85 protein-coding genes, 1 tRNA gene, 1 rRNA gene, 1 other RNA gene and 1 pseudogene (1 of these 89 running past the window's edge) are annotated in these 115,343 nt (G+C 73.0%); 35 read left to right on the top strand and 54 right to left on the bottom strand.

The window, feature by feature from the left end:
• A protein-coding gene (locus ACGFSH_RS00445) for a hypothetical protein (RefSeq protein ID WP_393343481.1) crosses the window boundary here: on the top strand, window positions 1-322 show its 3' portion. It extends 47 nt beyond the left edge of the window; only the last 322 of its 369 coding nucleotides appear in the window; its start codon lies off the left edge, out of view; it ends in the stop codon at window positions 320-322.
• Between the two features lie 98 nt (window positions 323-420).
• On the opposite strand, the gene ACGFSH_RS00440 is transcribed toward ACGFSH_RS00445, so the two are convergent.
• Complete coding sequence (locus ACGFSH_RS00440; RefSeq protein ID WP_393343479.1) at window positions 421-1,257, bottom strand: RDD family protein; 837 nt, start codon at window positions 1,255-1,257, stop codon at window positions 421-423.
• Window positions 1,258-1,328: 71 nt separating this feature from the next.
• On the bottom strand, window positions 1,329-2,882 hold the full coding sequence (locus tag ACGFSH_RS00435) for an RDD family protein (RefSeq protein WP_393343477.1): 1,554 nt from the start codon (window positions 2,880-2,882) through the stop codon (window positions 1,329-1,331).
• Between the two features lie 306 nt (window positions 2,883-3,188).
• Between ACGFSH_RS00435 and ACGFSH_RS00430 the strand changes: the two genes are divergently transcribed.
• Window positions 3,189-3,707 carry an SsgA family sporulation/cell division regulator gene (locus tag ACGFSH_RS00430; protein WP_393343475.1) on the top strand — a complete coding sequence of 173 codons (519 nt, stop codon included), beginning with the start codon at window positions 3,189-3,191 and terminating at the stop codon, window positions 3,705-3,707.
• Between the two features lie 83 nt (window positions 3,708-3,790).
• Here ACGFSH_RS00430 and ACGFSH_RS00425 read toward each other — a convergent pair whose 3' ends face one another.
• Complete coding sequence (locus ACGFSH_RS00425; RefSeq protein WP_393343473.1) at window positions 3,791-5,197, bottom strand: FAD-binding oxidoreductase; 1,407 nt, start codon at window positions 5,195-5,197, stop codon at window positions 3,791-3,793.
• Between the two features lie 92 nt (window positions 5,198-5,289).
• On the opposite strand from ACGFSH_RS00425, the gene ACGFSH_RS00420 reads away from it, so the two are divergent.
• Entirely contained in the window at window positions 5,290-6,681 is a 1,392-nt protein-coding gene (locus tag ACGFSH_RS00420) for a tetratricopeptide repeat protein (protein ID WP_393343471.1), read from the top strand.
• 87 nt (window positions 6,682-6,768) lie between these two features.
• On the opposite strand, the gene hppD is transcribed toward ACGFSH_RS00420, so the two are convergent.
• Entirely contained in the window at window positions 6,769-7,914 is a 1,146-nt protein-coding gene (gene hppD, locus ACGFSH_RS00415; RefSeq protein WP_393343469.1) for a 4-hydroxyphenylpyruvate dioxygenase, read from the bottom strand.
• Between the two features lie 125 nt (window positions 7,915-8,039).
• Between hppD and ACGFSH_RS00410 the strand changes: the two genes are divergently transcribed.
• Genes ACGFSH_RS00410 through ACGFSH_RS00390 form a run of 5 tightly spaced genes read left to right on the top strand, consistent with a single transcriptional unit; the run spans window position 8,040 to window position 12,253 of the window.
• Window positions 8,040-8,534: an Lrp/AsnC family transcriptional regulator gene (locus tag ACGFSH_RS00410; protein WP_329410439.1), complete on the top strand. Its 495-nt coding sequence runs from the start codon at window positions 8,040-8,042 to the stop codon at window positions 8,532-8,534.
• 6 nt (window positions 8,535-8,540) lie between these two features.
• Window positions 8,541-9,188 (top strand): ABC transporter permease, encoded by a 648-nt coding sequence (locus ACGFSH_RS00405; RefSeq protein WP_393343466.1) that lies wholly within the window; start codon window positions 8,541-8,543, stop codon window positions 9,186-9,188.
• Window positions 9,181-10,449: an ABC transporter ATP-binding protein gene (locus ACGFSH_RS00400; protein ID WP_393343464.1), complete on the top strand. Its 1,269-nt coding sequence runs from the start codon at window positions 9,181-9,183 to the stop codon at window positions 10,447-10,449. Before ACGFSH_RS00405 ends, ACGFSH_RS00400 begins: the two co-directional genes overlap by 8 nt.
• The gene (locus tag ACGFSH_RS00395; protein ID WP_393343462.1) at window positions 10,446-11,303 is read left to right on the top strand and encodes an ABC transporter permease; all 858 of its coding nucleotides are present in this window, start codon (window positions 10,446-10,448) and stop codon (window positions 11,301-11,303) included. Before ACGFSH_RS00400 ends, ACGFSH_RS00395 begins: the two co-directional genes overlap by 4 nt.
• Complete coding sequence (locus tag ACGFSH_RS00390) at window positions 11,300-12,253, top strand: glycine betaine ABC transporter substrate-binding protein (RefSeq protein ID WP_393343460.1); 954 nt, start codon at window positions 11,300-11,302, stop codon at window positions 12,251-12,253. Before ACGFSH_RS00395 ends, ACGFSH_RS00390 begins: the two co-directional genes overlap by 4 nt.
• A 15-nt stretch (window positions 12,254-12,268) precedes the next feature.
• On the opposite strand, the gene ACGFSH_RS00385 is transcribed toward ACGFSH_RS00390, so the two are convergent.
• From ACGFSH_RS00385 to ACGFSH_RS00370, 4 genes are all read right to left on the bottom strand, one after another.
• The gene (locus ACGFSH_RS00385) at window positions 12,269-13,060 is read right to left on the bottom strand and encodes a S16 family serine protease (protein ID WP_393343458.1); all 792 of its coding nucleotides are present in this window, start codon (window positions 13,058-13,060) and stop codon (window positions 12,269-12,271) included.
• Window positions 13,061-13,108: 48 nt separating this feature from the next.
• On the bottom strand, window positions 13,109-13,759 hold the full coding sequence (locus ACGFSH_RS00380) for an IclR family transcriptional regulator (protein ID WP_393343456.1): 651 nt from the start codon (window positions 13,757-13,759) through the stop codon (window positions 13,109-13,111).
• A 413-nt stretch (window positions 13,760-14,172) separates the two neighbouring features.
• Window positions 14,173-15,972: a DEAD/DEAH box helicase gene (locus ACGFSH_RS00375; RefSeq protein ID WP_393343454.1), complete on the bottom strand. Its 1,800-nt coding sequence runs from the start codon at window positions 15,970-15,972 to the stop codon at window positions 14,173-14,175.
• 511 nt (window positions 15,973-16,483) lie between these two features.
• On the bottom strand, window positions 16,484-17,956 hold the full coding sequence (locus ACGFSH_RS00370; protein ID WP_393343452.1) for an MFS transporter: 1,473 nt from the start codon (window positions 17,954-17,956) through the stop codon (window positions 16,484-16,486).
• 221 nt (window positions 17,957-18,177) lie between these two features.
• Between ACGFSH_RS00370 and ACGFSH_RS00365 the strand changes: the two genes are divergently transcribed.
• A tRNA-Cys gene (locus tag ACGFSH_RS00365) sits at window positions 18,178-18,249 on the top strand.
• Window positions 18,250-18,316: 67 nt separating this feature from the next.
• On the opposite strand, the gene ACGFSH_RS00360 is transcribed toward ACGFSH_RS00365, so the two are convergent.
• The 9 genes from ACGFSH_RS00360 to ACGFSH_RS00320 form a co-directional block, all read right to left on the bottom strand.
• Window positions 18,317-19,012, bottom strand: a complete 696-nt coding sequence (locus tag ACGFSH_RS00360) for an SMI1/KNR4 family protein (protein WP_393343450.1) — start codon at window positions 19,010-19,012, stop codon at window positions 18,317-18,319.
• A 71-nt stretch (window positions 19,013-19,083) separates the two neighbouring features.
• Window positions 19,084-20,169 carry an SUKH-4 family immunity protein gene (locus tag ACGFSH_RS00355; RefSeq protein ID WP_393343448.1) on the bottom strand — a complete coding sequence of 362 codons (1,086 nt, stop codon included), beginning with the start codon at window positions 20,167-20,169 and terminating at the stop codon, window positions 19,084-19,086.
• Window positions 20,170-20,394: 225 nt separating this feature from the next.
• Window positions 20,395-20,526 (bottom strand): hypothetical protein, encoded by a 132-nt coding sequence (locus tag ACGFSH_RS00350; protein WP_393343446.1) that lies wholly within the window; start codon window positions 20,524-20,526, stop codon window positions 20,395-20,397.
• A complete protein-coding gene (locus ACGFSH_RS00345) occupies window positions 20,523-22,832 on the bottom strand; it encodes a xanthine dehydrogenase family protein molybdopterin-binding subunit (protein ID WP_393343444.1) in 2,310 nt (769 codons plus the stop codon). Before ACGFSH_RS00345 ends, ACGFSH_RS00350 begins: the two co-directional genes overlap by 4 nt.
• Window positions 22,829-24,592 (bottom strand): 2Fe-2S iron-sulfur cluster-binding protein, encoded by a 1,764-nt coding sequence (locus tag ACGFSH_RS00340; RefSeq protein WP_393343442.1) that lies wholly within the window; start codon window positions 24,590-24,592, stop codon window positions 22,829-22,831. The genes ACGFSH_RS00345 and ACGFSH_RS00340 overlap by 4 nt, the downstream gene beginning before the upstream one ends.
• Window positions 24,589-25,482: an FAD binding domain-containing protein gene (locus tag ACGFSH_RS00335; protein ID WP_329410460.1), complete on the bottom strand. Its 894-nt coding sequence runs from the start codon at window positions 25,480-25,482 to the stop codon at window positions 24,589-24,591. The genes ACGFSH_RS00340 and ACGFSH_RS00335 overlap by 4 nt, the downstream gene beginning before the upstream one ends.
• Window positions 25,483-25,729: 247 nt before the next feature.
• Window positions 25,730-27,406, bottom strand: coding sequence for a beta-N-acetylhexosaminidase (locus ACGFSH_RS00330; protein WP_393343439.1), 1,677 nt, complete (start codon window positions 27,404-27,406; stop codon window positions 25,730-25,732).
• A 476-nt stretch (window positions 27,407-27,882) separates the two neighbouring features.
• On the bottom strand, window positions 27,883-28,182 hold the full coding sequence (locus ACGFSH_RS00325) for a DUF3039 domain-containing protein (RefSeq protein ID WP_069773379.1): 300 nt from the start codon (window positions 28,180-28,182) through the stop codon (window positions 27,883-27,885).
• Window positions 28,183-28,268: 86 nt separating this feature from the next.
• Complete coding sequence (locus tag ACGFSH_RS00320; RefSeq protein ID WP_256908918.1) at window positions 28,269-28,841, bottom strand: YqgE/AlgH family protein; 573 nt, start codon at window positions 28,839-28,841, stop codon at window positions 28,269-28,271.
• Between the two features lie 289 nt (window positions 28,842-29,130).
• Between ACGFSH_RS00320 and murA the strand changes: the two genes are divergently transcribed.
• Complete coding sequence (gene murA, locus ACGFSH_RS00315) at window positions 29,131-30,477, top strand: UDP-N-acetylglucosamine 1-carboxyvinyltransferase (protein WP_256908909.1); 1,347 nt, start codon at window positions 29,131-29,133, stop codon at window positions 30,475-30,477.
• Window positions 30,478-30,568: 91 nt separating this feature from the next.
• Here murA and ACGFSH_RS00310 read toward each other — a convergent pair whose 3' ends face one another.
• From ACGFSH_RS00310 to ftsE, 17 genes are all read right to left on the bottom strand, one after another.
• Window positions 30,569-30,850: an HU family DNA-binding protein gene (locus ACGFSH_RS00310; RefSeq protein ID WP_086770499.1), complete on the bottom strand. Its 282-nt coding sequence runs from the start codon at window positions 30,848-30,850 to the stop codon at window positions 30,569-30,571.
• 298 nt (window positions 30,851-31,148) lie between these two features.
• Window positions 31,149-32,567, bottom strand: a complete 1,419-nt coding sequence (locus ACGFSH_RS00305; RefSeq protein ID WP_393343436.1) for an NAD-dependent malic enzyme — start codon at window positions 32,565-32,567, stop codon at window positions 31,149-31,151.
• 340 nt (window positions 32,568-32,907) lie between these two features.
• Window positions 32,908-35,316 carry a HelD family protein gene (locus tag ACGFSH_RS00300; RefSeq protein WP_393343434.1) on the bottom strand — a complete coding sequence of 803 codons (2,409 nt, stop codon included), beginning with the start codon at window positions 35,314-35,316 and terminating at the stop codon, window positions 32,908-32,910.
• Window positions 35,317-35,385: 69 nt separating this feature from the next.
• Entirely contained in the window at window positions 35,386-36,168 is a 783-nt protein-coding gene (locus tag ACGFSH_RS00295; RefSeq protein WP_393343432.1) for an anti-sigma factor family protein, read from the bottom strand.
• Between the two features lie 50 nt (window positions 36,169-36,218).
• Complete coding sequence (locus ACGFSH_RS00290; RefSeq protein ID WP_010039908.1) at window positions 36,219-36,740, bottom strand: sigma-70 family RNA polymerase sigma factor; 522 nt, start codon at window positions 36,738-36,740, stop codon at window positions 36,219-36,221.
• Window positions 36,741-37,090: 350 nt separating this feature from the next.
• Window positions 37,091-37,684, bottom strand: coding sequence for a CGNR zinc finger domain-containing protein (locus tag ACGFSH_RS00285; protein ID WP_393343430.1), 594 nt, complete (start codon window positions 37,682-37,684; stop codon window positions 37,091-37,093).
• A gap of 100 nt (window positions 37,685-37,784) precedes the next feature.
• Window positions 37,785-38,960 (bottom strand): uroporphyrinogen-III synthase, encoded by a 1,176-nt coding sequence (locus ACGFSH_RS00280; RefSeq protein ID WP_329410476.1) that lies wholly within the window; start codon window positions 38,958-38,960, stop codon window positions 37,785-37,787.
• A gap of 99 nt (window positions 38,961-39,059) precedes the next feature.
• A complete protein-coding gene (locus tag ACGFSH_RS00275) occupies window positions 39,060-40,466 on the bottom strand; it encodes a nitrate/nitrite transporter (protein WP_393343428.1) in 1,407 nt (468 codons plus the stop codon).
• A 160-nt stretch (window positions 40,467-40,626) separates the two neighbouring features.
• Window positions 40,627-41,550 (bottom strand): hypothetical protein, encoded by a 924-nt coding sequence (locus ACGFSH_RS00270; protein WP_393343426.1) that lies wholly within the window; start codon window positions 41,548-41,550, stop codon window positions 40,627-40,629.
• Window positions 41,551-41,747: 197 nt separating this feature from the next.
• Window positions 41,748-43,013 carry an acyltransferase family protein gene (locus ACGFSH_RS00265; RefSeq protein ID WP_393343424.1) on the bottom strand — a complete coding sequence of 422 codons (1,266 nt, stop codon included), beginning with the start codon at window positions 43,011-43,013 and terminating at the stop codon, window positions 41,748-41,750.
• Window positions 43,010-45,091 (bottom strand): bifunctional polysaccharide deacetylase/glycosyltransferase family 2 protein, encoded by a 2,082-nt coding sequence (locus ACGFSH_RS00260; protein WP_393345430.1) that lies wholly within the window; start codon window positions 45,089-45,091, stop codon window positions 43,010-43,012. The genes ACGFSH_RS00265 and ACGFSH_RS00260 overlap by 4 nt, the downstream gene beginning before the upstream one ends.
• Window positions 45,092-46,165: 1,074 nt before the next feature.
• Window positions 46,166-46,987, bottom strand: a complete 822-nt coding sequence (locus ACGFSH_RS00255) for a hypothetical protein (RefSeq protein WP_393343422.1) — start codon at window positions 46,985-46,987, stop codon at window positions 46,166-46,168.
• An 854-nt stretch (window positions 46,988-47,841) separates the two neighbouring features.
• Window positions 47,842-48,230: a transfer-messenger RNA gene (gene ssrA / locus ACGFSH_RS00250) on the bottom strand.
• A 124-nt stretch (window positions 48,231-48,354) separates the two neighbouring features.
• Window positions 48,355-48,903 carry an SsrA-binding protein SmpB gene (gene smpB / locus ACGFSH_RS00245; protein WP_393343420.1) on the bottom strand — a complete coding sequence of 183 codons (549 nt, stop codon included), beginning with the start codon at window positions 48,901-48,903 and terminating at the stop codon, window positions 48,355-48,357.
• Between the two features lie 68 nt (window positions 48,904-48,971).
• Window positions 48,972-50,147, bottom strand: coding sequence for a S41 family peptidase (locus ACGFSH_RS00240; protein ID WP_393343418.1), 1,176 nt, complete (start codon window positions 50,145-50,147; stop codon window positions 48,972-48,974).
• An 89-nt stretch (window positions 50,148-50,236) separates the two neighbouring features.
• Entirely contained in the window at window positions 50,237-51,154 is a 918-nt protein-coding gene (ftsX, locus tag ACGFSH_RS00235; protein ID WP_393343416.1) for a permease-like cell division protein FtsX, read from the bottom strand.
• Window positions 51,155-51,214: 60 nt separating this feature from the next.
• Window positions 51,215-51,904 (bottom strand): cell division ATP-binding protein FtsE, encoded by a 690-nt coding sequence (gene ftsE / locus ACGFSH_RS00230; protein WP_286062735.1) that lies wholly within the window; start codon window positions 51,902-51,904, stop codon window positions 51,215-51,217.
• Between the two features lie 237 nt (window positions 51,905-52,141).
• Here ftsE and ACGFSH_RS00225 point away from each other — a divergent pair, with 237 nt between their 5' ends.
• Window positions 52,142-52,336 carry a hypothetical protein gene (locus ACGFSH_RS00225; protein ID WP_329410491.1) on the top strand — a complete coding sequence of 65 codons (195 nt, stop codon included), beginning with the start codon at window positions 52,142-52,144 and terminating at the stop codon, window positions 52,334-52,336.
• Window positions 52,337-52,450: 114 nt separating this feature from the next.
• On the opposite strand, the gene ACGFSH_RS00220 is transcribed toward ACGFSH_RS00225, so the two are convergent.
• The 4 genes from ACGFSH_RS00220 to ACGFSH_RS00205 form a co-directional block, all read right to left on the bottom strand.
• Window positions 52,451-53,341, bottom strand: coding sequence for a hypothetical protein (locus ACGFSH_RS00220; RefSeq protein WP_393343413.1), 891 nt, complete (start codon window positions 53,339-53,341; stop codon window positions 52,451-52,453).
• 272 nt (window positions 53,342-53,613) lie between these two features.
• Window positions 53,614-54,717 carry a peptide chain release factor 2 gene (prfB, locus tag ACGFSH_RS00215; RefSeq protein WP_393343411.1) on the bottom strand — a complete coding sequence of 368 codons (1,104 nt, stop codon included), beginning with the start codon at window positions 54,715-54,717 and terminating at the stop codon, window positions 53,614-53,616.
• An 84-nt stretch (window positions 54,718-54,801) separates the two neighbouring features.
• Window positions 54,802-56,049 carry a serine/threonine-protein kinase gene (locus ACGFSH_RS00210; RefSeq protein ID WP_393343409.1) on the bottom strand — a complete coding sequence of 416 codons (1,248 nt, stop codon included), beginning with the start codon at window positions 56,047-56,049 and terminating at the stop codon, window positions 54,802-54,804.
• 145 nt (window positions 56,050-56,194) lie between these two features.
• Complete coding sequence (locus ACGFSH_RS00205; protein WP_393343407.1) at window positions 56,195-57,871, bottom strand: protein kinase; 1,677 nt, start codon at window positions 57,869-57,871, stop codon at window positions 56,195-56,197.
• Between the two features lie 375 nt (window positions 57,872-58,246).
• On the opposite strand from ACGFSH_RS00205, the gene ACGFSH_RS00200 reads away from it, so the two are divergent.
• The 7 genes from ACGFSH_RS00200 (at window position 58,247) to ACGFSH_RS00170 (ending at window position 72,786) form a co-directional block, all read left to right on the top strand.
• Window positions 58,247-61,855, top strand: a complete 3,609-nt coding sequence (locus tag ACGFSH_RS00200; RefSeq protein ID WP_393345428.1) for an FHA domain-containing protein — start codon at window positions 58,247-58,249, stop codon at window positions 61,853-61,855.
• A gap of 146 nt (window positions 61,856-62,001) precedes the next feature.
• Complete coding sequence (locus ACGFSH_RS00195) at window positions 62,002-63,384, top strand: ABC transporter substrate-binding protein (protein WP_393343405.1); 1,383 nt, start codon at window positions 62,002-62,004, stop codon at window positions 63,382-63,384.
• A gap of 70 nt (window positions 63,385-63,454) precedes the next feature.
• On the top strand, window positions 63,455-64,735 hold the full coding sequence (locus ACGFSH_RS00190) for a carbohydrate ABC transporter permease (RefSeq protein WP_393343403.1): 1,281 nt from the start codon (window positions 63,455-63,457) through the stop codon (window positions 64,733-64,735).
• Between the two features lie 20 nt (window positions 64,736-64,755).
• Window positions 64,756-65,583, top strand: coding sequence for a carbohydrate ABC transporter permease (locus ACGFSH_RS00185; RefSeq protein ID WP_329417051.1), 828 nt, complete (start codon window positions 64,756-64,758; stop codon window positions 65,581-65,583).
• Window positions 65,584-65,744: 161 nt separating this feature from the next.
• Window positions 65,745-68,111 carry a CDP-glycerol glycerophosphotransferase family protein gene (locus ACGFSH_RS00180; protein WP_393343401.1) on the top strand — a complete coding sequence of 789 codons (2,367 nt, stop codon included), beginning with the start codon at window positions 65,745-65,747 and terminating at the stop codon, window positions 68,109-68,111.
• Window positions 68,112-68,281: 170 nt separating this feature from the next.
• A complete protein-coding gene (locus tag ACGFSH_RS00175; RefSeq protein WP_393343399.1) occupies window positions 68,282-70,525 on the top strand; it encodes a CDP-glycerol glycerophosphotransferase family protein in 2,244 nt (747 codons plus the stop codon).
• A 5-nt stretch (window positions 70,526-70,530) separates the two neighbouring features.
• A complete protein-coding gene (locus ACGFSH_RS00170; RefSeq protein WP_393343397.1) occupies window positions 70,531-72,786 on the top strand; it encodes a CDP-glycerol glycerophosphotransferase family protein in 2,256 nt (751 codons plus the stop codon).
• Window positions 72,787-72,793: 7 nt separating this feature from the next.
• Here ACGFSH_RS00170 and ACGFSH_RS00165 read toward each other — a convergent pair whose 3' ends face one another.
• Window positions 72,794-74,062: a hypothetical protein gene (locus tag ACGFSH_RS00165; RefSeq protein ID WP_393343395.1), complete on the bottom strand. Its 1,269-nt coding sequence runs from the start codon at window positions 74,060-74,062 to the stop codon at window positions 72,794-72,796.
• Between the two features lie 323 nt (window positions 74,063-74,385).
• Between ACGFSH_RS00165 and ACGFSH_RS00160 the strand changes: the two genes are divergently transcribed.
• On the top strand, window positions 74,386-75,141 hold the full coding sequence (locus ACGFSH_RS00160) for a hypothetical protein (RefSeq protein WP_393343393.1): 756 nt from the start codon (window positions 74,386-74,388) through the stop codon (window positions 75,139-75,141).
• Between the two features lie 218 nt (window positions 75,142-75,359).
• Here ACGFSH_RS00160 and ACGFSH_RS00155 read toward each other — a convergent pair whose 3' ends face one another.
• The gene (locus ACGFSH_RS00155) at window positions 75,360-75,773 is read right to left on the bottom strand and encodes an organic hydroperoxide resistance protein (RefSeq protein ID WP_329410514.1); all 414 of its coding nucleotides are present in this window, start codon (window positions 75,771-75,773) and stop codon (window positions 75,360-75,362) included.
• Window positions 75,774-75,891: 118 nt separating this feature from the next.
• Between ACGFSH_RS00155 and ACGFSH_RS00150 the strand changes: the two genes are divergently transcribed.
• Window positions 75,892-76,422: a MarR family winged helix-turn-helix transcriptional regulator gene (locus ACGFSH_RS00150; RefSeq protein ID WP_393343391.1), complete on the top strand. Its 531-nt coding sequence runs from the start codon at window positions 75,892-75,894 to the stop codon at window positions 76,420-76,422.
• Here the strand turns inward: ACGFSH_RS00150 and ACGFSH_RS00145 are convergent.
• Window positions 76,370-77,980, bottom strand: a complete 1,611-nt coding sequence (locus tag ACGFSH_RS00145; protein WP_393343389.1) for a hypothetical protein — start codon at window positions 77,978-77,980, stop codon at window positions 76,370-76,372. The two genes, ACGFSH_RS00150 and ACGFSH_RS00145, sit on opposite strands and share 53 nt — an antisense overlap.
• Window positions 77,981-78,083: 103 nt before the next feature.
• On the opposite strand from ACGFSH_RS00145, the gene ACGFSH_RS00140 reads away from it, so the two are divergent.
• Together ACGFSH_RS00140 and ACGFSH_RS00135 are read left to right on the top strand one after the other, a co-directional pair.
• A complete protein-coding gene (locus ACGFSH_RS00140) occupies window positions 78,084-79,349 on the top strand; it encodes a glycosyltransferase 87 family protein (RefSeq protein ID WP_393343387.1) in 1,266 nt (421 codons plus the stop codon).
• 19 nt (window positions 79,350-79,368) lie between these two features.
• A complete protein-coding gene (locus ACGFSH_RS00135; protein ID WP_393343385.1) occupies window positions 79,369-79,539 on the top strand; it encodes a hypothetical protein in 171 nt (56 codons plus the stop codon).
• Here ACGFSH_RS00135 and ACGFSH_RS00130 read toward each other — a convergent pair.
• Window positions 79,526-80,173 carry a TetR/AcrR family transcriptional regulator gene (locus ACGFSH_RS00130; RefSeq protein WP_393343383.1) on the bottom strand — a complete coding sequence of 216 codons (648 nt, stop codon included), beginning with the start codon at window positions 80,171-80,173 and terminating at the stop codon, window positions 79,526-79,528. The two genes, ACGFSH_RS00135 and ACGFSH_RS00130, sit on opposite strands and share 14 nt — an antisense overlap.
• Window positions 80,174-80,342: 169 nt before the next feature.
• Between ACGFSH_RS00130 and ACGFSH_RS00125 the strand changes: the two genes are divergently transcribed.
• Both ACGFSH_RS00125 and ACGFSH_RS00120 read left to right on the top strand, forming a co-directional pair.
• Complete coding sequence (locus ACGFSH_RS00125; RefSeq protein ID WP_393343381.1) at window positions 80,343-81,260, top strand: ABC transporter permease; 918 nt, start codon at window positions 80,343-80,345, stop codon at window positions 81,258-81,260.
• 1 nt (window position 81,261) lies between these two features.
• On the top strand, window positions 81,262-82,104 hold the full coding sequence (locus tag ACGFSH_RS00120) for an ABC transporter ATP-binding protein (protein ID WP_393345426.1): 843 nt from the start codon (window positions 81,262-81,264) through the stop codon (window positions 82,102-82,104).
• 81 nt (window positions 82,105-82,185) lie between these two features.
• Here ACGFSH_RS00120 and ACGFSH_RS00115 read toward each other — a convergent pair whose 3' ends face one another.
• Window positions 82,186-87,132 (bottom strand): NAD-glutamate dehydrogenase, encoded by a 4,947-nt coding sequence (locus tag ACGFSH_RS00115; protein WP_393343379.1) that lies wholly within the window; start codon window positions 87,130-87,132, stop codon window positions 82,186-82,188.
• A 625-nt stretch (window positions 87,133-87,757) separates the two neighbouring features.
• Between ACGFSH_RS00115 and ACGFSH_RS00110 the strand changes: the two genes are divergently transcribed.
• Window positions 87,758-88,324: a DJ-1/PfpI family protein gene (locus ACGFSH_RS00110; protein ID WP_393343377.1), complete on the top strand. Its 567-nt coding sequence runs from the start codon at window positions 87,758-87,760 to the stop codon at window positions 88,322-88,324.
• An 84-nt stretch (window positions 88,325-88,408) separates the two neighbouring features.
• Here the strand turns inward: ACGFSH_RS00110 and ACGFSH_RS00105 are convergent, their stop codons facing one another.
• Both ACGFSH_RS00105 and ACGFSH_RS00100 read right to left on the bottom strand, forming a co-directional pair.
• A complete protein-coding gene (locus ACGFSH_RS00105; protein ID WP_329410529.1) occupies window positions 88,409-89,080 on the bottom strand; it encodes an HAD family hydrolase in 672 nt (223 codons plus the stop codon).
• 59 nt (window positions 89,081-89,139) lie between these two features.
• The gene (locus ACGFSH_RS00100; protein WP_393343375.1) at window positions 89,140-89,655 is read right to left on the bottom strand and encodes a DUF6912 family protein; all 516 of its coding nucleotides are present in this window, start codon (window positions 89,653-89,655) and stop codon (window positions 89,140-89,142) included.
• Window positions 89,656-89,982: 327 nt separating this feature from the next.
• On the opposite strand from ACGFSH_RS00100, the gene ACGFSH_RS00095 reads away from it, so the two are divergent.
• On the top strand, window positions 89,983-90,582 hold the full coding sequence (locus ACGFSH_RS00095) for an Rv3235 family protein (RefSeq protein WP_393343373.1): 600 nt from the start codon (window positions 89,983-89,985) through the stop codon (window positions 90,580-90,582).
• A 136-nt stretch (window positions 90,583-90,718) separates the two neighbouring features.
• Here the strand turns inward: ACGFSH_RS00095 and secA are convergent, their stop codons facing one another.
• Window positions 90,719-93,562, bottom strand: a complete 2,844-nt coding sequence (gene secA, locus ACGFSH_RS00090; protein ID WP_393343371.1) for a preprotein translocase subunit SecA — start codon at window positions 93,560-93,562, stop codon at window positions 90,719-90,721.
• Between the two features lie 280 nt (window positions 93,563-93,842).
• On the opposite strand from secA, the gene ACGFSH_RS00085 reads away from it, so the two are divergent.
• Window positions 93,843-94,469, top strand: coding sequence for a GNAT family N-acetyltransferase (locus ACGFSH_RS00085; protein ID WP_393343369.1), 627 nt, complete (start codon window positions 93,843-93,845; stop codon window positions 94,467-94,469).
• A 35-nt stretch (window positions 94,470-94,504) separates the two neighbouring features.
• A complete protein-coding gene (locus ACGFSH_RS00080) occupies window positions 94,505-95,677 on the top strand; it encodes a winged helix-turn-helix domain-containing protein (RefSeq protein WP_393343367.1) in 1,173 nt (390 codons plus the stop codon).
• Between the two features lie 181 nt (window positions 95,678-95,858).
• Here the strand turns inward: ACGFSH_RS00080 and ACGFSH_RS00075 are convergent, their stop codons facing one another.
• From ACGFSH_RS00075 to mtrA, 6 genes and pseudogenes are all read right to left on the bottom strand, one after another.
• Window positions 95,859-96,605 carry a response regulator transcription factor gene (locus ACGFSH_RS00075; RefSeq protein ID WP_069773236.1) on the bottom strand — a complete coding sequence of 249 codons (747 nt, stop codon included), beginning with the start codon at window positions 96,603-96,605 and terminating at the stop codon, window positions 95,859-95,861.
• 203 nt (window positions 96,606-96,808) lie between these two features.
• The gene (gene hpf, locus ACGFSH_RS00070) at window positions 96,809-97,501 is read right to left on the bottom strand and encodes a ribosome hibernation-promoting factor, HPF/YfiA family (protein WP_393343365.1); all 693 of its coding nucleotides are present in this window, start codon (window positions 97,499-97,501) and stop codon (window positions 96,809-96,811) included.
• Between the two features lie 815 nt (window positions 97,502-98,316).
• A pseudogene (locus tag ACGFSH_RS00065) lies at window positions 98,317-99,000 on the bottom strand (ComF family protein); the annotation flags it as partial.
• 272 nt (window positions 99,001-99,272) lie between these two features.
• Window positions 99,273-101,132, bottom strand: a complete 1,860-nt coding sequence (locus ACGFSH_RS00060) for an LpqB family beta-propeller domain-containing protein (protein ID WP_393343363.1) — start codon at window positions 101,130-101,132, stop codon at window positions 99,273-99,275.
• Window positions 101,122-103,308, bottom strand: a complete 2,187-nt coding sequence (gene mtrB / locus ACGFSH_RS00055) for an MtrAB system histidine kinase MtrB (protein WP_393343361.1) — start codon at window positions 103,306-103,308, stop codon at window positions 101,122-101,124. The genes ACGFSH_RS00060 and mtrB overlap by 11 nt, the downstream gene beginning before the upstream one ends.
• Before the next feature lies 1 nt (window position 103,309).
• Window positions 103,310-103,999 (bottom strand): two-component system response regulator MtrA, encoded by a 690-nt coding sequence (mtrA, locus tag ACGFSH_RS00050; RefSeq protein WP_187283109.1) that lies wholly within the window; start codon window positions 103,997-103,999, stop codon window positions 103,310-103,312.
• A 368-nt stretch (window positions 104,000-104,367) separates the two neighbouring features.
• Between mtrA and ACGFSH_RS00045 the strand changes: the two genes are divergently transcribed.
• Both ACGFSH_RS00045 and ACGFSH_RS00040 read left to right on the top strand, forming a co-directional pair.
• Complete coding sequence (locus ACGFSH_RS00045) at window positions 104,368-106,281, top strand: glycoside hydrolase family 15 protein (protein ID WP_393343358.1); 1,914 nt, start codon at window positions 104,368-104,370, stop codon at window positions 106,279-106,281.
• Window positions 106,274-107,647: an MFS transporter gene (locus tag ACGFSH_RS00040; protein ID WP_393343356.1), complete on the top strand. Its 1,374-nt coding sequence runs from the start codon at window positions 106,274-106,276 to the stop codon at window positions 107,645-107,647. Before ACGFSH_RS00045 ends, ACGFSH_RS00040 begins: the two co-directional genes overlap by 8 nt.
• Window positions 107,648-107,946: 299 nt before the next feature.
• On the opposite strand, the gene mtnA is transcribed toward ACGFSH_RS00040, so the two are convergent.
• The gene (mtnA, locus tag ACGFSH_RS00035) at window positions 107,947-109,080 is read right to left on the bottom strand and encodes an S-methyl-5-thioribose-1-phosphate isomerase (RefSeq protein ID WP_393343354.1); all 1,134 of its coding nucleotides are present in this window, start codon (window positions 109,078-109,080) and stop codon (window positions 107,947-107,949) included.
• A gap of 140 nt (window positions 109,081-109,220) precedes the next feature.
• Here mtnA and ACGFSH_RS00030 point away from each other — a divergent pair, with 140 nt between their 5' ends.
• The 5 genes from ACGFSH_RS00030 to ACGFSH_RS00010 are packed head-to-tail and all read left to right on the top strand — an operon-like array spanning window position 109,221 to window position 114,963.
• On the top strand, window positions 109,221-110,627 hold the full coding sequence (locus ACGFSH_RS00030; protein ID WP_393343352.1) for a glycerophosphoryl diester phosphodiesterase membrane domain-containing protein: 1,407 nt from the start codon (window positions 109,221-109,223) through the stop codon (window positions 110,625-110,627).
• Between the two features lie 4 nt (window positions 110,628-110,631).
• A complete protein-coding gene (locus ACGFSH_RS00025) occupies window positions 110,632-111,471 on the top strand; it encodes a DUF4129 domain-containing protein (RefSeq protein WP_393343350.1) in 840 nt (279 codons plus the stop codon).
• Complete coding sequence (locus ACGFSH_RS00020; RefSeq protein ID WP_393343348.1) at window positions 111,468-112,664, top strand: DUF4350 domain-containing protein; 1,197 nt, start codon at window positions 111,468-111,470, stop codon at window positions 112,662-112,664. Before ACGFSH_RS00025 ends, ACGFSH_RS00020 begins: the two co-directional genes overlap by 4 nt.
• On the top strand, window positions 112,664-113,653 hold the full coding sequence (locus tag ACGFSH_RS00015) for an AAA family ATPase (RefSeq protein ID WP_393343346.1): 990 nt from the start codon (window positions 112,664-112,666) through the stop codon (window positions 113,651-113,653). The genes ACGFSH_RS00020 and ACGFSH_RS00015 overlap by 1 nt, the downstream gene beginning before the upstream one ends.
• Window positions 113,653-114,963, top strand: a complete 1,311-nt coding sequence (locus tag ACGFSH_RS00010) for a DUF58 domain-containing protein (RefSeq protein ID WP_393343345.1) — start codon at window positions 113,653-113,655, stop codon at window positions 114,961-114,963. The genes ACGFSH_RS00015 and ACGFSH_RS00010 overlap by 1 nt, the downstream gene beginning before the upstream one ends.
• A 104-nt stretch (window positions 114,964-115,067) precedes the next feature.
• Here the strand turns inward: ACGFSH_RS00010 and rrf are convergent.
• Window positions 115,068-115,184: ribosomal RNA gene (rrf, locus tag ACGFSH_RS00005) — 5S ribosomal RNA — on the bottom strand.
• Window positions 115,185-115,343: the final 159 nt, after the last annotated feature.

The following is a 115,343-nucleotide window of genomic DNA, read 5'->3' as shown; positions in this document are numbered from 1 at the left end:
CATCTTCTCGACGCTCGCCATGCTGCTGCTGTCACAGACGAGTTCGGGTCCCGGGATCGCCGTCGTCGTCGTCGCCGCGGTCGCGCTCGGCGTCCTCGTCGCCATGACGGTGCCGACGCCGAAGCCGTCGAGGACCGTCGCCCGTTCCGTGAAGAGCGCGAGCACGCCCGCGGGCGCGTCCGGCGCCGCGAGTGCGGCGGCGAGCCGGCCCCAGGCCGTCAGCCTCCCCCTCGCCGTTCCCGCGCACCCGCCCGTGCAGGCGCCCGTGCCGTTCTCGGTCGCCTCGGCGTCCGAGGCCGTCCGCGAGCGCACGGCCTCCTGAACCCCCGCGCCCGGACGCCCGCGTGCGGACGGCCCGCACACCCCGTCGGGGGTGGCGGACCGTCGGCGTGCGCGGGCCGGGCCGCGGCGGGCGGGCCGTCAGCCGGTGCTGACCACCACCGTCTTGGCCGCCTTGTCGTGCAGACCCTGCTTGTACGGCTTGTCGAAGTAGCTCCAGCCGCCGCAGACCGCCGTCCACAGACAGGCGCAGCAGAACGCGAACGGCACCCACAGCACCAGCGCGCGGATGAGCGACGTCTGCACGGAGGGCGTCGAGCCGTCGTCGAGATCGGCCACCCGCAGGCCCAGCCACTTCTTGCCCAGCGTCCGGCCCGACCTCGTGGTCAGGACCGTGTCGTACGCGACGTACAGGATGACCGCGAGGAGTTCACGGCCGAAGGTCTTGCCGAACTCGATCTTGTCCGCGTTCATCGTGTACTGCGCGACCCCGAAGGCCCACGCGAGCAGCGTCACCACGATGAAGACCAGGACCATGTCGATGATCCGGGCGAGCGTGCGCCGGCCGCTCTCGGCGAGCGGGGGCATCCCGGCGAGCGGGTCGGCCGGACGGCCGCCGTAAGGGTCACCGCCGTAGGGATCGCCGCCGTACGGTCCGCCGCCGTAGGGGCCGCCCCCGTACGGGCCTCCGCCGTGGGGGTCACCCCCGGAGGGGCCGCCCCCGTACGGGCCTCCGCCGTGGGGGTCACCCCCGGAGGGGCCGCCCCCGTACGGGCCGCCCGGGGGCGGGGGCTGCCCCGCGCCCGGGCCGTACGGACCCTGCGGGCCCTGCGGCTCCTGCGGCCCCTGAGGGCCGCCTCGGGGTCCCTGGGGCGGGTCGTACGGCGAGCCCTGCGGGGGCTGAGGGGGCCGTTTCCTGAACGGGTCGTCCTCCGGCGGCTCGCCGCCGCCGGAGCCGGGGGGCGGTTCGGTCGTCATGCCCACGAGTCGACCCCGAACCCCCGCCGTCCGCATCCGGCGAGCGGCCGTACGGGGTACCGGAGGTGTCGTCAGCCCGCGACGAACGTGTGCGCCGCCTTGTCGTGCCAGCACTGGCGCCACGGCTTGTCGAACAGGCCCCAGACGACGCCCACCACGCCGACGGCGAGCAGACCGGGGACGCTGTAGACGAGCCAGCGGCGCACGGCCGCCCCGTACGTCGGGGGCTCACCGCCCTCGATGTCGCGCACGTCCAGACCGAGCAGCCTCTTGCCCAGCGTGCGGCCCCATTTCGCGGTCGGCAGCGCCTCGTACACGAGCCCGAAGACCAGCAGGACGGCGAGGACGATCCCCAGGTAGACGGACGTCGTGCCGTCGATCAGCCAGACGGTCACGGTCTCCCCGCTCAGTCTGGCCGCGTCGATCTTCTCGTCGACGTGGTCGAGGGCCCGCACGCCGAGCGGCACGGCGGCCGCGCCGGTGACGGCCGCGAGCACGACGGTGTCGACGAGGCGGGCGGCCAGCCGCTTGCCGATCCCCGCGGGACGGGCCGACGCCTGACGCCGGGCCGCCGCCTGGAAGATGTCGTCGACCGGCGGCTTCCAGGGCGCGACGGGCCCCTCCTCGGCCCCCGCGAGCCGGTGCACCTGCTGCGCCCACGAGGGCTGCCCGCCACCGGGGCCGGCGGGCGCGACCGGCGTGACCGGCTGCCGCGGGACGCCCGCGGCGGGCTGCTGCGGGACCGCCGGAGCGGCCGGAGCGGCCGGACCCTGGGCGGGTGCGGGAGCGGAGGCCGGGGCGGGGCCGGTCTGCGCGGGCCCGGCCTGCGGGGACGCGGGCGCGGCCGCCACCCGGTCCGCGGCCGCCTTGCCGGCGCCGAACCCCGGCTGCGCGGGCGCGGCGCCGCCGGCCGCGGACGGGACCCGGCCGGGCGTCTGCGCGGCCGCCTGCTCCGGGAAGGAGGAGGCGGCCGCCGGGGACGCCGGTGCGGACGCCGGGCCCTGCGCGCCCGGGGCGGGCGCGGCGTCCTGCCCGCCGGTGCGCGGGGCGGGCGCGCGGAAGGTGACGGTGCCCTCGTCGGGGACGAACCCGGGGGCGCCGGAGGGGGCCGCGCCGGGGCCCGGTGTCGGGCGGCGGAAGACGAACGTGCCGCCGGAGACCACGTCCCCGGCGCCGGCGGCGTCGTCCGGCTCGGCGGGCGGGATCGTCGCCATGCCGTCGGTGCTGGTCGAGCGGCCCTCGGGCGGCGCGGGGGAGGCGGGCGAGGGGGTGCGCGGGTCGGCGCCCTGCGGAGCGCCCCAGGAGACGCGGCGGTCCTGTTCCCCGCCGAAGCCGGACTGGTGGGCGCGGTCGGCGCCCCAGGCGGAGGCCGGTTCGGAGCGGCCGGTGCGCGGGGCGGCCGGGGCGGGGTCCTCGTCGAAGAAGTGCGGGCCGGTCTCCTCGACGGCGGGCACCGGGCCGCCGGAGGGGGGCGTGAGCGGCCGGCCGTCCGACGGTGCGGGCCGGCTGGTGCCCGGTACCCAGGAGGCACCGTTCCAGTACCGGACGTATCCAGGGATGGAAGGGTCCGGGTAGTACCCCTCGCGGGGCCTGTCGTCGCCGGGGGCCGGGGTTGGGGCGCTCATGTCCGTCGTCCCGTATCTGCTCGGGGGTGGGATGGGGGGACCACATTTATCAGACGCGCGCGTGAGCCAGGGCGGCTCTGGCCATACGGCCACCTTTCCGGGCAACCCCGTGCACGCTCTTCACACGTGCGGAACCACCCGGCGGGGCCCGGCGCGCACGGTCGCCCGGAAAAGTTCTCCGAACCCGCGTAATGGTCGCGGGGTCACGCCCTCTCCACTCGTACGGGCCCGTCCGAAGCCCGTCCGAGGCCCGCCGCGCGGGGGGCCCGGGGCCCGTCACGGGTTCCGCACCGAGAGGAGACCGTCATGCATCACACCGTCGTGGAGCGCGAGCTGGAGCTGAGGCTCATCCTGTCGCCCGAGCGCGGCATCCCGGTCCCGGCCAGGCTCGGCTACCGCAGCGACGACCCGTTCGCCGTCCATGTCACCTTCCACATCGACTCGCAGACGCCGGTGGCCTGGACGTTCGCGCGCGAGCTGCTCGTGGAGGGGGTGTTCCGGCCGTGCGGGCACGGGGACGTGCGGGTGTGGCCGACGAAGGCGGAGGGCCGCGCCGTCGTGCTGATGGCGCTCAGCTCGCCCGACGGCGACGCCCTGCTGGAGGCGCCCGCGGCCCAGGTCTCGGCCTGGCTGGAGCGGACCCTGCGGGTGGTGCCGCCCGGTTCCGAGGGCGGGCAGCTCGGCATCGACGACGCCCTGGCCGAACTGCTCGCCCCCACCCCCAGGCTGTCGGCGTCGCTGGAGCAGGGGGGAGCGGCCCCGGCGGACGACGCGTGGCTGCGCGACCCGTGGCCGGGCGACGAACCGGGCGACGCGGGTGAGTGACCGGCGGCCGCGCCCGCGACGGCGGTGCGGCCGGGGGCCGCGGTGGGGCCGGGGGCCGCGGTGGGACCGGGGCGCTGGACGAGTCAGAAGAGCTTGCCGGGGTTGAGGATGCCCAGGGGGTCGAAGGCGGCCTTGACCGCGCGCTGCATCTCCAGGCCGACGGGGCCGATCTCGCGCGCCAGCCACTCCTTCTTCAGCACGCCCACGCCGTGCTCGCCGGTGATGGTGCCGCCGAGTTCCAGGCCGAGGCCCATGATCTCGTCGAACGACTCGCGGGCGCGGCGGCGTTCGTCGGGGTCCGTCGCGTCGAAGCAGACCGTGGGGTGGGTGTTGCCGTCGCCGGCGTGGGCGACGACCCCGATGGTCAACCCGTGCTTCTCCGCGATGCGTTCGACGCCTTCGAGCATCTCGCCGAGCCTGGAGCGGGGCACGCACACGTCGTCGATCATCGTGGTGCCCCTGACGGCGTCCAGCGCGACGAGCGCCGAACGCCTGGCCTGGAGCAGGAGTTCGGACTCGGCGGCGTCCTCGGCGGGGACGACCTGCGTGGCGCCGGCCGCCTCGCACAGCGCGCCGACCGCGGCGAGGTCGGCGGCCGGGTCGGGGGTGTCGAAGGCCGCGAGGAGCAGCGCCTCGGTCGTGTCGGGCAGGCCCATGCGGGTCAGTTCGTTGACGGCCCGGACGGTGGTGCTGTCCATCAGTTCGAGGAGGGACGGCACGTGTCCGCCCGCCATGATCCGACACACCGCGTCGCACGCGGCGGCGCCGGACGCGAACTCGGCGGCGAGCGCCAGCTGCCGCGGCGGCCGCGGCCTCAGCGCCAGGATCGCCCGCACGACGACGCCCAGCGAGCCCTCGGAGCCGACGAACAGGCGGGTGAGGTCGTACCCGGCGACGCCCTTCGCGGTGCGGCGCCCGGTGGACATCAGCCGGCCGTCGGCGAGCACCACGTCGAGTCCGAGGACGTACTCGGCCGTCACCCCGTACTTGACGCAGCACAGGCCGCCGGACGCGGTGCCGATGTTGCCGCCGATCGTGCACGTCTCCCAGCTGGAGGGGTCGGGCGGGTAGTACAGGCCGTGTTCGCCCACGGCGCGGGACAGGGCCGCGTTGACGACGCCCGGTTCGACGACGGCGACGCGGTCGACCGGGTTGATCTCGATGACGCGGTCCATCCTCGTCAGGGACAGGACGATGCAGCCCTCGGTGGCGTTGGCGGCGCCGGACAGACCCGTGCGGGCGCCCTGCGGCACCACCGGGACGCGCAGCGCGGTCGCCGTGCGCATGACGTGCTGGACCTCTTCGGCCGTGCGCGGCAGGACGACGACGGCCGGGGCGCCCGCCGGGCAGAAGCCCGCCATGTCGTGGGCGTAGGAGGCCGTGACGTCCGGGTCGGTGAGGACGACGTCGGCGGGCAGGCCGGCCCGCAGACGGTCGAGGAGGCGGTCCGTCGTCTCGTCACGCGGCGCTTGGGAACGGCTCATGATCACAGGTTCGCACCCGGGGCCATCGGTGTGAACCCCGCCCGCCGGAGCCTTCGGCTGACGTCATACGGTCGTCGTACTGACGCACAGTGAGCGCCATGGAGAAGGTCTCTCGGTTTCGCCGTCGGCTGCTCGTGGGCTCGCTCGTGGGATGTCTCGCGCTGGGCGGCGGGGTACTGCTGTGTCTGCCGGGCGAGGGCCCGGCCGGGCGGACGCCCGTGCCCGCTCCCGGGGCGCAGGCGGGCGCGGCGGTCCGTTCCGGGGCGCCGGCCGCGCTCGCGGACCTGGCGGAGCTGGTCGGCGAGCGGGAGAGCCGGGTGCGGGAGCACCCGAAGGACGCGCGGTCGTGGGCGGTGCTCGGCGCCGCCTATCTGGAGCAGGGCCGGCGCACCGCCGACGCGGCCGCGCTGTACCCGAAGGCCGAGCGGGCGCTGCGGACCTCGCTGAAGGTCCGTCCGAGGAACAACGCGGACGCCCTCGACGGGCTGGCCGCGCTCGCCAACGCGCGCCGTGACTTCCCCGCGGCGCTGGCCTGGGGCGAGGCCGCGCGCAAGGCGGCGCCGCGCCGCTGGACGACGTACGCGCAGCTCATCGACGCGTACACCGGGCTGGGCGACTACAAGAAGGCCGGCAAGGCCCTCGACCGGCTGACGGCCCTGCACTCGGGGCCCGTCGTGCGGGCGCGGGCGGCGGGCGTGTACTGGGACCGGGGCCGGCGCGAGGACGCGCAGGCGGCGCTGGCGGACGCGGCGGCGGGCGCCTCCTCCCCTGCGGAGCGGGCGGCCTGGCTGGAGCGGGGCGGGGAGCTGGCGTGGGAGCGCGGCGAGCGGGAGAACGCGCTGCGGCACTTCCAGGAGGCGGTGCGGACCGATCCGGACATGCGGGCCGCGCGGGCGGGGCAGGGCCGGGCGCTGGCGGCGCTGGGGCGGACGTCGGAGGCGCTGAGCGCGTACCGGACGGCGCTGGAGAAGCAGCCGTCACCGCAGTACGCGCTGGAGCTGGGCGAGCTGTACGAGTCGCTGGGGCTCGCGCAGGCGGCGCGGGTGCAGTACGACCTGCTGCGGGCGCGGGTGCGGGCGGAGGCTGCGGGCGGGGTGGACGGGGAGCTGGTCCTCGGCCGGTTCGAGGCGGACCACGGGGATCCGGCCGCGGCGGTGCGGCGGCTGCGGGCCGAGTGGCGCCGGCAGCCGGGGGTCGCGGTGGCGGACGCGCTGGGCTGGGCGCTGCACCGGGCCGGGCAGGACCGGGAGGCCCTGGCGTTCGCCAGGACGGCCACCGACCGGGTGCACGGGGGCGCGGTGCGCAGCGCGCCGTACCTCTACCACCTGGCGGTGATCGAGCGGGATCTGGGCGCGGAGGGGCCGGCGCGGCGGCATCTGCGGGAGGCGCTTGAGATCAACCCGTACTTCTCGCCGCTGCTCGGGCCGGTGGCCCGGGCGGCGGCCGAACAGCTGGGCGACGAGCCGGCCCCGGCGGACCTGCCGTCCTGAGGGGGCGGGCGGGCCCCGTCCGGGACCGTCCGACGCCCGCCCGCCCGCGCCGTTCGCCGCGCAGCCCTCGGCTCCGGCGCCCTTCGCCTACAGGTTGCCGCGCTTGGCCTGTTCGCGCTCGATCGCCTCGAAGAGGGCCTTGAAGTTGCCCTTGCCGAAGCCCATCGAGCCGTGGCGCTCGATGATCTCGAAGAAGACGGTCGGCTTGTCCTGGACCGGCTTGGTGAAGATCTGCAGCAGGTAGCCGTCCTCGTCGCGGTCGACGAGGATCTTCAGCTCGCGCAGGGTCTCCACGGGAACACGGGTCTCGCCGGCCCACTCGCCGAGGGTGTCGTAGTAGGAGTCGGGCGTGTCGAGGAACTGGACGCCGGCCGCGCGCATCGTGCGGACCGTCTGCACGATGTCGTTGCTGTTGAGCGCGATGTGCTGGACGCCCGCGCCGCCGTAGAACTCCAGGTACTCGTCGATCTGGGACTTCTTCTTGGCGACGGCCGGCTCGTTGATCGGGAACTTGACCTTCAGGGTCCCGTCGGCGACGACCTTCGACATCAGGGCGGAGTACTCGGTGGCGATGTCGTCTCCCACGAACTCCTTCATGTTGGTGAAGCCCATGACCTTGTTGTAGAAGCCGACCCACTCGTTCATCCGGCCGAGTTCGACGTTGCCGACGCAGTGGTCCACGGCCTGGAAGGTGCGGCGGGCCGGCGGCTCGACGATCGGGGCGGCGGCGGCGAAGCCCGGGAGGTAGGGGCCGTCGTAGCCGGACCGCTCGACGAGGGTGTGGCGGGTGTCGCCGTAGGTGGCGATCGCGGCGAGGACGACGGTGCCGTGCTCGTCCTTCACCTCGTAGGGCTCGGCGATCGAGCGCGCGCCGTGCTCGACGGCGTAGGCGTGGGCGGCGCGGGCGTCCGGGACCTCGATGGCGAGGTCGACGACGCCGTCGCCGTGCTCGGCCACGTGCCGCTCCAGGAAGTGGCCCCAGGGGGTCGCGGCCTTGACGACGGAGGTGAGGACGAAGCGGGCCGAGCCGTTGGTGAGCACGTACGAGGCGGTCTCGCGGCTGCCTGTCTCCGGTCCGGAGTAGGCGACCAGCGTCATGCCGAAGGCGGTGGAGTAGTAGTGCGCCGCCTGCTTGGCGTTGCCCACGGCGAAGACGACCGCGTCCATTCCCTTGACCGGGAAGGGGTCGGCCTGCCGGGCGGTGTCGGGAGTGTGGTGTGTGGTCTGCGTCATAGCCGAAGGGTCGCCCCGGTCGGCAAGGTGCGCAATAGTTCGCTCCATCGCTGCGCAAGGTGTTCAGCGGTACGGCGGTTTCGGCGGACTTTCTGTACAGGATGACCATCAGGGAGGCGGGCGGTATGGCGATCGATCGTCTGGACGGCCGGATCATCGTGCTGCTGGCCCGGGAGCCGCGGCTGGGGGTGCTGGAGATGTCCCGGCGGCTGGGGGTGGCCCGCGGGACGGCGCAGGCGCGGCTCGACCGGCTTCAGTCGAACGGAGTCATCCGGGGCTTCGGGCCGCAGGTCGATCCGGCGGCGCTCGGCTACCCGGTCACCGCGTTCGCCACGCTGGAGATCCGGCAGGGCCAAGGGGCCGACGTGCGGGCGCACTTGGACTCCGTGCCGGAGGTGCTGGAGCTGCACACCACGACCGGCAGCGGGGACATGCTGTGCCGGCTGGTGGCGCGCTCCAACGCCGATCTCCAGCGGGTCATCGACCGGGTCGTCGGCTTTGATGGCATCGTCCGGGCCTCCACCGCGATCGTGATGGAGAACCCCGTTCCGCTGCGGATCATCCCGCTGGTGGAGCAGGCCGCGGACGACCGGGAAGGGCCTGGCAGACCTGTGGGGTGAGCAGCGTTGAGTTTCTGGGAGTACCTGGACGACCGGCACCGGCAACTGCTCACCGACGCCTGGCAGCACGCGAGCGTCGTCTTCCAGTGCACGCTGGCCGCGACGCTGATCGGGGTGGTGATCGGGGTCGTCACCTACCGCAGTGCCTGGGCGGGCGACCTGGCCACGGCCTCCGCGGCGACCGTCCTGACCGTCCCCTCGCTCGCGATGATCGGCCTGCTGATCCCGGTGGTCGGGCTCGGCGTGCCGCCGACGGTGATCGCGCTGACCCTGTACGGGCTGCTGCCGATCGTGCGGAACTGCGTCGTCGGGCTGCGCGGCGTCGATCCCTCGCTGGTGGACGCGGCGAACGGCATCGGCATGTCCCGGCTGACCCGGCTGGCGCGCGTCGAGCTGCCACTGGCCTGGCCGCCCATCCTGACCGGGATCCGTGTCTGCACACAGATGCTGATGGGCATCGCCGCGATCGCCGCGTACGCCTCCGGGCCCGGTCTCGGCAACGAGATCTTCCGCGGGATCGCCTCGCTGGGCAGCAGGAACGCCCTCAACCAGGTGCTCTCCGGCACGCTCGGGATCATCGTGCTGGCCCTGCTGTTCGACGCCGCGTACGCGGTCGTCGCACGCCTGACGATTCCCAGGGGGATCCGTGTCTGAGCCGCGCGGCGCGTCGATCGAGCTGGAGCACCTCACCAAGCGGTTCCCGGGCAGCGCCGAGCCGGCCGTCGACGACGTCACCCTCAGGATCGGGGCGGGCGAGACCGTCGTCCTCGTCGGGCCCTCGGGGTGCGGCAAGTCGACCACGCTGAAGATGATCAACCGGCTGATCGAGCCGAGCGGCGGGCGGATCCGCATCGGCGGCGAGGACGTCACCGGCATCGACCCGGTGAGGCTGCGCCGCGAGGTCGGCTACGCCATCCAGTCGTCCGGTCTCTTCCCGCACATGACGGTCGCGCAGAACGTCGCGCTCGTGCCCCGGATGACCGGCTGGCCGAAGGCGCGGATCCGCGCCCGGGTGGAGGAGATGCTCGACCTGGTCGGGCTCGACCCCGCCGAGTTCCGCGACCGCCACCCGCGCCAGCTGTCCGGGGGGCAGCAGCAACGGGTGGGCGTGGCACGGGCGTTGGCGGCGGATCCGCCGGTGCTGCTGATGGACGAGCCGTTCGGGGCCGTCGACCCGGTCACCCGCGGTCATCTCCAGGACGAACTGATCCGGCTCCAGCGCGAACTGCGCAGGACGATCGTGTTCGTCACCCACGACTTCGACGAGGCGATCAAGCTCGGCGACCGGATCGCGGTGCTGCGCGAGCGCTCCCGCATCGCCCAGTTCGACACCCCGGAGGCGATCCTCACCCACCCGGCGGACGGCTTCGTGTCCGGGTTCGTGGGGGCCGGTGCGGCGCTGAAGCGGCTCGGCCTCAGCCGGGTGCGGGACGTGGCGATCACCGGCTGTCCGACGGTGACCGTGGACGACCCGCTCCAGACGATCGTCGGCCGGCTGCGCTCCTGGGGGTCGCGCCCCGGCCGTCCGGGCCCGGCGGGAGGCGCGAACGAGGTCCTGCTGCTGGACCGGCGCGGCCGGCCCCTCAGGTGGCTGCGCCGCGGGGACCTGACACGGGGCTCCCTGGGGCGGGCGGGGACCCCGGTCGCCGGCACGGTGACCCGTGACGCCACCCTGCGCGACGCGCTGGAGGCGGTGCTCACGGACGACACCGGGCGGGTCGTGGTCACCGGGCGGCGCGGCGAGTACACGGGCGTCGTCGACATGGAGACCCTGCTGAACTCCGTGCGCGCGCTGCTGGAGGCCGACCGGAGCGAGGCACTGGCGGCGCGCGGCGAACCGGAGGAGGCCGAGGAGGCACCGGCCGCGCGGACGCGTGCGGAACGGGAGGGCGCGGTCGGGACGGCTCCGGCATGAGCGCCCCGCGGCTCGACGGCCGTCCGGCGGGAGATCCGGGCGGCCGGCGCGCCTACGACGGGGCGGACGCGCCGGAGGCGGCGGATCCCGCACTCCGGACGTCCGCTCCCCCGCGGCGGCGCCTCACCTGGCGGAAGCTGACCGTGCTGCCCGCCTTCCTGGTCGCCCTGCTGCTGGCGACCTGGCTGTGGTTCGAGCAGGCGGACCTGGACACGGTCACCGAGAACGCGCTCTCCGGCGGCCAGGTGACCGAGGCGCTGTGGCAGCACGTCCAGCTGACGGTGATCTCCACGTTCTTCGTGCTGGTGATCGCGCTCCCGCTGGGCGTCCTGCTCACCCGGCGCCGCTTCCGCGGGGCGGCCCCCTTCGCGCTGGCCCTGGCGAACATCGGCCAGGCGACCCCGGCGATCGGCCTGCTGGCGCTGCTGGTGATCTGGCTGGGCATCGGCCGCCGGGCCGCCCTGGCCGGCATGGTCGCCTACGCCGTCCTGCCCGTGCTCTCCAACACCGTCGCCGGGCTCAAGGCGAACGATCCGACGCTGCTGGAGGCGGCCCGCGGGATCGGCATGTCCCCGGCCGGCGTGCTGTCGCGGGTGGAACTGCCGCTGGCGGTCCCGCTCGTCCTGGCCGGCGTCCGCACCGCACTCGTGCTGAACGTCGGCACGGCGACCCTGGCGGCCTTCGGCGGGGGCGGTGGCCTGGGCGTGCTGATCACGGCCGGCATCACCAACCAGCGCATGCCCGTGCTGGTGCTGGGCTCGGTCCTCACCGTCGCCCTGGCGCTGCTGGTCGACTGGCTGGCCTCGCTCGCCGAGGTCCTGCTGCGGCCGCGCGGACTGGAGGCCGGCGCATGAGACAGGCCGCGCTCCTCGCCGGGACGCTGCTGCTGACGGCCGGCTGCGGCCTGAGCAGCGGCTCCCCCATGGTCGACGACGTCTCGCCCGGTTCGATCGGACAGGGGAAGCCGCTGCGGGGGGCCCGGCTGACGGTGACGTCCAAGTCGTTCACCGAGAACCTGATCCTGGGCGCGATGATCGGCATCGCCTTCCGGGCGGCCGGCGCGGACGTGCTGGACCGCACCGGCATCCAGGGGTCCGTCGGCAGCCGTGAGGCGGTCCGCAGGGGGGACGCCGACGCCATGTACGAGTACACGGGCACCGCCTGGATCACCTATCTGGGCAACAGCCGGCCCATCGCCGACCCGCGGCGGCAGTGGCGGGCGGTGCGCGACGCCGACGCCGGCAACGGGGTGGCCTGGCTGCCGCCGTCCCGGCTGGACAACACCTACGCGCTCGCCGAGAACCGGGCGAACCACCGCAGGCACCCCACGAGGACGCTGACGCAGGTGGCCGCGCTGTCCCGGTCGCACCCGGACGCCGTGACGCTGTGTGTGGAGGGCGAGTTCGCCAACCGGGCCGACGGACTGCGCGGCTTGGAGCGGGCGTACGGGATGGACGTGCCGGCGTCCCGGGTCACCCAGATGGACACCGGGATCATCTACACCCAGGCGGCGAAAGGGAGTTGCGCCTACGGCGAGGTGTACACCACGGACGGCCGCATCACGTCGATGGACCTGGTGGTCATGGACGACGACAAGGGCTTCTTCCCCCACTACAACGCCGCCCCCGTGGTCAACTCCGCGACACTGCGCCGGTGGCCGGCGATCGCGGGACTCCTCGGCCCGATCACGGAGAGACTCGACAACGCGGTGGCGCGGAGGCTGAACGCCGAGGTGGACGTCGACGGCCGGGACCCGCACCAGGTGGCGCTGGCGTGGATGAAGGACCAGGGCTTCGTGACGTGACCGCCCGGCACCGCCTCAGCAGCCGGGGACGGTGCCCTTGCCGTGCTCCAGCGCGACCAGCGCCCTGACCGCGCCCTGGAGGCTGGTGACCGGGACCAGCCGCAGCCCGCGGGGCAGATCGGCCTTGGCGTCGGCGCACTCGTCCTTCGGCACGAGGAACACGGTCGCGCCGTCCCGCCGCGCGGCCTGCGTCTTCAGTCCGACGCCGCCGACCGCGCCGACCTTCCCCGATCCGTCGATCGTCCCCGTGCCGGCGATGGTGCGGCCGCCCGTGAGGTCGCCGCCGCTGCCGTCGCCGTCGAGCTTGTCGACGATGCCGAGCGAGAACAGCAGACCGGCGCTGGGCCCGCCCACGTCGGCCAGCTTCAGCGTGACCTTGACGCCGTCGTCGGAGAGGTCCAGGTACTTCAGCGCGGCCTCGGTCGCCGCGTCCTGGGACTGCCGCATCTGCTCGGTGTTGTGCCGCTCGATCTCCTCGGTGCTCTGCCCGCTGGGGTAGACCGAGTCGTGCGGCATGATCGCCTGGTCGGTGCGGAACCAGCCGTCGATCACGTCGGGGAGCCTGACGTCGGTGTCGGGGTTGGTCGCCTCGATCGTCGTCATCCGCAGCTGTCCCGTGGTTTGCCGGGTGGGCGCGCCGGAGATCGTGATCACCTCGGCGCCCTTGTTCTCGCCGAGGACGTTCGCCGTCATGCCCGGCTGCGCCACCGAGAACGGCAGCGGCGCGAACGCGGCCGCGGCGAGCAGCGCCACGACGGGCAGCGCGCAGACGGCGAGGGCCTTGGGGCGTGAGAGGCGTGAGAGCACGGAGTCAATCTAACGCGGGGACGCGCCGCGCCCGTGGCCGCCCGCCGGTCAGCGCAGCGCCTCGGCGACCTCGCGGGCCGCGTCCACGACCCGCGGGCCCACCCGCTCGGGCACCGCGTCCGCCAGCATCACCACGCCCACACTGCCCTCGACGCCGGTCACGCCGAGCAGCGGGGCGGCCGCGCCGCTCGCGCCGGCCTCCAGCTCACCGTGCGTCAGCGTGTAGCCGGGCTCGTCCGGGCGACGCGCCGACTTCTGCCGTGCGGAGAGGATCGCCCGGCCGGCCGCCCCCCGGTCCAGCGGATGCCGGAACCCGGCCCGGTAGGCCACGTGGTAGTCCGTCCAGGACGGCTCGACGACGGCGACGGCGAGCGCCTCGGTGCCGTCCACCAGCGTCAGATGCGCGGTCGCGCCGATGTCCTCGGCCAGCGAGCGCAGCGCGGGCAGCGCGGCCTCGCGCACCAGCGGATGCACCTGCCGGCCGAGCCGCAGGACGCCGAGACCGACCCGGGCCCGGCCGCCCAGGTCGCGCCGGACCAGCGCGTGCTGCTCCAGGGTGGCCAGCAGACGGTAGACGACGGTCCGGTTGACGCCGAGCTTGTTGGACAGCTCGGTGACGGTCAGGCCGTGGTCGGTGTCGGCCAGCAGCTTGAGTACCTTCAGCCCTCGATCGAGCGTCTGGGAGGTTTCCGCGGTCACGACGCCCACTCCTTAAGTGGTGAGGTCGGCGGCCCTCCGTCGCGGCGGATGCGTCACCGAGTCCCGTCAGTGACGCGCCACAGAGGCCGCCGATCGACAGACGGGTCCGGCGTGTCCGGACCCGGTCGCTTCACGGCTGCGCTCCGCGGCGGCGCTGCCACGGGGCGTGTGCGTAGCGGGACAGTAGCGAAGCAGGTTCGCTGAGCGGAAGGCTCCGTCCAGAATCCGGTCAGTGGCCGGGACGGACTTCCTGCCTTTGTCCCGATACGTACGGAGCACGCCCCCGGCCGCGCGCCCCTGGCAGGGCGCGACCGGGAGAGGGGGCAAGAGAGGCGCGCGGAGGAGGGGGCAAGGAAGGCGCGGAGGAGGGGCAAGAGAGGCGCGCGGACGAGGAGGGCGGGCGGGAGAGGGGGTCAGCGCATGCGGGTGGCCCACTCCTGCACCTTGGCGATCCGCTGCCGCAGCTGGCCCGCCGTCGCCTCCGCGCTGGGCGGTCCGCCGCACACGCGCCGCAGTTCGGTGTGGATCACACCGTGGGGCTTGCCGCTCTGGTGGACGTACGCGCCGACCATCGTGTTGAGCTGCTTGCGCAGCTCCATCATCTCCTTGTGGGAGACCACCGGCCGCCGCTCGGCGGGCAGTTCCAGCAGGTCGGCCTCGCTGTCGGGCTTCTTCCTGCTGTGCGCGATCTGCTTGGCCTGGCGCTTCTGCAGCAGCAGTTGCACCTGGTCGGGTTCGAGCAGGCCCGGGATGCCGAGGTAGTCCTGCTCCTCCTCGCTGCCCGGGTGGGCCTGCATGCCGAACTCGGCCCCGTTGTACATCACCCGGTCGAAGACGGCCTCGGACTCCAGCGCCTCGAAGGCGAACTGCTCCTGCTCGCCGGTGTCCTCGTCCTGCTCCTTGTTCGCCTCGTCCATCTCCTTCTCGGACTCGGCGTACGGGTCCTCCTCGCCCTCCTTCTTGGGCTTGTCGAGGGCGTGGTCGCGCTCGACCTCCATCTCGTTGGCGAAGGTGAGCAGGTCGGGCACGGTGGGGAGGAAGACGGAGGCGGTCTCGCCGCGCCGCCGGGACCGCACGAAACGGCCGACGGCCTGGGCGAAGAAGAGGGGCGTGGAGATCGTCGTGGCGTAGACCCCGACCGCGAGGCGCGGCACGTCGACGCCCTCGGACACCATCCGCACCGCGACCATCCACCGGTCGTCGCCGGCGCTGAAGTCGTCGATGCGGCGGGACGCGCCGGTGTCGTCGGACAGGACGAGGGTGGCCTTCGAGCCGGTGATCTCCCGGATGAGCTTGGCGTAGGCGCGGGCGGAGTCCTGGTCGGAGGCGATGACGAGCGCGCCGGCGTCCGGGATCGCCTTCCTGACCTCGGTGAGCCGCTGGTCGGCGGCGCGCAGCACGCTGGGCATCCACTCGCCGCGCGGATCGAGGGCGGTGCGCCAGGCCTGGCTGATCGCGTCCTTGGTCATCGGCTCGCCGAGCCGCGCGGCGATCTCGTCGCCAGCCTTCGTCCGCCAGCGCATGTTGCCGCTGTAGGAGAGGAAGATGACCGGCCGCACCACGTTGTCGGCGAGCGCCGACCCGTACCCGTAGGTGTAGTCGGCGGCGGACCGCCGGATCCCGTCGTTGCCCTCCTCGTACGTCACGAAGGGGATGGGGTTGGTGTCCGAGCGGAACGGCGTGCCGGTGAGCGCGAGCCGGCGGGTGGCGGGCTCGAACGCCTCCAGGCACGCCTCGCCCCAGGACTTGGAGTCGCCGGCGTGGTGGATCTCGTCGAGGATGACGAGCGTCTTGCGCTGCTCGCTGCGGTTGCGGTGCAGCATCGGCCGCACGCCGACGCCCGCGTACGTGACGGCGACGCCGTGGTAGTCCTTGCTGAGCGGCCCGGCGCTGTACTCGGGGTCCAGCCGGATCCCTATCCGCGCGGCCGCCTCCGCCCACTGCTTCTTCAGGTGCTCGGTCGGCGCGACCACGGTCACCTGCTGCACGACGTGGTGGTGCAGCAGCCAGGAGGCGAGGGTCAGCGCGAAGGTCGTCTTGCCGGCGCCAGGGGTGGCGACGGCGAGGAAGTCGCGCGGCTGCTCCTGGAGGTACTTCTCCATCGCCCCCTGCTGCCAGGCGCGCAGTTTGCTGGCGGTGCCCCAGGGGGCGCGGCCGGGAAAGGCGGGCGACAGGTGGTGGGAGGTGGAGCTGGTGGCGGCGGTGATGGTCACGGTCTCCGGGTTCGGGGTCGAATCAAGAGGGTCCGCGCGAAGCGCGTCGGAAGGGCGGATGCGCGTGTCGGGTGGCGGACGGGCGGGCTGACTCCGTCCTTGCGGACGGGGGACTCGGGCGGGCGGGACGACCGGGCCACCCTACCGGCGGCCCGGCGGTGCCGACGCGCGAACGACGCGCGGTCGCCCGCGGTTGGGACCCAGGTCACAAAGCCCACGGCCGCTCCGCGATCACCGGGACCTGAACCACTCGGGCCCTCACACCCCACCCCACGCCGATGACCAGGCCGTACACCGCTTCGTCGCTCGACTCACGGCGTCACCCACGCCACACGGGCACTACGGTCCGACCCCGAGCCACCCGTACCACCCCGGCCCACGAGCGCTGCTCACGCCCTGCGGGCGCTACGGGTCCCACCCCGAGCCACCCGTACCACCCCGACTCACGAGCGCTACCTGCGCCGCGCGGGTACTACGGGTCCCGCCCGGGTCACGCGGGCCGCCGCACGGGTCACGCGCGGGGTTCGGGGTTCCGGTGGAGGCGGGTGGTCACCCAGGCTCCCAGGAGCGCCACCGCGGCCATCGGGAGGAAGACGGCGGCGAAGGCGGCCGGATGCGAGGCGCCGTCGGCGGCCGCGGACGTCGTCGCGTGGGCCACGTTCCCGCCGCCCAGCGCGGCGAAGGCGGCGCCGCCGGCGGCCAGCAGCAGGACGTTGGACAGGCCGTCCGAGATCTGAAGGGCGGCCGAGTTGGAGCCCGCCTCCTGCGGGGCGGACAGCTTCAGCAGCAGCACGCTGGTGGAGGAGATCACGAGCCCCATGCCGAAGCAGCCGAAGCCCCAGGCGACGGCCACCGTCCAGGCGGGCACCGCGGGCAGCAGCACACTGGGCGCGGCGGCGATGGCGGCGGCCGCCAGCACCATCCCGAGCGCCATCAGCCGCTCGCGGTACGGCTCCGCCCAGGGCCGCGACTGGAGCCACGACCCCAGGGCCCAGGTGCCGCCGCCCGCGGCGAGCGAGAACCCGGCCAGGGTCGGGCTCAGCCCCCGCTGGGTCACCAGCATCAGCGGCACGAAGGACTCGGCGGCGATGAAGGAGCCGGCGGCCACACCGCGCAGGAGCACGACGGAGGGCAGGCCCCGGGCGGCCCGCCAGGTGCCGCGCGGCAGCAGCCCGCGCACGGCGGGCACGAGCAGCGCGAGCCCCGCCGCGGCGGGCGCCGCCGACAGCGGCCGCAGATCTTGTGCGGCGTACTGAAGGAGCCCCGCGCCGAGGGAGATGGCGAGCGCGAGCCGGATCCGCCGCCGGTCGAAGGGCGGGGCCTCCGTCCCCTCCACGGGCCCGCTCGCCCGCCGGCGTATCTGGGGCAGCGCCAGCGCGAGCGGGGCGACGACGAGGACGGGAATGCCCAGGAAGACCCACCGCCACCCCAGGTGCTCGGTCACCGCGCCGGCGGCCAGCGGCCCGACCACCGACGGCACCACCCAGCAGGCGGCGAACGCGGCCATGATCGCGGGCCGCAGCCGCTCCGGGTAGGCCCGTCCGACGACGACGTACAACGCGACGATCACCAGCCCGCCGCCGAGCCCCTGCACGGCGCGGCCGAGGATGAACACCCACATGACCTGGGCGCTCCCCGAGAGCAGCAGCCCCGCCGCGAAGGCTCCTATCCCGCCGCCCAGCGCGCCGAGCGGTCCCCGCCGGTCCGACAGCTGTCCGGCGAAGACCATCCCGAACAGACTCGTCGTGAAGTACCCGGAGAACGCGAAGGCGTACACGGACACCCCGTCCAGGTCGCGTGCCGCGACCGGCATCGCGGTGCCCACGGCGGTCGCCTCGAAGGCGATGAGCAGCACCACGGAGACGATCCCGACGGTGAGGGCCCGGTGTGCCCGCCCGAGGACGGTCCCGTCCTCGTCGGGCGGGGCGGGGCGGGACCGGGCTTCGTCTGCGACACCGGTGTCGCGGGGTTCGAGGGCTGCCATGGTCGTCAGCGTAAGGGGCGCCACCGACATCTGCCCCTGTCCGTGGACGGGTCCGGGCCTGGGACCTTGGTCCTACGACCACGGCCCGTCCGCCCGTTTCATGAACGGCGTGTGGCAGTCCCGTTGCGGGCCGGGCGTATCCCTTGAGCCCCGTCCCGCCCGGCCCGTACGGTCGACGTACCAAGTCCGGACGGGGCGCACCAGGAACCCCCGACCGACCCGGCCGTGTGCCCGAGTGGTTTAGGGACTCGCCTGCAAAGCGAGTTACGCGGGTTCGATTCCCGCCATGGCCTCTATGGCATTGAGCAGGCACAAAAGGGCGGCACTCCTTCTGGAGTGCCGCCCTTTTGGTCGTCCGTCTCATTCTCCGTATCGGTTGACCGGTCGAGCGCAGGCGCGGCTTGGGATCACCGCTCCGCTCTGCCCCCACCTCACGAAGGCATCGTCATCGGTCCCGGAGAGACTTGGCGTCACCGGATCGGCATGGCCCGGCAGGCGCATCTCCGTCCCCTCGGTCAGGGCGGCGAGGAGGTCTCGGAACATGTGCGACAGGCTGTCCCACACCTTCACCGGAGCCTCCGTGTCCCCGGCGTGCAGACCGTGGAGCACGTTCCCGAACCGGTCTCCGTCACGGTGGTCGACGATGAGCTTGCCTCCGGTGATGTCCGTGGCGATCGGAACCCACCGGACGTGGAACAAGTACCCGTACACCTGATAGATGTCCCGCAGGTCCGGGTCCTCCGACTCGTTCCCGTCGACCCATTCGGCGATCTCTTCCTCCAGCGATCGTTGACCGGCACGCATTCCCTCGGCACCGTGCAGGATGAACCCCTCGGGGAGGATGACGCCGGGACCGCCATGGCCCTTCGTGGCGGTGACCCCGTCGTGACGTCCCAGCCACGCCACCAGATCCGGGTGCAGAGGGAACCGACGGTCGGCGATGGCGTCGATGTCGTCCTGCGCGGCGGGAGGGTTCAAGGCAGTGTGGTCCGCGGGCGCGTTGGTCTCCAGCCACGCATCGAGACGGGCGAGAACAGCATTGAGGTCGTCGGTCATACGGCGACTCTACGAATCACGGTGGTGACAGGACTCCTCGGATCGAACCGTGCCGACCCGCTGCGACCGGCCTATTCGTCCCGCGGGCACCGTGCCACGGAACCTTGCCGGACCTCGTCGAGCAACGGGTCGCACAGGGTCGGGTGAGGCGCGGACAGGGTGCGGCACATCGTGTCGGCGAGGCGGCCGTAGGTCGCGGTCAGGGCGTGCACCGCGGTCAGGGCGTGCTCGTGCCGGGTCAGCCGGAGGGTGAGGGCGAGGGTCGAGATGTCGGCGTTGAGGGGGCGCAGGCCGAGGTCCGGTTCGCTCCGAAGGAGCACCGCGCCCGTGGCGCCGTCCAGGACGAGAGTCGTGTCCGCCGTCAGAGTGCCCAGCCGGATCAGCCGGTCGGCGCCGGCCGGGAGCCGCTGTCCCGCCGGGGCGTCGCCGTGGGTGTCGGCGGCGTGCTCGGCGAGGGTCCGCAGGGGCGCGTCCGTCTCCACCGAGAAGCGGGCGGCCCTCTCCGGCAGGCCCCGTTCGCGCAGGAAGCGGCGGGTGGGGGCGTGGGTGAGCGCCCGGGGGCAGTCGACGTCGTCGAAGCGGACGATCGCGCCGGAGCCGGACTCGTCGCCCAGGAAACGCGCCGGCAGGTCCAGCGCCAGGCCTGACGCGGTGCACGGGCCGGTCGCGGGGGCCAGCGGGCGGATCACCGCGGCCAGTTGCCGAAGGAGACCCGGCATGACCGGCGTGGCGTGCCGCGTGTGCTGCGGGCCGGTCGCGTCCGGCTCGAAGACCGCCAGCAGTCCGCGCCTTGCCTCCGCCACGGCGCTCGGGCCGAGCCGGCTCGCGTAGGAGGTGAACTGGCCGCGCAGGGCCGCCAGTTCGTCCACCGCCGTGGCCAGGCGCACCAGCTCGGCGAGGCCGGGCGCGAGCGGGAGGGAGGCCGGCAGGCCGGGGTGGTCGTGCGGGAGGGAGGTGGCCGGGATCTCACCGCTCGGGTACGTCGACAGGGCGCCGTGCGGCGGGCGTTGGGGCAGGGCGGGGCCCGTCGTGGCCGGCCGGCGGTGCTTCGGTGCGTGTGTGGCGTACGGGTTCAGCTCGTCCTCGGTGAAGATGATCGTCGGTGTGAGAGTCGGTGTGGTCGTCGTCGTGGCGGTGGTGGTCCTGGTCGTGCCCATCGGTCCCCCGTGCGGAAAGTTGCGTGCGCCGTCCCACTGCTCCGCAGCCTATGCGGACCCACTGACAACGGCTGTGACCAGCGGCAGCGCCCGGCACGCCCGACACAGGTCCCGTCTGACAGACGTCGGGGCGGCCCCGCGAGTTCCCCGCCGACCGGACGATCTCGGGTGAATCCGGCGACAGGGCCGGTGATCTGAGAGGGGCTCAGGTGATCCGCGAGGGGGTCAGGTGAAGTAGACGCCGCCCAGCACCACGACCACCGCGGCGGTCAGGAACAGCAGGATCCAGGCCAGCAGCCTGCTCAGCCCCGGCGGGGGCTCGTACCGCTCGCCGGGGACCGGATCCGGCTCGCTCACCGGTCCGTCACCACGGCCGCCTGCGGCCTTATCGGCAGCCGGTTGACCGGGCGGCCGGTCGCGGCGCGCACGGCGGAGGCGATCGCCGCGGGCGAGGTCACCACCGGGACCGCGCTGGCCGCCTTCGCCCCGAACGGCGCGACCACGTCCCGCTCCTCGACCAGCTTGACGATCCGGATGTCCGGGGCGTCTAGGGCCGTGGGCAGCGCGTAACCGGTGAGGTCGGGGTGGCGGATCAGGCCGCGCGGGGTGCGCAGGTTCTCCGTGAGCGCGATGCCCACGCCCTGGGTCACGCCCGCCTCGATGCGCGCGGCGAGCTGCGCCGGGTTCAGGATCCGGCCGACGTCCTGGGCGACCGCCAGTTCGACGACCCGCACCGAGCCCAGTTCGATGTCGACGTCGACGACCGCGCGGACCGCGCAGAAGGCGAGGCCGACGAAGGCGTCCCCCTGGCCGGCCGCGTCCAGCGGCTCGGTGGGGTGCGGGCGGCACTGCGCCGTCGCCCACAGTTCCTTGCCCCGCATCTCCTCCGTGACGGTCGTCGACAGGACGCCGTCGTAGGAGGTGATCTTGCCGTCGGTGATCTGCAGTAGTTCCGTGGACATGCCGAACTTGTGCGCCAGCGGCTGCAGAAGCTGGGTGCGGACCATCTTGGCCGCGCGTTCCACCGCGCCGCCGGAGACCCACGTGTGGCGGCCGCGGCAGCCGGGGCCCGCGGGCGGCTGGTCGGTGTCCACGGGGGCCACGTGGACCTCGTCGACGCCGAGGGTCTCCTGGACGATCTGACGGGCCAGCGTCGTGAAACCCTGGCCTGTCTCGACCGCCGCGCACAGCACCGTCGCGACGCCGTCCTGGACCTTCACGGTCGCCGTGGAGACCTCGTCCGCGCCCTCGGCGCCCAGCATGTGCACCATGCCGAGGCCGTAGCCGACGCCCCGGCGGACAGCGCCCGGCTCGCCCGCGCCCTCGGGGCCGCCGGGCAGCAGCCAGTCCTCCTCCGGCGTGTCCTTGGGGAGCGCCGGGAGGGGGTACTCCTGGACGGCCTGGAGCAGTTCGGCGACGGGCGCGGGGCAGGTCACCGTCTGGCCGGTCGGCAGGACGTCGCCGGTCGCCATCACGTTGCGCAGCCGCAGCTCGGCCGGATCCACGCCGAGTTTCTTCGCCAGTTTGTCCATCTGCGCCTCGTAGGCGGCGCAGACCTGCATCGCTCCCTCGCCGCGTACATGGCCCGACGGCGGGTTGTTCGTGCGCACCGCCCAGCCCTCGATGAAGGCGTTCGGGACCACGTAGGGGCCGCAGGCGAAGGAGACGGCGGCGGCCAGGGCCTCGGCGGAGGTGTCCGCGTACGCGCCCGCGTCCAGCAGGATCTGCGCCTCGACCTTCACCAGCCGGCCCTCGGCGTCGGCGTGGTGGCGGTAGCGCAGCAGGGTGGGGTGCCGGTGGGCGTGGCCGAGGAAGGACTCCTCGCGGGTGGCCGTGAGCTTGACCGGGCAGCCCGTCTTCAGGGCGAGCAGTCCGAGCGGGAGCTGGAAGCCCTGGTCCTCGCGGTCGGCGGTGGCGCCGGGCACGCCGGTGACGACGATCTTCACCCGTTCGGGTTCGAGGCCGTAGCAGGCGGCGGCCGTGTCCCGGTCGGTGTGCGGGTCGGTGGAGGCGAGGTACAGCTCCACGCCGCCGTCGGGGCGGGGCACGGCGAGACCGGCCTCGGCGCCGATCGGGGCGGGGTCGGCGCGGCCGATGCGGTACTGGCCCTCGACGACGATCTCGCCGGCGGCGGCGGGGTCGCCGTGGTGCAGGGGGATGTGGCGGATCAGGTTGCCGTCGGGGTGCAGTGCCTCGGCCTCGAAGGCGAGTTCGGGGTCGACCACCGGGTCGAGCAGCTCGTACTCGACGATGACGGCGGCGGCGGCCATGCGCGCGGTGTCCGGGTGGTCGGCGGCGACGGCCGCGATGGGCTCGCCGTGGTGGCGCACGACGTCGGAGGCGAACACCGGCCGGTCCGCCGTGCCGCGGCCGTGCAGGGCGCGGCCGGGGACGTCCTCATGGGTGACGACGGCCCGTACGCCGGGCATCTCCCGCGCGTGGGACGTGTCGACGGACAGGATGCGCGCGTGCGGGTGCGGTGAGCGCAGGACGGCCGCCCACAGCAGGCCCTCGGCCCACAGGTCGGCAGCGTAGGGGAAGGTGCCCTCGGTCTTGGCACGCGCGTCGGCGGGCTGGAGGGAGGCGCCGATGCCGTGCGGGACCGGCTCCGGGGGCGCGGAGGCCTCCACGGGGCTCGCCGCGACGACTGCTTCGTTGCTCACGCCTGGCCTCCGTCCTGGCCCTGTCCGTACGCGGGGTCGTGCGGGTGGGGCTGCGCGGGGTTCTCGAAGGCGGACACGTGGACGCCGCCGCCGCCCGGGCCCGCCTGGTGGGGAATGCGGGCCTCGTCGCCGTCCGCCTCGGCGTCCGCGGCGGCGTTCGCCTCGCGTTCGGCCACGACGTCCTGGACGGCCCGCAGGACGCCCCGGTACCCCGAGCACCGGCACAGGTTGCCGCACAGGGCCTGGCGGGCCTCCAGCTCGGTGGGGGCGGGGTTGCCCTCCAGCAGGTCGTGGACCGTCATCGCCATGCCGGGCACGCAGAAGCCGCACTGCACGGCCCCGCACCGGGCGAGCGCCCGCTGCACGTCGGAGGGCTGTCCGTCCTCGGCGAGGCCCTCGACGGTGCGGATCTCGCTGCCGGCGGTGGTGACGGCCGGGACCAGGCAGGAGGCGACGAGCCGCCCGTCCACCTGGACGTTGCAGGCCCCGCACTCGCCCTGCGAGCAGCCGTCCTTGGCGCCGGCGAGGCCGAGGCGCTCGCGCAGGACGTAGAGCAGCGACTCGCCGATCCAGGCGTCGGCGACGGGCCGGTCGGAGCCGTTGACGCGCAGCACGTAGGCGGCGAGGGGGTGTTCCTCGTGGAACGGCGGCGGTGCGTCGTCGTCGGGGTCCTCGGCGGTGCCGGAGGCCTCCTGGGTGTGCGGGTCCGCGTCGGCGGTCGCGTCGGGCCGCGGGGCGGTCCCGGCGCCGTCCGGGGTGTCGTCGGCGGCGGGGGCGTCCGCCGGGGGCCCGGCGTCGGCGTGCTCGGCGGCCTCGGCGGTCCGCTCTGCGGGGGCGTCGGCGGGGGCCTGGGGGGCCCGCTGGACGTGGCCGGCGTCCTCGGCGGGCTCGGGGGCCGCCTCGGCCTCCACGGGGCCGTCCGGGGCCACCGTGTACGCCTCGGCGGAGATCTCCGGGGCGTACGGCCCGGAGGCGTGCGGCGCGGTGTGGTCCGGCGCGGTCTGGTCCGGCGCGGTGTGACGGTGGTCGGACGCCGCCGGGGCGGGGTCGTGCGGGGGCGTGTGCGGGGTGACGCCGTGCGGGGGCGTGTGCTCCGGCGCGTGGCCGAACGCGGTCTGCTCCTGCGCCTGCCGTGCGGCCTCGTCGGCGTGCGGCCCCCAGGGCCCCTCCGCCGGTTCGGGCGCGCCCGTCGCCCAGGGTGCGGGCGCGCCGCCGGGGAGGGTGGCGGGGGGCGTGCCGCCCCACTGCTCGACCAGGGACGACGTGGTGAACTCGCCGGACTCGTCGGGCAGGTCGCCGCCTGCCACGGGGATCGACCACTGGCCGGTCACGTCGTGGCCGGAGGCGTGCGGGGGCTGCTGCCCGCCTCCGGGCGCCGAGGCGTCGTCGAAGGTCCACTGGCCGGTCGCGCCGGGGTGGTAGGTGAACCGGTCGTCGCCGACGGTCTGCGGGGTGCCCTGCGGGGCGGGCCAGTCGCCCGCGCCGGCGGGGGCGGCCCAGGTCGCGGCAGGGTCCTCGGGGGGCGCGACCGCTATCTGCGGCGGCACGTAGCCGTGGCCCGGCGCGGCGAGCGGGCTGTCGCCGCGGGCGGCCAGGAAGGCGTCGATGCCGCCCTCGGGAAGCTTGACGAAGGCGGTCGCGCCGTCGTCGTAGTCCCCCTGGGGCAGCGGGTCCCAGCGGCTGCCGCCGCGCGGCGCGCCCTGGTCCCGCGCGTCGCCCTGTTCGGGTCCGTGTCCGGGCCCGTGCTGGTCGTCGCTCACGACAGCGCCCTCCCCAGTGCTCGTCGGGCCAGCGCGGCGACGGTGCGCCGCAGGTGCAGTACGGCGGGCGGAAGTTCGGGTACGGAGCCGTCGACGCCCGGCGCGGGGTCGGGGATGCAGGCGGCTGCCACGTACTCCCCGAAGGCGGTCAGGGCCTCGGGGACGATGGTGCGGCTGTTGTCCCAGTCGATCAGCCGGGCGACCCACTGCTCGGCGTCCAGGGGGCGCAGCGGCATCGGCGCTATGGCACCGACGGCGCACCGCACGCCGCGCCGGGCCGGGTCCAGGACCAGCGCGACGGAGGCGACCGCGCGGCCGGGGCCGGTGCGTCCGGTGGCCTTGAGGAAGACCTGCGGGGCGTGCAGCAGCGGCACGCGCACGTACCCGATGAGTTCGCCTCCGCGCAGCATGTCCACGCCGGCCAGCAGGTGCGAGACGGGGATCTCCCGGCGGGCTCCGCCCGGTCCCGCGATGATCAGGGTCGCCTCCAGCGCGGCCAGCACCGGCAGCGCGTCGCCCGTGGGGGCGGCCGAGGCGATGTTGCCGCCCAGGGTGCCCGCGTTGCGGATCTGGGGCGGTCCCGCGGCGCGCGCGGCGGCGGCGAGGGCCGGGATGAGGGCGGCGAAGTCGGGGCGGCCCATGCGGGCGTGCGTCAGTCCCGCGCCGAGCAGGGCGTGGCCGTCCTGGTACTGCCAGCCGCGGATCTCGCTGATCCGGCCGAGACCGACCAGTCCGGTGGGCCTCAGCTGTCCCGAGTTGACGGCCGCCATGAGGTCGGTGCCGCCGGCCACGGGCACGGCGGCGGGCATGGCGGCCAGTGCCGCCACGGCCTCGTCCAGTGTCGTGGGCAGCGTGACGGCCTGCGCCGCCTGCGGTGCGTGCGTGCTCAAAACCGGCTGCCCCTTCCCGCTGCCCCACCTGGTCCCACCTGTGTTGCCGTACGGTACGTGCTGACAGGGCGGACGTGGCAACTCTGGCACATGTTCGTCACACCGGGACGCGGGGGTCCGCCAGGAGGCGTTCGCCCACGTCATCCGGGAGACGGTCCGTTTTCTCACGGCATCGCCGCTGTGCGCGAATTGCCACTCTTCGGTGACCCTGCCGGGGTTTCTCCCGCACGCGCGTGGGCGGACGGCGTCACCGGTTCGGGGGCGGCCCGTCGATCGGACGCCCGAGGACGCCGGGACGCCGCTGCCACGGCCGGGGCCCGGACGGCGGACGGTAGCCGACCCCCAGGGCGTCGAGCCGCCCGTAGTGGCCCGCCATGCGCCGCTCGAAGCCGGCGAAGTCGCGCTCGGCCGGTGCGGGCAGACCGCTCCAGACGACCTCGGCGAAGGCGGCGAGCCGGGGGAACGCCTGGTAGTCCACGCGCGCGTGGTCCTCCGTCGCCTCGGTCCACAGGTTGGCCTGCGCGCCCAGGACGTGCCGCGCCTGCGCGGGCGTCAGCTCGGACGGAACGGGTTCGAAGCGGTAGACGTCCTCCAGGGTGCGCACGTAGCCGATCGGCACGGGCTCGTCCGGGCCGTCGTGCTGGCGGTGGTCGAGGTACACGTGCTGCTCGGGGCACATCACGACGTCGTGCCCGGCCCGCGCGGCGGCGATCCCGCCGGAGCGCCCCCGCCAGGACGACACGGCCGCCCCCGGCGCGAGGCCGCCCTCCAGGATCTCGTCCCAGCCGATGAGGCGGCGCCCGCGCGCGGAGAGCCACCGGTCGAAGTGGCCGATGAACCAGGACTGCAACTCGTCCTCGTCGGCGAGCCCGAGTTCCCTCATGCGCGCCTGCGCGGCCGGCGAGGCCCGCCACTCGTCCTTGAGGCATTCGTCGCCGCCCACGTGGACGAACTCCGACGGGAACAGCTCCAGCACCTCCTCGAACACCCCCTCGTAGAAGCGCAGGGTGTCCTCGGTGGGGGCGAGGACGTGCGGGCTGATGCCCCAGGTGTCCCACACGGCGAGTCCGCCGCCCTCCTCCGCTCGCGCCGAGGGGACGTCGGTGTTGCCGAGTTCCGGATACGCGGCGATCGCTGCCTGCGAGTGACCGGGCACGTCGATTTCCGGGACGACGGTGATATGCCGTTCGGCGGCGTACGCGACGATCTCCCGGATGTCGTCCTGGGTGTAGAAACCGCCGTGCGGCCTCTCGTCCCACAGGGGCGAGGCACGATGGCCGAATTTCGTGCGCGGGCGCCAGGACCCGATCGCGGTCAGCCGGGGATGCCTGCGGATCTCCACGCGCCAGCCCTGGTCGTCCGTCAGATGGAAGTGGAAGACGTTGAGTTTGTGCGCGGCCATCAGGTCCAGATAGCGCAGGACGCCTTCCTTGGGCATGAAGTGCCGGGCCACGTCGAGCAGGAGACCGCGCCAGTGGAAGCGCGGCTCGTCCTCGACGGTGATCTCCGGCAGGTCCCAGTGGCGGCCGGGGCGCACCGGAGCCCGGCGGAAGGCGTCGGGGCCGAGCAGCTGCCGCAGCGTCTGCGCCCCCCAGAAGACGCCGGCCGCGCTGCCGCCGGCGATCAGCCGGTCGGGGCCGCCCAGGGACAGCCGGTAGCCCTCGGGGGGCAGCGCCGGGTCCACGGCCAGCCTGATGCGCGACCCGCCGTGGCCGTGCCCGGGGAGGGGAAGGCCCGTCGCCGCGCCGACCGTCGCCCGCAGCCACCGCGCGACGCCCTCGGTGCCGGGGCCCGCCTCCAGCCTGGTGTCCGCGTCCAGGCGGCCGCGGACACCCGGGTCCGGGGAGTCCTGGGTGTTCCGGGCGTTCCCGGTGTCACTGGTGTCCCGGGTGACGCGCCGGGGCGCCGGAATGAGATCCATCATCAGTCCCTGACCGCTCCGTCCGGTCCGCCTGCCGGCCGTCGCTGTGCGAGTACGAAGAAACCACGAACGCAATTGCCGTGACGGTGCGGACCGCCTGCGGGGAAAGCGCGTACGCCTTGTCGGGCGCCCGCTCCCCGGCCCCGCAGAAGCGGATCGGGAGAAGTCGTGGAAACGCTTTCCCGGGCCGTTCGCGGAGCGCACGTCGAGCACAGGCGAAAACGCGTCGGCAAGGCGTCGCGAGATCCCCGGAACATGATCGGCGAGGCGGTCCGGAAGGGGAAGCGGAAGGACACGACGCGACGGTGTCCGCGACCGGGGACCGGAATGCGGCGCGGCTCCCGACCTGGGGATAACGGGCGTGTGGCCCGCCCGGCCGGGGGGTCAGAGGCGCCGAGGCGTCCGGCGCGGGCGCGGGCACGCCGAAGGCCCCCGGGCGCGTTGGAGCGCGCCCCGAGGGCCTCGGGGAAGTGAACGGGCTACTTCTTGTCGCCGCCCTTGCCCTTGTCGTCGCCGCCGCCCGCCATGGACTCGAAGATCTCCTTGCACATCGGGCACACGGGGTACTTCTTCGGGTCGCGGCCGGGCACCCAGACCTTGCCGCACAGCGCCACGACGGGCGTCCCGTCGAGGGCGCTCGCCATGATCTTGTCCTTCTGGACGTAGTGGGCGAAGCGCTCGTGGTCCCCGTCGCCGTGCGACACCTGCGGCGTCGGCTCCACGAGGGTCCCCGTCCCCGTGCCTCGCTGGGGCTGGGTCTCAGGCTCAAGAGTGCTCATGGCGCCAAGCGTACTGAAGGCGGGCCGTGATCCCCACGCGCCTCGGGCGGACGGGCCCCCGGGCGGGCGGCCCCGGGCGGGCGGCCTCAGTTGAGGGAGGCGTCGTCCGGATAGGTGGCCACCATCGCCAGTTCGCTGCGCTGGCGGCGCAGCACCTCGCGCCACAGCCGCTCGGGCGCCGGCGAGGAGACGTCGCCGGGTTCGGACTCCACGACGTACCAGGCGCCCTCCACCAGCTCGTCCTCCAGCTGGCCTGGGCCCCAGCCGGCGTATCCGGCGAAGATCCGCAGGGAGCCGAGGGCGGAGGCGAGGAGTTCCGGCGGGGCCTCCAGGTCGACCAGGCCGATCGCGCCGTGCACCCGGCGCCAGCCGAGCGGCGCCCCGTCCACGGCCGCGCCGCCGGGGATGACGGCGACCCCGAGGGCCGAGTCGAGGGACACCGGGCCGCCCTGGAAGACGACGCCCGGCTCGCCGGCCAGGTCCGCCCAGTCCTCCAGGATGTCGCTCACCCCCACCGGCGTGGGCCGGTTGAGGACGACGCCGAGGGAGCCCTCCTCGTCGTGGTCGAGGAGGAGCACCACCGCACGGTCGAAGTTCGGGTCCGCCAGGGCGGGCGTTGCCACGAGCAGCCGTCCTGTGAGCGAGGACACCTCGGTCATGCCAGACATGATCCCGCATCTTCCCGTGATGTGGGGAGCCGATGCGGGGACGAGCGTGCGGGCAGGTCGGGCGCGTGGGTGCGGTGCGGGCGCACGGGGTGGCACGGGCGGCCGGCGGTGACCCCTCGTGGCCGCCGGGAAACGGTTCGTGTTGTGACACAGCCATGACGTCCCGGGACCGCCCTCGGGCTTACGGCACAGGGGTGGACGGCGATTACTCTGTCTCCTCTGGCCCTGCCCCCACCCAACGGCCCCTGCCCCAGTCCACCATCCATGGAACGCGAGACACATGACCGTCAACGGCTCTGACGACGTACTGCTTGTCCACGGCGGAACCCCGCTCGAGGGCGAGATCCGGGTCCGCGGTGCGAAGAACCTCGTACCCAAGGCCATGGTCGCCGCCCTGCTGGGCAGTGAGCCGAGCCGGCTGCGCAACGTGCCGGACATCCGTGACGTGCGCGTCGTACGCGGCCTGCTGCAACTGCACGGGGTGACGGTCCGTCCGGGCGAGGAGCCGGGCGAGCTGGTGCTCGACCCGACCTACGTCGAGAGCGCCAACGTCGCCGACATCGATGCCCACGCGGGCTCCAGCCGCATCCCGATCCTGTTCTGCGGCCCGCTGCTGCACCGCCTCGGCCACGCCTTCATCCCGGGCCTCGGCGGCTGCGACATCGGCGGCCGGCCGATCGACTTCCACTTCGACGTGCTGCGCCAGTTCGGCGCGAAGATCGAGAAGCGGGCGGACGGCCAGTACCTGGAGGCCCCGCAGCGGCTGCGCGGCACGAAGATCGTGCTGCCGTACCCGTCGGTGGGCGCGACCGAGCAGGTGCTGCTGACGGCGGTCCTGGCGGAGGGCGTCACCGAGCTGGCGAACGCGGCGGTCGAGCCGGAGATCGAGGACCTCATCTGCGTGCTGCAGAAGATGGGCGCCATCATCGCGATGGACACCGACCGCACGATCCGCATCACCGGCGTCGACAAGCTCGGCGGCTACAACCACGCGGCGCTGTCGGACCGGCTGGAGGCCGCCTCCTGGGCGTCCGCGGCGCTGGCGACCGAGGGCGACATCTACGTCCGCGGCGCCCAGCAGCGGTCGATGATGACGTTCCTGAACACCTACCGCAAGGTGGGCGGCGCGTTCGAGATCGACGACGAGGGCATCCGCTTCTGGCACCCCGGCGGCCACCTGAAGTCCATCGCGCTGGAGACGGACGTGCACCCCGGCTTCCAGACCGACTGGCAGCAGCCGCTGGTGGTGGCCCTCACCCAGGCCACGGGCCTGTCGATCGTCCACGAGACGGTGTACGAGTCCCGGCTGGGCTTCACCTCCGCGCTCAACCAGATGGGCGCGCACATCCAGCTCTACCGGGAGTGCCTGGGCGGCTCGAACTGCCGCTTCGGCCAGCGCAACTTCCTGCACTCCGCGGTCGTGTCGGGCCCCACGAAGCTCCAGGGCGCCGATCTCGTCATCCCCGACCTGCGCGGCGGCTTCTCGTACCTGATCGCCGCCCTCGCGGCCCAGGGCACCTCGCGCGTGCACGGCATCGACCTGATCAACCGCGGCTACGAGAACTTCATGGACAAGCTCGTCGAGCTGGGTGCGAAGGTCGAGCTGCCGGGCAAGGCGCTCGGCTAGGGCTGGTCCGCCCCCGCGGCGGCACGAGAACCACGATGGGGCGGTACCCGGAGTCCGGGTACCGCCCCATCAGCGTTCTCAGCGGAGGCGCTTACTTGCCCTTGGCGGCTTCCTTGAGCTTGCTGCCCGCGGAGACCTTCACGCTGAAGCCGGCCGGGATCTGGATCGGGTCGCCGGTCTGCGGGTTGCGCGCGGTGCGAGCGGCACGGTGGGTGCGCTCGAAGGTCAGGAAGCCGGGGATGGTGACCTTCTCGTCGCCCTTGGAGACGATGTCGCCGACGACCTCGGCGAACGCGGCCAGCACTGCGTCGGCGTCCTTGCGGGTCACCTCGGCGCGGTCGGCCAGCGCGGCCACCAGCTCACTGCGGTTCATGTTGTTACTCCCGTGTTCTTCTTGCCGTTGAGGCGTGCCACGCGGCGGAGCCGCATGTGGGGCACAGCGAAGTCGATGTGCTCGCGCCCAGGGACGCATCCTGCCCCTACCTGCGGCGGGAAAGCCAATCCGGCACCCGCACTCAGGCGTGAGACAACCCATGTGTGTCACACGAAGGCGCGCCAGGCCGCAACCCTAGAGGGCCGCTCACGGCGCGAGGTTCCGCGACGCGCCGTCGCGGGGGCCGCCGTGGCGATCCTCACAGCCGCCGCGGCCCCCACAGGCCATGCCACAGAGCCTACGAGGCCGAGGCGCCCGCCGCCTTCGCGGCCTCCCGTACGGCGCCGGCCACGGCGCCCGCGACCTTGTCGTTGAAGACGCTCGGGATGATGTAGTTCGCGTTCAGCTCGTCCTCGCTCACGACGTCCGCGAGGGCCTTGGCCGCCGCGAGCATCATCTCCGTGTTGACGGTGCGGGACTGCGCGTCCAGCAGGCCGCGGAAGACGCCCGGGAAGACCAGCACGTTGTTGATCTGGTTGGGGAAGTCGGAGCGGCCGGTGGCCACGACCGCGGCCGTCCGGCGGGCGACCGCCGGGTCGACCTCCGGGTCCGGATTCGCGAGCGCGAACACGATGGCGCCCTCGGCCATGGCGGCCACGTCGTCGCCGTCGAGGACGTTCGGGGCGGAGACGCCGATGAAGACGTCCGCGCCGCGCACCGCCTGCTTCAGGGTGCCGGTGAGGCCCTCGGGGTTGGTGTTGTCCGCGATCCAGCGCAGCGCGGAGTCGGGGGCCGCGTCGAGAAGGTCCTCGCGGTCGGCGTGCACCACGCCGTGGATGTCGGCGACGACCGCGTTCTTGACGCCGGCCGCCAGCAGCAGCTTGAGGATGGCCGTGCCGGCCGCGCCCGCGCCCGACATGACGACCCGCACGTCCCCGACGCCCTTGCCCACGACACGCAGGGCGTTCGTGAGGGAGGCGAGGACGACGATCGCGGTGCCGTGCTGGTCGTCGTGGAAGACGGGGATGTCGAGGGCCTCGCGCAGCCGGGCCTCGATCTCGAAGCAGCGGGGTGCGGAGATGTCCTCCAGGTTGATGCCCGCGAAGCCGGGGGCGATGGCCTTGACGATCTCGACGATCGCGTCGGTGTCCTGGGTGTCCAGGCACAGCGGCCAGGCGTCGATGCCGGCGAACCGCTTGAAGAGGGCCGCCTTGCCCTCCATGACCGGCAGCGCGGCCTTCGGGCCGATGTTGCCCAGGCCCAGCACGGCCGAGCCGTCCGTCACTACCGCAACGGAGTTGCGCTTGATGGTGAGGCGGCGCGCGTCCTCGGGGTTCTCGGCGATCGCCATGCAGACGCGGGCCACACCCGGCGTGTAGACCATGGAGAGGTCGTCACGGTTGCGGATGGGGTGCTTGGACTGCATCTCGATCTTGCCGCCGAGGTGCATCAGGAAGGTGCGGTCGGAGACCTTGCCGAGGGTGACGCCCTCGATGTGGCGCAGCTGTTCGACGATCTCGTCGGCGTGCGCGGTCGAGGTGGCCGCGATGGTGACGTCGATGCGCAGCTTCTCGTGGCCGGAGGCGGTGACGTCGAGGCCGGTCACCGAGCCTCCGTTGGACTCGACGGCCGTGGTGAGCTGGGAGACCGCGGTTCCGCTCGCGGGCACCTCCAGCCGGACCGTCATCGAGTAGGAGACGCTGGGCGCCGTTGCCATGGCCGACTTCCTCTGCACTGCTGGATCGCGGGTTTGCCGTCCGATCGTCGCACCTACCGGCGAGTACGTGAAAGCCGCCCCTGATTGCGATCGTTTTGTTCTCGGACGGGTCCGGCCCGCACAGGGAAGAGGCCCGCGCCACCAGGTGGCGCGGGCCTCTCCGTCGTTCACGACACCGGCCCGCCATGCTCGCCTCGCGGCAAGTGGTCGCTCGTAGCGACGAAGGTTGGGCCCGGGGGCTTGGATCGAGCCGGTGTCACGTCCAGGCTAACAAACGGATGCCCGAACGCCATTCCCGTCCGCGCACTTCGTCGCGACGAATCCGGCCGGGAGCGCTCGCTCAGTCCCGCAGGAGGTCGGGCACGCCGTTCGCGTCCGGTTCGTCCCGGTCGCCCGACACCACGGTCAGCTGCTGGGTGGCCCGGGTCAGGGCGACGTACAGCACCCGCAGGCCGGCCGGGGACTCGTCCGCGATCTCCGCGGGCGAGACGACGACCGTGGCGTCGTACTCCAGGCCCTTGGCCTCCAGGCTGCCGAGGGCCACGACGCGGTCGCCGAGCCCGGCCAGCCAGCGCCTGGCCTCCTCCCGGCGGTTCATCGCGACGACGACGCCGACGGTCCCGTCGACCCGTTCGAGGAGGCGTTCGGCCTCCGCGCGCACGGTCGACGCCAGGGAGCCGCGGACGGCCGTGAACCGGGGCACGACACCCGTCGACCTGACCGCCGACGGGGACTCGGCACCCGGCATGGCCAGCGCCAGCACCCTGGCGGCCAGCTCGGCGATCTCGGCCGGGTTGCGGTAGTTCACCGTCAGCCGGAAGCGGCGCCGGGGGCGCGAGCCGAGGGCCTCGTCGCGGGCCTCGGCCGCCTCGTCGGGGTCGGACCAGGAGGACTGGGCCGGGTCCCCGACGACCGTCCAGGTGGCGTGCCGGCCGCGGCGGCCGACCATGCGCCACTGCATGGGGGTGAGGTCCTGCGCCTCGTCGACGATGACGTGCGCGTACTCGGTGCGCTCCTGGGCGAGCCGCTCGGCGCGCTCACGCTGGGTCTCCTCGCGCACCGGCATCAGCTCCTCCAGGCCGGTGAGCTGGTCCAGCGGGTCCAGCTCGCGTCTCCTGCGCGGGCGGGCCGGGGTGCCGAGGATCGCCTGGAGCTCGTCGAGCATGGCGATGTCGTGCACGGAGAGCCCGTCGCGCTTGAGGGAGCGGGCGACCTTGCGGACCTCGCCGGGGTTGAGGATGCGGCGGGCCCAGCGGCCGAGCCTGCGCTCGTCGGCCATGGCCGCCAGGACGGACCGCGGGGTCAGCTCGGGCCACCAGGCGTCGAGGAACGCGATGAACGCGTCCTCGGTGCTGACGTCCTCGTCGAAGGAGGAGCGCAGTTCGGCGGCCAGCTCGGGGTCGCTGTGCCGGCCGGCCGCGCCGGAGCGCTCCCACAGGGCGTCCAGGAGGAGCTTGCGGGCGCGCGGGCGCAGCAGGTTCACCGGGGCGGTGCCGCTGAGGGCGCTCTGCCGGACGCGGTCGAGGTCGGCGGCCTCCAGCTCCAGGCGGCGGCCGAAGGCGACGACGCGCAGGCGGGTGGGGGTGCCGGCGGGCGCGGCCGTCCCGTCGGGCGCGCCGGGCTCGTCGGACATGTCGAGGGTCGGCTGGACCGGCTGGGCCGGGCGGGTGACGCCCCGGCCGGCGTCGCCGCTCTCCAGGGCTCCGCGCGCGGCCTTGCGCAGCACCTTCAGCATCCGGTACGAGCCCTTGGCGCGGGCGACCGCCGGGGAGTCGTACAGGGTGGCCTCGGCGCCGTCGACGAGGGAGCCGAGGGCGCGGACGGCGACCTGGCCCTCCTCGCCCAGCGAGGGCAGGACGCCCTCGGTGTAGGCCACGAGCAGCGGGGTGGGCGAGACGATCAGGATGCCGCCCGCGTACCGGCGCCGGTCCTGGTAGAGCAGGTAGGCGGCCCGGTGCAGGGCGACGGCGGTCTTGCCGGTGCCCGGCCCGCCCTCGACGTAGGTCACGGAGGCGGCGGGGGCGCGGATGACCAGGTCCTGCTCGGCCTGGATGGAGGCGACGATGTCGCGCATGGTGTGGCCACGGGCCTGGCCGAGGGCGGCCATGAGGGCGCCGTCGCCGATGACGGGCAATTGCTCGCCGTCGAGGAAGGCCTTCAGCTCGGGCCGCATCAGGTCGTCCTCGACGCCGAGGACGCGCCGTCCCTTGGAGCGGATCACGCGGCGTCGCACCACGCGCCCCGGGTCGACCGGGGTGGACCGGTAGAAGGGGGCGGCCGCGGGGGCCCTCCAGTCGATGACCAGCGGCGCGTACTCGGAGTCGAGGACGCCGATCCGGCCGATGTGGAGGGTCTCGGCGATGTCGGCCGTGTCGTCGGGCCGGACCGCCCCCTCCGCGGGCTCGACGGCGGTGTAGGCGCCGTCCGCGCCCTTCTTGCCGTCCTTGCCGAGGAGCAGGTCGATCCGTCCGAAGAGGAAGTCCTCGAACTCGTTGTTCAGCCGGTTGAGGTGGACGCCGGCGCGGAACACCTGCGCGTCCCGCTCGGCGAGGGCGCCGGGCGTGCCGACCTGCCCGCGCCGTGCGGCGTCGTTCATGAGGAACTCCGCCTCGTGGATCTTCTCCTCGAGGCGTCGGTACACCCGGTCGAGGTGTTCCTGTTCGACGTTGATCTCTCGGTCCCGCACCGAATCCGGCGCGTTTTCCCGGACCGATCCGACCGCGGTCTCCTGCTGTGCCTGAACGGCCACCGGGCCCCCTTCTGACGTGCTGGGCAGCCGTCAACCGTACGCGAAGGGGGCCCGCGAAGCCATGCGCGGCTACGCGTCGATCTGGACGAGCTTCTTGCCCTCGAAGGTCATGACCTCGAAGTGGTCGATCTCGTTGGCCTTGAAGGCGGCGCCGCCCATGACGTAGAGCGGGTTCTTGGCCTGCTCGGTCTTGGCGTTCGGCAGCCCGTATCCCCACGCGGGGACCGACCAGGAGGAGACCGTCTCGCGCTCGCCGTTCTTGCCGACGGCGATGAGCGAGCACTTCTCCGGACCCGACACGTTCTTCAGCTCGACGCCGATCTCGGTGCCCCAGGTCTTCTCGCCCATGGCGACGGTCGCCGAGACCTTCGAGCCCGGGTCGGTCGCCGAGACACGGCCGGCGAGCGTGTCGAACGTCGACTTGGCGGTGTTCGCGGACTTCGTGGCGCTCGCCTCGACGCCCTTGCCCCCGTCGTCGCCGCCGGTCGCCGCGAGCACGGTGAGCGGACCGCCGATGATCAGCGCGGCCGCGGCCGCCACCAGGAAGAACGAACGGCGGCGCTTTTGCGCGCGGCGCTCGGACACCTCGTCGACCAGGCGTTCCGCGAGGCGCGGGCTGGGCCGGGCGGACAGGGAGTCGCCGATCGCGGGTGTGCCGGTGCCCGGCAGGTCCGCGAGGGCGGCCAGCATCGGTTCCATCCCGGCGAGCTCGTCGAGCTGCTGGGCGCACCACTCGCACCCGGCGAGGTGCATCTCGAAAGCGGTTGCCTCGGCGTCGTCGAGGATGCCGAGGGCGTAGGCGCCGACGGTCTCGTGTTCGCTCGGGCTCGGAGATCCCACTGACCCCTGCATGGGACCAGACATACCCGAACCACCTGCTCCGAATCCCCCGTAACTGCTCATCACGCCGTCACCCCCCGCTCCTCCAGAGCCAGCTTCATCGACCGCAGGGCGTAGAACACCCGGGAGCGCACGGTGCCACTGGGTATGCCCAGCGTCTCGGCCGCCTCGTTGACGGTACGCCCCTTGAAGTACGTCTCGACGAGCACCTCCCGGTGGGCCGGGGTCAGGTCGTCGAGCGCGTCGGACAGCGTCATCAGCCACAGCGCCTTGTCGATCTCGTCCTCCGCAGGAATGACCTCCAGCGGCGACGGGTCGACCTCCTGCGGCCGGGCCTGCCGGCTTCGGTGGCCGTCGATGACGATGCGGCGTGCGACCGTCACCAGCCAGGGGCGTACAGAACCGGTCGCTCGATTGAGCTGGCCGGCGTTCTTCCAGGCACGGATCAGCGTCTCCTGCACGACGTCCTCGGCGCGCTGGCGGTCTCCGGCAACCAGGCGCAGGACATACGCAAGCAGGGGTCCGGCATGCTCCCGATACAGAGCACGCATCAGCTCCTCGTCAGGTTCCGAGGGCTGGGACATGCGATGTCGGGCCCTCGATCCACGTTCATTGGCCACGGCCGCATCCTTGCGCACGCCCACCTCCGGTGTCCGGGGGTTCCCCCAGTCGGTCGCTCGACGACGGGTACGCAGACGGGGTGTGGAGTGTTCAAAACAAGGGGACACTTTTCTTCCGGGTGTCATGACGAGGGGGACATGGGGGCACATTCCCACCGTCTTTTCTTTACATTTCCGCCACAGCGACAAGATCGGGCGGACTGCCCGTCGACCGGCCCGGGTAAACGGTGTGTAATCGAAATCACGTCCCGGATTCCGCTCTTGCGCCGCACGAAAGCCGCATACCCGGCAGGGGGTTGTGCGCCGGCGCTCCGTCAACTGCGGGCGAGCGCCGCCCGTCTGCGGTGCCTCGCGACCCGCTCCCGGTTCCCGCAGACCTCGCTGGAGCACCAGCGCCGGCGCCGCCCCCGGGACATGTCGACGTAGACGAGGGGACAGTTGTCCCCCGCGCACTGTCTGAGTCCCGAGCGGGCCATCGGATCGGTGAGCAGCTCCACCGCGTCCCGGGCCACCGCGGCCAGCAGCGCGGCGCATCCGGGCGCTCCGTCCAACGCCCGCACGAGCGAGCCGTCTTCGCCGCGCACCGCGCGCGGGGTGGGGGGCGCGGCGCGGGCCGCCTCGTTCACCCGGGCCAGGGCGCCGTCGTGATGGGCCGGGACGCCGCCGAGGGGCGAGGAGCCGTTCTGGGCGAGCCGGCCGTGCACCAACTGGCCGACCGAGCGGCGCAGTTCCCGGAAGGCGGGCGGCCAGGCGGCGTCGGCGCGGGTGAGCGGGGTGTCCGGCGGGACGAGCCCGCAGCCGTGGATCCACGCGCACAACGCCCCGACGGAGTCCAGGCGTTCGCAGGGGTGCGCGGTCGCGAGCAGGTCGAGGCAGATCCGTCCGGCGTCGAACCGCAGCTCGTCCATGCGCGCGTCACCGCCAGCCGAGGAGCACCCTGAGTAATCCGTCCCCCTCCACAGTGCCCGGCCCCGGCCCCGACCGGAACCCCTCGATCCCGCCGACCCGTCAGGCGTCCGCGTACTTCGCGTCCGCGGCCGGGTCCAGGGCCAGGCGGTAGCCCCGCTTGACCACCGTCTGGATCAGCTTCGGCGCGCCCAGGGCCGTGCGCAGGCGGGCCATCGCCGTCTCCACGGCGTGCTCGTCGCTGCCCGAACCCGGCAGCGCCCGCAGCAGCTCCGACCGCGGCACCACCCAGCCCGGCCGCCGGGCCAGCGCCCGCAGCAACGACATCCCGGCCGGCGGCACCGGCCGCAGACACCCGTCCACCAGCACCGCCTGCCCCCGGATCTCCACCCGGCGCCCGGCGACCGGCAGCACCCGGGCCCGCCCCGGCAGCTCCTGGCACAGCAGCTGCACGAGCGGCCCGAGCCGGAACCGCTCCGGCTGGACGGTGTCCACGCCCCGCGCCTGCAACGGCAGTGCGGTCACCGGCCCGACACAGGCCGGCAGCACGTCGTGCTGCAGGGCGCGGAGCAGTTCGGGCAGCAGCCCGCGCTCCTGCGCGCGCGAGAACAGGGAGGCGGCCGCGGGGGCGCTGGTGAAGGTGATCGCGTCCAGCCCGCGCGAGACGGCCGCGTCCAGGAGCCGGTCGAGCGGCGCGATGTCCTCCGGCGGCATCCACCGGTAGACGGGCACCCCCACGACCTCCGCGCCCGCGGCCCGCAGCGACTCCACGAACCCGGGCAGCGGCTCGCCGTGCAGCTGGACGGCGACCCGGCGGCCCTCGACGCCCTCCTCCAGCAGCCGGTCGAGGACCTCCGCCATGGACTCGCTGGACGGCGACCACTGCTCCGTCAGCCCCGCGGCCCGCACCGCGCCCTTGACCTTGGGCCCGCGGGCCAGCAGCTCGACGCCGCCGAGCCGGGCGAGCAGCTGTTCGCCGAGCCCCCAGCCGTCGGCGGCCTCGACCCAGCCGCGGAAGCCGATGGCCGTGGTGGCGACCACGACGTCGGGCGCCTGGTCGATGAGGTCCTTGGTGGCGGCGAGCAGCTCGCCGTCGTCGGCGAGCGGCACGATCCGCAGGGCGGGCGCGTGCATGACGGCCGCCCCGCGTCGCTGGAGCAGCGCACCGAGCTCCTCGGCCCGGCGCGCGGCCGTCACGCCCACGGTGAAGCCCGCGAGCGGCCCGTGTTCGCCGGCGCCCCGGGGGGCGGTGGCCGGTTGCTGCTGTTCCTCGTCCATAGTTCTCGTCCCGCTAGGTTCGCGTTCCCGCCTGCGTGCCGACGAGCCTGTCAACGACGCGTGACAGGCTCGGTTCGGCTTCATGTCGCCAGTGTTACGTCACACCTCGGCATAGCTGAGCTGGGGCTTCGCCTCGGACGCCGAGCTGGACGCGGTCACCCTGCCCGCCGGGCGGCGAAGGTATACGGCCCAGGTGACGGCGAAGCAGGCCGCGTAGAAGGCGAGGAAGGCGACGAACGCGCCGGTGCCGGAGCCGTAGGAGAGGAACGACTGGCGGAACGCCAGGTTGATGGCGACGCCGCCGAGCGCGCCCACCGCGCCGATCAGCCCCATGGAGGCGCCGGACAGCCGGCGCCCGTACGCGGCGGCCTCCTCGCCCTCCAGGCCCCGGGCGACTGCCTTCGCCTGGAAGATGCCCGGGATCATCTTGTACGTCGAGCCGTTGCCGAGTCCGCTGAGCACGAACAGCACCACGAAGACGGCCACGAAGAGGGGCAGCGACTTCCGCATGCTGGCGAAGACGAGGACGGCGGTGGCCGCGCCCATGCCGACGTAGTTGTAGAGGGTGATGCGCGCGCCGCCGTACCGGTCGGCCAGCCTGCCGCCCACCGGGCGGATCAGCGAGCCCAGCAGCGGGCCGATGAAGGTGAGGTAGGCGGCCTGGAGGGGCGTCCGTCCGAACTGGTTGGTCAGGACCTGCCCGAAGGCGAAGCTGTAGCCGATGAACGAGCCGAACGTGCCCACGTAGAGGAAGGACATGATCCAGGTGTGCGCGTCCTTCGCGGCCTCGATCGCCGCGCCGGTGTCGTTCTTCAGGGTCGCCAGGTTGTCCATGTACAGCGCGGCGAGCGTGGCGGCGACGACGATCAGCGGGATGTAGATGCCGAGCAGCACCCGCGGCCCGCCGCTCGCGCCGATGACGGCGAGGGCGATCAGCTGGATGACCGGCACGCCGATGTTGCCGCCGCCCGCGTTGAGCCCCAGCGCCCACCCCTTCTTGCGGAGGGGGAAGAAGGCGTTGATGTTGGTCATGGAGGAGGCGAAGTTGCCGCCGCCGATGCCCGCGATCAGGCCGACCAGCAGGAACGTGGTGAAGGAGGTTCCCGGCTCCATCACCGCGAACGCGGCGACGCTGGGGATCAGCAGCAGCCCGGCGGAGATGATCGTCCAGTTGCGTCCGCCGAAGAGCGCGACGGCGAAGGTGTACGGCACCCGCACGACCGCGCCGACCAGGGTCACCATGGACGTCAGCAGGAACTTGTCGGCCGGGGTGAGGCCGTACTCCGGGCCCATGAAGAGCACCAGCACCGACCACATGGTCCAGATCGAGAACCCGATGTGCTCGGAGAGGACCGAGAAGAGGAGGTTGCGGCGGGCGACCTTCTCGCCCTTGTCGTTCCAGAACGCCTCGTTCTCCGGGTCCCACTCCTCGATCCAGCGGCCCCCCTTCCTCGCGGGGGACGGGGGTTCGGGGGCTGTACTCGGGGCTGTACTCGGGGCTGTCATGACGCCTCCACGTGCTCCGGGCTCTGGTGGTCCGGGGGGATGAGCGGTGATGAGTCCCGAAGGTAGGGAAAGCGCGTTTCCGCGCTGTGGCTGTGGGTGACCGGAAAGGAACGTTGCTCTCACCGTGCGGACGGGCCCGGTGAGAGGTCGCGGCCCGCGCTCAGCCCTGCGGCGGCTGCCCGTAGGGGTGGGGAGGCTGATGCGGGTACGGGGCGGCCGGGGGCTGCTGCGGGTGCGTCCGGCCCTGGGGCCGGACCTGCGGGTACGGCTGCTGGGCGGGGGGCTGCGCGTACTGCTGGGGGTACGGCTGCTGCCCGTACGGGCCGGGCCGGGGCTGGGCGTAGGGGCCCGGCTGGGGCGGCTGGGCGTAGGGGCCGGGCTGCGGGTACGACGCGGGCTGGGCGTACGGGCCGGGCGGGCCGCCGGGGACGTGGGGGGCGGGGGTCTGGGACGGCAGGCCGGTGCCGTAGGGGTTCTGGCCCTGGCTCGCGGCCATGGCCGGAGTCAGGTACCGCGCCTGCCCGTCCGCGTCGGTCACCGCGACGAACCCCGCGGCCCGCAGCCGGGCGGCCGCCTTGGCGTGGCGGCGGCGGTTGACGACGAAGCCGATGCCGCAGACGGCCAACAGGACGACCCAGACGACGAAGGAGACGACGAAGTCGTCGCCCGTGCCGCCGAGCCGCATCCCCAGGATCGCGCAGCCCGCGGTGCCGCCCAGCACGCCGTACCCCATCCGCCGCTCCGCGCTCCGGCCGGTCAGGTCGAAGGTGATGCGCGTCTTGAGGAGGGCGAAGGCGTCCGGGGCCGGCGGCGGCACGGAGACGCCGTCATGGGCGTTCGGGTACCGCGCCCAGTTCTGGGCGGCCCGCGCCCGGGCCTGCGGGCCGGGATCGGGGACGATCAGCATCTTCAGCGCGCTGTTGCCCGACCCTCCGTGCCGCACGTCCACGTACTCGTAGCCGAACTCCTGGGCCACGCACGCGAGCCGGGCCAGTTTTCTCACCGAGGCCATCGCGCTGGTCAGCTCGACGGGCCCGCCCCCCGCCACCGCCCGCAGCATGCTCCGCACCTGCCGCTTGCTCACCGGCACTCAACTCCCCCACCGGCCGGACCGTCGGACCGCCGGACCACTGTGCACTTGCGCGACGCCGGGCAGTCTCCCACACGTCCGCGACACCCGCGGGAGCCGGCCGACCCGGTTCGGCCTGGCCCCTGGCTCCGGCACGGCCGGCGGGGGCGCCACCCGTTCGGCCACGCCCCCGCTCGGTTCGGCGCCCCTGGTCAGGCGCGGTGCGTGCCCGCCCGGCCGTCCGGCCACAGGCGGGGCCTGCGGCGGGCCGCCAGGTCCTCGACCCAGCCGAAACAGACGACGCAGACCGCGGTCAGCAGCCAGACCGCCGGCAGTTGCGGCCACGGGCTCCGCAGGATCCAGGGTGCGTCCGTCTCCAGCCACGCGACGTCCCAGAGGCGGTCCCACAGGCCCTCCACGACCGTGATGCACACGTTGTGCCACAGATAGATCGTGACGGCACGGGAGTTGAGCAGGGTGATCAGCCGGTCCCAGCGGCGCAGCCGCGGCGGCCACTCGCTCCAGGACGGGCTGATGTGCAGAAGGAGCAGGACGGCCGCGAACGACCACAGCGACTGGCCGAACGGCATGTCGTCCAGGTCGTGCCCCTCGCGCAGGTCGTGGCTCAGCGCGTACCAGAGGCCGGCGGCGGCGACCGCAGGGGCCAGGGACGGGACGACGTAGCGGGGCAGCCTGCGCAGCACGCCCTCGTGCCGCGCCATGCCCAGCAGCCAGCACGCGCCGAACGTGCCGAAGTCGCTGAGAGCGGACCCCAGACGCCAGCCGGGCACCGTCAGCGCGCCGAACTCCAGCGCCGCGCACAGCGCCACCGGCGCGAGGACCGTCGGCCAGGGCAGCCGGCGCAGGGCGCGCAGCAGCAGCGGGGAGAGCAGGACGAACCAGAGGTAGGCGCGGAGGTACCAGAGCGGAACGCCCAGGTCGGAGCCCCAGTCGTCGCCGATCAGCCCTTGGACGCCGGGCAGACCCGCGGCGTACGGGGGGTCGCTCACCGGCAGGATCCAGTAGGCGAGGTGCAACCACCACCAGCCAGGACGACCCTCGGCGTCCGGGCCCCAGCCGCTCACCAGCATGCCCGTCACGCCGACCGCGCCCAGCAGCCACAGCGGCGGCAGCAGCCGGCGCAGCCGTCCGCGCGCGACCTCCAGTGCGGGCCGTCTGCTCAGCGAGCGGGCCATGAGATCGCCGGCGAGGGCGAACATCACGCCCATGGAAGGGAAGACGACGGGCAGCCAGGCCCAGCCCATCAGGTGGTAGAGGACGACGCGGAAGAGGGCGACGGCGCGCAGGAGGTCGAAGTAGCGGTCGCGACCGCCGCCGCCCGTCCTCTTCCCGCCGGTCTCCCCCGCCCCGTCCCGGCGCGGCGCGGGCACGGTGTCGCGCGCCGGGGATCCCGACGGCTCGGGCAGTGCGGGCAGTTCGGCCGTGGTCTCGGCGGAGTGGGGCGGACGGCTGCTCACAGCGCGGCACCTCCGTCCGTGCTCATGGCCGGCGCGCCGGGCGGGGCGGCCACCTGTCCCTTGCGCCGCAGCTTCTGCCAGCGCAGCCGGCCGCCGGTGAGGGCGGTGATCCAGGACTGGAGCAGCACGATGTACATCAGCTGGCGGTACAGCATCTGCTGGAGCGGGAGGGAGATCAGCGGGGTGAGCCGCTCCTTGTCGAGCACGAAGGCGTAGGCCGCGCACCCGGCCTGGACGGCGAGGACGCCGAACCAGGCGGCGACGGTCCTGCCCGTCGGGCCGAAGAGCAGCCCGTAGACGAGGAAGAGGTCGATGAGCGGGGCGAGCAGCGGGGCGACCACCATGAACAGGGAGACGAGAGGGAGGCCGACGCGGCCGAAGCGGCCCGACGCTCCCCCCTCGACGACGGCCCGGCGGTGCTTCCAGATGGCCTGCATGGTGCCGTAGCACCAGCGGTAGCGCTGCGACCACAGCTGCTGGACGGACTCGGGGGCCTCGGTCCAGGCGCGCGCCTTCTCCGCGTACACGACGTGCCAGCCGTCCCGGTGGATGGCCATGGTGATGTCGGTGTCCTCGGCGAGGGTGTCGTCGCTCATGCCGCCGACGCGGTCGAGCGCGCTGCGCCGGAACGCCCCGACGGCGCCAGGGATGGTGGGCATGCAGCGCAGGACGTCGTACATGCGGCGGTCGAGGTTGAAGCCCATCACGTACTCGATGTGCTGCCAGGCGCCGATGAGGGTGTCCTTGTTGCCGACCTTGGCGTTGCCGGCGACCGCGCCGACCTTGGGGTCGGCGAACGGCTGCACGAGCTCGCGGACCGTGGACGGCTCGAACACGGTGTCGCCGTCCATCATGACGATGAGGTCGTGCCGGGCGTTGGCGATGCCCCGGTTGAGGGCGGCGGGCTTGCCGGCGTTGAGCTGCCGGACCACGCGGACGCCGGGCAGGCCGAGGTCCTCGACGATGCGGGCGGTGCCGTCGCTGGAGCCGTCGTCGATGACGAGGATCTCGATCGGGTGCTCGCTCCTCATCAGCGAACGCACCGTGTTCTCGATGCACTTGGCCTCGTTGTAGGCCGGGACGAGCACGGACGCCGGTTCGGTGACGGGCGCGTCGGGCCCCCAGACGAACCCCTTGCGCCGGGTCCGGCGGGTGTGGATCGCGGACAGCAGCAGCATGAGGCCGAAGCGGGCGAAGACGAGGACGCCGATGACGGCGAGGCCGACGACCAGGACGCCGGTGATGTCGTCGGAGGCGGCGACCAGGAAGACCCAGGCCTTGCCCTTCCACAGGTCGAGCCCGGTGACGGGGGTGTGCGCGCTGGGCGCGTGCAGGGCCTCGGTGAGGTTCTCGAACCGGTACCCGTCGGCCTGGAGTTCGGGCAGGTAGACGTCGAGGGCCTGGACCGTCTGGTGGCGGTCGCCGCCGGAGTCGTGCATGAGGACGATGGCGCCCTCGCCGTCCTTCGGGGTGGCGTTGCGGATGATCTGCCGTACGCCCGGCCGCTGCCAGTCCTCGCTGTCGGCCGTGGTGAAGACGGTGAGGTAACCGCGGCTTCCCACATACTCGGTCACCGGCCAGGACGCGTCGTCGAGGGCGTCCGCGGTGGAGGAGTAGGGCGGCCGGAAGAGGGACGTGCGGATTCCCGCCGCGCCGGCCAGGGCCAGCTGGTTCTGGGTGAGTTCCCAGTCGATGCGCTTCTTCGACTGGTAGGAGAGGTCGGGGTGGTTGAAGGTGTGCAGCCCGATCTCGTGGCCCTCGTCCACCATCCGCCGGACCAGGTCGGGATAGCGGGAGGCCATGGTGCCGGTGATGAAGAAGACGGCGTGGACGTGGTGCTTCTTCAGGACGTCGAGGACCTCGGGGGTCCACCTCGGGTCGGGGCCGTCGTCGAAGGTGAGCACGATCCGGTGGTCCGGCACCTCCAGGCCGGTCTGCCGGCCGCCGCGGGTGTCGACCACCGGGCCGCCGTCGAGGATCTTCTCCGGCACCTTGTCGGAGGCGGCCTCGGGGCGGATGCGGTAGTCGGCGAGGATCTCGCTGTGCACGTAGCCGCGCAGCATCAGCATCGCCATCATCGCGAACAGCACGAGCAGCGGCAGCAGATGGCGCAGACGCAGCGGCACCAGCCGCCGGCGCGGGGCGGACGGCTCGGAACCCTTGGGGCCGCCGCCGGCCGCGTGCCCGGGGCCCCGCCCGCGGGCCTGCCGCGTCCCGGACCGCCGGGCGGCCCGCCGTCCGCCGGGCGGCTCGCCCCCCGACAGGCTCCCCGGCGGGGAGGAGGCGGGCGCGGCCGGCCCGCCGGTCGCGTGCGCGGGCTGTCCGACGGGGGAACGCCGGGCCGAACGACGGCTGGTACGTGGTGCCATGAGAGGTGGTTCTCCGGGGACGAGAGGACGGGCGGGCGGACGGAAGGGTGGTGAGGCGGACGGACGGAAGATCGGGGGAACGGGGGGCGGGTGCGGGGGCGGGCTGGGGCGGGAGGACGGCGGTCGGGCCGCCGGTTGCGAACTCGGGCTCCCGAGCAGTGAGTTGGACCCCGGCCCGGGACTTGGGCCGGACCCGGAACTCAGACCCCGCCCCCCGGAGATCCGGGCCCCGGTCCCGGACTCAAGCCCCGCCCCCTCCCCCGGATCCGGGTCTCTCGGCCGCCCGTGCCCCGGGGCCTTCGGCAGTTCCCGGCGTGGGCCGGGTCGCCGCCGGAGGTCCAGGCGGGGGTCCAGGCGGCCGCCCTGCGAGCGGGACGCCGCCGGACTCCGGGGCCGGAGTCGGCCGTCGGATCCGCGAGTCGAAGGCGGGACCTCGGAGCCGGGAGTCCGATGCGGGAGGGCCGGGCGGCGCGGACCGGGTCGCGGTCGCACGGCCGGGTTCCGGCCGCGAGGGGCCGGAGGTGAGGGGCGAGCGGGAGGCGGCCATGGTTCGGCCCGCCGGGCGGGGTGCCGAAACCGCCCGGTGGGACGGGTGACCGGCGGCCGCCGGGGTCCGGGCCGCCGGTTCGCACGCGGACGCGGGCGCGCACAGGACGCCGGTTCGGTGTCCGGGGCCGGCCCGTCGTCCCACGGTCGGAGCCACTGGCCGGGACGGGCCGCGAGCCTGTGTCGGCTCGGTGCGACGACGCCCCGGACACCGAACCGGTGTCCCGGCGGGCCCCTCTAGGCTGCCGGGCTCGACGCCGCCGGGGCCGGTTCCTGCGGACCGCCGGCGACGGTGGTGGAGGCCCCGCCGGCCGGGGACGGCGAGGACTCGGCCGGCGGCGAGGCGGCCGGTGAGGACGCGGGCGGCGGTGCGGAGGGCGTCGGCGCGATCACCGGGCTGCTGGGGCCGGGCGCCGCGGAGGCCGATGCCGTCGGCCCGGCGCTCGGACGTGCGGGCCCGCTCGCCGCCGGACGGGCCGCCGCGGACGCCCCGGCCGTGGGAGCCGCGCTGACCGAGGCCGCCGGCCCCGCGCTCGCGCCCGGCTTGCCCGGCGCCGCCCCCGTCGCGGAGGCGGTGGCCCCGGTGCCGCCCGGCACACCGGGACCGGGCACTCCGGGCCGCGCGGTGCCTGAGCCGTCCGGTGCGGGCGTGCTGTCGACCTTGCCGGCCGCGGGCTTGTCGTCACCCTGGCCCGGCACGGGCAACGGCAGCCAGGGCGCACCGGCGTTGCCCGACAGCAGCGCGGCCACGATGACCACGGCGTAGGCCCCGCACGCGGTGCCCACGAGGATGCCGATGCGGCGGAACGTGCGGCTGCGCCGGCCCGATTCGTCGACGAACACCGGGACGTCGGACGCGGCGTCCGAGCCGTCGGCCCGTCCCTGCTGGAGCGGATCGAGCTGGACCGTGACCTCGTCCGCGGCGCCGTCACCGGCGTCGGTGCCGGCGGGCGGCTCGCCCCAGGGATCCCGCAGTTCGCTCGACCGTTCGTTTTCGGAAAGGCCGTTCGAAACTCTCGCGATCGCGAGCGGGGCGCTTTCGGGCGGTACGTCCAACAAGGACCGGTACCTTCCGCCCTCTCCGGGTGCGGACATCAGAGGTTGCCCCCCGAGCCCGGAAAGGCTCTGGGATGCTGCCCCCACGACCGGCACGTCCCGGGTCGACGGTGCCGCCTCGGGCCACGTCGGTTGGGCGTCTTCTGGCCAATTCTTCACTTGCGCACTTCCCCCCACGGAACAGTTCTGGGTGCGCCACGACCCTGAGCCCAGCCGATGAAACCAGGCCCCCACCCGGCTCTCGCGCCCCATTTACCCCATTGCGCTCAGGTCGACGAATCTAGCGCAGCCATGGACCCCGTGTTCGCGATGTGTCATTTATGGTCAGAAGTCATGTTCATGTCTATGGCTGAAAACCGCCCCCGAATGGGCCGCCCACCCTCCGTTTCGACACCCTCACGCCTGCCCGCGCGACGGACGAGGGCAGGGCGAGCCGAGGGACCAGCCCCTTTCGCCGCACGGGTGACACGGGGGACAAAAGGGCCGGATCGGGGAGGCCCGGAGGCGGCGGCCCAGGCATGGCCGGAAAGACACCTGACACAGAGGGCGAAATGCACCTTTACGCAGGAATCAGGTGAGTGTCCCGACGCGTACGCCCCGCCGCCAGGCCGGCGTCAGCGCCGCCGGGAGCCGGTACCCCTCAGGAGGAGACGGCTTGCGGGCGCTCCCTTGACGTCCGGACGCTCCCTCGACGTCCGGGCGCTCCCTCGACGTCCGGGTGCGGTCTTCGCCGCGCGCTGTCTCGCGCCGCCGCGGAAGCCGTCGTGTGCGGGCTGCGCCGGCGCCCCGGCGGCCGGTGCCGCCGAACACAAAAAGACCCCGCCCCTGGGGGGCGAGGTCTTCATGTCACATGGGATGAGTGGAGATGGCGGGAATCGAACCCGCGTCCAACGGTGCAGAATCAGGGCTTCTCCGTGTGCAGTTCGCTGTGATTTTCTCGGCCCCGGCGATCACGCGAACAAGTCGCCGACGGGCCCAGTCACTGTTTGATTTCCCATCGAACCCCGTGACCGGGCTCGATGGTTTAGTCCCCTAGATTATGCCAGGATCCGGATCGGGAACACTTCCGGGCTGACACCCATTAAGGGTCCTACACTCACTGCTTATTAGGCAGCGAGGGCGTAGGACTGGGAATCGCTCTTGATATTGGCGATTATTTTTTGCGACATATGGTTTACGAGATCATTGCCGCTTCCTCGACACGCTTCCCCTGCTTCGACAGCCGCTGTCGAAACCGATCATCCCCATGTTGTTTTTTCAATCCCTCCGAGGAGGGCCCGTGCCCACCGCGGGGCACACATGCCATCGTACGTGACCGACCGCCGTCGATGCCACCGTATTCACGGCGGCCCCGAGACCGGACCGGTCGGCTAGGCGTGCCGCTGCCTGCGCTTGGCCGCCGCGATCACCCGGTCCGTCTCCCGGCGGTCCTGCTTCTCCCGCAGGGTCTGCCGCTTGTCGTACTCCTTCTTGCCCCGGGCCAGCGCGATCTCGGCCTTCGCCCGGCCGTCCTTGAAATAGATGGCGAGGGGCACGATCGTGTGTCCCGTCTCCTCCGACTTCACGGCGAGCTTGTCGATCTCCTCGCGGTGCAGCAGCAGCTTGCGCTTGCGGCGCGCCGAGTGGTTGGTCCAACTGCCCTGGCTGTACTCGGGGATGTGGGCGGCGTGCAGCCACGCCTCGTCCCCCTCGATCTGCACGAAGCCGTCGGTCAGCGAGGCGCGGCCCTGGCGCAGCGACTTCACCTCGGTGCCGGTGAGGACGAGGCCCGCCTCGTAGACGTCGATGATCGCGTAGTCGTGCCGGGCCTTCTTGTTCTGCGCGACGATCTTGCGTTTGCCGTCCTTGGCCTTGCCGGACGGGGCGGCCCCGCCCTGCTTCGGCTGGGACTCCTTGGGTACGTACATTCCCTTGCTCATAGTCCCGCCATTTTCGCACCCGGAGGCGGTCCGAGGGAAAGCCGATTACGCGGTCGCCCGCGGCACGCTCAGGACGCGTCGCCCAGGCCGCTCAGCACGGTCTCCGCCCGCTTCAGCGCCCCGTCGTCCGCCTCCAGGTCGGGGGTGATGCCCCGGCCGTCGACGGCACGGCCCGACGGGGTGCGGTAGTGCCCCACGGTCAGCTCGGCGACCGAGCCGTCGGGCAGCCTGCGCGGCATCTGGACCGAGCCCTTGCCGAAGGTCCGCGAGCCCACCACGACCGCGCGGCCCCGGTCCTGCAACGCGCCGGTCAGCAGCTCGGCCGCGCTCATGGTGCCGCCGTCGACGAGCGCGACCAGCGGGCGGACGGTGTCGCCGCCGGCCTCGGCGTGCAGCACGCGCTGGTCGCCGTCGACGTCGTAGGTGGCGACGAGACCGCCGTCCAGGAAGGCGGAGGCGGCCGTGACGGCCTCGGTGACCAGGCCGCCGGAGTTGCCCCGCAGGTCCAGCACGATGCCGGCGCCGGGCGGGGCGTGCTCGACGGCGCCGCGGACGCTGTCGCCGACGCCCTTGGTGAACGCGGCGACGGTGATGACGGTGATGCCGCCGGAGAGCCGGTGGACGGCGACGGAGTCGGTGGACAGCAGCACCCGGCGCACGGTCTCGGTCCACGCGCGCGTGCCGCGCTCCAGGCCGAGACGGACGGCGGTGCCCGCGCGCGCGTCCTTGGCGTCACCGCGCAGTAAGGAGACGACGTCGGTGACCGGGAGGCCGTCCACGGACCGTCCGTCGACGCTGCGCAGCCGGTCGCCCGCACGGACCCCGGCGTCGGCGGCGGGGGACCCGGCCTGCACGCTGGTCACCTCGATCCGGCCGTCGCGCTCGCGCCGCGCCTCCAGGCCGACACCGGTGTACCGGCCGTCGAGGGAGTCCTCGAACTCCTCGTACTCGCCCTCGGAGTAGACCGCCGCCCAGCGGTCGCCGCTGCGGCTGACGGCGCGCTCGGCGGCCTCCATCGGGGACTTGCCGTCCGCGGCGGCCTCCTCGGCGGCCCGTGTCACCGCCTCGGCGCGCCCGGCGGGGGCGGGGGCGGCGGCGCCCGGGGAACGCGGGTGTCCCTCGCCCCACTGCTGCGGCAGCGAACCGGTCGCCGCCCCGGCGACGAGGACGCCGGCGAACACCAATGTCAGGGCGGCCCCGCGGCCGACACGGCGGGGCTGACAGAACAGGTCACGGCCTGACATGGCGGTGAGTCTAGGGGAACGCGAAGGGCCGTACGGTCGGTTGACCGTACGGCCCGACGGGGTGTGCGTCACACTACGGGGCGTGTGCGTCACACCTTGAGGTACTTGCGCAGCGCGAAGAACGCGGCCAGGGCGGGCATCAGCAGGCTGGTGGCGAGGATGAGCGGAAGCTTCGTCAGCACGGCGTCCCAGCCGATGAAGTTGATCAAATTCAGCTTCTCGGACAGCGCCAGGCCATGGTCGATGATGAAGTACCGCGCGATCACCAGGAATCCGCAGGCCACCCCGCCGCCGATCAGACCGGCGACCGCGGCCTCGGCGATGAACGGCGCCTGGATGTAGAACCCGGAGGCGCCGACGAGCCGCATGATGCCGGTCTCGCGCCGCCGGCTGAACGCCGAGACGCGCACGGTGTTGACGATCAGCATCAGGGCCACCACGAGCATCAGCGCCATGACCGCCCGCGCCGCCCAGTTCATGCCGTTGAGGAGCCCGAAGAGGTTGTCCAGGGTGCCCTTCTGGTCCTGCACCGACTGCACGCCCTCGCGCCCGTCGAAGGCCGTCGCGATGACCTTGTACTTCTGCGGGTCCTTCAGCTTGATGCGGTACGACTCCTGCATCTGGTCCGGCGTGAGGGAGCCGGCCAGCGGAGAGTCGGAGAACTGCTCCTTGTAGTGCTTGTACGCCTCGTCCTGCGACTCGTACGTCACCTTCTCGACGACGCCCATCTTGTCGAGATCGGCCTTGATCTGCTTCTTCTGGTCCGCGGTCACCGCGCCCTTGGCGCAGTGGGGGTCCGACTCGGCGTCGCTCTTGTTGCAGAGGAAGATCGAGACGTTGACCTTGTCGTACCAGTAGCCCTTCATGGTGTTGACCTGATCGCTCATCAGGAGCGACCCGCCGAAGAGCGCCAGGGACAGGGCGACGGAGACGATGACGGCGAAGGTCATCGTCAGGTTGCGACGGAGACCTACGCCGATCTCCGACAGTACGAACTGGGCGCGCATGGCGTGTTGTTCAGGCCTTTCCGGGGACGTCCGCGGGGGCGGGCGCGATGGCGGGAGCGGTCAGTGCTGGTAGCCGTAGACGCCGCGCGCCTGGTCACGGACGAGGCGGCCCTTCTCCAGCTCGATGACGCGCTTGCGCATCTGGTCCACGATGTTCTGGTCGTGCGTGGCCATCAGCACGGTGGTGCCCGTCCGGTTGATCCGGTCGAGCAGCTTCATGATGCCGACCGAGGTCTGCGGGTCGAGGTTGCCGGTGGGCTCGTCCGCGATCAGCAGCTTGGGCCGGTTCACGAAGGCGCGCGCGATGGCGACGCGCTGCTGCTCGCCGCCGGACAGCTCGCCCGGCATGCGGTCCTCCTTGCCGCCGAGCCCGACGAGGTCGAGCACCTGCGGCACGGACTTGCGGATCTCGCCCTTGGACTTGCCGATGACCTCCTGCGCGAAGGCGACGTTCTCCGCGACCGTCTTGTTCGGCAGCAGGCGGAAGTCCTGGAAGACGGTGCCCAGCTGGCGGCGCATCTGCGGCACCTTCCAGTTGGAGAGGCGCGCGAGGTCCTTGCCCAGGACGTGCACCTGGCCGTGACTGGTGCGCTCCTCGCGGAGGACCAGGCGCAGGAAGGTGGACTTTCCGGAGCCGGAGGACCCGACGAGGAAGACGAACTCGCCCTTCTCCACCTCGAGGGAGACATCCCTGAGTGCGGGGCGGGTCTGCTTGGGGTAGACCTTGGAGACGTTGTCGAATCGGATCACGGATGCACCACGGGTCGCCGGGGGTAGATGAGCGTGACCATACGCGAACCGGGGAGGGCGGCGCAGGCGTCGGGAGGGGTTGGTCGGGGCTTGTGCGTTTTTGTACGGGGCTTTATGCCTCCCCCGCCCTTCGAGTGAGCCGCGCGGGCCCCGCAGGAACCTGGCACAGTGGAGGGGGAACGTTCCCGTTCCCCGAGGCGTTGTGTCCATGGAACCGGTGCAAGGAGGGCGAGGCGCATGACGTACGACCGGCTGGTGTGCGCTAACTGCGCTGCGCCCGTGAGCGAGGGCCGGTGCCCCGTGTGCCGCGCGAACCGCGAGCGGCTGCAGCAACAGGAGAACTTCCTCGCGAACCTGAACCCGATGGCGCTGATCGCACTGCTGGCGGTGCTGGTCGCGGCCCTGGCACTGCTGGCCCACCAGACCGTCTAGCCCCGAGCAACGCTGTACGGCACACGGCACACGCGTGACGGGCCCGGAGCCATGGCTCCGGGCCCGTCACGTTTGCGTCGTACATGCGTCACATACGGTGACGGACGGCTGCCGTCAGGCAGCGGCCCCGCCGCGGCCGGCCGCGAGACGCGGCAGCACGCGGAAGCCGATGCCGCCGGCGATCATGGTCGCGGCACCGATGATCAGGAACGTGGTCTGGCCGGCGCCGGTCTCCGCCAGCTCCTTGCCGCCGCCCTGCGCGCTGTTGTCGGCGGCCACGTCCGAGGTGTCCGTCAGCGCGGAGCTGCCGACCTCCTGGGTCGAGGTGCCGTCGGTGCCGGTGCCGGGACCGCCGGTCGTGGAACCACCGGTCACCGAGCCGCCGCCGGTCGCAGAGCCGCCGGTGGAGTCGTCGCCCCCGGTCGTCGAGCCGCCGCCCGTCGTGGAGCCGCCGCCGGTGGTGCCGGTGCCGCCGGTCGTGGTGGACGAACCGCCCGTGGTGGAACCGCCGGTGGCGGAACCGCCGGTGGTCGTCGACGAGCCGCCCGTGGTCGAACCGCCGGTCGTCGTGGTGGAGCCGCCGGTGGTGGTGGAGCCGCCGACCGAGGCCGTGCCGCCCACGGAAGCCGTGCCCCCGACGGAGGCGGTGCCCCCGACGGAGGCGGTGCCGCCGACGGAAGCCGTGCCGCCCGCCGCGGTCGACTCACCCGTGGTGCCGGTGCCGCCCGTGGACGTGGTCGTCGAGCCGGTGGTGCCCTCGGTGGTGCCTTCCGTCGTGCCCTCGGTGGTGCCCTCCGTTGTGCCGCCGTCGGTGCAGATCCCGATCGGGCAGGGCTCCTGGCCCGTCTGCGGGGTGACGTCCCCGTCGGACGTCGACACCAGGCCGCTCAGGCCGCCCTCGTCACCGGCGGCCGAGGCGACCCCGGCGACCGTGAGCGAGGCGCCCGCGGCGATCACGGCACCGGCGGCTATGCGCGCGACCCGGATCCGCGTCTTCTTCGTCATATGGTTGCTACCCCCAGTAGCTGAATCGTCGATGAGGCCGCGCTCGGGGGCTGTGATCGACGGGGTAGCTGAGATGCAGCTGAAGTCCCCCGGTTCACATGCGCCCCGAAGATACGCATGCCACACCGCACCCTCCCCATTTTTCAAAGCAGCGTCAAGGCCGTTGCGGGCGCAATGTCCAAGTCGGGGCGCTTTGCGCGATGTTGGTGCTGTGAATGTGACGTAAAAAGCAAACCGCCCCTGAAACAGGGGCGGTTACCGTGTCGACAAACCTACTTCTCCTGCTGCTTGCGCCAGCGAATTCCGGCTTCCAGGAACCCGTCGATCTCACCGTTGAACACGGCCTCGGGGTTGCCGACCTCGAACTCGGTGCGCAGGTCCTTGACCATCTGGTACGGGTGCAGGACGTACGAACGCATCTGGTTGCCCCAGGAGCTGCCGCCGTCCTTGAGGGCGTCCATCTTGGCGCGCTCCTCCTGGCGCTGACGCTCCAGCAGCTTCGCCTGGAGGACGTTCATCGCGGTCGCCTTGTTCTGGATCTGCGACCGCTCGTTCTGACAGGAGACGACGATGCCGGTGGGCAGGTGGGTCAGGCGCACCGCCGAGTCGGTGGTGTTGACGCCCTGGCCGCCGGGGCCGGAGGAGCGGTACACGTCCACGCGCAGCTCGGACTCGTCGATCTCGATGTGGTCGGTCTGCTCGACCACGGGGAGGACCTCGACGCCCGCGAAGGAGGTCTGACGGCGGCCCTGGTTGTCGAAGGGCGAGATCCGCACGAGGCGGTGGGTGCCCTGCTCGACGGAGAGCGTGCCGTAGGCGTACGGGATCTGCACGGCGAAGGTGGTCGACTTGATGCCGGCCTCTTCGGCGTACGACGTCTCGTAGACCTCGGTCTTGTAGCCGTGCTGCTCCGCCCAGCGCAGGTACATCCGCTGGAGCTTCTCGGCGAAGTCGGCCGCGTCGACGCCGCCGGCCTCGGCGCGGATGTTGACGAGCGCCTCACGGGCGTCGTACTCCCCGCTGAGGAGCGTGCGCACTTCCATCTCATCGAGCGCCTTCTTGACGGAGGTCAGCTCGGACTCGGCCTCCGCGAGGGTGTCCGGGTCGTCCTCCTCCTGGGCCATCTCGAACAGCACGGCGAGATCGTCGATCCGGCTGCGCAGGGAGTCGGCCTTCCTGACCTCGGCCTGGAGGTGGGACAGCTTGCTGGTGATCTTCTGCGCCTCGTCCGGGTTGTCCCACAGGGACGGCGCGGCCGCCTGCTCCTCGAGCACGGCGATGTCTGCCCTCAGTTTGTCGAGGTCCAGAACGGCCTCGATCGACTCCATGGTCGAGGAGAGGGACTTGAGCTCTTCGGATACATCGACGACTGCCACGCCTCCCAGCGTAACGGCTCCGCCAACCGGGGAGCGCCGGGCACCGCCCCGGAGCCCGCGCGGCCCGCGGTCCGGGGCCGGGCCTCATGGCGTCGTCGGCGCCGAGTTCTGCGTGTCCTGGGGGTTCGCGCCCGCGTCGTCGCCGGAGGTGGCCGCCCAGGTGCCGACCCCGACGGCCGCCGCCAGCGCGGCCGCGGCCACGCCGAGCGTGATCCGGCGGCGCCGGGTGGCGGAACGGTTGCGTGCCGACCCCGGACGCGGGGCGCCCGCGGCCCTGGGCACCCGTGCGGTGCCGTGCGCGCCGCCGGCCAGCTCGTCGGGCGCGGGCACCCGCATCGACGTGTGGGTGTCGCGGTTGGAGTCGGGCTTGGCGTTCGGCACCAGCGGGACCGAGCCGCGCCGCACCCGCCCGGTGCCCGCCTCGGCGGCCGGTGCGGAGGCGGCGGCCTCGGCGGGCTCGCCCTCCTCCGGCTCGGTGTCGGGTTCGTCGACGTCCAGCGGGGGCATCCCGGCCAGCATCGGCAGCTGCTCGCGCAGCCGCGCCGCCAGCTCGGAGGCGCGCAGCCGCGAGGCCGGCGCCTTGGCCAGGCACTGCACGATCAGCTGCCACAGCTCGTCCGGGATGCCGGGCAGGGGGGCGACGGACTCCGTGACATGGCGGCGCAGCACCGCGCCCGGGTGGCCGCCGCCGAACGGGGTGAAGCCCGCGAGCAGCTCGTACAGGACGGTGGCGAGGGCGTAGATGTCGACGGAGGCGCGCGGCGGCAGGCCCTCCACGATCTCGGGCGCCAGGTAGTCCGGCGTGCCGATGATCTTGGTGGCGCGGGTCCGTTTGGGGGTGTCGATCAGTTTGGCGACGCCGAAGTCCGTCAGCAGGGCGCGGTGCGAGCCGCCCGGGCCGAGCGGACCCTGCATGTCGAGCAGGATGTTCTCGGGCTTCACGTCGCGGTGCACGATCCCGGCCGCGTGCGCGGCGGCCAGGCCCTCGGCGACGTCCGCGACGATGGCGACGGCGGCCTCGGGGGCGAGGCGCCGGTCCCGGTCGAGGCGGGTGCGCAGGTCCGTGCCCCGGACCAGGTCCATGACCAGCGCCAGGTCGTTGCCGTCGACGACCAGGTCGCGCACGGAGACCACATGGGGGTGCTCCAGGCCGAGCAGCGCCGTGCGCTCCTGCACGAAGCGGCCCACGAGCTCCTCGTCGGAGGCGAGGTCCTCGCGCAGCAGCTTGACGGCGACGGGCCCCTCCGGTCCCTCGCCCAGCCACACCGTGCCGGCGCTGCCCCGTCCCAGGATCTGGTGGGCGGTGTACCGGCTGCCGATCTTCCGTGCCAAGGCTGCTCCTACAGACGCGTGTTGCCCATCAAAGTACGCGTCCCGGGAGCCAACCTTCACCGCGGAGACGGAAATCACCCGCCAGATGTCGACAAGTAAACAAACTCGTGGTCAGGGGCGGTCCGGCGCGGTCCGGCGTCGGCGGTCAGTTCGTGGAGCCGCCGCCCGTCGAGTCGGCCAGATCGCCGATCCAGCCGGTGACGTCGCCGATCCAGCCGGTGATCAGGTGCCAGTAGCTCTTGCTCGTGCCGATCCACTCCTGGAGCGGGCTCAGCTCCCAGACCAGCCAGCCGGCCACGAACAGGATGACGATCGTGAACAGGCAGCCCTTGAGACAGCCCAGGCCCGGGATGCGCATCGGGTTGGCGCTGCGCTGCCGGGGCTCGCGCGGCTGCCGGGGCTCCGGCGCGGGCCGCTGCCGCGGCTGCTGCTGGGGCGGCGGCGCGTACCGCTGCGGCTGGGGCTGCTGGGGCTGCGGGGTCGCGTACCGCTGCTGCTGCGGATGCTGCTGGTGCTGCCCGGGGTAGCCGTAGCCGGGCTGCTGCTGCGGCTGCTGCCGGGGCTGCTGCGGCGGCTGCTGGGGGCGGGAGACCTGCCGCTGGGGGCGGCGGCGCAGCGGGTCGTCGTCGGGGTCGAGGTACTGCTGGACCTGGGTCTGCTCGTTGCGGTCGCGGGCGCCCTGCATCTGGGACTGCCAGGGGTGCGGCTGCTCCGGCGGCTGCGCCGGTCCGCCGTACTGGCCCGGCGGCACCGGCGGCAGGACGGCCGTCGGGTCGGCGGCCCCCTGCGGACCGCCCGTGCGGGGCAGGACGGCGGTGGGGTCGGCGGCGCCCGCGGGGCCCGCCGTGTGCGGCAGGACGCTGGTCGCGGCGTTCGGGTCGTAGGCGCCGCCGCCCGGCACGGTGGCGGGCGCCGGGTCGGGCGCGAGCAGATGGCCGACGCCGTCGGCGGCCGCGATCTGCATGGAGTTGGCGTGCACGCCGATGCCCTCGGCGACGATCCGCAGTCCGCGCGCGAGGTTCTCGGCGCTCGGCCGGTGGTCGGGGTTCTTGCTCAGACAGCGCTCGATGACCGTCCAGAGCGGGTCCGGGACCGTGGAGGGGCGGCGCGGCTCGGCGCTCAGGTGCTGGTGCAGGACCTCCAGGGCGGAACCCCCGGAGAACGGCGGACGGCCGGTGACCAGCTCGTACATCAGGATGCCGGCGCCGTAGACGTCGACGGCGGAGGTCTGCGGGCGGCCCTCGGCCGACTCCGGGGCGACGTACGCGGGCGTGCCGACGAACTCGCTGGTCCGGGTCAGGCCCGGGGAGTCGGCGAGGCGCGCGATGCCGAAGTCGGTGAGCAGCGGGTGCATCCGGCCGCCCTCCTGCTTGAGCAGGACGTTGGCCGGCTTCAGATCGCGGTGCACGACGCCGTCGGCGTGGCTGGCGGCGAGCGCGTCAGCGATCTGGGCGGTGAGCAGGGCCGCGGCGACGGGGGTGAAGGGGCCGTTCTCGCGCAGGTAGCGGTGCAGGTCGGGGCCCTCGACGAGGTCCATGACCAGGGCCAGCAGATCGCCCTCGACGACCAGGTCGCGGACCCGGACGATGTTGGGGTGGGTCAGGCGCAGCAGGACGGAGCGCTCGCGCAGGAACCGCATCACGACGTCGGGGTCGTTCGCGAGCTCCTCCTTGAGGACCTTGATCGCGACGGTCTCCCCGGGCTGGCCCGCGACGGCCGCCTCGGCGCCCGCGGTCTCCCGCTGGCGGGCTCGCCAGACGGTGCCCGTGGCGCCGCGCCCGAGGGGCTCCTCGAGCAGGTACTTGCTGCCTACCGGCCGCACGTCATGCGCTCCCTGCTGCTTGCTCGTCGGACTCGCCGGCCCTTCGGCCCCGCTCGTCCGTCCCGCCAGTGTTCCGACCACTGTAGTGCCGGGATGCGGACACCGGGCGGTCGTCGAGGTCGTCCCTCGCTCCGCGGGAAGACGCTCGGCCCGGTCTTCCCGGTTGCCCCGGCCGGACGTGACCGATCTCAACTGATCGTCGGTGACGCACCCGGCAGGCACTTTTGCGGGCAGAGCCGACCAATCAAGATCACTTGTCCTCGGGAGAGGGGCGCGTTGTCAGTGACAGGTGCGAGGATGCCTGGAGTACTGGCCGCTGTGCTCGTGTGGGGTGGGGGGAAGCCCGCGCCCGTGCAGAAGGGACCGCTGACGGCGATGCAGATCCGGCTGACCGTCGTAGACCCGACGGGCGCGCCCGCCGATTCCCGGCCCCGCGCCGCGAGCTGCGACGTGCTGGTCACGGCGCCCGCCGGCACGGCCCTGGCGGCGGTGTCGTCCGCGCTGGCCGCGGCGGTCTGCGGGGAGGGCGCCGCACCGTCCCCGTCCGCGGCGGCGGTCGTCCTCTACGCGGGCGTGGAGCGGCTGGACGCCCAGCGCTGCACCCTGGGCGAACCCCCGCTGACCGACGGCGCGGTGCTGTCCCTGGGCGCCCCGGCCGATCCCGAGTCGCATCCCGAGGTCGACGACGCCCCGGCCCGGCTGCACGTGGTGGCCGGTCCCGACGCGGGCGGGGTCCATCTGCTGCACGGCGGGCAGGTCCGCGTGGGCCGCTCGGCCGACGCCGACGTGCCGCTCGACGACCCGGACGTGTCGCGTCTGCACTGCGCGGTGACGCTGTCTCCGGAGGGCCGGGTCACGGTGGCCGACCTGGGCTCCACCAACGGCACCACGCTGGACGGCGCGCCGGTGCGCCAGCGTCCCGTCCGCCTGGCTCCCGGGGCCCTGCTGCGGGTGGGCGAGTCGGCGCTGCGTCTGGCGCCGCCCGGCGGGCCGGGCCCCCGGGTCGCGACGACGCCGGACGGCGAGGGCCATGTCCGCGTGCCCTGCGGGGGAACGGCGGAGCAGAGCGCGCAGGGTGCGCCGGAGCGTGTGAACGGCGCGGGCGCGCCGGACGGCGGCGGCGCGGGCCGCCCGCAGGGCTCCTCCGGGCCGGCCTCCGGCGCCACCGGCCCGGCCGGGCCCACCTCGCACGTCCACGGCACGGTCGACTGGAGCGGCGCTCCCGCGCCCCGGGGCGCGGTCCCCGAACCGCGCCGGCAAGGCTCCGGGGTCGGGCCCCTCGCGTCCGGCGTGGTGCCGGGCCAGGGCGCGGCCCCGCACATCGAGAGCCGCGCCGGCGGCGAGGCGCACCCCTGCGGCCCGGCCGTCCCGTCCGTGCGGGGCGCGGCCTCCGCCGGCGGAGGGTCCGCGGCGGGCGAGGCCGCGCCGGCGACCCACGGGGGCCGGGCCGGACTCGGCTCCTTCGCCACCGGCGACGACGCCGTCCGCGGTCCGCACGGCGCACCCGACGACACGGCCGCCCACGCACGCCCCTCCTCCCTGGGCGACGACCATGACGGCGGCGCCGCCGAGCACGGCCTCGACGACGGTCCGGGCGGTTCCGGCCGCCGCAAGGGCACCCCGCTGCGCGGCACCGACGTGCCCCCGGGGCTGCGCAGGCGCGGGGGCGGCCTGTCCGCGTGGGCGCGGCGGCTGGCCGGCGGCCGCGGCCCGGCGACGGACCCCGCGGACGCCGGAGCCGACGAGGAGCCGCAGACCGGAGCCGAGCCGCGGCCGGCCGCCGCGCCCACGCCCGCGGCCGCTCCCGAGACCTGGCCGGACCCGGCGGCGCTGCTGCTGACGGCGCTGGGGCCGGGCCCCCGGCTGTGGGAGCGCGGGCCCGGGCACCCGGAGGCGCTCGCGGTGCGGCTGGGCACGGCCGACCGGCCCGCGCCGGACGGCTCGGGCCTGCTGCCCGCCGTCCCGGTGACCGCGGGCCTGCGCGAGGTCGGGGCGCTCGGACTGGCCGGGCCGCGGCCGCGACTGGCCGGGCTGGCGCGCGCGGTGATCGCCCAGCTCGCCGCGCTGCACTCCCCCGAGACCCTGGAGATCGTCCTGATCAGCACGGACCGCGCGCGGTCCGAGGCGGAACGCACCGCCGAGTGGTCCTGGCTGGGCTGGCTGCCCCAGCTGCGTCCCGGCCACGGCCAGGACTGCCGTCTGCTCCTCGCCTACGACCGCGACCAGGCCACGGCGCGCGCGGACGAACTGCTGCGCCGCCTTGAGGACTGCCTGTCCGACAGCACGGCCGGCGACGTTGCGGCGCCCCCGCTGAGCGGCGCCGCCCGCCGCCCCTCCTGGGCCGTGGCGGACGACTCGGCCGACGGCGCCTTCCCCGGCCCGTACACGGTGGTCGTCGTGGACGGCGACCCGGGCGGCGCTGATCTGCGCGAGGCGGTGGCACGGCTCGCGGTGGCCGGTCCGCGCGCCGGCGTCCACGTCCTCTGCCTGGCGGAGACCCCCGCCGCCTCCCCCTCCTCCCCGGTCTCGCAGACGTACGAGGCGGCCTGCGCGGCGGCGCCCACGTTCCGCGCGTGCGGGGCGGTCGCCCTGCTGAGCGGTGACGTGGCGACGGCGCTGCGGCTGCTGCGGGTCGCGCCGGCCGGGGCGCGGACGGAGCGGCCCGGCCCGGTGGGCGCCGGCACGGTCGGCGCGGTGGACGCCGTCTCCCTCGCCTGGGCCGAACGCTTCGCGCGGGCCCTCGCGCCGCTGCGCCCGGACGGCGCGGGCGGCGACGGCGAGCGGCACCCCCGGGTGTCGGCGCCGCTGCCCCCTTCCGCCCGCCTGCTCGACGAACTGGGTCTCGCCCGGGCCACCCCCGCCTCCCTGATGGCCCGTTGGGCGGACGCGGCCGACGACGCCGACGCGCTCGGCGGCAGGGCGTGGGCCGTGCTGGGCGCCGGGCCGCGCGGCCCGGTGGGCGTGGACCTGGCGGCCGAGGGCCCTCACCTGCTGGTCGAGGGACCGACCGGCAGCGGGCGCACGGAACTGCTGCGGGCCGTCGTGGCCTCGCTGGCCGCCGCCGAGCGGCCGGAACGGCTGAGCGTCATCCTGCTGGACGGCCGCGACACCGTCGGCAAGGGCGGCGGCGGGCCCGGCGACGGACTGCGGGTCTGTACGGACCTGCCGCACGTCACCGCCCACCTCACCGCCAACGACCCGGTCCGCATGCGGGAGTTCGCGCAGTCGCTGAGCGCCGAGCTGAAGCGGCGGGCGGAGTTGCTGGGCCGTTCCGACTTCGCGGAGTGGCACACGCACCGCGCGGTCTCCGGCCGCATCGTGCCGCAGCGCACGGCCAAGCCCCAGCGCGCCGCGGGCGTGCCGCACGCCCCGGCCGCGAGTGCGGGCGGCGGCGCCGCCGACCTCGACGCCCCGCCGAGCTCCACCCTGCGGCTGCGTCCGGGGGCGGCGGCCCGTCAGCAGCAGGCCGAGGCCACGCCCCCGCTGCCCCGTCTGGTCGTGGTGGTGGACGATCTGGACGCGCTGGTCTCCCCCGCCCTCGGCTCGCCGGGCAGGCCCGCGGCCGGTTCGGTGATGCGCGCGCTGGAGGCGGTGGCCCGCGAGGGCGAGCGGCTCGGCGTGCACCTGGTCGCGGCGAGCGGTCCCGGCGGCCGTGCCGCGGAGTCGGAGCCGGCCCGCCGCTCCACGGTCCGGATCACGCTGGAGGCTCCCGCGTGCGGCCCGGACGCGCCCGCGCCGGGCCGTGGCCGCCTCAAGGGCGCGGACGGCCGGCTCACCCCGTTCCAGGGCGGTCGCGTCACCGGCCGTATCCCCCGCACGGCGACCCTGCGTCCCACGGTGGTCCCCCTGGAGTGGGCCCGGATGGGCGACCCGCCGGCCCGCAGACCGGTACGGGAACTGGGCAACGGGCCCACGGACCTGGCGCTGCTGGCCAGTGCCCTGGAGCGGGCGGCACGCCACCCCAGCCCGTCCGGCGTCCACTGAGCAGGACGCCCCCGGCGCCGATCACGACGCGGTCACGATCCCCCGCTTGACAGGGCGGGCGCTCTTGCCGACCCCGGTCACCCGGCGTAGACCAGTGCCACGGGACAGCGCTCAACGTTCGACGAGGAACGAAGAACGGGGCAGTGATGCGCAGCACGAGCAGCACCATCCGCACACGCAGGACCGTGAAAGCGGCCGCCACGGTCCTGGCGGGAGCCCTCGCGCTCTCGCTCACGGCGTGCGGCGGCGACGACGACAAGAGCAACGGCACCGACGGCGGCACGGGGACCAAGGACTCCGGCAGCACCCTCTCCCTGCCCAAACTGGACGGCACCACGCTGGAGGTGGCCGCGGTCTGGACGGGCACGGAGCAGGCGAACTTCAAGAAGGTGCTCGCCGAGTTCGAGAAGCGCACCGGCGCGAAGATCACCTTCGTGCCCGCGCAGGACCCGATCATCAACTTCCTGGGCTCGAAGATCGCGGGCGGTTCGCCGCCGGACGTGGCCATGCTGCCGCAGCCCGGCGCCATCAAGCAGGCCGCCGACAAGGGCTGGGCCAAACCGCTGGGGGCCGAGGCCCAGGCACAGCTCGCCAAGAACTACTCGCAGGGCTGGCAGGACATCGGCAAGGTCGGCGGCAAGCAGTACGGCGTCTACTACAAGGCGGCCAACAAGTCGCTGATCTGGTACAACGCCAAGGTCTTCGAGAACGCGGGCGCGTCCGAGCCCAAGACGTGGAAGGACCTGCTGACCACCGCGCAGACGGTGTACGACTCCGGCGTCACCCCGTTCTCGGTCGGCGGCGCCGACGGCTGGACGCTCACCGACTGGTTCGAGAACGTCTATCTCTCCCAGGCGGGCCCGGAGAAGTACGACCAGCTGGCCCAGCACAAGATCAAGTGGACGGATCCTTCCGTCAAGGAGGCGCTGACCACGCTCGCCCAGGTCTGGGGGAAGAAGGACTGGATCGCGGGCGGTGCGAACGGCGCGTTGCAGACCGAGTTCCCCGCCTCGGTGACCCAGACGTTCACCGGGGGCGACCAGCCGAAGGCGGCCATGGTCTACGAGGGCGACTTCGTGCAGGTCAACATCGCCGACACCAAGTCGAAGGTGGGCACGGACGCCAAGGTGTTCCCGTTCCCGACGGTCGGCGCCACCGCGCCGGTGGTCTCGGGCGGTGACGCGGCCGTCGTCCTGAAGGACTCCAAGGGAGCGCAGGCGCTGGCCACGTTCCTGGCCTCGCCGGACGCGGCGCAGATCCAGGCAAAGCTTGGCGGCTACCTCTCGCCGAACAAGAACGTCGACGTCTCCGTGTACCCCAACGACGTCCAGCGCACGATCGCCAAGGCGCTCGTCGCGGCCGGCGACGACTTCCGCTTCGACATGTCCGACCAGGCGCCGCAGGCGTTCGGCGGCACGCCCGGCAAGGGCGAGTGGAAGGACTTGCAGGACTTCCTGAAGAACCCGTCGGACGTGGCCGGCATCCAGGCGAAACTGGAGTCGGACGCGGCGGCGGCGTACGGGAACTGACGCGGCGATGACGACGCCCAAGGCGGCGGGGGCTCCCGGGGCCCCCGCCCCCCCTCGCACGCGCAAGAGCGTGACCGGCACGCGCAAGACCGTGGCAGCGCTGTTCCTGCTTCCGGCCCTGGTGCTGCTCGGCGCGCTCGTGGTCTACCCCATCGGGTACTCGGTCGTCCGCAGCTTCTACGACCAGTCCGGCGACGGTTTCGCCGGCGTCGACAACTACAAGGCGCTCTTCACCGACGACGGCATCCGCACCGCCCTGAAGAACAACGTGATCTGGGTGGTGTTCGCGCCGACGGTCGCGACCGCGCTCGGCCTGATCTTCGCGGTGCTCACCGAACGGGTGCGCTGGGGCACCGCGTTCAAGCTGGTCGTCTTCATGCCGATGGCGATCTCCATGCTCGCCGCCGGCATCATCTTCCGGCTGGTCTACGACCAGGACCCGGACAAGGGCGTCGCCAACGCGGTCTGGGTGGGCGTGCACGACACGTTCGCCGAGGCGTCGGCGTTCCCCAAGGCCCACCCCGGCCGCGACTCGCCCCTCACGGCCGACGACGGCGGCTTCATCACCAAGGAGCCCGTCAGGGCCGGCGTCCCGGTCCTGCTGCCCCTGGTCGGCGTGCCCCCCGACCAGATGCCCGGCGACGCGGACAAGGCCGTGAAGGCGCGGCCCGAGCAGGGCGCGGTCACCGGCACCGCCTGGCAGGACTTCACCCGCGGCAAGGGCGTCGGCGCCCTCGGCGTGCCCGACCCGTCCGAACTGGGCTACGCCGGCATGCGGATCGAGGCGGTGAAGGACGGCAAGGTCGTGGCGTCGGCGAAGGCCGGCGACGACGGCACCTTCTCGCTGCCCGCCGAGGCGGACGGGGCGCGGCTGAGGCTGCCCGCCGCCAACTTCACGGAGGCGTACAACGGCCTGGACTGGCTGGGCCCGTCGCTGGTCACCCCGGCGATCATCGGCTCCTACATCTGGATGTGGGCCGGGTTCGCGATGGTGCTGATCGCGGCCGGCCTGGCGGGCGTGCCCCGCGAGCTGCTGGAGGCCGCGCGCGTCGACGGCGCCACCGAGTGGCAGGTGTTCCGCAGGGTCACCATCCCGCTGCTCGCGCCCGTCCTCGCGGTCGTCGCCGTCACGCTGATGATCAACGTGCTGAAGGTGTTCGACCTGGTGTTCATCATCGCCCCGGGCTCCTCGCAGGACGACGCCAACGTGCTCGCCCTGGAGCTGTACCGCAAGGGCTTCTCCGAGGACCAGCCGGGTATCGCCAGCGCCATCGCGGTGCTCCTGCTGCTCCTGGTGATCCCGGTGATGTGGTTCAACGTGCGCAGGCTGCGGCGGGAGGTGCGGCGGTGACCGGGCGACTCGAATGGGTCATGAACAAGCTCAACGGGGGGCTGGTCCGCGCCTTCCTGATCGTCGTCGGCCTGTTCTGGCTGGTGCCGACCGTCGGGCTGCTGATCTCCTCGCTGCGCGCTCCCGAGGACATGAGCGCGAGCGGCTGGTGGGAGGTGTTCTCCAAGCCCTCCCAGCTCACGTTCGACAGCTACCAAAAGCTGCTGGAGAACGGCGACATCACCGGTTCGCTGGTCAACACCGTGCTCATCACGGTGCCGGCGACGGTGCTGGTCGTGGTCATCGGCTCGCTCGCGGGCTACGCCTTCGCGTGGATGGAGTTCCCGGGGCGGGACTGGTGGTTCCTGGCCGTCGTCGGGCTGCTGGTCGTGCCCGTGCAGGTGGCGCTCATCCCGATCGCCGAACTGTTCGGCAAGATCGGCCTGTTCGGGAACATCCTGGGCGTCATCCTGTTCCACGTCGGGTTCGGGCTGCCGTTCGCGGTGTTCCTGCTGCGCAACTTCTTCGCGGAGATCCCGCGAGAGCTGCTGGAGGCGGCGCGGCTGGACGGGGCGGGCGAACTGCGGCTGTTCGCCCGGGTCGTGATGCCGCTGGGCGGTCCGGCGATCGCGTCGCTGGGCATCTTCCAGTTCCTGTGGGTGTGGAACGACATGCTGGTCGCGCTGGTGTTCACCAACGCCGACAGCCAGCCGATCACGGTCGCCCTGCAGACGCAGGTGAGGCAGTTCGGCAACAACATCGACGTGCTGGCGCCCGGCGCGTTCATCTCGATGGTGGTCCCGCTGGCCGTGTTCTTCGCGTTCCAGCGGCAGTTCGTGTCCGGCGTGATGGCGGGCGCCGTCAAGTAGCCGACAGGGCAGGGGAGAACGGGGACGGGCCGGGTCGCCGGCCCGTCCCCGTCCGTTCACCCGGCGTCCCCCGTATGCCACGCGAACCGTAACCAAGTCACTCCATCGGCCGTTTCCGGGCAAGGCCCTGTCTTCCGCCCGCACCGACCCATGGATGTGCCTTGCCCAGGTTCAGTGTCATCGTCCCCGCGTACAAGGTTCAGGCGTATCTGCACGAGTGCCTCGAATCGGTGCTGTCCCAGTCGTACACCGATCTCGAACTGATCGCCGTCGACGACAGCTCGCCGGACGCCTGCGGCGAGATCATCGACGAGTTCGCGGCCCGGGACACGCGGGTGCGGGCGGTGCACCTGCCGGAGAACGTCGGCCTGGGGCGGGCCCGCAACGCCGGCCTGGAGCAGGCCACCGGCGACTACCTGCTGTTCCTCGACTCCGACGACACCCTCACCCCGGACGCACTGCGCGCGATCGCCGCCCGGCTGGAGCAGACGGGCGAGCCGGACGTCCTGGTCTACGACTACGCGAGCACGTACTGGACGGGCGAGGCCGTCCGCAACAAGTTCGCCGGGCAGCTCACCGAGGACGGGCCGGCGCCGTTCCGGCTCCAGGACCGTCCCGGACTGCTCAGGGTGCTGATGGTCGCCTGGAACAAGGCCTACCGGCGGGAGTTCGTGCAGCGCACGGGGCTGCGGTTCCCGCCCGGCTACTACGAGGACGCGCCGTGGACGTACCCGGCGCTGATGGCGGCGCGCACGCTGGCCACCCTGGACCGCGTCTGCGTCCACTACCGCCAGCGCCGCCGGGGCAACATCCTGTCCACCACGAGCCGGGGACACTTCGACGTCTTCGAGCAGTACGACCGGGTCTTCGCGTTCATCGAACAGCGACCCGAACTGGCCTGCTGGCGGCCCGTGTTGTTCCGCCGCATGGTCGACCACCTGTCCACGGTGTTCACCAAGCGGGACCGGCTGCCGCGCGGCTCGCGCGCCGAGTTCCTGCGCAAGGCCCGCGCGCACTACCGCCGTTACCGCACCCCCGGCGCGCCGGTCTCGCTGCGCGTCCGGCTGCGCCACACCCTGGTCCACTTCGGCGTGCACCGCACCTACCGGGCGCTGGAGGCGTCCATGACCCTGCGCAGGCGCACCCACAAGGCGGTCGCGAAACTCGTCCGCGCCCTGCGGGCGGCCCTGCTCCAGGCCCACTACCGCATCCAGCTGCGGCTGCCGCTGCGCGCGGACCGCGCCGTGTTCGCCGCGTACTGGGGCCGCGGCCACGGCTGCAACCCGGGCGCGCTGGAGGCCGCGTTCCGCGCCCTGGCGCCGCAGGTGCGCACGGCGTGGATCGCCCGCCCCGAGCACCAGGACGCCGTCCCGCCCGGCCCGCGCCGGGTGCGACCGGGCACGGCCGCCTACTGGACGGCGCTGGCCCGCTCCAAGTACCTGGTGAACAACGTCAACTTCGACCGGCGGCTGGTCAAGCGGCCCGGCCAGGTCTTCGTCCAGACCCAGCACGGCACGCCCCTCAAGCACATGGGCCTCGACCTCCAGGACCGTCCGGCGGCCGCCCGCGGCATGGACTTCGACGAGCTGCTGCGGGGCGTCGACAAGTGGGACTACGTCCTGTCCGCGAACCGCCACACCACGCTCACCTGGGAGCGGGTCTACCCGGGCGGCTACGAGACCCTCGAGTACGGCTATCCCCGCAACGACGTCTTCCAGCAGGCGACGCAGCGGGACGTGGCCCGGCTGCGCGAGTCCCTCGGCATCCCCCGTGACGCGGTCGCCGTCCTGTACGCGCCCACCCACCGCGACTACCGCCGCACCCAGCGCTGCCCGCTCGACCTGGAGCGCGTCATGCGCCGGCTGGGCCCGCGCTTCGTGATCCTGGCCCGCGCCCACTACTGGCAGGACCCGCTCGTCGACCGCCCCGCGCCCGGCATCGTCGACGTCAGCGGACACCCGAGCGTGGAGGACCTCTGCCTCGCCTCGGACGCCCTGGTCACCGACTACTCGTCGCTGATGTTCGACTACGCCAACCTGGACCGCCCGATCGTGGTGCACGCCGACGACTGGGAGGCCTACGAGGCGGCCCGCGGCACCTACTTCGACCTGCGGTCCTTCCCGCCGGGCGCGGTCGCGCGCAGCGAGGACGAACTGGTCGACATCTTCACCACCGGTCACTGGCGCGGCTCGCGCTCGGCGCAGCTGCGCGCCGCGTTCCGCGAGCGGTTCTGTCCGCACGACGACGGCCGCGCCGCCGAGCGCGTGGTGCGGCGGGTAGTGCTGGGCGAGCGCGAGCCGCTCCCGGTGACGCCGCTCGCCGAGCGCCGGCCCGCACCGTCGGCCGCTGCGGCGGGGGCGGGGGCTGCGGGGGTGGTGCCGGCGCCCGCCGCGGGCGGATCGCCCGCCGGGCCGGCCGCCGGGTCCGCCGCCGAGCCGCAGGGGGCGCAGGGAACGCCGTCGGGGCGTGCGGCGCGGGCCGTCGTGCCGCGGCCCGCCGGCCCGCGTTCCGTCGCCGACCGCCGCTGACCCGCCGTCCGCCCCACGGGAGTCCGCATGCCCACCGGTTCGTCACGGCCCACCCCGACCCGGCCGTCCACCTGGCGCCCGACCGGGCGCCCCGGCCGCGGTCGTACGGCCTGAGCACCAGGCACCAGGCACCGCACCGACACGACACGACACGACACAGAAAGAACAGCATGCCCCGCTTCAGCATCATCGTCCCGTCCTACGGGGACGGGGGTCCCCCCGGCCGTGTGGACACGAGAGTGGGGGAGGGCCGGCTGTCCCTGGCGCTGGACTCCGTCCTCGCCCAGTCCTACGACGACGTCGAGGTCATCGCGGTCGCCGACGCGCCCGACTCGGTCGCCGCCGCCGTCGCCGCCCGCCACGCGCGGCGCGACCCCCGGGTGACGCCCGTGCGGTCACGGCCGGCGCAGGGCCTCGCCGGCGCGCGCAACGCCGGGATGCGGGCGGCGACCGGCACATACCTGCTGTTCCTCGACGGCGACGACACCCTCGCCCCGGGCGCCCTGGCGGCGCTGGACGCCCGTCTCACCGAGACCGGCGACGTGGACGTCCTGTACGCCGAGCACGAGCGCGTCCCCTGGTGGGAGGGCGAGGCCACGAACCCGGCGGCGGCGCTGCTGGCGACCGCGCCGAAGGACGCGTTCGCCCCCGTCGAGGCACCCCATGTGACCGGGGTGCGGCTGCCGGCCTGGGGCACCCTCTACCGCAGGTCGTTCCTCGACCAGCACGCACTCGTCTTCCCCGACGGGCCCTTCACCGACGTCGGCTTCGGCGGGCTGGCCGGCGTGCACGCGGGCCGGGTCGCGGTGCTGCGGTCGGTCGTCGTACGGCATCTGCTGCGGCGCCAGGGCGACCCGCTGAACCAGCCGGGCGCCCACCACATGGACCTGCTGGCGCAGATCGAGCTGGTGCTGACGCGGGCGGCCGACACCGGACTGTCCGAGGACCGGTCGGGCCCGCTGTTCGAGCAGCTCTTCGCGGCCGCCCTGAAGACCGCCGCGCACCCCACCCGGCTGGCCGGGCGGCGCCGGGCCTTCTTCCGGCGCGCGGGCAGGCTGTACCGGCGGCACCGCCCGGCCGGATTCCGCCGCCCCGCCGGCAGCCTCGGCGTGCAGCACCGCCTGCTGGCGACGGGCGCGTACACCGCGTTCCGTGCGCTGCGCGGCGCCAACCGCAAGGCCGCGGCCGCCGTCCGGCGGATGCCCCGCGCCCGCACGCTGCGCACCCGGCTGTACTACCGCGGCCAGCTGCTGCGCCCCCTCGACCCCGGCCTGGCCGTGTACTGCGCCTACTGGGGCCGCGGTTACGCCTGCAACCCGGCCGCGATCCACGCCAAGGCCGCCGAACTCGCCCCGCACATCCGCTCGGTGTTCCTCGTCGAGGCCGGCCAGGAGCACACCCTGCCGGAGGGCGTCGAGCACGCCGTCATCGGCAGCCGCCGCTACTGGCAGGTGCTGGCCCGCGCCACCTACCTCGTCAACAACGCCAACTTCGAGGGCGCCGTCGTCAAAAGGCGGGGCAGCGTGCACCTGTCGACGCAGCACGGCACCCCGCTGAAGAAGATGGGCATCGAGCAGGCCGACCACCCAGTGGTCGCCGCCGCCACCGGCAGCTTCGACCGGCTGCTCGGCCGGATCGACCGCTGGGACTACAACCTCAGCTCCAACCGGCTGTCCACCGAGGTGTGGGAGCGGTCCTTCCCGTCCTCGTACGAGATGCTCGAGTACGGCTATCCCCGCAACGACGTCTACTACACCGCGACGGCGGACGACGTGCGCCGGGCGCGCGAGCGGCTCGGGGTGCCCGAGGGCCGGACCGCTGTCCTGTACGCGCCCACCCACCGCGACCACGACGCCGGCTCCGACACCCGCCTCGACCTCGGGGCACTGTGCGACGCCCTCGGCGACGGCTTCGTCGTCCTGCTGCGCGCCCACTACTTCCACGACGACGACCGGGCCCGCGCGCGCGACGGGCGGATCATCGACGTCACCGGGCACCGCTCGTCGGAGGACGTCTGCCTCGCGGCGGACGCCCTGGTCACCGACTACTCGTCGATCGTGTTCGACTACGCCAACCTCGACCGTCCCGTGGTCGTGTACGCCGACGACTGGGACGTGTACCGCGAGACGCGCGGGGTGACCTTCGACCTCCTCGCCAGTCCGCCGGGCCCGGTCGCCCTCACCCCCGAGGAACTGGCCGACGTCTTCCGCTCCGGCCGCTGGGCGGGTCCCGAGGCGGACGGGCTGCGCGCCCGCTTCCGCGCCCGGTTCTGCGAGTTCGACGACGGCCGCGCCGCCGAGCGCGTCGTGCGCCGGGTGCTGCTCGGGGAGCCGGCCGAGCGCATCGAGCCCGCCGTCCCGCTCCCCCGGCGCACGCCCGCGCCCGCCGCCGTGCCGACCTCTCCGAGGAGCTGACCCACGTGCCCCGCTTCAGTGTCATCGTCCCCGTCTTCAAGGTGCAGGGCTTCCTGCGCGAATGCCTCGACTCCGTGCTCGGCCAGTCGTTCGGCGACCTCGAGGTGATCGCCGTCGACGACTGCTCGCCCGACGGCTGCGGAGCGATCCTCGACGAGTACGCGGCGCGCGACCCGCGGCTGAAGGCCGTCCATCTGCCGGAGAACGTCGGTCTGGGCCGCGCCCGCAACGCGGGCCTGCCGCACGCCACCGGCGATTACGTCCTGTTCCTCGACAGCGACGACCGCTACACCCCCGGGCTGCTGCGCGCGGTCGCCGACCGGCTCGACGCGACCCGCGACCCCGACATCCTGGTCTTCGACCACGTCCGCACCCACTGGTGGGGCCGGGCGGGCCGCAGCGACGCGGCGGGCCTCCTCGAGCAGGCCGGCGCCGGCACCTTCGCGGTCCGCGAGCACCCCGAGTACCTGCGGCTGTTCCTGGTCGCCTGGAACAAGGCCTACCGGCGGGACTTCTTCGTCGGCCACGGCTTCCAGTACCGGCCGGGGCTGTACGAGGACGCGCCCGTCACCTACCAGACGATGGTCACGGCCGAGCGGATCGCCTGTCTGGACCGGGTGGGCGTCGAGTACCGGCAGCGACGCCAGGGCGCGATCACCCGGACCCCCGGACGCCGGCACTTCGACATCTTCGAGCAGTACGAGGGGCTGTTCGCGTACCTCGCCGAGCGGCCCGGCCTCGACTGGGCGCGGCCGCTGCTGTTCGAACGGGCGCTGGACCACATGCTGTTCACGGTGGCACGCCCCGAACGGGTGCTGCGCGGCGACCGCAAGGAGTTCTACCGCCGGATCCGGGCCTTCTACCGCCGGCACGTGCCGCCGGGATTCGTGCCGCCGCCGGACAGCCGCCGCGCGGAGATCCGGCTGCTGGGGCTCGCCCCCTACCACCGCGCCCACCTGGGCCTCGGCCTGTGGCGGCGCGGCTGGCTCGCGGCGGGGCGCAGGGCGGCCCTGCTGCGCGAGGTGCTCGCCCGGCGGGTCAGGCGGTGCTGGTACCGCCTCCAGCTGCGGCTGCCGCTGGACTCCTCCCTCGCCGTGTACTCCGCCGGGCACAGCCGTGCGGTGACCGGCGACCCGCTGGCGGTCCAGGAGCGGGCCGCCGCACTCGCCCCGCACGTGCGGGGGGTGTGGGTCGTCCATCCGGACGCGGTGGACGAGGTGCCGCCGGGGACCGACTTCGTGACGACGGGGTCCTGGCGCTACTACCGGGTGATGGCCCGCGCCAAGCACTGGGTCAACGACTGCAACTGGGCCGGCGACCTGGTCAAGCGCCGGGGTTCGGTGCACGTCCAGACCCACCGCGGCACCCCGCTCAAGTACATGGCGCTGGACCTCCTCGACCGGCCGGGCGCCCGGCACGGGTCCGACGTGCGCGGCATGCTCCGGCGCAGCGACCGCTGGGACGTCAGCCTGGCCGCCAACCGGCACTCCGAGGAGGTCTGGCAGCGGGCCTACCCGTGTCACTTCGCGTCGCTGCGCAGCGGGAGCCCCCGCAACGACGTCCTGGTGCGGGGCGGGGACGGGCGCGGTGCGCGGCTGCGGGCGCGGCTGGGCGTCGAGGCGTCGGAGACGGTCGTGCTGTACGCGCCGACCCCGCGCGACTACCGCAAGGGCCGTCATGTCTGGCGGGTCGACCTGGAGAACCTGGCGGCCTCGCTCGCCCCCGGTCACCGCCTCCTGGTGCGGCTGCATCCCGGCCTGGCCCGGCACCACGAGCGGGCGCTGGTGCTGCGCGACCTGCACCGGCGCGGCGCGCTGATCGACGTCACCGACGAGCGGCACGTGGAGGACGTGCTGCTCGCCGCGGACGCGCTGGTCACCGACTATTCGGCGCTGATGTTCGACTACGCCCTGCTGGACCGGCCGATCGTGGTGCACGCCGACGACTGGGCCGCCTACCGGGCGGCCCGGGGCGCCTACTTCGACATCACCGCCGAGCCGCCGGGACATGTGACGCGCTCGGACGAGGAGTTGGTGAAGACGTTCACCTCGGGGGCCTGGCGGGACGCCGAGTCGGCCCGGCTGCGGGCGGCGTTCCGGGAGCGGTTCTGCGAGTTCGACGACGGCCGGGCCGCGGAACGCGTGGTGCGGCGGGTCCTGCTGGGCGAGGCGCCGGGCACGGCGGGCGGCGACGACGCCGGCGCCGTCGTCAGGATCCCCGGGGCCGCCGGCCGCTCGGCGCGGCTGCCGGAGTACAGCTGAGCGTCGGTCAGCGGGCGGCCGGGGCCGGGACGCGCCGGTCGTCCGCGTGCGGGGGCCCGGCCGCGCCCGGCTCCGGCCCTCGTGCGACGCGGCGGCGCACATGGCTCTCCAGCAGCAGCGGGATCCCGCACACGGGCAGCAGCATCGCCATCACCATCAGCCGGGGCCCGACGGACATCTCGGGGTGGCCGGCCTGGTTGGCCAGGCCGGCCAGGGCGATGCCGGCGAGCACGCAGGCGAACGGCCGGTGGTGGCGGGCGGCGCCCCACGCCCCGCCGACGAGCAGCAGCAGGACCAGGGGCTGCGTGAGCGCGTCGCGCAGCCATTCCCGCCAGAAGGCGAGGCTCAGCCGCCAGAACTCGGGCCCCGGGTCGCCGACCGGGCTCCTGGTGTAGTGCACGGAGAGCAGTTCCTGGAGGCTCTCCCCGGTGCTGGGCAGCCCGAAGACGGCGACGACCAGCTCGATCCCCGCGGCGAGCGCCGCGGCCGTCACGAGGAGCACCCGCTCCGGGCGCGGCGGACGCTCTCCGCGCAGCCGGCGCGCGCCCAGGAGCACCGCCGCCATGACGGCGATCGCGGCGACGGCGAGCAGCGTCTGCGCGTATTTGACGACCGCCGCGGCCGCGAAGGCCACGACGGCGATCGCCGTCCCCGACGCCACGCGCCCCTGGAGCAGGCGGGCGCAGCCGAGGAGTGCGGCGAGCAGCAGGCACAGCAGCAGCCCCTCGCACTGGGGCAGCATGGCCTCCTTCCCCGTCGGCAGCGCGTAGTAGAGCACCTGCCCGGTCAGGGCCAGGGGAACGGACACCCCCAGCGTGCGCAGGACGAGCACGACGAGGCCGCTGCCCGCGACGGTCGCCACGAGCGCGGCCAGCCACAGACCGGCGACCGGCCCGAGCCCGCTGACGAAGGGCACGGTGAACAGGGGATAGCCGGGCCTGGTGGCGAAGATCTCGGACATCCGCGGGTCGCTGAAGAGCGCCATGTACCCGGTGACGTCCTCGCGCCGGGCGTTGCGCGCGACGCGCTCCCCCATCGTCCGCCGGCACTCCCGCTCGGCGCTCCGGCCGGCGTCGTGCTCGCGGTAGTGGGCGAGGTCGGCGCTGTCGTGCTGCGCCGAACCGACCCGCACGCTGTCGCAGAAGTAGTCCAGCGCCCGCCGGGAGGCCTCCTCGCGGCCGAGCCCTTGCAGCATGTAGCTGTGCGCCAGGTACTGGCGGGTGTCCATGACCGCGCGGCCCTGCGTCCGGTCCGACTGCGCGGCGGCGAACAGCAAGGCGAGGACGAAGAACCAGAGCAGGAGGACGCGTCGCTGGTTCGGCCGGGACGAGCGAGCCGACGAAGCCGACGGAGGCGACGGGGACGGCGGGGATGCCGAGGACGACGGCGACGGCAGGGGCGGCGGGGGCGGCGGACAGGGAGGGGAGGGCGGGGACGGCGGTCGACGGAGCCGGTCGGTTCTCCACATGGTCACCTGGCCTATCATGCGTTTCAGCACGATATCGACCGGTATGAACCGCGTCGTGGTCACGAGCGTCGGGATCCACCGTGCGGCCCAGCCGCCGGGAACACGGCCCCGGGAGAGGGATTGCGCGAGCGATGCGCCCCACCGTCCGCCCCCTCCGGCGCCCGGCGCCGTACCGGCTCCTCGGCGCCCTGCTCTGGCTCGCGATGTCGCTGGCGTACTGGCGCGAGCCGGCGAGCGGAGCGGCCGCGGCCGGGCCTGCCGCCCTGCTGGTGCTGCTCACCGGGACCGGCCGGTTCACCCGCATGCTGACGGACCGCCCGTGGGCGCCGGTCCTCGGACTGTTCGCCGTGGCCTGGCTGTGGGGCGGACGCCTCACGGGGCCGTCGGCGGCCGGGGCGGGCCTCGGGGCGGCGGGGGGCGGTCTCGCCGTCCGGTCGGCGTTCGCGGTCGGACTGACCTTCTGGGCGTGGACGGCGACGGGCTCACGCGCGGGAGCGGTGCGCTGCCGCGTCCGCTACGTCGGCCCCGGCGGCCTCCGCAGCCCCTGGGGGTATGCGTGGCTGGGCGCGCTGTACGCCGTGATCGCACTGGTGGACCCGGTGACGTTCGCTGTGGCGGCGGTCGGGGCGGCGGCGCTGGTGGCGGGCTGGGAGCGCGAGGGGCGGGCGGTGGCGGGCCGTTGGGCGCTCACCGCCGTGGCGCCGGCGACGGCCCTGTGCCTGCGGCGGTCCGTCGGCGCCCTGGCCCCGGCCGGGGGCTCCGGCGCGGACCTGCTGCGCGAGCCGCTGCGGCAGGGGGCGGCCGGGCATGTGTGGCTGGTGCTCATAGGACTGCCCGCGCTGCTGCTGGCGGCCTGGCGGTCCAAGCGCGAGCTGGGCCGGCGCTGACGCGAACGCCCGGAGGGCGCGCACGCCGGGGAACGCGAACGCCGGGGGCGGATGCGCTCCCCGGCGTGCGGCCGGCGACGGCCGACGAGATGGGCGGCGCCGGCCACTGCCCGGCACCGCCCATGCGATGACGACCCGATCGATGACGACCCGCTCAATGACGATCAATCGACGGCGACCGCTCGACGACGGCTACGGGACGACGTCTGCGCCGGCGACTACTCGATGACGAGGTCGACCGGGATGTTGCCGCGGGTGGCGTTGGAGTAGGGGCAGACCTGGTGGGCCTGCTCGACGAGCTTGCGGCCGGTCGCCTCGTCCACCGACTCGGGCAGCTCGACGCGCAGCGTCACCTTCAGCGCGAAGCCCTCACCCTGCTGGCCTATGCCGACCTCGGCGGTCACCGCGGCGTCGCTGACGTCGACCTTCGCCTGGCGGCCGACGAGGCCCAGCGCGCTGCCGAAGCAGGCGGCGTAACCGGCGGCGAACAGCTGCTCCGGGTTGGTGCCCTGCCCGTTGCCGCCCAGCTCCGCGGGCATGGCCAGCGCCAGGTCGATCTTGCCGTCGGAGGAGACGGCGCGTCCCTCGCGGCCGTGGGTGGCGGTGGCGACAGCGGTGTAGAGCGCGTCCATGGAAAACCATCCCTCTCAGGTCGTTGCGGCGGCCCGGTCCGGCCGCCTCACGGAGACAAGTAGAGCACACAATTAAATTGGGCACAACCAAATGGTGCGGCAGGGTTACCCTGGAGACATGACCGCCCCACAGCCCTCCGTCGGCCAGGAGAACGCCGAGCACAGCGAGCACGCCGACGATGGCGAGCACGCCGAGAACTGGCTGCGCCTGGACCGGCAGATCTGCTTCTCGCTGCACGCCGCCTCGCGCGCTTTCAACGGCGTCTACCGAGTGATCCTCAAGGACCTCGGGCTGACCTATCCGCAGTACCTGGTGATGCTGGTCCTGTGGGAGCAGGGCCCGCTGCCCGTGAAGCGGCTGGGCGAGCATCTGCGCCTGGACTCCGGCACGCTCTCCCCGCTGCTCAAGCGACTGGAGGCGGCCGGTCTGGTGCGCCGCGAGCGCAGCGCCCGCGACGAGCGCTCGGTGGAGGTCCGGCCGACCGCGGCGGGCGCGGACCTGCGGGAGCGGGCGCTGGAGGTGCCCCGCAGGATCGTCTCCGCCACCGGCTTCGAACTGACCGAGCTGGCCGCGCTGCGCGCGCGGCTGGACGAGCTCACCTCGGCGCTGGACTCGGCGACCGCCCAGGAGGCGCAAGGGACGCCGTAGCGGGGCGGCGGACGTAGAGGCGGAGGGTCACGCCGTCGCGTTCGCCCTCCCAGCGGGGGACGAACCGTTCCTCCACGGCGACGAGCTTGAGGCGTTCGGTGGGCTCGCCGGGGAACCAGCGCGAGCGCAGCGCGTACGGCTCGGCCAGGACCCAGAGCCGGTTCACCGAGGCGAGCCGGCGTTGCAGCTCCCGGGGGCCGACCTCGCTCCCGTACAGCGTGCCCGACTCCGGGCCGGGCGCCCGCAGCGCGAGATCGCGCACCCCCCGGAACCCCTTCGGGTAGGCGAGGGCCGTCCGCCGCCCGAGGGACGGCAGGAACAGCACCGGGTCGCCGGGGCGGACTTCACGGGCCGTCAGGGCGGAGACAGCGGCGAGGTCGTCCGGGCGGTGGGCCAGGGTGCGGTACTCGCGGTGCAGCGGGAGCAGGTCGAGGAAGACCAGTCCCACCGCGAGCGCGCCCGCCGCGGCGACCGCCCACCGGTGCGCCTTGCGGCCCGCGATCGCGGCCAGCCGGTCGGCGCCGGCGGCGATCAGCAGCGGCGCTCCGGCGAGGGCATAGAGCACGTAGCGGTCGTGGTAGAGCGGCTTGACCTGCGAGAGCAGCATCAGGAAGGCGGGCGGCACGATCATCAGCGGCGCGGCGAAGGCCGCCGTGCGCCCCGCCGTCAGCCCCAGGGCCATCAGGGCGAGGCAGCCCCAGAACACCGGCCCGCCCGGCCCGGCGGCGAAGTTGCGCAGCAGCCGCTCGGCGCTCTCCCAGTCCGGCACGGGCAGCCACTCCACCTGCTGGGACTGTCCACTGGACACCAGCGCCAGCGGCAGCAGGGCGACGACCGCCGCCCCGGCCGCCCGCGCCCACGCCCCCCACACCCGCCGGGGCGCGCGCAGCAGAACGAGCGTGAGCGCGTGCGCGCAGAGCACCAGGACGGCCAGCTCGTGCAGCAGACACGTCACCGCGACGACGCCGCCGTAGACCCACCAGACGCGCGACCGTGAGGACTTCGCACGCGCCACGGTCCCGTCGCCGGCGCCTGCCTCCGCCTCGGCAGCCGCATCCTCATCCGCATCGGCGTGGGCGCCTCCGCGCTCGTCCAGCGCCCGCGCGAGCAGCAGCGTCGCGCCCGCCCCTCCCGCCGCGACCAGCGCGTAGGAGCGGCCCTCCTGCGCGTAGTGGCCGGCGAGCGGGGTCACCGCGTACAGCAGGCCCGCCCACAGGCCGACGCGGGGCCGGGCCAGCCGCGCTCCGAGGGCGGCGACCAGGGCGGCGGTGGCGGCGGCCCCGCAGACCGAGGGCAGCCGCAGCACGACCTCGCCCGGACGGACGGCGAGGACGACGTGCATGAACAGGTAGTAGAGGCCGTGCACCGCGTCCACCTCGTGCAGCAGCCGCCAGATCTGCGGCACGGTGCGCCGGGCGACCTGGAAGGTGACGGCCTCGTCACGCCACATGCCGCCGCGGTCGAGGCCCCACAGCCCGACGGCGGACATGACGGCCGCGGGCACGGCGACGGCCAGGACTCGGGTACGGGCTGTCTTCTGCGAGCGTCCACACACCACGGCGCCGATTGTGCGGTGCGCACCCACCCATCACGGCGATTGACGCCTCATTAGGTATGTAATGGAGCAAAAGAGACAGTCATCATGCTTACCATCCGCCGTGATGGACACCTCGAAGCACCGTCACCGCCGTCTTCCGGCCCTCGCGCTCGCGTGGCTCGCCACCCGCGCCCTGATGCTGTGGCTGCTCGTCCACAGCGCCTCGCCACTGCTGGGCGGCGGGCGGGTGGCCCGCGAGGTGTGGGGCCTGTACCACCGCTGGTACGGCGTCCTCGTCCACGGCGGTCTTCCCGCGCACGACCCGCTGTGGCAGTACCCGCCCGGCGCCGGCCCGGTCCTGCTGTCGCCCGCGCTGCTGCCGGGCCTGACGTACTTTCAGGCCTTCGTCGCCCTCACCGTCGCAGCCGACGCCGTGATCCTCCTGACGCTGGCCCGCGCGGGCGCCCGGCCCGGCCGTTCCCTGCTCGGCGCGGCCCTGTGGACGGGCGGACTCCCGCTGCTGCTGCACGTTCCCCTCGTGCGCTACGACGTGCAGGTCACCGCCCTCGCCGTCCTGTCCCTCGCGTCCCTGTCGCGCTCCCCGCGCGCGGGCGGCGCCCTCGCCGCGCTCGGCGCGGTGGTGAAGGTGTGGCCGGCGCTGGTGCTGCTGGGCACGCCGAGGGGCCGTGACAGCGGGTCGGCGTGGCGCTCGGCGGCGACGACGGGAGCCTGCGCGCTGGCGCTCCTGGCCCTGGCGTTCCGCGATCCCCTCTCCTTCCTGCGGCAACAGGGCGCGCGGGGCGTGCAGATCGAGTCCCTGGGCGGCACCGCCCTCTCCCTCGCCTCGCACGCCGGATGGCCGGGCACGGCCCGCTACCGGTACGGCGCGATGGAGTTCGTCGGCCCCTACGTCTCCTCCGTCGCCCACGTCTCGCTGGCGCTCACCGCCGTGGCCCTCGCCCTTCTGGTGCTGTGGCGCGTCCGCTCCCGCCGGCACACCCGGGCCACGCCCTGCGACGCCGCCCTGAGCGCCGTCCTGCTGTTCACCGTCACCAGCAGGGTGATCAGCCCGCAGTACATGATCTGGCTGCTCGGCCTGGCCGCCGTCTGCCTCACCTCACGGCACACCACCCAGCGCCCGGTGGCCCTGCTGCTGCTGGCGGCGACCGCGGTCAGCACGCTGATCTACCCCATGCACTACTGGGAGGTCATCAGCTGCTCCTGGACCGGCACCACCCTGATGCTCGTCCGCAACGGCCTGCTGACCTGGGCCGCCTGCCTCTCCTACCGGCGCCTGTGGCGCACCGCCCCACCCCCGCCCCCCACCGTCACGAGCACCCACCCCCGACCCCGGACCACCCCCCGGACCCGGACCTCCGCGTCCCTCTGAAGCAGAGCGGTGGACGGCCGTGCTCCACGTACCGCTGCCGGGACACGGCGACCGCGTGCTCGACCTGGCCGGACTCCTCGCGCTGGCCGGTGGGTTGCACCACGAGGGGCTGATCGCCGCCGGCGGTTCGCAGGGCGGGGAGCAGGCGGGGGCGCGGTGGGCGGGCCGGCCGTCGGCTACAGGGCTCTGATCGCCGCCGAGGTGGCTCGGGCCAGCGCGGCCAGGTAGCCCTTGGGGAGCTTCGGGCTGCGGATGACCACCGAACGCCAGTAGAGCGGGCCGGAGATCAGGTCGAGGGCCAGTTCCCCGTTCAGGCCGGCGCGCAGCTCGCCGCGCCGCTCGGCCGCCGCCACGATCTTGAGGGCGACCTCCTCCTGGCCCTCCTTCAGCGCCTTCTGAAGCGCCTCGGCGATCTCGGGGTTGCGGGCCGCCTCGGCCTGGAGGTCGGGAATGATCTGCGAGGCCACCGGGTGGCGCAGCGCGCGCGAGGTCAGTTCGTAGAGCATGCGCAGGTCGCCCTCCAGGCTGCCCGTCTCCGGGGCGGGCAGACCCTGCACGGCGATCACCGAGACGATGTCGAGGACCAGGTGCAGCTTGGAGCGCCAGCGCCGGTACACCGCGGTCTTGCCCACGCCGGCGCGGCGGGCGATGCCCTCGATGGACATCCGTGCGTAGCCGACGGTCGCGAGCTCCTCGAACACGGCGGCCCGGATGGCTTCCGTCACATCCTCGCGGAGCACGGCCGCGCCCGCGGGCGCCCTGCGGCGCGGGCGCACCTGGGGTCCGTCGGCGTTCGTCGCGTCAGTCGTCATACGAACCAGCATAGGGCGTTACGACGAAACGGTTGCGTCCCGACGTCAATTCGGCCTACTCTCACGTTGCGACGATACGGACCCGTCCCGACGTAAGAAAACGTGAAGAAAAGCGTAAGGAAACGTCGTGCGACCTCGTGCCGGACGCCCGCGCCCCCTCCCCCGAGTGAAAGCAGCGGATGTGAGTCAGGTCCTCCACACACCGCCCCGTACCGAGGCCGCGCCCCACGGCGACCTCGCGGCCCTGGCGGCCCGGCACGGCCTCACGGTCAGCGGCGCCCGTCCTTCCCTGCCGGAGTACATCCGCCAGCTCTGGGCGCGCCGCCACTTCATCACCGCGTTCGCCACCGCCAAGCTCACCACGACCTACAGTCAGGCGAAGCTCGGCCAGGTCTGGCAGGTGATGACCCCACTGCTGAACGCGGCGGTGTACTACTTCATCTTCGGTGTGCTGCTGAACACCAAACGGGGCGTGGCCGACTTCATCCCGTTCCTGGTCACGGGCGTCTTCGTGTGGACGTTCACCCAGACCTCGATCATGACCGGCACCCGCGCCATCTCCGGCAACATCGGCCTGGTGCGCGCCCTGCACTTCCCGCGCGCCGCGCTGCCGATCTCGTTCTGCCTCCAGCAGCTGCAGCAGCTGCTGTTCTCGATGGCCGCCCTGGTGTTCATCCTGCTCGCCGTCGGCGTCCCGCCGTCGCTGTCCTGGTTCCTCGTGCTCCCGGCCCTGACGCTTCAGTTCGTCTTCAACGCCGGCGTCTCCATGATCATGGCCCGGCTGGGCGCCAAGACCCCCGACATCGCCCAGCTGATGCCGTTCGTCCTGCGCACCTGGATGTACATCTCCGGTGTGATGTGGAGCATCGACAACCTGATCAAGCAGCACCACGGCATGCCGCCCTGGCTCGGCGACCTGCTGCGGGCCAACCCCGCCGCCGTCTACATCGACCTGATGCGCTTCGCGCTCATCGACACCTTCCACGCGAGCCAGCTCCCGCCCCACGTGTGGCTGGTCGCCACCGGCTGGGCGCTGCTCGCCGGCGTCGGCGGGTTCATCTACTTCTGGAAGGCTGAGGAGACGTACGGCCGTGGCTGACATCACCGACACCGCACCCCGCACCGCCCCCGCCGAGCCCGTCGACGAACGGGCCCCGACCGTCATCGCGGACAGCGTCGACATCGTCTACCGCGTCAACGGCACCGTCGGCGGCAAGGGCAGCGCGACCGCCGCCCTCAACCGCATCGTGCGCCGCAAGCAGGCCGAGAAGGCGTCGGGCGTGCGCACCGTGCACGCCGTCAGGAACGTCTCCTTCGTCGCCTACAAGGGCGAGGCGATCGGGCTCATCGGCACCAACGGCTCCGGCAAGTCGACCCTGCTCAAGGCGATCGCCGGCCTGCTCCCCGTGGAACGCGGCAGGATCTACACCGACGGCCAGCCCTCCCTCCTCGGCGTCAACGCGGCCCTGATGAGCGACCTGACCGGCGAGCGCAACGTCTACCTCGGCGGTCTGGCCATGGGCATGACGCGCGAGCAGATCAAGGAGCGCTACCAGGAGATCGTCGACTTCTCGGGCATCAACGAGAAGGGCGACTTCATCTCCCTGCCCATGCGCACCTACTCCTCCGGCATGGGCTCCCGGCTGCGGTTCTCCATCGCCGCCGCCAAGGACCACGACGTCCTCCTCATCGACGAGGCCCTGGCCACCGGCGACGCCAAGTTCCGCAACCGCTCCGCGGAACGCATCCGCGAGATGCGCGAGCACGCCGGAACCGTGTTCCTCGTCAGCCACAGCAACAGCTCGATCCTGGAGACCTGCGAGCGCGCCCTGTGGCTGGAGCGCGGCGAACTGCGCATGGACGGCCCCGCGGAGGACGTCGTCAAGGCCTACGAGGCCTTCACGTCGGACCCCAAGGCCAAGAAGAAGCCCGCGGCCAAGTAGCCGCACCCGCCCACGTCGTCGAAGGGGCCCCCGAGCCGTACGGCTCGGGGGCCCCTTCGACGCACCGGGACCACGGACCGACTACGAGTGCGTCCGCAGCAGCGTGCGCATGGTCCGCATGGCCACCGACAGGTTGGCCAGGTCGAACGTCTCCGACGTCTGGATCTCCTCCAGCGTCGTGCGCGCCCGGCCCAGGATCGCCGCGTTGCGCTCCTCCCACGCCTTGAACCGCTGCTCGGGCGTCGAGGACCCGTTGCCCACCGCCAGGACGTCGGCCGTCAGCGCCGCGTGCGCCGCGTACAGGTCCTCACGGATCGACGCGCGGGCCATGGACTGCCAGCGGTCGGCGCGCGGCAGCTCGATGATGCGGTCCATCAGCTGGGTGATGCGCAGCCGGTCGGCGAGGTCGTAGTACACCTCGGCGACGTCCAGCGGGTCCTTGCCCATGCGGTCGGCCACCGAGACGATGTCCAGCGCCGGGAACGCCGAGGAGAATCCCGCCACCCGCGTGGCCAGCTCGTCCGGGACGCCCGCGGCGGTCAGCTCGTCGTAGATGCGCTGCCACCACTCCAGGTCCGCGCCCCGCAAGAGCTTCGTCAGCTGCGACCACACCAGCTCGACGCGCTCGGCGAAGAACCCGACCGTCTCCGCCAGCTGCAACGGCTGCGGCCGGTTGTTCAGCAGCCAGCGCGTCCCGCGCTCGACGAGGCGCCGCGAGTGCAGCCGGATCCGGGTCTGCACCTCGGCCTCGACCCGGTTGTCGAGGTCCTCCACCGCGTCCCACACCGGCGCCGCGCGGAAGATCGCCCGGGCCGCGGTCTGCGCCCGCACGATCTCCTCGAGCGACGCGCCCGTCTCCTCGCGCAGCCGGTGCAGATACGTCGTGCCGCCCGTGTTGACCGTGTCGTTGACCAGGACGGTCGTGGTGATCTCACGGCGCAGCGGGTGGTTGTCGATGCTCTCGGGGAACCGCTCGCGCAGCGCCGTCGGGAAGTACGTGTGCAGCAGGCCACGCAGGTAGTCGTCGTCGGGCAGCGAGGTGTGCAGCAGCTCGTCCGACACCGTGATCTTCGTGTACGCCAGCAGGACGGCCGTCTCCGGGCTGGTCAGCCCCTGGCCGGCGCCCAGCCGCTCACGGATCTGCCGGTCGGTGGGCAGGAACTCCAGCGCACGGTCCAGGTGCCCCTCGCGCGCCAGGTGGCGCATGAAGCGCTGCTGGGCGTGGAGCATGTCCTTGGACTGGGCGAGCGCGTTGGCGATCGCCGTGTTCTGCGCGTAGTTGTTGCGCAGGACCAGCGCGCCGACCTCGTCGGTCATCTCCGCGAGCAGCTTGTTGCGCTGCTTGACGGTCATGTCTCCGTCGGTCACCAGCCCGTTGAGCAGGATCTTGATGTTCACCTCGTGGTCGGAGGTGTCCACGCCCGCGCTGTTGTCGATGGCGTCCGTGTTGATCCTGCCGCCGAGCAGGGCGAACTCGATCCGGCCGAGCTGGGTCAGGCCCAGGTTGCCGCCCTCGCCGACGACCTTGACACGCAGATCGGCGCCGTCCACCCGGATCGGGTCGTTGGCCTTGTCGCCGACGTCCGCGTTCGACTCCGAGGACGACTTCACGTACGTGCCGATGCCGCCGTTCCACAGCAGGTCCACCGGCGCCCGCAGGATCGCCTTCATCAGGTCGGCCGGCGTCAGCTTGGCGACGCCCGCCTCGATGCCGAGCGCCGCGCGGATGTGCGCGTTGACGGGGATCGCCTTGGCCGTGCGGGGGAAGATCCCGCCGCCGGCCGACAGCAGCGACGTGTCGTAGTCGGCCCAGCTGGAACGGGGCAGCTCGAACAGCCGGCGGCGCTCCGCGTACGAGGTCGCCGCGTCCGGCTCGGGGTCGATGAAGATGTGCCGGTGGTCGAAGGCGGCCACCAGCCGGATGTGCTCGCTGAGCAGCATGCCGTTGCCGAACACGTCACCGGACATGTCGCCGATGCCGACGACGGTGAAGTCCTCGGCCTGCGTGTCCACGCCCAGCTCGCGGAAGTGCCGCTTGACCGACTCCCAGGCCCCGCGGGCGGTGATGCCCATGCCCTTGTGGTCGTAGCCGGCCGAGCCGCCCGATGCGAACGCGTCGCCGAGCCAGAAGTCGTAGGACTGGGCGACCTCGTTGGCGATGTCCGAGAACGTGGCGGTGCCCTTGTCGGCGGCGACCACCAGGTAGGTGTCGTCCTCGTCGTGGCGCACGACGTCGACCGGCGGCACGACCTCCCCGCCGACCATGTTGTCGGTGATGTCGAGGAGCGCCGAGATGAACGTCCTGTAGCTGGAGATGCCCTCGGCGAGCCACGCGTCGCGGTCCACCGCCGGGTCGGGCAGCTGCTTGGCGACGAAGCCGCCCTTCGCGCCGACCGGCACGATGACGGTGTTCTTCACCATCTGCGCCTTGACCAGGCCCAGGACCTCGGTGCGGAAGTCCTCACGCCGGTCGGACCAGCGCAGACCGCCGCGCGCGACCTTCCCGAACCGCAGGTGCACGCCTTCCACCTGCGGCGAGTACACCCAGATCTCGAACGCGGGCCGGGGCGCCGGCAGGTCCGGGATGGCCTGCGGGTCGAACTTCATCGACACGTAGTCGTGCGGACGGCCGTCCGAGCGCCGCTGGAAGAAGTTCGTGCGCAGCGTCGCCTTGATGACCGTCAGGAACGAGCGCAGGATGCGGTCCTCGTCGAGCGAGGCGACCTGGTCGAGCGCGGCCTCCAGCTCCTCCAGCAGGGCGTCGACGATCTCGTGCCCGGCGCGCTGCCGGTCGGGCGACATCCGCGCCTCGAACAACGACACCAGCAGCCGCGTGGTGTGCACGTTCGTGCGGAGCGTGTCCTCCATGTAGTCCTGGCTGAAGGTGGACCCGGCCTGCCGCAGGTACTTGGCGTACGCGCGCAGCACCGTGGCCTGCCGCCAGTCCAGCCCGGCGCCCAGCACCAGCGCGTTGAATCCGTCGTTCTCGGCCCGGCCGGTCCAGGTCGCGGAGAACGCCTCCTGGAACCGCTCGCGCCCGTCGTCGCCGAAGAAGTCGCCGCCGGGGCCGGCCAGCGCCTTGGGGATGCGCAGACCGAAGTCGTAGATCCACGCGTGCGTGCGGTCCGAGCAGCGCAGCTCGTAGGGCCGCTCGTCGATCACCTCGACGCCGAGGCGGCTGAGCACCGGCAGCACCGCCGACAGGGAGATCGCGTCACCCTTGCGGTAGATCTTGAAGCGGCGCTCGTCGGGAGCGGCGCCCACCGGCTCGTACAGGCTCAGCGAGAAGCTCCGCTCCTCGCTCAGCCGCTCCACGTGGACCAGGTCGGACACCGCGGCCCGCGGCGTGTGGTCGGCCTTGTAGCCCTCGGGGAAGGCGTTGCCGTAGCGCCGCGACAGCTCCGCGGCCCGCTCCTCGCCGAGTTCGGCGTTGAGCGCCTCGGAGAACGCGTCGGCCCAGGACCTCGCCGCCTCCACCAGGCGCGCCTCGATGCGCTCCTTGTCGGCGTCGGACAGCTCCGGCAGCTCGGTGCCCTGCGGGACGCGGACCACGAAGTGCAGCCGCGACAGGATCGACTCGGTGTTCCAGGCGGTGAAGTCGACGCTCGTCCCGCCCAGCTCCTCCTTCAGGATGTCGATGATCCGCAGCCGCACGCCCGTGGTGTAGCGGTCGCGCGGCAGGTAGACGAGCGCGGAGTAGTAGCGCCCGTACTCGTCCTGCCGCAGGTAGAGCCGCAGCCGCCGCCGCTCCTGGAGGTACAGCACGCTGGTGACGATGGAGCGCAGCTCGTCCACCGGTGTCTGGAACAGCTCGTCGCGCGGGTAGGTCTCCATGATCTGGAGCAGGTCGCGGCCGTCGTGGCTGTCGGGCGAGAACCCGGCGCCCTTCAGCACGGCCTGGACCTTGCGCCGCACCACCGGCACCCGCGACACGGACTCGGTGTAGGCGGCGGAGGAGAAGAGCCCCAGGAACCGCCGCTCGCCGACGACGTTCCCGTCGGCGTCGAACTTCTTGACGCCGACGTAGTCCAGGTAGGACGGCCGGTGCACGGTGGCCCGGCTGTTCGCCTTGGTCAGCACCAGCAGCTTGTGCTCACGCGCCTTGGCCCGGGCGTCGGCCGGGAGCCGCTCGAACGACGGGCTGACGGGGTGGGCGTCGCCGTCGGCGTGGTGCGGGTCGGAGCGCAGGATGCCCAGGCCGGTGCCCGGGACGGCGGCGAGGGAGTCGTCCCCGCGCAGCTGGTACTCCCGGTAGCCGAGGAAGGTGAAGTGGTCGGCGGCCAGCCAGCGCAGCAGCTCGCGGGCCTCGTCGACGTCGGGCTGCGCCAGATCGCCGGGGACGGGCTCCTCGGGGAGTCCGTCGGCGACCCGCAGCGCCGTGTCGCGCATCTTCTCCCAGTCCTCGACGGCCTCGCGGACGTCGGACAGGACGCGCAGCAGGTCGCCGGTGATCTGCTTCAGGTCGGCCCGGTCGGTCTCACGGTCGATCTCGACGTGGATCCACGACTCGATGTGCCCGTCGTGCGGCAGCTCCACGGCCGCGGGCGGGACGCTCAGCACCTCGATCAGCCGGCCCGCGACATCGCGCCGCACGACGACCTGCGGGTGGATGACGACGTGGATGCCCCGGCCCTGCCGGGTCAGCTCGTTGGTGACGGAGTCGACGAGGAACGGCATGTCGTCCGTGACCACCTCGACGACGGAGTGGCTGCACGTCCACCCGTTCTCCTCGACGCTGGGCGTGTGGACCCGCACGCTGGCGGTGCCCTGCGGGCGGCTCTCGGCCAGCCGGTAGTGCGACACCGCGGCGCCGAAGACGTCGACCGGGTCGCGGCCGCTCAGGTCCTCCGGCGAGGTGTGCAGGTAGTAGCGATGGAGGAACGCGAGGAGGGCCGCGTGGTCCGGGATCCCCGGAGTGCCCTCGCCCGTCGTCCCAGTCGGTAGATGCCCCCCGACCGGGCTGTTCTCAGCGACCCGCGCCGCCCTCTCGAGCAGCTCGGCCTTGGCTTCGTCCAGCTTGGTCTGCATTGTCCTCTGACTCCTGTCGCGCGCCGTTGCGTGACGTAGAAGGAAGTACGGGCTCTTCCCCTGCGACCCGGCGCCACGGCCCGGGATCTCCGGACTGCTCCGACGCTATGCCGCAAGGTGAGACGAGCGGGGGGATATCAGCCATTCTCGGCACCGCTCCGGGGTGTGACGCTGCTCTCCGCGTCGTCTGCCTCCGGGATGCGCACGCCGCCCGGGGGTCCCTTGCGACCCCGTCCCGCCCGCGCCGACCAGCGACCGCCGCCCGGTGGCGGAGATGGTCCGCACACACCGGGCGCAGGGCAGGGGCGACGTTGCCCCCGCGAGATATCGCGCTGATCACGCCACCAGGCTATCGCTCCCCACCGGGCCGCCGTCATGAGCCGTATGTGTACAAAAGGCGGGTCGGAACTTTGACGTTCTGCACAGCTCGCGCGGCCGCCCGGACGGCTATGGGGCGACCGCAGGGACGGCCGGGTCACGCGTCGCGCACGAGGCGGGCGGGAACACGGGAAAAGTCGACGGCGGCCCCGGCCCGCGGGACGCTGGGAACGCCCCCTCCGGGCGGACCCACCCGCCGGGAGCCCCGTCGGCCGTGCCGACGCACGCCCGAGAGGAGACGTCCACCATGACCACGAAGATCCTCATCGTCACCGGCGACGCGGCGGAATCCCTGGAGGTCCTCTACCCCTACCAGCGCCTGCGCGAGGAAGGCTACGAGGTCCACATCGCCGCGCCCGCCCGCAAGCGGCTCCGGTTCGTCGTCCACGACTTCGAGCCCGGCTTCGACACCTACACCGAGAAACCCGGCTACACCTGGCCCGCCGACCTCGCCTTCGCCGAGGTCGATCCCGGAGCGTACGCCGCCGTCGTCGTCCCCGGCGGACGCGCGCCCGAGTATCTGCGCAACGACCCCGAACTCCGCAAGATCGTCAAGTCGTTCTTCGACGCCGACAAGCCCGTCGCCCAGATCTGCCACGGGCCCCTGCTGACGGCCGCCGCCGACGCCCTGCACGGCCGGCGCGTCACCGCCTATCCGGCGCTTGAGCTCGACATGCAGTCGGCCGGGGCCACCTTCCAGGACGCCGAGGCGGTGGTCGACGGCGCCCTCGTCTCCGCGCGGGCCTGGCCCGACCATCCGGCCTGGATGCGCGAGTTCCTCGCGGTCCTGCGCGCCAAGGCACCGGCGACCTGACCCGCCCGCCCCGCCCACGCGGCCGTGTGCACCCGCCTGGGTTCACGCATCCGTGTTCACGCGGCTGTGGTCACGCGGCTGTCGTCACGCGGCCGTGGCCAGGCGTCCCGCGACCTCCACGGCCTCGTCCAGGGTGTCCACCACCGGCACGCCGACGCCCTCCAGGCTGGCCCGGCTGTGCGACCCGCCGGTGTACAGCACAGCCCGCGCCCCGACGTGCAGCGCGGCCACCGCGTCGTCGGCGGCGTCCCCGATCACGACGGTGCGGGCCGGCTCGACCCCGGTCAGCTCTCTCAGGTGCCGCACCATGTGCTCGGCCTTGCTGCCCCCGGAGGGCCCGGTCCGCCCGTCCACCCGGACGAAGTGCGGCTCGATCCCGAACCCGCGCACCAGCGGGACGAGTTCCTCGTGCTCGTACATGCTCAGCAGGGACTGGCTGTGCCCCGCCGACCGCCACCCCGCGAGCAGTCCCTCCGCGCCGTCGGTCAGCCGGCACCCCACGCGGTGCTCGGCGTAGTACCGGTGGAAGACGCCGTCCATCAGCTCCCACTCGGCGTCCGTGGGCAGCCTGCCCATCAGCCGCTCGTAGAACTTCGGCACCGGCACGCAGTACAGCGCCCGGTACTGCTCCAGCGTGATCGGTGTCAGACCCAGCTCGCCGAAGGCCGCGTTGGTGGCCCCGACGATCGCTTCGTTGTCGTGGAACAGGGTCCCGTTCCAGTCCCAGACGATGTGCGCCGCTTCGTGCTTCCCCATACCCGCAAACGTACCCGCCCCCACCGACAGTCAAGTGGACGACCGTGGCGGCGGCCTTCTCACTCGCCCGGGCCGACCAGGTTCGCGATCTCCTGCGGGGCGAACCACAGCAGTTCGTGGTCCTCGGCGCCGTCCACGACGAACTGCGCGTCGTCGTCCCCGCCGTCCGCCGCCGCGAGGGCCTTCGCGGCTGCGGTGACGTCCGCCTCCGCGTCCCCGGCGTCCACGTGCACGGCGGCCGCCTTGCCCAGCCGCACGGCGCCCGTCACCCGCACCTCGCCCAGCGCCGCCGGGTCGAGTCCGCGGTCGGGGTCGACGGCGGTCGCGCGGTCGGGGACGTCCACGGCGACCACGACGCGCCGCCGCGGGGCCGCCTGGTCCGCCGCGAGGAGCCGCAGGGAGGCGAGCGCGGCCCTGCTGAGCGCCGCGTACTCCAGCTCCTCGATGTCGTCGGAGAGGTACCACTCGCGCAGCGCGGGCGTGACGGCGTAGGCGACGAGCGGCTCTGCCCCCAGCTCACCCGTCCGGTGCGCCTCGGCGAGAGCGGGGAGGGTCAGGGGGACGTAGACGCGCATGGCGGACCGCTCATTTCGTGATCGGTGGAGGCAGTGCACCGGGAGGCGGCGACGCGCCTGCCCGGCGGCCTTCAGGATACGTGCGGACGTCCCCTTTCGGGCCCCTGCCCCCACCCGCACGGACGTCAACCCGACGCCCCGGAACCCACCCGGTCCACCCCCGTGAAACCGGGCTCCGGGCACCCCGGTCCGCCCCTGATGGGTGAACTTCCGGCACCCCCGACACGGGCGCACCCCTGGCTTGCCGCCGTCGGCCGCGACCCCGTACAAGATCCACAACGGCAAGTTACCGCCCGGTACAACCCGGGCCCACCGAACGGGGACCCCATGGACAAGGTCATGACGAGGACGCAGCCCCACCCCGGCTCCCGCCCGCCCGGCGCCCGCCCCGCAGGCGCCCGCCCACCCGGCCGTCGTGACACCCGCCGCCCCGCCGGCGCACCCCCGCGCACCCCCGGCGGCGGCTCCCCGCGCACGGCGCCGGCCGGCGGCCGCCCACCCGGCCCGCCCGGCGCCGGCCCCTCCACCCGCCCCGCCGACAGCCGCCCGGCGACCACCGGGACCCCGGCCGGCCCGCTGCCCCAGCCGCGCCCCACCGACCTCTTCGCCGACCGCCTCCTCGCCGTCCTGAGCGGCCGCCGCCCTGTCCACTACATGCTGCGCCACACCCGCGGCGCCGCCTATGACGACCTGGCGCACCTCGCCGAGCGCGGCCCCCTGCGCACCGTCCACGGCGCCCGCCCCGTCGTCCGCGACATCGGCTACTTCGTCCCCCGCCCCGGCGCGATCGAGGCCTTCGCCCGGATCGGCGCCGGCGACCGCGTACGCGCCATGGCCTTCCGTCTGGAACTCGGCAGGGACCGCCGCTGGCGCTGCACCGCCGTCGAACTCGACGGCCACCGCCGATCACCCGCCCAGGACGCCTGACGGCCCGCACGACGCCCCCAGGACCGCCCCCTCCCCCAAGTCGTCCGACAAGGCGGCAAGGGACCGCACGCGAGGGGGCCGGGCCACCCCCAGGTGACCCGGCCCCCTCGAACCGCCGCACGACCGCGCGAGCCGGCTACTTCTTGCGGCGCCGCCCGGCCTTCGCCTGCTTACGGCGCTCCGCGCGCGTGAGACCGTCGGCCTCGGAACGCACCGGCTCCTCGTCGTCCTCGAAGTCGCCCTCGATCGTGCCGCCCTCGCCGTCCACCGTCGGCGCCGAGAAGTGCAGCTGACGACGCTGCGGAGCGTCCAGCCCCTTCGCACGGATCTCCGGACGCGAACCCGCCTGCGCCGGCACCACGTCCTGCTTGCCCATGTCGACCGGCTCGGCGTCCTGGACCGGAACCTCCTCGACCTGCTGCTCCACCTGGACCTCCAGGTTGAACAGGTAGCCGACGGACTCCTCCTTGATGCCGTCCATCATCGCGGAGAACATGTCGAAGCCCTCACGCTGGTACTCCACCAGCGGGTCCTTCTGCGCCATCGCGCGCAGACCGATGCCCTCCTGGAGGTAGTCCATCTCGTAGAGGTGCTCGCGCCACTTGCGGTCCAGCACCGACAGCACGACCCGGCGCTCCAGCTCACGCATGATCTCCGAGCCGAGCTGCGCCTCCCGCGACTCGTACTGCTCGCGGATGTCGTCCTTGATGGACTCCGAGATGAACTCCGCCGTCAGACCCGCCCGGTCGCCGGCCGCCTCCTCCAGCTCCTCCACGGTGACCTTCACCGGGTACAGCTGCTTGAAAGCGCCCCACAGCCGGTCCAGATCCCAGTCCTCGGGGAAGCCCTCGGCGGTCTCCGCGCCGACGTACGCGTCGATCGTGTCGTCCATGAAGTGATGGATCTGCTCCTGCAGGTCCTCACCCTCCAGGACCCGGCGGCGCTCGCCGTAGATGACCTCACGCTGCCGGTTGAGGACCTCGTCGTACTTCAGGACGTTCTTACGCGTCTCGAAGTTCTGCTGCTCCACCTGCGACTGCGCCGACGCGATCGCCCGCGTCACCATCTTGTTCTCGATCGGCACGTCGTCCGGCACGTTCGCCATCGACATCACGCGCTCGACCATCTGAGCCTTGAACAGCCGCATCAGGTCGTCGCCCAGCGACAGGTAGAACCGCGACTCGCCCGGGTCGCCCTGACGGCCGGAACGACCGCGCAGCTGGTTGTCGATGCGCCGCGACTCGTGCCGCTCGGTACCGAGGACGTACAGCCCGCCGAGTTCCTTGACCTCCTCGAACTCGGCCTTCACCGCACGCTCGGCCTTCTCCAGCGCGGCGGGCAGCGCCTGCGCCCACTCCTCGATGTGCTCCTCGGGGTCCAGACCCCGCTGACGCAGCTCCGCCTCGGCCAGGTCGTCCGGGTTGCCGCCCAGCTTGATGTCCGTGCCACGGCCGGCCATGTTCGTCGCCACCGTGACCGCACCCTTGCGGCCCGCCTGCGCGACGATCGACGCCTCACGCTCATGGTGCTTGGCGTTCAGCACCTCGTGCTGGATGCCCCGCTTGGACAGCTGCTGCGACAGGTACTCGGACTTCTCGACCGACGTCGTGCCGACGAGGATCGGCTGACCCTTCTCGTGCTTCTCGGCGATGTCGTCGACGACCGCCTCGAACTTCGCGACCTCGGTGCGGTAGATCAGGTCCGACTGGTCCTTGCGCACCATCGGCCGGTTCGTCGGGATCGGCACCACGCCGAGCTTGTAGATCTGGTGGAACTCCGCGGCCTCGGTCATGGCCGTACCGGTCATGCCGCAGAGACCGGGCTGCTCCTTGCCGTCATGGTCGTGCCGCTTGTACAGGCGGAAGAAGTTCTGCAGGGTGATCGTCGCGAGCGTCTGGTTCTCGTCCTTGATGTCCACCCCTTCCTTCGCCTCGATCGCCTGGTGCATGCCCTCGTTGTAGCGGCGGCCGGCGAGGATACGGCCCGTGTGCTCGTCGACGATCATGACCTCGCCGTCCATGACGACGTAGTCCTTGTCCTTCTTGAAGAGCTCCTTCGCCTTGATGGCGTTGTTCAGGTAGCCCACCAGAGGCGTGTTCACCGACTCGTAGAGGTTGTCGATGCCCAGCCAGTCCTCGACCTTGCTGACACCCGCCTCGTGGATGGCGACCGTGCGCTTCTTCTCGTCGACCTCGTAGTCGCCGGTCTCCTCGATGCCCTTCAGCGGGTTGCCGGCCTCGCCCTTCTTCAGCCGCGTCACCAGCTTGGCGAAGTCGCCGTACCACTTCGTGGCCTGATCGGCCGGACCCGAGATGATCAGCGGCGTACGCGCCTCGTCGACCAGGATCGAGTCCACCTCGTCGACGATGGCGAAGTTGTGACCGCGCTGCACCAGCTCGTCCTGCGCCCACGCCATGTTGTCGCGCAGGTAGTCGAAGCCGAACTCGTTGTTCGTGCCGTACGTGATGTCGCACGCGTACTGCTCACGCCGCTGGGCCGGCGTCATGTTGGCCAGGATGCAGCCGACTTCCAGACCCAGGAACTTGTGGACGCGCCCCATCATCTCGGAGTCGCGCTCGGCCAGGTAGTCGTTGACCGTGATCAGGTGAACGCCCTTGCCGGACAGCGCGTTCAGATACGCGGGCAACGTGCCGACGAGCGTCTTGCCCTCACCGGTCTTCATCTCGGCCACATAGCCGAGGTGCAACGCGGCGCCACCCATGATCTGCACGTCGTAGTGACGCTGGCCGAGGACGCGCTTCGCGGCCTCGCGCACGGTGGCGAACGCCTCGGGCAGCAGGTCGTCCAGGGTCTCGCCATCGGCGTACCGCTGCTTGTACTCCTCGGTGAGGGCCCGCAGCTCGGCGTCGGAGAGGTCGACGAAGTCCTCTTCGATGGAGTTGACCTGGTCCGCGATGCGGTGCAGCTTGCGCAGGATCTTGCCTTCGCCTGCACGCATGATCTTCGAGAGGACGGACACGGGGGTTGGTCTCCTTGCCGGTCGGGCCTGGGACGGTCGGTTTCCTTTGACTTACTGAGCAACGGCCATCGTATGCGAGGACCCCACCGCGCCGGGAGGCCTGCCGGACGAGGACCGCACACTGCTGCGCACCTGCTCCTGAAATCTTCTTCACAGGGGACAACGGCCGGACGCCGCCGATGGTGCCGCCCCCGCCCGACGAATTGCGCGAATTGTGATCACCCGCTCACCCACCGTCGGGAACTGGCGTCCGACACGGCCCCCCGCGCAGAATCGCCCGATGGAGCCCGCACCCCCCACCCTCACCGGCGCCCGCCTGATCCTGCGCCCCCTCGACCCGCGCGACACCGACGCCGTATACACCGCGGCCCAGGACCCCGACATCCAGCGCTGGACCACGATCCCCTCCCCCTACCTGCGCGAACACGCCCGCAGCTTCATCGAACTGCTCGCCCCCGAGGGCTGGGCCACCGGCTCCATGTTCACCTTCGGCGTCTTCCTCCCCGACGACGGACCCCTCACCGGCGTCCTCAGCCTCACCATGCGCGCCCCCGGCACCGCCGAGGTCGGCTTCTGGACCGCCAAGGAACACCGCGGCCACGGCTACACCGTCGAGGCCACCCTCACCGCCGCCCGCTGGGCCTTCACCGACCTCGGAATCGACCGCGTCGAATGGCGCGCCGAGGTCGGCAACGAAGCCTCCCGCGCCGTCGCCGACAAAGCCGGCTTCACCCCGGAAGGCGTCCTGCGTTCCGCCATCGCCAACAAGGGCGTACGACGCGACTGCCGGCTCGCCGCCCTCCTCCCGTCCGACCTCGGACTGCCCTCCACCACGCCCTACCTCCCCGCGCCCCCGCCCGCCGCACCGCCCACGACCGCGGCCCCCGACGGACTCCCCAGGCCCTGACCGCACTGTCAGACCCACCCCCTATCGTGCGATCCATGACGACCCCGCACCCAGCCACCGAGCTCTCCGCAGACGAAGCCCGCCGCATCGCCCTGCGGGCCCAGGGCTTCCTCGGCACGCCCGACCGCAGGGCCGGCGTGCGCGGCGTCCTGCGCCACCTCGGCGCGGTCCAGCTCGACACCATCTCGGTCCTGGCCCGCTCCCACGAACTGATCCCCTACGCCCGCCTGGGAGCCGTCGGCCGCAAGACCGTCGAGGACGCCTACTGGAAGGACACGCACGCCTTCGAGTACTGGTCCCACGCGGCCTGCATCCTCCCCATCGAGGAATGGCCCCACTTCGCCTTCCGCCGCCGCGCCTACCGCAACCGCCCGCAGTGGAACCACGACCTCCCCGAGGGCACCTACGAGCAGGTCGTCAAGCAGCTCCGCACCGAAGGCCCCCTCACCGCCACCGACTTGGGCGGAGCGAAGAAGACCAGCGAGTGGTGGGACTGGTCCGGCACCAAGGTCGCCGTCGAACGCGCCCTCATGTACGGCGAGGTGGTCTGCGTCGAACGCCGCGGCTGGAAACGCGTCTACGACCTCGCCGAACGCGCCGTCCCCGCCGGCCTGCTGCACGACGAACTGGACGACGCCGAGTGCCTGCGCCGCCTCGTCCGCCTGGCCGGCCGTTCCCTCGGCGTGGGCACGCGCGCGGACATCGCCGACTACCACCGCCTCAAGGGCGAACAGGTCGACGCCGTGATCGCCGACTCCGGTCTGGTCCCGGTCACCGTCGAAGGCTGGGGCAAGCCCGCCTGGGCCGACCCGGCAGCCCTGGAGACGCCCCCGCGCGGCCGCCACCGCACCACGCTCCTGTCCCCCTTCGACTCCCTGATCTGGGAACGCGCACGCACCGAGCGCATCTTCGGCTTCACGCACCGCCTGGAGGCCTACGTCCCCAAACCCAAACGGGTGTACGGCTACTTCGCGATGCCCGTCCTCGCCGGCGGCCGGCTCGTCGGCCGCGTGGACCCGGCACGCGAGGGCCGCACCCTCGTCGCCAAACAGGTCACCCTGGACGGCCCCAAGGCGGTCCCGGCGGTCGCCCAGGCCCTTCTCGAAGCCGCGACCTGGGTGGACTGCACGGACGTGCGCGTGGAACGCGTGGACGCCCCGGAACTGCGCGAACCGCTCAACCGGGAACTCGCCCGCACACTCGCCTGACGAGCACGGCGACCTTCGACGAGCGGCGCGAGCGGCGGCGAGCAACGGGCCGCAGGCAGCAGGCAGCAGGCAGCAGGCAGCAGGCAGCACGATCAGACGCAGACCAGGCGGCAGGCTGCGGGAAGCGCCGCCCGCTGGAGACAGCAGGGCCGGGTGGCTCAGCAGCCACCCGCGCCCGGTGTCAGCGGATCTCGAGGATCTTCTCCCGCATCGCGTACACGACCGCCTCCATCCTGGAGTGCAGCTGCAGCTTCTCCAGGATGTTGCGGACGTGGTTCTTCACGGTGTTCTCGGAGATGAACAACTCCTTGGCGATGTCACGGTTGTTCATCCCCGTCGCCACCAGCTTGAGCACCTCCAGCTCCCGGTCCGTCAGCCGCGGCGCGGGGACGAGCCTGCGCTCGTCGGTGCGCTGGATCATCGACTTGAACTCGGTGAGCAGCTTCGACGCCATGGAAGGGCTGATCTGCGACTGACCGTCCGCGACCGCGCGGATCGCGGTGGCGACCTCGTCCGTCGAGATCTCCTTGAGGAGGTAGCCCGTCGCGCCCGCCTTGATCGCCTCGTAGAGGTCGGCCTCCTCGTCGCTGATCGTCAGCATGATGATCTTCGCGCTCGGGGCCACCTCCTTGATGGACGTACAGGCCTCGATACCGCCGCGCTTGGGCATCCGGACGTCCATCAGCACGATGTCGGGCAGCAGGTCGGCCGCCTTGTCCACGGCCTCGGCGCCGTCGCCCGCCTCACCGACGACCTGGATGTCCTCCTCGGCCGCGAGCACGATCTCCAGCCCCCGGCGGAACAGAGCATGATCGTCCACGACGAGAACCCTGATGGGCTCCTTGCGTGAAGTGCCCCCGTCCGGGCCCATGCCGACGACGCCGTCGTCGGCATCGTCGTCCCGCATCGGTCCGAAGGTGTCCGCCATCGTTCCTCCCCCTGAAGGCTGTGGCCGTGGTCCTGAGCCATCGCCAACCCAAGGCAACGACCCACCGGTTGAGCCGCCCTGCCATGATTCCATGCTCGGACGACAACGCGGCGACAGAGCGAGGTGCCAGGGGCGCGCACGGGTGCCCCTGGGGGCGCACACGCGCTCCAGGGGCACACCGCTCGAACTCTCACGGGGCGGGGTCAGCCGCCCAGCGTGCCACCCGCCTCGGGGGCGTTCGCCTGAGCCACCATCGGGTCGGTGTCGAGGTAGATCACGCCGTAGTCGTAGGCGTGGCGCCGGTAGACGACGCTGGGCTGCTTCGTCTCGGAGTCGACGAACAGGTAGAAGTCGTGTCCGACCAGTTCCATCTCGTAGAGGGCCTGGTCGAGCGTCATCGGAGCGGCCACATGGGTCTTCTCGCGCACCACGAGGGGGCCGTCGCCCTGCACCTCGAGGGAGCCGATCTTCTTCGTCGGCACGCTGTTCGCCTCGCCGGACGGGACGGGCTGCCCGTCCCCGTTGAGCGTGGCCACACCCGGCACGTGGTCGGGCACCTCGGCCGCGGACAGCCTGCGGGAACCGCGGCGCGTGTATCGCTTGTCATGCTGCTTGCGCAGCTGCGCGTCCAGCTTCTCCGCCGCCAGGTCGAGTGCCGCGTACGCGTCGCTGGCCGACGCCTCCGCCCGGATCACGGGGCCGCGGGAGCGGAGCGTGATCTCCACTCGGTCGCACCGGTCGGCTTGTCGGGGGTTGGGCTCCTTGGACACCTCGACGTCGAGGCTGATCACCTTGCCGTCGAGCTTCTGGATCTTCTCCAGGTTCAGCTTCTCGGCCACGTGCTTGCGGAACCGCTCGGGCACCTCGGTCTTGCGGCCCTTGACGACGATGTCCACGCAGAACTCCGTTCCCGGATCACTCCGCTCGTCGGCGGAGCGTCTCCCTTTTGCACCAGGCTCCGGTGAGTACCGGAACCTCCGACTTGGTGACTTCCACCTCCTCCTCCCCCATGGGCGAGATCTACACCCCAGGTACTGCAGGGGATTACGAAAACCCGCAGCACGGCATTCGGATTTGAGAGGTGTGGCCTGCGGCTTTCCCTCACAACCGAACATATCTCGCCCGGACGGATGTCGTCACCCTCTACTGCGGCGTACCTCCGTTCAGGTGAATTGACTCTCTCATTACCTGCAACGACGCAAGTTCTCCATCAGTTCCGGTTTATTTCGAATGAGTCCGGCGATGCCGCGACCACGGCCGCGCACACCACGTCACCCGGGCCACCCGGTCCCGAGCCCCCCGCCGGGACCCGGCTCCTGCCTCCCTCCCTCACCCCGGACGGCGTCACTCTTCTGCCTTCCCGAGTCCCACCCCTGTACACGGCCCCGACGCCACCACCACACTTCCCGCCCTCCGCCTCCCCGACGTCCTCCCCGCCCCCCGTACCCGCCCAACCGCCGTCCATCCGCCCCACCTGCCCGGCGCCACCTCCCGCAAGGGCAGCCGGACCCACGGCGGCCGGGCCGGCCGGCGGGGTTGTCCCGGTTGTCCTGGTTGCCGCAGGGGTCCTGGCGGCCGTCAGGGCCGAGGGCGGCATCCCGGCCGCCGCCGTTGTCCCGGCGGTCCCGGCCGTCCCCGCTGTCGCGGCCGTCGCGGCCGTCCCGGTCCTCGCATCCGTCTCAGCCATGGCGGCCGCCGTCGTCGACGCCCGCGCCGCGCGCACCGCCCGCGCCGCCTCCGCCAGGGACGCGCCCGTCGTCACCAGGTCGTCCACGAGCACCACCGGAACACCGTGCAGCAGCCGCACGCCCCCGGGCACGACCGTCAGCGCACCCACCAGATTGTCCAGCCGCCCCCGCGCGTCGAGCCCCGCCTGGTCGGCCACCGGCCGCCGCTGCCGCAACACCGCGGCCACCCGCGCCGCCACCCCGGCCCGCCGCAACTCCCCGGCCGCGGCCAACGCGATACGACGCGCCGGGTCATGACCACGCGCCCGCACGGCGGCGGGGGCGGAGGGGACGGGGACGAGGAGGACGGCAGTGGGGGGTTGGGGGGCCTCCCCCTCCCCCTCCCCCCTCCCCTCCACCCCCGCCTCCCGCAGCCCCGCCCGCACCGCTCCCGCCAGGGCCGCCCCGAGTGGGCGGGCGAGCGCCAGGGCGCCGCGTTCCTTGTGGGCGAGCAGCACTGCCCGAACCTCGTCCGCGTAGCGGGCCGCCGCGTGCACGGCGGGCAGCCCGGGCGGTTCGAGCACGGGCCGCACCCGGAACGGCACGGTGCCGCTGAGTGCCGTCCGGCATCGCTGGCAGAGCACCGTGCGTGCCGTTCCGCAGCCGCCGCACTCGGCGGGCAGCGCCAGGCCGACGAGTTCCTGCCACCACTTGCGAGCGCCTTCCACGTGGATCACTGTGCCAGTGGGCGGGGTGGCCTCACCAGGCCTGTGGAAAACCGCTCGGGGCGGCCTGTGGAAAACTCGAAGTCGGGTGTCGGACGCGCCGGGAACGAACGTCGGAACGCCTCGGGAAGGCGGGCACGGAAGGCGCCGGGAAGGCGGTCGGGACGGATCAGGCGGACAATTGATTCGCGTGGGAGACGGGAAAAGCAAGCGCACCGCATCCGCGCAGCGCCCGGGAGCGCCCGAACGAGCCGCCGAACGAGCCGCGGAATGGTTCACCCCGGGTAGAACGCGACCGAGGCGGTCTCCTTCAGGGTGCGCCAGCCGCTGCCGCCGGGCAGCCACAGCAGTCCGTCCTTGGAGGTCGCGAACAGCGGGAGGTCGCTGTCCTCGGACGCGGCGATGCTCCTGACCTCCGTGAGGCCGGGGAGGGTGCCCGCCTCGGGGAACGAGCCGTCGCACTGCACGTACTGGACCTGTTCCACGCCGCCGGCCTCCCGGCCGACCACGACGAGCCGGCTGTCCCCGGCCCATGACATGGCGGTGACCTTCTCCAACTCGGGTGCCGCGGAACGCAGTTCCTGGACGGACATGGCCGGCCGCGTCCCGTCGCCGACGCCCCGCTCGATGCGTCCGATGAGCAGGGACTGCTTGCCGCCCTTGTCCACGACGAGCGCGATGCGCACTCCGTCCGCCGCCACGCGCACGGCGTTGATCCGGCCGTCCAGGCCCGGGGTGAGGACCTTGAGGGGTTCGCCGCCGCCCTTCTCGAGCAGGAGGAGGCGGGGGTCGGCGGGGTCGCGGTCGGCGATCCACAGGTTGCCGTGAGCGTCCCAGCTGGGGGTGGTGAGCCGGTCGGTCTCGGTCTTGCCCTTGCTCTCGAGGACGGGGTCGCCGAGGGTGTCGCCGGACAGCGTGGAGGCGACGTAGAGGCTCCTGCCGTCGAGGGCGACTCCGGCGGCACTGTGCTCGTCGTGGGCCACGGCGACGGAGCGCAGTGCCTTGGTGCCGTCGCCGAACGCTCCGGGGACGGGGTCGGCCTTGGCGTCGCCGCTGCCGCCGGCCATGCGGATCAGGCGGTGCTGGCCGTCGATGAAGTAGAGGTAGCCGGGGCTGTTCTGGGAGCCGCGGGCGGCGACGGTGGCGGCGCGTTCCTCGTTGAGGGAGCAGAGCTGGGCGCCGCCGGCGCGCAGGGCGATCTCGTCGATGGTGGGGGTCAGGCTGCGCAGGGAGAACAGGAGCTGGGCGGCCATCTCGTCGCACTTGCTCTGTCCGATGTGGGCCGCCTTGTCGTTCAGCGGCACGGTGAGCTTGTTCTGGTCGTCGGGGGTCAGTGAGGTGACGTTCTTGGGCAGGGCGGCGCCGGTGGGGAAGCTGGATCTGACGACGGGGCGGAGCCAGCTGGTGGGTCCGTCGAGCACGGAGCGCACCATCTGGGTCGTGGGGTCGACCCGCTCGCGTACGTAGACGGGGTCGGCGACGGCCATGGGCCGGCCGGGGGTGTCGGCCTTGGTGTTGGAGGCGAAGTAGTACTTGTTGACGGCTACGTAGTTGCGCTGGAAGTCGGATCTGCCCATGACGACGCCGGTGGGGAGGGCGTCGATGCGCCATTGGCGGGTCTTCTTGTCGCGGGTGAGGTGGACGGGCTGGCTGTAGCCGCCGGAGGCGGGTGCGTAGGACTGCTGGGCGTCCACGGTGGCGATGCGGGTGCCGGTCAGGATGAAGGAGAAGTCGTCGCCGCCTTCTCTGCTGTCGGCGGGGTCGGCCTGGGTGGCGGGTCCGTCGGCGAGGACGGTGGTGGACCGTTCGGGTTCCCAGGAGCGGGCGGCGCGGGCGCTGAGGTACTGGCGTGCCGTGGAGTAGTGGGGGTCGTCGCTGGTGAGGGCTTCGAGGAAGCCCTGGACGATTTCGGCGGGCGGTGCGTCGTCCCTGGGCGGTATGGCGAACACCCGTACCTGGGTGTCCTGGCGGGGGGTGGATTCGACGTTGCGCAGGTCTCCGCTGTCGGGCATGGAGGCGCAGCCCGCGAGCAGGACGACTCCGCAGGCGGCGTACGCCGTCGCGCGCCCGCGCCCGTGTCGGCGTGCCGGCGTGCGGCCGGTGCGGGCTCCCCCCTCGCGCTGTTCAGCGCCCACGAAATGCCTCCCCTTGTTCGTCCACGCCGTCGGCGCCGGTGTGCGTCCGGTTGCGGTTGCCACTGGTCGCCGCGTGTGCGGCGTCGTCCGCGGGATCAGGGGCGTCCGGGTCGCCGGTGTCCGCGGGGTCGTCCCGGTCCGGGGCGGGGCCGTGCGCCGTGGTCCGGGGGGCGGGTCGTTCGTCCTGCTGCCGTGCGCCGGTCGCCGTGGTGCCCGGCGCCGGCCGGGACACCACGCGTGCGCCGTTGCCGGGGAGGGCCGTGGGGTCGGCCGTGGGTGAGGTGGCGCCGGCGCGGGGGGTGAGGGGGGTGCGGGCGGCCGAGGCCTGTTCGGTGGCGGGCTGCACGGGGACCGTGGCGCTCTTCTGGCCGCCGCCGCGCGGCACGCCGGAGTCGTCGAGTTCTCCGCGGTTGCGGCGGGAGTCCTTGGGTTCCAGTGGTATCGGCGAGCCGCGCAGGGGTTCGTCGGCGGTCCTCGGCAGGGTGAGCCGGAACTGTGAGCCGCCGCCGGGTTCGCCCCAGGCCTGGAGCCATCCGCCGTGCAGGCGCGCGTCCTCCAGGGCGATGGAGAGGCCGAGGCCGGTGCCGCCGGTGGTACGCGCGCGTGCCGGGTCGGCGCGCCAGAAGCGGCTGAAGACGCGGGTGGCCTCGCCGGGCTTGAGGCCGACGCCGTAGTCGCGCACGGCGATGGCGACGGCTCCGCCCGCGGAGGCGAGTTTGACGATGACGTCCTTGCCCTCGCCGTGTTCGACGGCGTTGACGACGAGGTTGCGCAGGACGCGTTCGACGCGCCGGGCGTCGGCCTCGGCGACGACGGGCTGCTGGTCGCCGAGGACGCGGACGGTGGTGCCCTTGCGTTCGGCGAGCGGCGCGGCCCCGCTGACGACGCGGCGTACGACGTCCCGCAGGTCGACGGGTTCGGCTTCGAGGGCGGCGGCGCCGGCGTCGAAGCGGCTGATCTCGAGGAGGTCGGCGAGGAGCGTCTCGAAGCGGTCGAGCTGGTCGGCGAGGAGTTCGGCGGACCGTGCGGTGACGGGGTCGAAGTCGACGCGGGCGTCGTGGATGACGTCCGCGGCCATGCGCACGGTGGTCAGGGGGGTGCGCAGTTCGTGGGAGACGTCGGACACGAAGCGGCGCTGCATCCGGGAGAGGTCCTCCAGCTGCTGGATCTTCAGCTGGAGGTTCTGCGCCATCTTGTTGAAGGCTTCGCCGAGGCGGGCGATGTCGTCCTCGCCGGTGACCTTCATCCGTTCCTGGAGGCGTCCGGCGGAAAGGCGTTCGGCGATTCCGGCGGCCATCCGCACGGGGGTGACGACCTGGCGTACGACGAGCCAGGCGATGGCTCCGAGGAGGACGACGACGAAGAGCCCGGCGGTGGCGAGGGTCGTCTTGACCAGGCTGAGGGACTTCTCCTCCTGGGTGAGCGGGAAGAGGTAGTACAGCTCGTAGGCCTCGCCGTTGGGGTCGTTGACCTGCTTGCCGATGACGAGCGCGGGCTGCGATTCCTTGTCGTTGAGGTACATGATGCGCGAGTAGCTCTGCACGGCGCCGTTGCCGCTGTTGACGCGTTCGCGCAGGTTCTCCGGGACGCTCTTGTTGGGGTCGACGAAGCCGGAGGCCCGTGGTCCGCGGCCGCCGCCGCTGTCGTCGACGGGGGGCAGGGTGACGACGTCGAAGGCGCCCTGTCCGCCGCTGGACAGCGACAGGACGAGTTCGCTCATCCATTCGGTGACGTTCTGGGAGCCGCGGCCGTTGGCCGGGGCGGCGCCGTCGGGGGTGGAGCCGGAGCCGGCGGCTTCGTCGGCTTTCTGCTTGGCGACGGCGAAGCCCCCGGTGGCCTGGCTCTGGGATGCCCTGACCTTGGCGTCGAGGAGGCCGTTGCGGACCTGTCCGATGACGACGAAGCCGAGCAGCAGGACGACGCCGAGGGACATCAGCAGCGTCGTGGCGACGACTTTGAGCTGGATGTTGCGCCGCCACAGCCGCATGACGGGCAGGAGCGGCCGGCGCACCCAGCGCAGCAGCAGTCGCAGGACGGGGCTGTTGTGCACCCCGCCGCGCAGGGGTCCGCCTTCGAGGAGGCGGGTGAGGCGTGGGCCTGGCGTGTCACGGCCGACAGGCCGCTGCGGACGGGCCCCGGACCGTCCGGGAGCCGAAGCGGCGCTGTCCCCGGTCATGTCAGCTGGGCCCTGCCTTGTATCCGACGCCGCGGACGGTCACGACGATCTCCGGGCGTTCCGGGTCCTTCTCGACCTTGGAGCGCAGTCGCTGCACGTGCACGTTGACCAGGCGGGTGTCGGCGGCGTGCCGGTAGCCCCAGACCTGTTCGAGGAGGACCTCGCGGGTGAACACCTGCCAGGGTTTGCGGGCGAGGGCGACCAGGAGGTCGAACTCCAGGGGGGTGAGGGCGATGGACTGGCCGTCGCGCTTCACGGAGTGGCCGGCGACGTCGATGACGAGGTCGCCTATGGCGAGCTGTTCGGGCGCGGGCTCCTCGGACCTGCGGAGCCGGGCGCGGATGCGGGCGACCAGTTCCTTCGGCTTGAACGGCTTCACGATGTAGTCGTCGGCGCCGGACTCCAGTCCGACGACGACGTCGACGGTGTCGCTCTTGGCCGTGAGCATCACGATCGGCACGCCGGATTCCGCCCTGATCAGGCGGCACACCTCGATGCCGTCCCGTCCGGGCAGCATGAGGTCGAGCAGCACCAGGTCGGGCTTGGCCTCACGGAACGCGGCCAGCGCCTTGTCGCCGTCGGCTACGAAAGACGGCTCAAAACCTTCACCACGCAGCACGATGCCGAGCATCTCGGCCAGTGCGGTGTCGTCGTCGACGACAAGGACTCGTCCCTTCATAAACGACATCATCCCATTCTCGTAACAGTGAAGGTTGCCCAGGTGAGCAGGGTCACCGGCCAGTGACGATAGTCGTACGGGGCGGTCACTGTCTGCCCCTGTCCGCCGTCGCCGGTGCCGGCCCGGGTGTCGGGCCGTGCGGCCGGATCGGCGCGCGCGGCCACGGTTCAAGGACAGCACATGTGGCGTTCGGGTGAGCATGCGGGCTCCCGGGGCGCGGCGCGGGCGGGTTCTCGTGCGCGTGGGCGGCCGGCGTCTTGACGGCTCTCACCCGCTGGGGGTGAGGCGCCGGACGCGGCGCGGACGAAGACTTTGCCTGTGCAGGTCATGGCGGTGCGGTCCGTGTCGTCATGGCGCCCCGGAGCAAGCGAGGTGACCGCGTGAACCGGTACCCGCCCATCGCGGAACACGGCATGGTCGGCGATCTTCAGACCGCCGCCCTGGTGGCGTCCGACGGAACCGTCGACTGGTGGTGCACGCCGCGCTTCGACTCGCCCAGCGTCTTCGCGTCGCTCCTGGACAGCGAGCGCGGCGGGTACTGCCGGCTGGCGGCGGAGTTCCCGGACGGGAACGGCATGAGCGTCCGCCAGCTGTACCTGTCGGACACGGCTGTCCTGGTGACCCGTTTCATGGCGCCGGGCGGGGTGGGCGAGGTGGCCGACTTCATGGTGCCCGACGACTCCCCGACGGCGTCGGGTGTGCACCGGCTGGTGCGCGTCGTACGGGTCGTACGGGGAAGGCTGCCCTTCGTTCTGAGCTGCCGGCCGCGCTTCGACTACGGGCGTGCGCCGCACACGCTGGAGCGGACCGACGAGCGCTCGGTGACCTTCCGGGGGCCGGGGACGGACCTGCACCTGCAAAGCAGCCCCGGCGTCGGCCTGCATCCGGACGGCGACGACATCAGTGCCCGCTTCACCCTGTCCACGGGCGAGGCCGTCGCGATCGTCCTGACGAGCACGCCCGGCGGGGATCCCGCCCCGCCGCCCCCGACTCTGGACGGCGCGGCCGACGCCCTGGAGAGGTGCCGCGGGTTCTGGCTGTCATGGCTGCGCTCGTGCACCTACCGGGGCCGCTGGCAGGACATCGTGAACCGGTCGGCGATCACCCTCAAGCTGCTCACGTACGCGCCCACCGGGGCGCCGATCGCCGCCGCGACGATGGGGCTGCCCGAGCAGATCGGCGGCGAGCGCAACTGGGACTACCGCTACACGTGGATCCGTGACGCGTCGCTGTCGGTCAGGGCCCTGATCGACCTGGGCTTCCAGAAGGAGGCGCACGCCTTCCGCCGCTGGCTGCGCGACCGCATCGAGGCCAGGACCACACCGTCGGCGGATCCTCTGCAGATCATGTACCGGGTGGACGGCGACCCCCGGTTGAGCGAGGAGAACCTCGACCACCTGGAGGGGTACCTCGGGTCCCGTCCGGTGCGCGCGGGCAACGCGGCCGCCGACCAGCTCCAGCTCGACATCTACGGCGAGGCGTCCGACGCCCTCATGGTGGGCGGGGACATCGGCGCGATCCGCGGCTGGCAGGCGCTGACCGACGTGCTGGACTGGCTCGCCGACCACTGGGACCAGCCCGACGAGGGGATCTGGGAGACCCGTGGCGGCCGGCAGAACTTCACCTACAGCCGGCTGATGACGTGGGTGGCGTTCGACCGGGGCGTCCGCGCGGCCACGGCGTTCTCCCGCCCCGCCGACACCGCGCGCTGGACCGCCACGCGGGACGCCGTCTTCCGCGAGATCGTCGGACGCGGCTGGCACGAGAAACGGCGGGCGTTCGTGCAGCACTACGACACCGACGTGCTGGACGCCTCGCTCCTGCTGATGCCGAAGGTCGGCTTCCTCTCGCCCCACGACCCCGACTGGCTGAGCACCCTGGACGCCATGGGCGAGGAACTGGTCAGCGACAGCCTCGTCTACCGGTACGACCCCACGGCGTCCCCCGACGGACTGCGCGGTTCGGAGGGCACGTTCAACCTGTGCAGCTTCTTCCACGTCGAGGCGCTCGCCCGCAGCGGCCGGCTCAACCAGGCCCGCCACGCCTTCGACAAGATGCTCACCTACGCCAACCACGTCGGCCTGTTCGCCGAGGAGATCGGCCCGTCGGGCGAGCAACTCGGCAACTTCCCGCAGGCGTTCACCCACCTCGCGCTGGTCACCGCCGCCATGGCACTCGACGAGGAACTGGATAAAGAGCAGTTCCGGCCGGGGTCCGGCGATCACAGGCACCCCGTGACCCACGGCCTCACGCCACCGACGGCGGGCCCGGGCGGGGACGGCACCGGTGGCTGACACGGCCGCGCCCACGCGCGCGCAGGGGCAGCGACGGGTCCTCGCCGCCCTCGCCCTCGCCCAGTTCATCTGCAGCTTCGCCGGCTCCAACATGAACGTGATGATCAACGACATCAGCGAGGACCTGGACACCACGGTGCAGGGCGTCCAGGTCGCCATCACCGTCTTCCTGCTGGTGATGGCGGCGCTCATGATCCCCGGCGGCAAGCTGACCGACCGCTACGGCCGAAAACGCTGCTTCGTGGCCGGCCTGGTCGTCTACGCCGTCGGCGCGCTCCTCAGTGCGGCCGCGCCCGGTCTCGGTGTGCTGATCCTGGGGAACTCCCTCCTCGAAGGCATCGGCACCGCCCTGCTCATCCCGCCCGTGTACATCCTCACCACGCTCCTGTACCGGGACGTGACGTCCCGGGCGCGGGCCTTCGGCGTCATCATGGCGCTGGGCGGCGTCGGCGCCGCCGCCGGTCCGCTGATCGGCGGCCTGATCACGGAGGCGATCAGCTGGCGCGCCGCGTTCGTCTTCCAGGCCCTCGTCATCGCGCTGATCGTCCTGCTCGCCCGGAACCTGGACGACCCGCTGCCGCCCGACCCGACCCGCTCGTTCGACACCGGCGGCGCCGTCCTGTCGGCCGTCGGCCTCGTCCTGGTCGTCATGGGCATCCTGGCCGCCGACAACAACGTCTGGCTCATGATCGCCCTGATCGTCCTGGGCGTCCTGGTCCTGCTCTGCTTCTTCCGTTGGGTGGGCGTGAGGGAACGCTCCGGCAGGGAACCGCTCCTGTCCCTCACCCTGTTCCGCAACCGCACCTCCAACCTCGGTCTGATCACCCAGAACGTGCAGTGGCTCCTGCTGATGGGCACCTCGTTCACGGTGGCGGCCTACCTCCAGGTCGTGCGCGGCTACAACGCCGTCCAGACCGGCGTCATCTTCACCGCCGCCACCCTCGGACTGCTGCTCACGTCCCTGTCGGCCGAACGCCTCGCCAAGCGCCGCCCGCAGCGCACGCTCATCATGACCGGCTTCCTCGTCACCGTCGTCGGCGTGGCCGCCCTGGTCGCCCTGGCCGCCGCCTACAAAACCGCGTGGTCCTACGTTCCCGGCCTGCTCCTCATCGGCCTGGGCCTCGGCCTGATGCTGACCCCATCGGTGAACGTCGTTCAATCCAGCTTCCCCGAGGAGCGGCAGGGCGAGATCTCCGGTCTCTCCCGCAGCGTCTCCAACCTCGGCTCGTCCTTCGGCACCGCCATAGCCGGCACCATCCTCGTCTCCGGCCTCACCAAGGGCGCCTACGCCGCAGCCATGATCACTCTGGCCGTCATCGGCCTGGCCGGCCTGGCCGCCGCAACCCGCCTCCCCAAAACCACCTGACCGCCCCACCACCCATCGGCTGACCGACGGCCGGACGGACCGACGGCGGGACGGCAGGACAGCGGACAGCGGACAGCGGACAGCGGGACGCTCACAAGCGTCCAGTTCAGGCAGGGCCGACGGCCCCCGGAGCCAATCCCCAGCAACCAGGGGCGGACGAGGCCGCCGACTTCCTCCAACCTTTCTCCGGCGTTTCTCCGACGCCCGAGAACGCGCCACCGCCCGCTACCGATCACCGCCGCCGACCCACCCGCTCCCACCCCGACGACCGCCGGGGCCGACGACCGCCAGGGCCGCCGTCAGTCCCGGCTCGCCCTTGCGCACATCTCGGCGAGCGCTTCCGCCGTGACAGGCGAGATCGCTCCTTCCTCGGTGACGATCGCCGTCACCAGTTCGGGCGGCGTCACGTCGAACGCGGGGTTGTACGCCTGAGTCCCCAGGGGCGCCACCGGGACGCCCCCGCCGGCTCCCGTCACCGGCGCCTGGGGTGCGCTGACCTCCGTCACCTCGTAGCCGGGCCGCTGCTCGACCTCGATCGACGCCCCGTCCGGCGTCTGCGGATCCACCGTCGTCACGGGCGCGACCACGATGAACGGCACATGGTGGTAGCGCGCCAGCACCGCGAGCGGGTAGGTGCCCACCTTGTTCGCCACCGACCCGTCGGCCGCGATGCGGTCCGCGCCCACCAGGACGGCGTCCACCTCGCCCGCCGCGAACAGCGACCCCGCCGCGTTGTCCGTCAGCAGCGTGTACCCCATGCCGTTGCGCGCCGCCTCGTACGCCGTCAGACGCGCTCCCTGCAGCAGCGGACGGGTCTCGTCCACCCACAGCCGGCGCAGCCGCCCGACCCGGTGCGCCGCGAGCGCGACGGCGAACGCGGTGCCCTCCCCACCCGACACCAGCGCCCCGGTGTTGCAGTGGGTGAGGACCCGGTGGCCGCCGCCCGGCAGCAGCTCGTCGAGCAGCGCCAGCCCGTGCGCGGCCATCCGGGCGCTCGCCTCGGCGTCCTCGCGGTGGAGCTGGCGTGCGGCGGCCAGCGCCGCCCGCGCGCCCTGCACGGGATCACCGCCCCCGGCGACCTCCGCCTGGTAGGCGGCCCGGGCCCGCCGCACGCCGACGGACAGGTTCACCGCGGTCGGCCGGGCGCCGGTCAGAGCGTCGGCGGCGTCGTCCACGTCGAAGCCGCGAACGGCGGCGAGCGCGACGCCGTACGCCCCCGCGATGCCGAGCAGCGGCGCACCGCGCACCGCCAACGACCTGATCGCCTCCACCAGCGCGGACGCGTCGGTGCACACCAGCTCGACTTCCTCGGCCGGCAGTCTCGTCTGGTCGAGAAGAACCACCACGGGACCCTCGGGCGGCTCCTCCCATCGGATCGCGGGAATCTCGCTCGGCCGCTTGTCCTCGCCGGATTGCGCGTACTGATCAGCCATGCGATCAGTCTGCCCCCTATCCGGCGGACAATTGAAGGTGCGCAGCCCATACCGCGGCCGGTCCACCGATCGGCCCACCATGGCACGATGGCTGCCAACCTGCCGCCGCGACCGCGGACGGGCACCGTGAAGGAGCGACGATGAAAGACTCTCCGGGCTGGGCCTCGCCCGGATCCGCCCCCTCCGACGGACAGGAGCCCGGCGCGTCCCGTCCTGCCGAGCCCGCCGACCGCCCCGCCGACCGCCCGGACGGCGCCCAGCCCGCGGACCAGCCGGACGCCGGCGCGCAGATCCCCGGCCCGAAGTGGTCCAAGGAGCAGCCGCCCCCCGGCCGGTGGTCCGCGCCGGCGGGCCCCGGCAGCCCAGGCCAGGCTCCGCCGCCCCCACCGCCTCCGCCTCCCGGCGCGGGCTGGGGCGGGCCCCCGCCCACCGGCCCGGGCGCCGCTCACCCCGGCGGCCCCACCGGCCCGGGCCCGCAGGGCGGCTACGGCTACGGCGGGCCCCACGGTTACGGCCCTCCCGTCGGGTGGGGAGGTGGCTGGGGCGGTCCCCCGCCTGCCGCCAAGCCCGGTGTGATCCCGCTGCGCCCGCTCGGCGTGGGCGAGATCCTCGACGGCGCCGTCGCCACCATGCGCACCTACTGGCGCACCGTCCTGGGCATCTCGCTGACCGTCGCGGTCGTCACCGAGGTCGTCGTCGTCCTGCTGCAGGGCCTGATCCTGAACGGCTCCACCGACACCACCGCCCTCGGCGACCCCAGCGCCACCCCCGGCGAACAGCTCAATGCCATGGGCGACGCCATGCGCGCCTCCGGGCCCGTCCTCCTGATCACCCTCCTGGGCACCATCACCGCGACCGCTCTGCTGACGGCCGTCACCAGCCGGGCGGTGCTCGGCAAGCCGGTCACTCTCAAGGAGGCCTGGCGCGACGCCCGCCCCCAGGTGCCCAGACTGTTCGGGCTGATCTTCCTGCTGATGCTCGTCGCCGCCGCGGTCGGCGCCGTGTGCCTGCTGCCGGGCATTCTGGTGAGCGCCGCCGCCGACGACGACGCGGGAGTTCCGCTGCTGGCTCTCGGCATCCTCGCCTCCTTCGTCCTCGTGCTGTGGCTGCTGGTCCGCTTCTCGCTCGCCTCGCCGGCGCTGATGCTGGAGAAGCAGGGCATCAGGAAGGCGCTCGGCCGTTCCGCGAAGCTCACCCGCGGCTCCTGGTGGCGTGTGTTCGGCATCCAGCTGCTCGCCCTGCTCATCGCCAACATCGTGTCGATGATCGTCGTCGTGCCGTTCGCCCTCCTCGGCGCCGCCCTCAGCGACGGAGGGATCAGCGGCATGGTCGAGGCAGGCGCCGAGTACGGCTGGACCTACCTGATCATCAGCGGCATCGGCTCGGTCCTCGGCTCCATGATCACCTTCCCGATCGCGGCCGGCGTCATCGTGCTCCTCTACATCGACCAGCGCATCCGCCGCGAGGCCCTCGACCTCGACCTGGCCCGCGCCGCCGGCCTGCAGGGCTACGGCTCCCCCGCCCCCGGCGCGACCACGGGGAGCTGATGCGGTGAGCCTGACGGGGGGAGCACTCACCGCGCCGCACCCGGGCAGCCTGCCACCGCGGGCACTGCCCGGCATCGCCGACGACGCCACGGCGGCCCTGTCCCGCGCCACCGGCCGGGCCCTGGCCGCCCTGGTGCGGGCGGGCGGCGGCGCGGCGCCGGCGACGGCCCGGTCGGGCGACCAGCCTCCGGTCACCGCCCCCCGGGACCCCGCCCGGGAAGCAGCCCACCGCGAACTGTCCAGGGACCTGTACCACCAGAACGACCCCGGCCTCCTCCAACGGGCACTGGACACCTTCTGGAACTGGATCGGTGACCTGTTCGACAGCGCCTCGTCCGCAACCCCCGGCGGCGCGCTCGGCCTCCTGGTCGTCGTCCTCGCCGTCGGCGCCGTCGTGGCCGCCCTGTGGTGGCGCCTCGGCACACCCGGCCGAAGGCCCACCTCCGTGGCCGCCCTGTTCGACGACCGGCCCCGCAGCGCCGCCCAGCACCGCGCCGCCGCCGAGGCGCACGCCGCCCAGGGCCACTGGAACCAGGCCCTGCAAGAACGCATGCGCGCTGTCGTGCGCGCCCTGGAGGAACGCGCCCTGCTCGACACCCGCCCCGGCCGCACGGCCGACGAGGCCGCAGCCGAAGCCGGCCGCTCCCTGCCCGCCCACGCCGACCGACTGCGCACCGCCGCCCGCGACTTCGACGACGTCACATACGGCGGCCGCCCGGCGACCGAGCAGACGTACCGGCGCACGGCCGAACTCGACCTCGCCATCGAACGCGCCACTCCCCACGCCGCACCGAGCAGCCCCCACACCGCCGCGCGACCGGCCCGCCAGGGAACCGCCGGATGACGACCGAGGCCCCGCCCGCCACCACCTCCGCGTCCCCCACCGCGCGCCAGCTGTGGACCCGCGCGCGGGGACTGGCCCTCGCCATCGCCCTCCTCCTCGCGGGGGCCGTCACGCTCGCCGCTCTCCAGTCCGAGGCCCGACACGGCGCCCTCGACCCCCGCTCCGCCGACCCTTCCGGCAGCCGCGCCCTCGCCGAACTCCTCGCCGACCACGGGGTGTCCACCCGCCTGGTCACCTCCCTCGCCGAAGCCCGCACCGCGGCCCGCCCCGACACCACCCTCCTGGTCGCCGCCCCCGACCTCCTGACACCACCTCAACAACGCGACCTGCACACGTCGACCGCCGCCTCCGGGGGCCGCACCCTCCTCGTCGCCCCGAGCAGCGCCTCCGTGACCACCCTCGCCCCCGGTGTGAGCGCCGACCCGGCCCACAGCCGCGACTCCGTGCTCTCCCCCGACTGCGCCCTGCCCGCCGCCCGCCGCGCCGGCACCGCGGAAACCGGCGGCATCCGCTACAGCACCCACCGCCCCGGCGTCGACGCGTGCTACCCCAGCGAACGCCTCGCCACCCTGCTCCGCATCCCGGACTCCACCGGAGACGGCGACACCGTCGTCCTCGGCGCGCCCGGCATCCTCTCCAACGAACGCCTCGACAAGCAGGGCAACGCCTCGCTCGCCCTCCAGCTCCTCGGCTCCCGCACCCATCTGGTCTGGTACCTCCCCTCGCTCTCCGACGCCTCCGCCACCGCCCCGGACGACGAAAAAGACTTCCTCGACCTGCTCCCGTCCGGCTGGCTCTGGGGCACGCTTCAGCTCTTCGTCGCGGCAGCCCTCGCCGCCCTCTGGCGGGCACGCCGGCTCGGCCCACTCGTTCCCGAACGTCTCCCCGTGGCGATCCACGCCTCCGAAACCGTCGAAGGCCGCGCCCGCCTCTACCGCAAAGCCGCCGCCCGTGACCGCGCGGCCGCCGCTCTTCGCTCCACCACCCGCATCCGCCTCGCCCCTCTCCTGGGCGTCCCCGTCACCCACGCGCACACGCCCGAGGCGCTCCTGCCCGCCCTGTCCGCCCACCTCCACGGCGACGGACAAACTCTGCACTCCCTCCTCTTCGGCCCGCCACCCGGCGACGACGCGGCACTGACCGCACTCGCCGACCAACTCGACGCCCTCGAAAGAGAGGTACGCCGTCCATGATGGACCCGACCACTGACAACGCCGGGAGCACCGGGGACCCGGGCCGCGCCCGCGCCTCCCTGGAGGCCCTGCGCGCCGAGATCTCCAAGGCCGTGGTCGGCCAGGACCCCGCCGTGACAGGACTCGTCGTCGCACTCCTGTGCCGCGGACACGTTCTCCTTGAAGGAGTCCCCGGAGTGGCCAAAACGTTGCTCGTCCGCGCCCTCGCCTCGGCCCTGGAACTCGACACCAAACGCGTCCAGTTCACCCCCGACCTGATGCCGGGCGACATCACCGGCTCCCTCGTCTACGACGCCCGCACCGCCGAGTTCTCCTTCCAGCCCGGCCCGGTCTTCACCAACCTCCTGCTCGCCGACGAAATCAACCGCACCCCGCCCAAAACCCAGTCGTCCCTCCTCGAAGCCATGGAAGAACGCCAGGTCACCGTGGACGGCACCCCGCGCCCCCTCCCCGACCCGTTCCTCGTCGCCGCGACCCAGAACCCCGTCGAATACGAGGGCACCTACCCCCTCCCCGAAGCCCAGCTGGACCGCTTCCTCCTCAAACTCACCATCCCGCTCCCCTCCCGCCAGGAGGAGATCGACGTCCTCACCCGCCACGCCGAAGGCTTCGACCCCCGCGACCTGCACGCCGCCGGCGTACGCCCCGTAGCGGGGGCCGCCGACCTCGAAGCTGCCCGCGCCGCCGTCGCCAAGACCACGATCTCCCCCGAGATCACGGCCTACGTCGTCGACATCGTCCGCGCCACACGCGAATCGCCGTCACTCACCCTGGGCGTGTCCCCTCGCGGCGCGACCGCCCTCCTGGCCACCGCCCGCGCCTGGGCATGGCTCACCGGCCGCGACTACGTCATCCCCGACGACGTCAAAGCCCTCGCTCTCCCCACCCTCCGCCACCGCGTCCAGCTCCGTCCCGAGGCGGAGATGGAAGGGGTGACCGCGGACTCCGTCATCAACGCCGTCCTCGCCCACGTCCCCGTCCCCCGCTGATGGCACTCACCGGACGCACCGCGCTCCTCGCGGCCCTGGGCTCGATCCCCGTCGGCATCTGGGGCCCGGACTGGACCGGCATCCTCGCCGTCAACGCGCCCCTGGCCCTGGCCTGCGCCTGCGACTTCGCCCTGGCCGCCCCCGTCCGACGCCTGAGCCTGACCCGTTCCGGCGACACCACCGCCCGTCTCGGCGAGCCGGCGGACATCACCCTGACCGTGACCAACCCCTCCCGCCGTCCCCTCCGCGCCCAGCTCCGCGACGCCTGGCCGCCCAGCAGCTGGCAACCGGACACGGAAACCGCCGCCTCCCGCCACCGCATGAACATCCCGCCCGGCGAGCGCCGCCGCGTCACCACCCGGCTGCGCCCCACCCGCCGAGGCGACCACCGGTCCGACCGCATCACCATCCGCTCCTACGGCCCCCTCGGCCTCTTCTCCCGGCAAGGCGCCCACCACGTCCCCTGGACCGTGCGCGTCCTGCCGCCGTTCACCAGCCGCAAGCATCTCCCGTCGAAACTGTCCCGCCTGCGCGAACTCGACGGCCGCACCAGCGTCCTGACCCGCGGCGAGGGCACCGAATTCGACAGCCTGCGCGAGTACGTTCCCGGCGACGACACCCGCTCCATCGACTGGCGGGCCACAGCACGCCATTCCACGGTCGCCGTCCGCACCTGGCGCCCCGAACGGGACCGGCACATCCTGCTGGTTCTCGACACCGGCCGCACCTCCGCCAGCCGCGTCGACGACGCCCCTCGCCTCGACGCCTCCATGGACGCCGCTCTCCTTCTCGCCGCCCTGGCGTCCCGCGCCGGCGACCGGGTCGACCTCCTCGCGTACGACCGCCGAGTACGCGCCCTCGTTCAGGGCCGCACGGCACGCGACGTCCTCCCGTCCCTGGTCGACGCCATGGCGACCCTCGAACCCGAACTGGTCGAAACCGACGCCCGCGGACTTACCGCCGCAGCCCTGCGCACGGCCCCGCGCCGCTCCCTCATCGTCCTGCTGACGACACTCGACGCCGCCCCGGTCGAGGAAGGCCTTCTTCCCGTCCTCCCTCAACTGACCCGACGCCACACGGTTCTGGTCGCCTCCGTCGCCGATCCTCGCGTCGCCCGCATGGCCGACTCCCGCGGCGGCGTCGACGCGGTCTACGAGGCAGCGGCCGCAGCCCAGGCCCAGACGGAACGCCACCGCACCGCCGAACAACTCCGCCGGCACGGCGTCACCGTCGTCGACGCAACACCGGACGTCCTCGCCCCCTCACTGGCAGACGCCTACCTCGCTCTGAAAGCAGCAGGGCGCCTGTAAAGCGAAAAGGGCTCTCCGAGAGGAGAGCCCAAAAGCCGGCAAGCACAATGTCAACAACGCAGAAAACCCCCGCACCAACGGTGCGGGGGTTTCCCATAAAATTTGTTCGGCGGTGTCCTACTCTCCCACAGGGTCCCCCCTGCAGTACCATCGGCGCTGTGAGGCTTAGCTTCCGGGTTCGGAATGTAACCGGGCGTTTCCCTCACGCTATGACCACCGAAACACTATGAAACTGTTTCAGCCGCACCATGTGTGGCACATGGGGCTGTTCGTGGTTTCAGAACCAACACAGTGGACGCGAGCAACTGAGGACAAGCCCTCGGCCTATTAGTACCAGTCAGCTTCACCCATTACTGGGCTTCCACATCCGGCCTATCAAC

The sequence above is a fragment of the Streptomyces sp. NPDC048481 genome (assembly GCF_043200075.1).
In the GTDB taxonomy this organism is placed as follows: domain Bacteria; phylum Actinomycetota; class Actinomycetes; order Streptomycetales; family Streptomycetaceae; genus Streptomyces.
This window is presented reverse-complemented; position numbering and strand designations above follow the sequence as displayed.

Coding starts and splice junctions, on each gene's coding strand:
- ACGFSH_RS00440 (WP_393343479.1), bottom strand. CDS start 1,257: ATGACGACCGAACCGCCCCCCGGCTCCGGCGGCGGCGAGCCGCCGGAG.
- ACGFSH_RS00435 (WP_393343477.1), bottom strand. CDS start 2,882: ATGAGCGCCCCAACCCCGGCCCCCGGCGACGACAGGCCCCGCGAGGGG.
- ACGFSH_RS00430 (WP_393343475.1), top strand. CDS start 3,189: ATGCATCACACCGTCGTGGAGCGCGAGCTGGAGCTGAGGCTCATCCTG.
- ACGFSH_RS00420 (WP_393343471.1), top strand. CDS start 5,290: ATGGAGAAGGTCTCTCGGTTTCGCCGTCGGCTGCTCGTGGGCTCGCTC.
- hppD (WP_393343469.1), bottom strand. CDS start 7,914: ATGACGCAGACCACACACCACACTCCCGACACCGCCCGGCAGGCCGAC.
- ACGFSH_RS00410 (WP_329410439.1), top strand. CDS start 8,040: ATGGCGATCGATCGTCTGGACGGCCGGATCATCGTGCTGCTGGCCCGG.
- ACGFSH_RS00395 (WP_393343462.1), top strand. CDS start 10,446: ATGAGCGCCCCGCGGCTCGACGGCCGTCCGGCGGGAGATCCGGGCGGC.
- ACGFSH_RS00390 (WP_393343460.1), top strand. CDS start 11,300: ATGAGACAGGCCGCGCTCCTCGCCGGGACGCTGCTGCTGACGGCCGGC.
- ACGFSH_RS00370 (WP_393343452.1), bottom strand. CDS start 17,956: ATGGCAGCCCTCGAACCCCGCGACACCGGTGTCGCAGACGAAGCCCGG.
- ACGFSH_RS00360 (WP_393343450.1), bottom strand. CDS start 19,012: ATGACCGACGACCTCAATGCTGTTCTCGCCCGTCTCGATGCGTGGCTG.
- ACGFSH_RS00355 (WP_393343448.1), bottom strand. CDS start 20,169: ATGGGCACGACCAGGACCACCACCGCCACGACGACGACCACACCGACT.
- ACGFSH_RS00330 (WP_393343439.1), bottom strand. CDS start 27,406: ATGATGGATCTCATTCCGGCGCCCCGGCGCGTCACCCGGGACACCAGT.
- ACGFSH_RS00325 (WP_069773379.1), bottom strand. CDS start 28,182: ATGAGCACTCTTGAGCCTGAGACCCAGCCCCAGCGAGGCACGGGGACG.
- ACGFSH_RS00320 (WP_256908918.1), bottom strand. CDS start 28,841: ATGACCGAGGTGTCCTCGCTCACAGGACGGCTGCTCGTGGCAACGCCC.
- murA (WP_256908909.1), top strand. CDS start 29,131: ATGACCGTCAACGGCTCTGACGACGTACTGCTTGTCCACGGCGGAACC.
- ACGFSH_RS00310 (WP_086770499.1), bottom strand. CDS start 30,850: ATGAACCGCAGTGAGCTGGTGGCCGCGCTGGCCGACCGCGCCGAGGTG.
- ACGFSH_RS00305 (WP_393343436.1), bottom strand. CDS start 32,567: ATGGCAACGGCGCCCAGCGTCTCCTACTCGATGACGGTCCGGCTGGAG.
- ACGFSH_RS00295 (WP_393343432.1), bottom strand. CDS start 36,168: ATGCAGGGGTCAGTGGGATCTCCGAGCCCGAGCGAACACGAGACCGTC.
- ACGFSH_RS00290 (WP_010039908.1), bottom strand. CDS start 36,740: ATGTCCCAGCCCTCGGAACCTGACGAGGAGCTGATGCGTGCTCTGTAT.
- ACGFSH_RS00285 (WP_393343430.1), bottom strand. CDS start 37,684: ATGGACGAGCTGCGGTTCGACGCCGGACGGATCTGCCTCGACCTGCTC.
- ACGFSH_RS00280 (WP_329410476.1), bottom strand. CDS start 38,960: ATGGACGAGGAACAGCAGCAACCGGCCACCGCCCCCCGGGGCGCCGGC.
- ACGFSH_RS00275 (WP_393343428.1), bottom strand. CDS start 40,466: ATGACAGCCCCGAGTACAGCCCCGAGTACAGCCCCCGAACCCCCGTCC.
- ACGFSH_RS00260 (WP_393345430.1), bottom strand. CDS start 45,091: ATGATGGCGATGCTGATGCTGCGCGGCTACGTGCACAGCGAGATCCTC.
- smpB (WP_393343420.1), bottom strand. CDS start 48,903: ATGAGCAAGGGAATGTACGTACCCAAGGAGTCCCAGCCGAAGCAGGGC.
- ACGFSH_RS00240 (WP_393343418.1), bottom strand. CDS start 50,147: ATGTCAGGCCGTGACCTGTTCTGTCAGCCCCGCCGTGTCGGCCGCGGG.
- ftsX (WP_393343416.1), bottom strand. CDS start 51,154: ATGCGCGCCCAGTTCGTACTGTCGGAGATCGGCGTAGGTCTCCGTCGC.
- ACGFSH_RS00225 (WP_329410491.1), top strand. CDS start 52,142: ATGACGTACGACCGGCTGGTGTGCGCTAACTGCGCTGCGCCCGTGAGC.
- ACGFSH_RS00220 (WP_393343413.1), bottom strand. CDS start 53,341: ATGACGAAGAAGACGCGGATCCGGGTCGCGCGCATAGCCGCCGGTGCC.
- ACGFSH_RS00200 (WP_393345428.1), top strand. CDS start 58,247: ATGCAGATCCGGCTGACCGTCGTAGACCCGACGGGCGCGCCCGCCGAT.
- ACGFSH_RS00195 (WP_393343405.1), top strand. CDS start 62,002: ATGCGCAGCACGAGCAGCACCATCCGCACACGCAGGACCGTGAAAGCG.
- ACGFSH_RS00185 (WP_329417051.1), top strand. CDS start 64,756: ATGAACAAGCTCAACGGGGGGCTGGTCCGCGCCTTCCTGATCGTCGTC.
- ACGFSH_RS00175 (WP_393343399.1), top strand. CDS start 68,282: ATGCCCCGCTTCAGCATCATCGTCCCGTCCTACGGGGACGGGGGTCCC.
- ACGFSH_RS00160 (WP_393343393.1), top strand. CDS start 74,386: ATGCGCCCCACCGTCCGCCCCCTCCGGCGCCCGGCGCCGTACCGGCTC.
- ACGFSH_RS00155 (WP_329410514.1), bottom strand. CDS start 75,773: ATGGACGCGCTCTACACCGCTGTCGCCACCGCCACCCACGGCCGCGAG.
- ACGFSH_RS00150 (WP_393343391.1), top strand. CDS start 75,892: ATGACCGCCCCACAGCCCTCCGTCGGCCAGGAGAACGCCGAGCACAGC.
- ACGFSH_RS00140 (WP_393343387.1), top strand. CDS start 78,084: ATGGACACCTCGAAGCACCGTCACCGCCGTCTTCCGGCCCTCGCGCTC.
- ACGFSH_RS00130 (WP_393343383.1), bottom strand. CDS start 80,173: ATGCTGGTTCGTATGACGACTGACGCGACGAACGCCGACGGACCCCAG.
- ACGFSH_RS00115 (WP_393343379.1), bottom strand. CDS start 87,132: ATGCAGACCAAGCTGGACGAAGCCAAGGCCGAGCTGCTCGAGAGGGCG.
- ACGFSH_RS00110 (WP_393343377.1), top strand. CDS start 87,758: ATGACCACGAAGATCCTCATCGTCACCGGCGACGCGGCGGAATCCCTG.
- ACGFSH_RS00105 (WP_329410529.1), bottom strand. CDS start 89,080: ATGGGGAAGCACGAAGCGGCGCACATCGTCTGGGACTGGAACGGGACC.
- ACGFSH_RS00100 (WP_393343375.1), bottom strand. CDS start 89,655: ATGCGCGTCTACGTCCCCCTGACCCTCCCCGCTCTCGCCGAGGCGCAC.
- ACGFSH_RS00095 (WP_393343373.1), top strand. CDS start 89,983: ATGGACAAGGTCATGACGAGGACGCAGCCCCACCCCGGCTCCCGCCCG.
- ACGFSH_RS00085 (WP_393343369.1), top strand. CDS start 93,843: ATGGAGCCCGCACCCCCCACCCTCACCGGCGCCCGCCTGATCCTGCGC.
- ACGFSH_RS00080 (WP_393343367.1), top strand. CDS start 94,505: ATGACGACCCCGCACCCAGCCACCGAGCTCTCCGCAGACGAAGCCCGC.
- ACGFSH_RS00075 (WP_069773236.1), bottom strand. CDS start 96,605: ATGGCGGACACCTTCGGACCGATGCGGGACGACGATGCCGACGACGGC.
- mtrB (WP_393343361.1), bottom strand. CDS start 103,308: ATGACCGGGGACAGCGCCGCTTCGGCTCCCGGACGGTCCGGGGCCCGT.
- mtrA (WP_187283109.1), bottom strand. CDS start 103,999: ATGATGTCGTTTATGAAGGGACGAGTCCTTGTCGTCGACGACGACACC.
- mtnA (WP_393343354.1), bottom strand. CDS start 109,080: ATGGCTGATCAGTACGCGCAATCCGGCGAGGACAAGCGGCCGAGCGAG.
- ACGFSH_RS00030 (WP_393343352.1), top strand. CDS start 109,221: ATGAAAGACTCTCCGGGCTGGGCCTCGCCCGGATCCGCCCCCTCCGAC.
- ACGFSH_RS00020 (WP_393343348.1), top strand. CDS start 111,468: ATGACGACCGAGGCCCCGCCCGCCACCACCTCCGCGTCCCCCACCGCG.
- ACGFSH_RS00015 (WP_393343346.1), top strand. CDS start 112,664: ATGGACCCGACCACTGACAACGCCGGGAGCACCGGGGACCCGGGCCGC.
- ACGFSH_RS00010 (WP_393343345.1), top strand. CDS start 113,653: ATGGCACTCACCGGACGCACCGCGCTCCTCGCGGCCCTGGGCTCGATC.